The sequence below is a fragment of the Streptomyces sp. NPDC101191 genome (genome assembly GCF_044767915.1).
GTDB lineage: Bacteria > Actinomycetota > Actinomycetes > Streptomycetales > Streptomycetaceae > Streptomyces.
In genome coordinates, this window is sequence record NZ_JBIWOU010000016.1 from 1 (window position 1) to 115,343 (window position 115,343).

General features: G+C 73.3%; 90 protein-coding genes and 1 tRNA gene. 46 read left to right on the top strand and 45 right to left on the bottom strand.

The window, feature by feature from the left end:
• Positions 1–142 precede the first annotated feature (142 nt).
• Positions 143–736: a biotin transporter BioY gene (locus ACIRQF_RS37140; RefSeq protein WP_404099309.1), complete on the bottom strand. Its 594-nt coding sequence runs from the start codon at positions 734–736 to the stop codon at positions 143–145.
• A gap of 264 nt (positions 737–1,000) precedes the next feature.
• Here ACIRQF_RS37140 and ACIRQF_RS37145 point away from each other — a divergent pair, with 264 nt between their 5' ends.
• From ACIRQF_RS37145 to ACIRQF_RS37155, 3 genes are all read left to right on the top strand, one after another.
• On the top strand, positions 1,001–2,485 hold the full coding sequence (locus ACIRQF_RS37145; RefSeq protein WP_404099312.1) for an amino acid permease: 1,485 nt from the start codon (positions 1,001–1,003) through the stop codon (positions 2,483–2,485).
• A 117-nt stretch (positions 2,486–2,602) separates the two neighbouring features.
• Entirely contained in the window at positions 2,603–4,048 is a 1,446-nt protein-coding gene (locus ACIRQF_RS37150) for an amino acid permease (protein ID WP_404099314.1), read from the top strand.
• 201 nt (positions 4,049–4,249) lie between these two features.
• The gene (locus tag ACIRQF_RS37155) at positions 4,250–4,894 is read left to right on the top strand and encodes a superoxide dismutase (protein WP_389756557.1); all 645 of its coding nucleotides are present in this window, start codon (positions 4,250–4,252) and stop codon (positions 4,892–4,894) included.
• A 140-nt stretch (positions 4,895–5,034) separates the two neighbouring features.
• Here ACIRQF_RS37155 and ACIRQF_RS37160 read toward each other — a convergent pair whose 3' ends face one another.
• Complete coding sequence (locus ACIRQF_RS37160; RefSeq protein WP_376630475.1) at positions 5,035–5,670, bottom strand: DsbA family protein; 636 nt, start codon at positions 5,668–5,670, stop codon at positions 5,035–5,037.
• A 134-nt stretch (positions 5,671–5,804) separates the two neighbouring features.
• Between ACIRQF_RS37160 and pepN (ACIRQF_RS37165) the strand changes: the two genes are divergently transcribed.
• Positions 5,805–8,351 (top strand): aminopeptidase N, encoded by a 2,547-nt coding sequence (gene pepN, locus ACIRQF_RS37165; RefSeq protein WP_404099317.1) that lies wholly within the window; start codon positions 5,805–5,807, stop codon positions 8,349–8,351.
• Positions 8,352–8,523: 172 nt separating this feature from the next.
• Entirely contained in the window at positions 8,524–9,354 is an 831-nt protein-coding gene (locus ACIRQF_RS37170; RefSeq protein WP_404099319.1) for a hypothetical protein, read from the top strand.
• Positions 9,355–9,519: 165 nt separating this feature from the next.
• Here the strand turns inward: ACIRQF_RS37170 and ACIRQF_RS37175 are convergent, their stop codons facing one another.
• The 5 genes from ACIRQF_RS37175 to ACIRQF_RS37195 all read right to left on the bottom strand — a co-directional run bounded on the left by ACIRQF_RS37175 (position 9,520) and on the right by ACIRQF_RS37195 (position 13,219).
• Positions 9,520–10,668, bottom strand: coding sequence for a serine hydrolase domain-containing protein (locus tag ACIRQF_RS37175; protein ID WP_382482578.1), 1,149 nt, complete (start codon positions 10,666–10,668; stop codon positions 9,520–9,522).
• Between the two features lie 91 nt (positions 10,669–10,759).
• Complete coding sequence (locus ACIRQF_RS37180; protein WP_404099321.1) at positions 10,760–11,227, bottom strand: NUDIX hydrolase; 468 nt, start codon at positions 11,225–11,227, stop codon at positions 10,760–10,762.
• 9 nt (positions 11,228–11,236) lie between these two features.
• Positions 11,237–11,785 (bottom strand): HPP family protein, encoded by a 549-nt coding sequence (locus ACIRQF_RS37185; RefSeq protein ID WP_404099323.1) that lies wholly within the window; start codon positions 11,783–11,785, stop codon positions 11,237–11,239.
• Positions 11,782–12,684, bottom strand: a complete 903-nt coding sequence (locus tag ACIRQF_RS37190) for a pyridoxamine 5'-phosphate oxidase family protein (protein WP_404099325.1) — start codon at positions 12,682–12,684, stop codon at positions 11,782–11,784. The genes ACIRQF_RS37185 and ACIRQF_RS37190 overlap by 4 nt, the downstream gene beginning before the upstream one ends.
• Before the next feature lie 79 nt (positions 12,685–12,763).
• Positions 12,764–13,219: a VOC family protein gene (locus ACIRQF_RS37195; protein ID WP_404099327.1), complete on the bottom strand. Its 456-nt coding sequence runs from the start codon at positions 13,217–13,219 to the stop codon at positions 12,764–12,766.
• Positions 13,220–13,364: 145 nt separating this feature from the next.
• Here ACIRQF_RS37195 and ACIRQF_RS37200 point away from each other — a divergent pair, with 145 nt between their 5' ends.
• From ACIRQF_RS37200 to pepN (ACIRQF_RS37215), 4 genes are all read left to right on the top strand, one after another.
• Entirely contained in the window at positions 13,365–13,907 is a 543-nt protein-coding gene (locus ACIRQF_RS37200) for a CGNR zinc finger domain-containing protein (protein WP_376630488.1), read from the top strand.
• A gap of 189 nt (positions 13,908–14,096) precedes the next feature.
• Positions 14,097–17,414, top strand: coding sequence for a S8 family serine peptidase (locus ACIRQF_RS37205; RefSeq protein WP_382482571.1), 3,318 nt, complete (start codon positions 14,097–14,099; stop codon positions 17,412–17,414).
• 194 nt (positions 17,415–17,608) lie between these two features.
• Entirely contained in the window at positions 17,609–18,625 is a 1,017-nt protein-coding gene (locus tag ACIRQF_RS37210) for an aspartate-semialdehyde dehydrogenase (protein WP_404099330.1), read from the top strand.
• Positions 18,626–18,765: 140 nt separating this feature from the next.
• A complete protein-coding gene (gene pepN, locus ACIRQF_RS37215) occupies positions 18,766–21,339 on the top strand; it encodes an aminopeptidase N (RefSeq protein WP_376630492.1) in 2,574 nt (857 codons plus the stop codon).
• Between the two features lie 64 nt (positions 21,340–21,403).
• Here pepN (ACIRQF_RS37215) and ACIRQF_RS37220 read toward each other — a convergent pair whose 3' ends face one another.
• The 5 genes from ACIRQF_RS37220 to ACIRQF_RS37240 all read right to left on the bottom strand — a co-directional run bounded on the left by ACIRQF_RS37220 (position 21,404) and on the right by ACIRQF_RS37240 (position 27,346).
• A complete protein-coding gene (locus ACIRQF_RS37220) occupies positions 21,404–23,125 on the bottom strand; it encodes an FG-GAP-like repeat-containing protein (protein WP_404099333.1) in 1,722 nt (573 codons plus the stop codon).
• Between the two features lie 58 nt (positions 23,126–23,183).
• The gene (gene alc, locus ACIRQF_RS37225) at positions 23,184–24,308 is read right to left on the bottom strand and encodes an allantoicase (protein ID WP_404099336.1); all 1,125 of its coding nucleotides are present in this window, start codon (positions 24,306–24,308) and stop codon (positions 23,184–23,186) included.
• Between the two features lie 65 nt (positions 24,309–24,373).
• The gene (locus tag ACIRQF_RS37230; RefSeq protein WP_404099340.1) at positions 24,374–25,300 is read right to left on the bottom strand and encodes a LysR family transcriptional regulator; all 927 of its coding nucleotides are present in this window, start codon (positions 25,298–25,300) and stop codon (positions 24,374–24,376) included.
• 10 nt (positions 25,301–25,310) lie between these two features.
• Positions 25,311–26,384 carry a DMT family transporter gene (locus tag ACIRQF_RS37235; RefSeq protein ID WP_404099343.1) on the bottom strand — a complete coding sequence of 358 codons (1,074 nt, stop codon included), beginning with the start codon at positions 26,382–26,384 and terminating at the stop codon, positions 25,311–25,313.
• Positions 26,385–26,389: 5 nt separating this feature from the next.
• A complete protein-coding gene (locus ACIRQF_RS37240) occupies positions 26,390–27,346 on the bottom strand; it encodes an EamA family transporter (protein WP_404099346.1) in 957 nt (318 codons plus the stop codon).
• Positions 27,347–27,474: 128 nt separating this feature from the next.
• On the opposite strand from ACIRQF_RS37240, the gene ACIRQF_RS37245 reads away from it, so the two are divergent.
• Positions 27,475–27,972 carry a MarR family winged helix-turn-helix transcriptional regulator gene (locus tag ACIRQF_RS37245; protein WP_376630503.1) on the top strand — a complete coding sequence of 166 codons (498 nt, stop codon included), beginning with the start codon at positions 27,475–27,477 and terminating at the stop codon, positions 27,970–27,972.
• 97 nt (positions 27,973–28,069) lie between these two features.
• Here ACIRQF_RS37245 and ACIRQF_RS37250 read toward each other — a convergent pair whose 3' ends face one another.
• The 3 genes from ACIRQF_RS37250 to ACIRQF_RS37260 are packed head-to-tail and all read right to left on the bottom strand — an operon-like array spanning position 28,070 to position 30,637.
• Positions 28,070–28,309 carry a hypothetical protein gene (locus tag ACIRQF_RS37250; protein ID WP_376630505.1) on the bottom strand — a complete coding sequence of 80 codons (240 nt, stop codon included), beginning with the start codon at positions 28,307–28,309 and terminating at the stop codon, positions 28,070–28,072.
• Positions 28,310–28,329: 20 nt separating this feature from the next.
• A complete protein-coding gene (malQ, locus tag ACIRQF_RS37255; RefSeq protein ID WP_404099350.1) occupies positions 28,330–30,447 on the bottom strand; it encodes a 4-alpha-glucanotransferase in 2,118 nt (705 codons plus the stop codon).
• 1 nt (position 30,448) lies between these two features.
• Positions 30,449–30,637, bottom strand: coding sequence for a hypothetical protein (locus ACIRQF_RS37260; protein WP_376630696.1), 189 nt, complete (start codon positions 30,635–30,637; stop codon positions 30,449–30,451).
• A 219-nt stretch (positions 30,638–30,856) separates the two neighbouring features.
• Between ACIRQF_RS37260 and ACIRQF_RS37265 the strand changes: the two genes are divergently transcribed.
• Positions 30,857–33,886: a beta-N-acetylglucosaminidase domain-containing protein gene (locus ACIRQF_RS37265; RefSeq protein ID WP_404099353.1), complete on the top strand. Its 3,030-nt coding sequence runs from the start codon at positions 30,857–30,859 to the stop codon at positions 33,884–33,886.
• A 59-nt stretch (positions 33,887–33,945) separates the two neighbouring features.
• Here ACIRQF_RS37265 and ACIRQF_RS37270 read toward each other — a convergent pair whose 3' ends face one another.
• A complete protein-coding gene (locus tag ACIRQF_RS37270) occupies positions 33,946–34,515 on the bottom strand; it encodes an HNH endonuclease (RefSeq protein WP_376630511.1) in 570 nt (189 codons plus the stop codon).
• A 224-nt stretch (positions 34,516–34,739) separates the two neighbouring features.
• Here ACIRQF_RS37270 and ACIRQF_RS37275 point away from each other — a divergent pair, with 224 nt between their 5' ends.
• The 14 genes from ACIRQF_RS37275 (at position 34,740) to ACIRQF_RS37340 (ending at position 54,213) form a co-directional block, all read left to right on the top strand.
• Positions 34,740–35,849: a mechanosensitive ion channel family protein gene (locus ACIRQF_RS37275; protein WP_376630513.1), complete on the top strand. Its 1,110-nt coding sequence runs from the start codon at positions 34,740–34,742 to the stop codon at positions 35,847–35,849.
• A gap of 499 nt (positions 35,850–36,348) precedes the next feature.
• Positions 36,349–37,563: an ROK family transcriptional regulator gene (locus ACIRQF_RS37280; RefSeq protein WP_404099356.1), complete on the top strand. Its 1,215-nt coding sequence runs from the start codon at positions 36,349–36,351 to the stop codon at positions 37,561–37,563.
• A gap of 47 nt (positions 37,564–37,610) precedes the next feature.
• Positions 37,611–38,954, top strand: a complete 1,344-nt coding sequence (locus ACIRQF_RS37285; protein WP_376630517.1) for an ABC transporter substrate-binding protein — start codon at positions 37,611–37,613, stop codon at positions 38,952–38,954.
• A 4-nt stretch (positions 38,955–38,958) separates the two neighbouring features.
• Entirely contained in the window at positions 38,959–39,900 is a 942-nt protein-coding gene (locus ACIRQF_RS37290; protein ID WP_376630518.1) for a carbohydrate ABC transporter permease, read from the top strand.
• Between the two features lie 4 nt (positions 39,901–39,904).
• The gene (locus tag ACIRQF_RS37295) at positions 39,905–40,810 is read left to right on the top strand and encodes a carbohydrate ABC transporter permease (RefSeq protein ID WP_404099358.1); all 906 of its coding nucleotides are present in this window, start codon (positions 39,905–39,907) and stop codon (positions 40,808–40,810) included.
• Between the two features lie 8 nt (positions 40,811–40,818).
• A complete protein-coding gene (locus ACIRQF_RS37300) occupies positions 40,819–42,138 on the top strand; it encodes a 6-phospho-beta-glucosidase (protein ID WP_404099361.1) in 1,320 nt (439 codons plus the stop codon).
• Positions 42,129–43,103, top strand: coding sequence for an N-acetylglucosamine kinase (locus tag ACIRQF_RS37305; protein WP_404099363.1), 975 nt, complete (start codon positions 42,129–42,131; stop codon positions 43,101–43,103). Before ACIRQF_RS37300 ends, ACIRQF_RS37305 begins: the two co-directional genes overlap by 10 nt.
• 290 nt (positions 43,104–43,393) lie before the next feature.
• A complete protein-coding gene (locus ACIRQF_RS37310) occupies positions 43,394–44,848 on the top strand; it encodes a hypothetical protein (protein ID WP_404099365.1) in 1,455 nt (484 codons plus the stop codon).
• Between the two features lie 11 nt (positions 44,849–44,859).
• Positions 44,860–46,023, top strand: coding sequence for a glutamate ABC transporter substrate-binding protein (locus ACIRQF_RS37315; protein ID WP_404099368.1), 1,164 nt, complete (start codon positions 44,860–44,862; stop codon positions 46,021–46,023).
• Positions 46,024–46,039: 16 nt separating this feature from the next.
• Entirely contained in the window at positions 46,040–47,317 is a 1,278-nt protein-coding gene (locus ACIRQF_RS37320) for a hypothetical protein (RefSeq protein ID WP_376630530.1), read from the top strand.
• A gap of 59 nt (positions 47,318–47,376) precedes the next feature.
• Positions 47,377–49,806: a tetratricopeptide repeat protein gene (locus tag ACIRQF_RS37325; RefSeq protein ID WP_382482581.1), complete on the top strand. Its 2,430-nt coding sequence runs from the start codon at positions 47,377–47,379 to the stop codon at positions 49,804–49,806.
• 2 nt (positions 49,807–49,808) lie between these two features.
• Positions 49,809–51,392, top strand: a complete 1,584-nt coding sequence (locus tag ACIRQF_RS37330) for a PP2C family serine/threonine-protein phosphatase (RefSeq protein ID WP_404099506.1) — start codon at positions 49,809–49,811, stop codon at positions 51,390–51,392.
• A gap of 86 nt (positions 51,393–51,478) precedes the next feature.
• Positions 51,479–52,813, top strand: coding sequence for a VWA domain-containing protein (locus ACIRQF_RS37335; protein ID WP_404099371.1), 1,335 nt, complete (start codon positions 51,479–51,481; stop codon positions 52,811–52,813).
• 47 nt (positions 52,814–52,860) lie between these two features.
• Entirely contained in the window at positions 52,861–54,213 is a 1,353-nt protein-coding gene (locus tag ACIRQF_RS37340; RefSeq protein ID WP_404099373.1) for an FHA domain-containing protein, read from the top strand.
• 61 nt (positions 54,214–54,274) lie between these two features.
• On the opposite strand, the gene ACIRQF_RS37345 is transcribed toward ACIRQF_RS37340, so the two are convergent.
• Complete coding sequence (locus tag ACIRQF_RS37345; RefSeq protein ID WP_389756503.1) at positions 54,275–55,240, bottom strand: methyltransferase domain-containing protein; 966 nt, start codon at positions 55,238–55,240, stop codon at positions 54,275–54,277.
• A 141-nt stretch (positions 55,241–55,381) separates the two neighbouring features.
• Between ACIRQF_RS37345 and ACIRQF_RS37350 the strand changes: the two genes are divergently transcribed.
• The 5 genes from ACIRQF_RS37350 (at position 55,382) to ACIRQF_RS37370 (ending at position 63,858) form a co-directional block, all read left to right on the top strand.
• A complete protein-coding gene (locus ACIRQF_RS37350) occupies positions 55,382–55,786 on the top strand; it encodes a globin (RefSeq protein ID WP_376630537.1) in 405 nt (134 codons plus the stop codon).
• A gap of 162 nt (positions 55,787–55,948) precedes the next feature.
• Positions 55,949–59,251, top strand: a complete 3,303-nt coding sequence (locus tag ACIRQF_RS37355; RefSeq protein ID WP_404099377.1) for an FtsX-like permease family protein — start codon at positions 55,949–55,951, stop codon at positions 59,249–59,251.
• 62 nt (positions 59,252–59,313) lie between these two features.
• Positions 59,314–62,097 (top strand): FtsX-like permease family protein, encoded by a 2,784-nt coding sequence (locus tag ACIRQF_RS37360; RefSeq protein WP_404099379.1) that lies wholly within the window; start codon positions 59,314–59,316, stop codon positions 62,095–62,097.
• The gene (locus ACIRQF_RS37365; RefSeq protein WP_404099382.1) at positions 62,094–63,074 is read left to right on the top strand and encodes an ABC transporter ATP-binding protein; all 981 of its coding nucleotides are present in this window, start codon (positions 62,094–62,096) and stop codon (positions 63,072–63,074) included. Before ACIRQF_RS37360 ends, ACIRQF_RS37365 begins: the two co-directional genes overlap by 4 nt.
• Positions 63,075–63,258: 184 nt before the next feature.
• The gene (locus ACIRQF_RS37370; protein WP_376630545.1) at positions 63,259–63,858 is read left to right on the top strand and encodes a hypothetical protein; all 600 of its coding nucleotides are present in this window, start codon (positions 63,259–63,261) and stop codon (positions 63,856–63,858) included.
• 63 nt (positions 63,859–63,921) lie between these two features.
• On the opposite strand, the gene ACIRQF_RS37375 is transcribed toward ACIRQF_RS37370, so the two are convergent.
• The 9 genes from ACIRQF_RS37375 to ACIRQF_RS37415 form a co-directional block, all read right to left on the bottom strand.
• Complete coding sequence (locus ACIRQF_RS37375) at positions 63,922–64,311, bottom strand: GNAT family N-acetyltransferase (protein ID WP_404099384.1); 390 nt, start codon at positions 64,309–64,311, stop codon at positions 63,922–63,924.
• Positions 64,308–64,985 (bottom strand): hypothetical protein, encoded by a 678-nt coding sequence (locus ACIRQF_RS37380; RefSeq protein WP_376630549.1) that lies wholly within the window; start codon positions 64,983–64,985, stop codon positions 64,308–64,310. The genes ACIRQF_RS37375 and ACIRQF_RS37380 overlap by 4 nt, the downstream gene beginning before the upstream one ends.
• Complete coding sequence (locus ACIRQF_RS37385) at positions 64,982–65,407, bottom strand: acyl-CoA thioesterase (RefSeq protein ID WP_376630550.1); 426 nt, start codon at positions 65,405–65,407, stop codon at positions 64,982–64,984. The genes ACIRQF_RS37380 and ACIRQF_RS37385 overlap by 4 nt, the downstream gene beginning before the upstream one ends.
• A gap of 8 nt (positions 65,408–65,415) precedes the next feature.
• A complete protein-coding gene (ettA, locus tag ACIRQF_RS37390; protein WP_376630552.1) occupies positions 65,416–67,080 on the bottom strand; it encodes an energy-dependent translational throttle protein EttA in 1,665 nt (554 codons plus the stop codon).
• A 265-nt stretch (positions 67,081–67,345) separates the two neighbouring features.
• Complete coding sequence (locus ACIRQF_RS37395) at positions 67,346–68,434, bottom strand: FUSC family protein (RefSeq protein ID WP_404099388.1); 1,089 nt, start codon at positions 68,432–68,434, stop codon at positions 67,346–67,348.
• A 441-nt stretch (positions 68,435–68,875) separates the two neighbouring features.
• Positions 68,876–70,267 (bottom strand): Cys-Gln thioester bond-forming surface protein, encoded by a 1,392-nt coding sequence (locus tag ACIRQF_RS37400; protein ID WP_404099390.1) that lies wholly within the window; start codon positions 70,265–70,267, stop codon positions 68,876–68,878.
• A 249-nt stretch (positions 70,268–70,516) separates the two neighbouring features.
• Positions 70,517–70,978, bottom strand: a complete 462-nt coding sequence (locus tag ACIRQF_RS37405; RefSeq protein WP_404099393.1) for a single-stranded DNA-binding protein — start codon at positions 70,976–70,978, stop codon at positions 70,517–70,519.
• A 355-nt stretch (positions 70,979–71,333) separates the two neighbouring features.
• On the bottom strand, positions 71,334–73,175 hold the full coding sequence (locus ACIRQF_RS37410) for a GTPase (protein WP_404099509.1): 1,842 nt from the start codon (positions 73,173–73,175) through the stop codon (positions 71,334–71,336).
• 511 nt (positions 73,176–73,686) lie between these two features.
• Positions 73,687–75,384, bottom strand: a complete 1,698-nt coding sequence (locus ACIRQF_RS37415; protein ID WP_404099396.1) for a dynamin family protein — start codon at positions 75,382–75,384, stop codon at positions 73,687–73,689.
• Between the two features lie 261 nt (positions 75,385–75,645).
• On the opposite strand from ACIRQF_RS37415, the gene ACIRQF_RS37420 reads away from it, so the two are divergent.
• From ACIRQF_RS37420 to ACIRQF_RS37430, 3 genes are all read left to right on the top strand, one after another.
• Positions 75,646–75,718, top strand: a tRNA-Arg gene (locus tag ACIRQF_RS37420).
• Between the two features lie 248 nt (positions 75,719–75,966).
• Positions 75,967–77,811 carry a TerD family protein gene (locus ACIRQF_RS37425; protein WP_404099399.1) on the top strand — a complete coding sequence of 615 codons (1,845 nt, stop codon included), beginning with the start codon at positions 75,967–75,969 and terminating at the stop codon, positions 77,809–77,811.
• A 279-nt stretch (positions 77,812–78,090) separates the two neighbouring features.
• Positions 78,091–78,576 (top strand): Imm21 family immunity protein, encoded by a 486-nt coding sequence (locus ACIRQF_RS37430; protein ID WP_404099401.1) that lies wholly within the window; start codon positions 78,091–78,093, stop codon positions 78,574–78,576.
• A 162-nt stretch (positions 78,577–78,738) separates the two neighbouring features.
• On the opposite strand, the gene ACIRQF_RS37435 is transcribed toward ACIRQF_RS37430, so the two are convergent.
• On the bottom strand, positions 78,739–79,764 hold the full coding sequence (locus tag ACIRQF_RS37435; protein WP_404099403.1) for a class I SAM-dependent methyltransferase: 1,026 nt from the start codon (positions 79,762–79,764) through the stop codon (positions 78,739–78,741).
• A gap of 486 nt (positions 79,765–80,250) precedes the next feature.
• Here ACIRQF_RS37435 and ACIRQF_RS37440 point away from each other — a divergent pair, with 486 nt between their 5' ends.
• A complete protein-coding gene (locus tag ACIRQF_RS37440; RefSeq protein ID WP_404099405.1) occupies positions 80,251–81,546 on the top strand; it encodes a homoserine dehydrogenase in 1,296 nt (431 codons plus the stop codon).
• Positions 81,547–81,722: 176 nt separating this feature from the next.
• On the opposite strand, the gene ACIRQF_RS37445 is transcribed toward ACIRQF_RS37440, so the two are convergent.
• On the bottom strand, positions 81,723–82,175 hold the full coding sequence (locus tag ACIRQF_RS37445) for a nucleoside deaminase (protein ID WP_404099407.1): 453 nt from the start codon (positions 82,173–82,175) through the stop codon (positions 81,723–81,725).
• Positions 82,172–83,248, bottom strand: a complete 1,077-nt coding sequence (locus ACIRQF_RS37450; RefSeq protein ID WP_404099409.1) for an LLM class flavin-dependent oxidoreductase — start codon at positions 83,246–83,248, stop codon at positions 82,172–82,174. Before ACIRQF_RS37450 ends, ACIRQF_RS37445 begins: the two co-directional genes overlap by 4 nt.
• A gap of 93 nt (positions 83,249–83,341) precedes the next feature.
• Here ACIRQF_RS37450 and ACIRQF_RS37455 point away from each other — a divergent pair, with 93 nt between their 5' ends.
• From ACIRQF_RS37455 to ACIRQF_RS37470, 4 genes are all read left to right on the top strand, one after another.
• Positions 83,342–83,812, top strand: a complete 471-nt coding sequence (locus tag ACIRQF_RS37455) for an Lrp/AsnC family transcriptional regulator (RefSeq protein WP_376630568.1) — start codon at positions 83,342–83,344, stop codon at positions 83,810–83,812.
• A 27-nt stretch (positions 83,813–83,839) separates the two neighbouring features.
• Positions 83,840–84,886: a serine hydrolase domain-containing protein gene (locus ACIRQF_RS37460; protein WP_404099412.1), complete on the top strand. Its 1,047-nt coding sequence runs from the start codon at positions 83,840–83,842 to the stop codon at positions 84,884–84,886.
• Between the two features lie 98 nt (positions 84,887–84,984).
• Positions 84,985–85,818 carry a hypothetical protein gene (locus ACIRQF_RS37465; protein WP_404099414.1) on the top strand — a complete coding sequence of 278 codons (834 nt, stop codon included), beginning with the start codon at positions 84,985–84,987 and terminating at the stop codon, positions 85,816–85,818.
• 229 nt (positions 85,819–86,047) lie between these two features.
• Positions 86,048–87,127, top strand: a complete 1,080-nt coding sequence (locus ACIRQF_RS37470; RefSeq protein ID WP_404099417.1) for a 4Fe-4S binding protein — start codon at positions 86,048–86,050, stop codon at positions 87,125–87,127.
• A gap of 16 nt (positions 87,128–87,143) precedes the next feature.
• Here the strand turns inward: ACIRQF_RS37470 and crcB (ACIRQF_RS37475) are convergent, their stop codons facing one another.
• From crcB (ACIRQF_RS37475) to crcB (ACIRQF_RS37485), 3 genes are read right to left on the bottom strand one after another with little or no spacing between them, the layout of a single operon-like run.
• Entirely contained in the window at positions 87,144–87,491 is a 348-nt protein-coding gene (gene crcB, locus ACIRQF_RS37475; RefSeq protein ID WP_376630576.1) for a fluoride efflux transporter CrcB, read from the bottom strand.
• A complete protein-coding gene (locus ACIRQF_RS37480; protein ID WP_376630578.1) occupies positions 87,488–87,838 on the bottom strand; it encodes a DUF190 domain-containing protein in 351 nt (116 codons plus the stop codon). The genes crcB (ACIRQF_RS37475) and ACIRQF_RS37480 overlap by 4 nt, the downstream gene beginning before the upstream one ends.
• Positions 87,835–88,257: a fluoride efflux transporter CrcB gene (gene crcB / locus ACIRQF_RS37485; protein WP_404099421.1), complete on the bottom strand. Its 423-nt coding sequence runs from the start codon at positions 88,255–88,257 to the stop codon at positions 87,835–87,837. The genes ACIRQF_RS37480 and crcB (ACIRQF_RS37485) overlap by 4 nt, the downstream gene beginning before the upstream one ends.
• 342 nt (positions 88,258–88,599) lie before the next feature.
• On the opposite strand from crcB (ACIRQF_RS37485), the gene ACIRQF_RS37490 reads away from it, so the two are divergent.
• Positions 88,600–89,814 carry an IS701 family transposase gene (locus tag ACIRQF_RS37490; RefSeq protein WP_376630582.1) on the top strand — a complete coding sequence of 405 codons (1,215 nt, stop codon included), beginning with the start codon at positions 88,600–88,602 and terminating at the stop codon, positions 89,812–89,814.
• Positions 89,815–89,880: 66 nt separating this feature from the next.
• Here ACIRQF_RS37490 and ACIRQF_RS37495 read toward each other — a convergent pair whose 3' ends face one another.
• From ACIRQF_RS37495 to ACIRQF_RS37515, 5 genes are all read right to left on the bottom strand, one after another.
• Positions 89,881–91,908 carry a GAF domain-containing protein gene (locus ACIRQF_RS37495; RefSeq protein ID WP_382482494.1) on the bottom strand — a complete coding sequence of 676 codons (2,028 nt, stop codon included), beginning with the start codon at positions 91,906–91,908 and terminating at the stop codon, positions 89,881–89,883.
• A gap of 348 nt (positions 91,909–92,256) precedes the next feature.
• Positions 92,257–93,138, bottom strand: a complete 882-nt coding sequence (locus ACIRQF_RS37500) for a BTAD domain-containing putative transcriptional regulator (protein ID WP_404099424.1) — start codon at positions 93,136–93,138, stop codon at positions 92,257–92,259.
• A gap of 382 nt (positions 93,139–93,520) precedes the next feature.
• Positions 93,521–94,171, bottom strand: coding sequence for a ScbR family autoregulator-binding transcription factor (locus tag ACIRQF_RS37505; RefSeq protein WP_376630588.1), 651 nt, complete (start codon positions 94,169–94,171; stop codon positions 93,521–93,523).
• Between the two features lie 279 nt (positions 94,172–94,450).
• On the bottom strand, positions 94,451–94,924 hold the full coding sequence (locus ACIRQF_RS37510; RefSeq protein ID WP_404099427.1) for a DUF1772 domain-containing protein: 474 nt from the start codon (positions 94,922–94,924) through the stop codon (positions 94,451–94,453).
• Positions 94,925–94,942: 18 nt separating this feature from the next.
• Entirely contained in the window at positions 94,943–96,448 is a 1,506-nt protein-coding gene (locus ACIRQF_RS37515; protein ID WP_404099429.1) for a von Willebrand factor type A domain-containing protein, read from the bottom strand.
• Between the two features lie 217 nt (positions 96,449–96,665).
• On the opposite strand from ACIRQF_RS37515, the gene ACIRQF_RS37520 reads away from it, so the two are divergent.
• Positions 96,666–97,376, top strand: coding sequence for a DNA-binding response regulator (locus ACIRQF_RS37520; RefSeq protein ID WP_404099432.1), 711 nt, complete (start codon positions 96,666–96,668; stop codon positions 97,374–97,376).
• Between the two features lie 84 nt (positions 97,377–97,460).
• On the opposite strand, the gene ACIRQF_RS37525 is transcribed toward ACIRQF_RS37520, so the two are convergent.
• Positions 97,461–98,315 (bottom strand): ABC transporter permease, encoded by an 855-nt coding sequence (locus ACIRQF_RS37525; protein WP_404099434.1) that lies wholly within the window; start codon positions 98,313–98,315, stop codon positions 97,461–97,463.
• Positions 98,312–100,954, bottom strand: a complete 2,643-nt coding sequence (locus tag ACIRQF_RS37530) for an alpha/beta fold hydrolase (protein ID WP_404099436.1) — start codon at positions 100,952–100,954, stop codon at positions 98,312–98,314. The genes ACIRQF_RS37525 and ACIRQF_RS37530 overlap by 4 nt, the downstream gene beginning before the upstream one ends.
• A gap of 127 nt (positions 100,955–101,081) precedes the next feature.
• Here ACIRQF_RS37530 and ACIRQF_RS37535 point away from each other — a divergent pair, with 127 nt between their 5' ends.
• Positions 101,082–101,501: a GNAT family N-acetyltransferase gene (locus ACIRQF_RS37535; protein ID WP_404099438.1), complete on the top strand. Its 420-nt coding sequence runs from the start codon at positions 101,082–101,084 to the stop codon at positions 101,499–101,501.
• A 348-nt stretch (positions 101,502–101,849) separates the two neighbouring features.
• Here ACIRQF_RS37535 and ACIRQF_RS37540 read toward each other — a convergent pair whose 3' ends face one another.
• Genes ACIRQF_RS37540 through iolC form a run of 5 tightly spaced genes read right to left on the bottom strand, consistent with a single transcriptional unit; the run spans position 101,850 to position 107,754 of the window.
• Positions 101,850–102,455 carry a DUF4291 domain-containing protein gene (locus ACIRQF_RS37540; RefSeq protein WP_376630601.1) on the bottom strand — a complete coding sequence of 202 codons (606 nt, stop codon included), beginning with the start codon at positions 102,453–102,455 and terminating at the stop codon, positions 101,850–101,852.
• A gap of 53 nt (positions 102,456–102,508) precedes the next feature.
• Positions 102,509–104,011 carry a CoA-acylating methylmalonate-semialdehyde dehydrogenase gene (mmsA, locus tag ACIRQF_RS37545; RefSeq protein ID WP_404099441.1) on the bottom strand — a complete coding sequence of 501 codons (1,503 nt, stop codon included), beginning with the start codon at positions 104,009–104,011 and terminating at the stop codon, positions 102,509–102,511.
• Positions 104,012–104,022: 11 nt separating this feature from the next.
• Complete coding sequence (gene iolD / locus ACIRQF_RS37550; protein WP_404099443.1) at positions 104,023–105,891, bottom strand: 3D-(3,5/4)-trihydroxycyclohexane-1,2-dione acylhydrolase (decyclizing); 1,869 nt, start codon at positions 105,889–105,891, stop codon at positions 104,023–104,025.
• Positions 105,888–106,730, bottom strand: coding sequence for a 5-deoxy-glucuronate isomerase (iolB, locus tag ACIRQF_RS37555; RefSeq protein ID WP_404099445.1), 843 nt, complete (start codon positions 106,728–106,730; stop codon positions 105,888–105,890). The genes iolD and iolB overlap by 4 nt, the downstream gene beginning before the upstream one ends.
• Before the next feature lie 10 nt (positions 106,731–106,740).
• Positions 106,741–107,754, bottom strand: a complete 1,014-nt coding sequence (gene iolC / locus ACIRQF_RS37560) for a 5-dehydro-2-deoxygluconokinase (RefSeq protein WP_404099448.1) — start codon at positions 107,752–107,754, stop codon at positions 106,741–106,743.
• A 155-nt stretch (positions 107,755–107,909) separates the two neighbouring features.
• On the opposite strand from iolC, the gene ACIRQF_RS37565 reads away from it, so the two are divergent.
• Together ACIRQF_RS37565 and ACIRQF_RS37570 are read left to right on the top strand one after the other, a co-directional pair.
• Positions 107,910–108,827 (top strand): sugar phosphate isomerase/epimerase family protein, encoded by a 918-nt coding sequence (locus ACIRQF_RS37565; protein ID WP_376630611.1) that lies wholly within the window; start codon positions 107,910–107,912, stop codon positions 108,825–108,827.
• A 223-nt stretch (positions 108,828–109,050) separates the two neighbouring features.
• Positions 109,051–109,248, top strand: coding sequence for a helix-turn-helix transcriptional regulator (locus ACIRQF_RS37570; RefSeq protein ID WP_376630613.1), 198 nt, complete (start codon positions 109,051–109,053; stop codon positions 109,246–109,248).
• Between the two features lie 81 nt (positions 109,249–109,329).
• Here ACIRQF_RS37570 and ACIRQF_RS37575 read toward each other — a convergent pair whose 3' ends face one another.
• Positions 109,330–111,585 (bottom strand): MMPL family transporter, encoded by a 2,256-nt coding sequence (locus tag ACIRQF_RS37575; RefSeq protein ID WP_404099451.1) that lies wholly within the window; start codon positions 111,583–111,585, stop codon positions 109,330–109,332.
• A 165-nt stretch (positions 111,586–111,750) separates the two neighbouring features.
• Between ACIRQF_RS37575 and ACIRQF_RS37580 the strand changes: the two genes are divergently transcribed.
• From ACIRQF_RS37580 to ACIRQF_RS37590, 3 genes are all read left to right on the top strand, one after another.
• Positions 111,751–112,392, top strand: coding sequence for a TetR/AcrR family transcriptional regulator (locus tag ACIRQF_RS37580; RefSeq protein ID WP_382482468.1), 642 nt, complete (start codon positions 111,751–111,753; stop codon positions 112,390–112,392).
• Between the two features lie 198 nt (positions 112,393–112,590).
• Positions 112,591–112,824 (top strand): heavy-metal-associated domain-containing protein, encoded by a 234-nt coding sequence (locus ACIRQF_RS37585; RefSeq protein ID WP_404099453.1) that lies wholly within the window; start codon positions 112,591–112,593, stop codon positions 112,822–112,824.
• A gap of 172 nt (positions 112,825–112,996) precedes the next feature.
• Positions 112,997–115,222 carry a heavy metal translocating P-type ATPase gene (locus ACIRQF_RS37590; RefSeq protein WP_404099454.1) on the top strand — a complete coding sequence of 742 codons (2,226 nt, stop codon included), beginning with the start codon at positions 112,997–112,999 and terminating at the stop codon, positions 115,220–115,222.
• The last annotated feature ends 121 nt before the right edge of the window (positions 115,223–115,343 follow it).

Below are 115,343 nucleotides of genomic sequence, written 5' to 3' on the forward strand. Positions count from 1 at the left end.
GGGGGGGGGGCCGGGCCCCCCCCCGGGGGGGGGGGGGGGCCCGCGGGGGGGGGGGGGGGGGGGGGGGCGGGGGGGGGGGGGGGGGGGGGGCCGCGCCCCCCCCCCCCCCCCCCCACCTCTCCGGGAGGAAGGAGGCGGGGCGTCAGCCCTTGCGGCCGACGAGCTTCCAGGCGGCCGGCAGGGCGCCCATGGCGAGGGCGGCCTTGAGCGCGTCGCCGATCAGGAACGGGGTCAGGCCCGCGGCGACCGCCTGGCCGAAGCTCATGCCGGTGGCGAGGGCCAGGTACGGCACGCCGACCGCGTAGATGACCGCGGAGCCGAGCACCATCGTGCCGGCGGTGCGCAGGACCGAGCGGTCGGCGCCGCGGCGGGCGAGGCCGCCGACGAGGGTGGCGGCGAGCAGCATGCCGAGGATGTAGCCGAAGGACGGCATGGCCCAGCCGGAGGAGGCCTGGGCGAACCACGGCACGCCCGCCATGCCGGCGACGGCGTAGAGGCCGAGGGAGAGGAAGCCTCGGCGGGCGCCGAGCGCGGTGCCGACGAGCAGGGCGGCGAAGGTCTGGCCGGAGACCGGGACCGGGGAGCCCGGGACCGGGACGGAGATCTGCGCGGCGAGGCCCGTCAGCGCGGCGCCGCCGACGACGAGCGCGACGTCGCGGACCCTGCTCGCCGGGATCAGGTCGGCCAGGACCGTGCCGGAACGGAGGGAGGAGACGGGGGCGGCGGCGGTGCTCATCGGTACTCCGTGGGGTGACGGGGACGGCGGACGGGGCGGAACAGGCTCGACCGTATGCCAGCGGTGACCGGCCGATCACCGTCAGCCGCCCACAAAGCAGGGGTCGAGCCCTTCGTGGAGATCAAACAAAGCCCGCTTTCCCCACCGAATGCAGAGTGACCCTTGTCACTGGGAAGTCCTGCATAAGGGTCCCTTTTGCGCCATGGGCCCGTCACCAGAGAGACTGTGGGGTCTCCATAAACCGTCCGAGAGCGCGAATCCCTCATGCACGACTCCCTGGCCTCCGAACCGGAGCCCCTCTCCCATGGACTGAAGCAGCGTCACCTGACGATGCTGGGCCTCGGCGGGGTGATCGGCGCGGGGCTCTTCGTGGGCTCGGGCGCGGGCATCGCGGTCGCCGGTCCCGGCATCGTCGTCTCGTATCTGATCGCGGGCGCGCTCGCGATGCTGATCATGCGCATGCTCGGCGAGATGTCGGCGGCGATGCCGGCCTCCGGCGCCTTCTCGGTGCACGCGGAGCGGGCGCTCGGGCGCTGGGCGGGCTTCTCGGTGGGCTGGCTGTACTGGTTCCTGCTCGTGGTCGTGCTCGCCGTGGAGGCGACCGGCGCGGCCCGGATCGCGCACGGCTGGGTACCGGGGGTCCCGCAGTGGGGCTGGGTGCTGCTCTTCATGGTGGTGTTCACGGCGACGAACCTCGCGGCGGTGAAGAACTTCGGCGAGTTCGAGTTCTGGTTCGCGGCGCTCAAGGTCGGCGCGATCGTGCTGTTCCTACTGCTCGGCGTGCTGGCGATCACGGGCCGGCTGCCCGACACGGACCCGGTGGGCCTGGCGAATCTGACCGGGCAGGGCGGCTTCCTGCCGCACGGCTGGTCCGGCGTGGTGTCCGGGGTGCTGGCCGTCGTGTTCGCCTTCGGCGGCCTGGAGGTGGTGACGATCGCGGCGGCCGAGTCGGACGACCCGGCGCGCAACGTGGCCCGGGCGGTGCGCAGCGCCGTGTGGCGCATCCTCCTCTTCTACGTGGGCTCGATGCTGGTGATCGTGACCCTGCTGCCGTGGACCGCGATGAAGCCGGGCGAGTCCCCGTATGTGGCGGTCCTGGACGCGATCGGGGTGCCGGCGGCCGGGCAGGTCATGAACGTCGTGGTGTTCGTGGCGCTGCTGTCGGCGCTCAACGCCAATCTGTACGGCTCCTCTCGGATGGTGTTCTCGCTCGCCGAGCGCGACGAGGCACCGAAGGGACTGCTCAGGGTCTCCGGCGGAGGGGTGCCGCGACGGGCGGTGCTCGCGTCCGTGGCCTTCGGTTTCGTCTCCGTCCTGCTCAATCTGAAGTGGCCGGATTCCGTCTTCCTCTACATGCTCAACGCGGTGGGCGCGGTCCTGCTGTTCGTGTGGGCGCTGATCGCCGTGTCCCAGCTGCGGCTGCGGCGCCGGATCGAGCGCGAGGCGCCGGAGACGCTGACCCTGCGCATGTGGGGCTTCCCGTGGCTGACCTGGGCGGCGCTCGCGGGGATGGCCGCGGTGCTCGTGCTGATGCTGCTCGACGACGGGGCCCGCCCGCAGGTCCTGTGGTCGGCCGGGGCGACGGCGGCGGTGCTCGCGGTGGCGTGGGCGCGCGAGCTGCGCGCGCGGCGCACAGCGGGCCGGGGCCCGGAGCGGGGCCCGGCCTCGGCGGCGTCCCCCGGCCCCTCCGGCCCGGTCGGCGAACCCGGTTCGTCCGCTCCCGCCGGGCCCTCCACGAAGCGAAACTGAATCTTCACCTTGTGTGAAGGTCGTGACCGTATAGCGGACATGCGTTCCCTGTGAGCGGTGCGGCCCCACAGACTGTGGCCCACCCTCCCCGTCTCAGCTAGTGAACAGGGTTCGCCCATGTCTCGGACCACCGCACCCGCGCCGGCCGACCCCAAGGACGGCGCGACCGCCCCCTCGGGCCTGACGCACGGCCTCAAGCAGCGGCATCTGTCGATGATCGCTCTCGGCGGCGTGATCGGCGCCGGCCTCTTCGTCGGCTCCGGCGCCGGCATCGCGGCGGCCGGCCCGTCGATCGTCCTCGCGTACGCGATCTCCGGCGTGCTGGTCATGCTGGTCATGCGCATGCTGGGCGAGATGTCGGCGGCCAACCCGGCCTCCGGCTCCTTCTCCGTCCACGCCGAGCGCGCCTTCGGCCCGTGGGCCGGCTTCACCGCGGGCTGGGCCTTCTGGTTCCTGCTCTGCGTGGCCGTCGGCCTGGAGGGCATCGGTGCCGCGAACATCATGACCGGCTGGTTCCCCGGCACCCCGGCGTGGGCCTGGGTGGCCCTCTTCATGCTGGTGTTCTGCGGCACCAACCTGGCGGCCGTGAAGAACTTCGGCGAGTTCGAGTTCTGGTTCGCCACGCTCAAGGTCGGCGCGATCGTCCTCTTCCTCGGCATCGGCGTGCTCGCCATCGCCGGCGTGCTGCCCGGCACCGACGCCCCGGGCACCGCCAACCTCACCGGGGACGGCGGCTTCTTCCCGCACGGCTCCGAGGGCCTGATCGTCGGCCTGCTCGCCTCCGTCTTCGCGTACGGCGGTCTGGAGACCGTCACCATCGCCGCGGCCGAGTCCGAGCACCCCGTGCAGGGCGTCGCCAAGGCCGTCCGCACGGCGATGTGGCGCATCGCGCTCTTCTACATCGGCTCCATGGCGGTCATCGTCACGCTCGTCCCGTGGGGCGACAAGGCGGTCGTCGAGAAGGGCCCGTACGTCGCCACCCTCGACCACCTGGGCATCCCGGCCGCCGGCCAGATCATGAACGTGGTCGTCCTGGTCGCCCTGCTCTCGGCGATGAACGCCAACATCTACGGCGCCTCCCGGATGGCCTGCTCGCTGGTCGCCCGCGACCAGGGTCCGAAGGCGCTCGGCCGCACCTCCGGCGGAGTGCCCCGCCCGGCCGTCCTGGTCTCCTGCGTCGTCGGCTTCGGCTGCGTGCTGCTGAGCTACTGGTCGCCGGACAAGGCCTTCATCTGGCTGCTCAACACCATCGGCGCGATCATCCTCGTCGTCTGGTTCTTCATCGCGGCCTCCCAGCTGGTGCTGCGGCGCCGCACCGAGCGCGAGGCGCCGGAGAAGCTGGTCGTGAAGATGTGGGGCTTCCCGGTGCTGACCTGGGTGGCACTGCTCGGCATGGCGGCGGTCTTCGTCCTGATGGCCCGTGAGGAGGGCACCCGCGTCCAGCTGTACTCGACCGGCGCCCTGACGGTGGCGCTCGCGGTGGTCGGCTTCGTGCTGCAGAAGGCGCGCGAGAAGGCTCCCGCCGCGGACCCGGCGGCCGAGACGCCGGCCGACAAGGCCTGATCCCGCTCCCTCCACACAGACGACCGCGCCCCGCCGGGCCTTCCGGCGGGGCGCGTCGGCGTTCCCCGGGGCCCCGGGCCGTGGGGGTCCCGGGCCGTGGCCTAGGTCCAAGGGCTGATCAACTTTTCCCGCACCTACTGCTAGCCTGCACTTGCATAGAGGTTGCAATAAGCAGTCGGTCGAAGGGCTAAGGGTTCGCGCATGGCGATCTACACACTTCCGGAGCTGCCGTACGACTACGCGGCGCTGGAGCCGGTGATCAATCCGCAGATCATCGAGCTGCACCACGACAAGCACCACGCCGCCTACGTCAAGGGCGCGAACGACACGCTGGAGCAGCTGGAGGAGGCGCGCGACAAGGACCAGTGGGGCGCGATCAACGGCCTGGAGAAGAACCTGGCCTTCCACCTCTCCGGCCACATCCTGCACTCCATCTACTGGAACAACATGAACAGCCCGAAGGACGGGGGCGGCGGAGAGCCACTGGCCGCCGACGGGGTCGGTGAGCTGGCCGACGCGATCACCGCGTCCTTCGGCTCCTTCGCCAAGTTCAAGGCCCAGCTGACCAAGGCCGCGGCGACCACCCAGGGCTCCGGGTGGGGCGTCCTCGCGTACGAGCCGATCAGCGGCCGCCTGATCGTCGAGCAGGTCTACGACCACCAGGGCAACGTCGGCCAGGGCTCGGTCCCGGTGCTCGTCTTCGACGCCTGGGAGCACGCCTTCTACCTGCAGTACAAGAACCAGAAGGTCGACTTCATCGAGGCCATGTGGCAGGTCGTCAACTGGCAGGACGTGCAGCAGCGCTACACGGCCGCGAAGGCCAGCATCCCGCTGATCTCCTTCTGACGGCGGCACACCGGAGAACGCCCTGCTCGTGATCGTCTTCTCCACCTTCACCGGGCAGGCGGATGAAAGAAGAACCCCCGCGATGACAGGAATCGCGGGGGTTCTTCCGTACCTGGGCTCCCCCGTGCGGGGAGCGCGTCCTACTCGAAGCTCGGCGACGCCGTGCGCGTGCGCTTGATCTCGAAGAAGCCTGGCGTCGACGCCACGAGCAGCGTGCCGTCCCACAGCCGCGCCGCCGCATCGCCCCGCGGGGTCGGGGTGACGACCGGGCCGAAGAAGGCGACCTCCGCGCCGTCCGCGCCGGGGACGGCGATCACCGGGGTGCCGACGTCCTGGCCCACCTTCTCGATGCCCTCCTTGTGGGAGGCGCGCAGCTCGGCGTCGTAGGTGTCCTTGTCGGCGTAGTCGGCGAGCTCCGCCGGCAGGCCGACGTCGGACAGCGCGGACTCGATCGCCTCACGGGTCGGGCCCTCGCCCCGGTTGTGGAAGCGGGTGCCGAGCGCCGTGTAGAGCTTTCCGACGACCTCGTCGCCGTGCAGCTGCTGGGCGGCGATCACGACGCGGACCGGGCCCCAGGCCTGGGTCTCCATCATCTCGCGGTACTCGGCCGGCAGGTCGGCGAGGCGGTCCTCGTTGAGGACGGCGAGGCTCATGACCTTCCAGCGGACGTCGACGGGGCGCACCTTCTCCACCTCCAGCATCCAGCGGGAGGTCATCCAGGCCCACGGGCACAGCGGGTCGAAATAGAAGTCGGCGGTGGTCCTGGTCTCGGACATGTCTCTCCTCAGGAGTGCTCTGAATGCGCCAACCGGGCAACACGGCCGGTCCGCTCCCGCATTCCCGGGGTGCCCGGCGACAGTGGCACATGGGAGGATCGGTGCTGTTTCGAACGAGCCACGAAGGAGTGACCGTGCCCGGTGAGAACCTGTCCCGCGACGAGGCCCACGAGCGGGCGGAGCTGTTGTCCGTCGACGGGTACGAGGTGTACCTCGACCTGCGCTCGGCCGTCGGCGAGTCCGGGGAGGGCGTGCGCACCTTCCGCTCCGTGACCACCCTGCGCTTCCGCCGCACGGGCGCGGGCGACAGCACCTTCGTCGACCTGATCGCCCCCTCGGTGAACGCGGTCACCCTCAACGGGCGGGCGCTCGACCCGGCGGTCGTCTTCGACGGCGCGCGGATCGCCCTCGACGGCCTCGCCGACGAGAACGAGCTGGTCGTCGACGCCCAGTGCGCCTACAGCCGCACCGGCGAGGGCATGCACCGCTTCGTCGACCCGGAGGACGGCGAGGTCTACCTCTACACCCAGTACGAGCCGGCCGACGCCCGCCGGGTCTTCGCCAACTTCGAGCAGCCCGACCTCAAGGCCCCGTACCGCTTCGAGGTGGACGCGCCCGAGGGCTGGACGGTCTGGTCGAACGGCGTGGGCGAGCAGGACGCCGAGGGGCGCTGGCGGTTCGCCGGGACCGAGCCGATCTCCACGTACATCACCTGCGTGGTGGCGGGTCCGTACCACTACGTCACGGACACCTACCGGCGCGGCGACCTGGAGATCCCGCTGGGCGCGATGTGCCGCAAGGGGCTCGCGAAGCACTTCGACGCGGACGACGTCTTCCTGATCACCAAGCAGGGCTTCGACTTCTTCCACGACAACTTCGACTACCCGTACCCCTTCGGGAAGTACGACCAGGCCTTCGTCCCCGAGTACAACCTCGGCGCGATGGAGAACCCGGGCATGGTGACCTTCCGCGAGGAGTACATCTACCGCGGCAAGGTCACGCAGGCGGCGTACGAGCGCCGGGCCAACGTGATCCTGCACGAGATGGCCCACATGTGGTTCGGCGACCTGGTCACCATGGTGTGGTGGGACGACCTGTGGCTGAAGGAGTCCTTCGCCGACTTCATGGGCTCGTTCTCGCTCGCCGAGGCGACCCGCTTCACCAACAGCTGGGTGACCTTCGCCAACAACCGCAAGGCCTGGGCGTACCGCGCCGACCAGCTGCCGTCCACGCACCCGATCACGGCCGACATCCGTGACCTGGAGGACGCCAAGCTCAACTTCGACGGCATCACCTACGCCAAGGGCGCCTCCGTCCTGAAGCAGCTGGTGGCCTACGCGGGCCGGGACGCGTTCCTGGAGGGCGCCCGCCGCTACTTCAAGCGCCACGCCTACGGCAACACGCGCCTCGCGGACCTGCTGACCGTCCTGGAGGAGACCTCCGGCCGGGACATGAAGGCCTGGGCGAAGTCCTGGCTGCAGACCTCCGGCGTCAACACCCTCACCCCCGTCGTCACGTACGACGCCGAGGGCCGTGTCACCGAACTCGCCGTCCTGCAGGAGGGCGACGAGCTGCGCCCGCACCGCGCGGCCGTGGGTCTCTACCGGCTCTCCGGCGGGGAACTCGTGCGCTACGCGCGCGTGGAGGCCGACATCACCGGCGCGCGTACGGTGGTGGCCGAGCTCGCGGGCGCGGAGAAGCCCGACCTGGTGCTCGTCAACGACGACGACCTCACCTACTGCAAGGTCCGCTTCGACGAGGCCTCGCTGGCGACCCTGCGCGCCCACCTCGGCGACATCACCGACCCGCTGGCCCGCGCGCTGTGCTGGTCGTCGCTGTGGAACCTGACCCGCGACGGCCTCATGCCGGCCCGTGACTTCGTCCGTGTGGTCCTCGACTTCGCGGGCCGCGAGACCGACATCGGCGTCCTGCAGATGGTGCACGCCTGGGCGCAGTCGGCCGTCACCCACTACGCGTCGCCGGAAGGGCGGCCCCAGGCCGGCCGGCTGCTCGCCGAGGGCGGGCTGCGCGAGCTGCGCCTCGCCGAGCCGGGCAGCGAGCACCAGCTCACCTGGGCGCGCTTCTTCGCCGCCGTGGCGTCCTCGGACGCCGACCTCCAGCTTCTGGAGGGTCTGCTCGACGGCTCGGCCACGATCGACGGGCTGGAGGTCGACCAGGAGCTGCGCTGGGCGTTCCTGGAGCCGCTGGCCACGCACGGGCGCGCCGACGAGGCCCGGATCGGCGAGGAGCTGGCCCGCGACGACACGGCGACGGGCAAGCGGCACCAGGTGCGCTGCCTGGCCGCGCGGCCCTCGGCGGCGGTCAAGGCGCAGGCCTGGGCACAGGTCGTCGAGTCGGACGCGCTGTCCAACGCGCTGGTGGAGGCGACCATCGCGGGCTTCGTGCGGTCCTCGCAGCGCGAGCTGATCGCGCCGTACGCGGAGAAGTACTTCGCGGCGATCGAGCGGATCTGGTCGGAGCGGTCGATCCAGATCGGCATGGACGTGGTGCGCGGTCTGTTCCCGGGGCTCCAGGACCGGCCGGAGACCCTGGCGGCGACCGATGCGTGGCTCGCCGAGCACGCCTCAGCCGCCCCGGCGCTGCGCCGGCTCGTCCTGGAGGCGCGCGACGACCTGGCGCGGGCGCTGCGGGCGCAGGAGTGCGACGGGCGCGCCAACTAGTCGCACACATCGCACCATCGGACAGTGGGACGGCCCCCGGCGGTGAACGCACCGCCGGGGGCCGTCGTACCTCGGCACTCGAACGCGCGTACTTTAGTGCGGAGTTGTCCGGATTGAGCGACCACTTCGTAACAGCGGTTACGAGGGGCCCGGACGGCGGAAGACCGTCGGCATGAACCACAACACCCCCGACGCCCCCCTCTCCCCCCTCCCCCACACCGGCGTGGACCGGCTCCGGGAGGCCCTCCGCCACGTGCGTTCCGGGGCGATGCTGACCGGGCTCGCCGCGCTCTCCCTGCACGGCTTCGCCTCCGCCCCCTCACCCGGCATGATCGACCGGGTCGACGTCCTGGTGCCGCGTACGCGACGCCTGCGCTCGACGGCCCTGGTCCGGGTGGTGCGCGCCACCGAGTGGCCGCAGCCCGCCGAGATCGGGGGGCTTCCCGTCGCCCCGGTGCCCCGGGCGCTCGCCGACGCGGTCTCGGCCCTCTCCGACGCGAGCGTGGTGCGCCGGCTGCTCACCGAGGCCGTGAGCGGCGGACACTGCGAACCGGGTGTCGTGGTGCGGGAGTTGAACCGGGCACGGCTGCTGAACCGCCCGCACGTCGTGGACGCGGTGGACTCGCTGCTCGCCGAGGGCCGGGCGATCGCCGAGGAGCGGCTGTACGAGATGGTGCGCGCGTTCGGACTGCCGGACCCCCTGTGGAACGTGGACCTGAGGCTGCCGGGCGGCCCGCACCTGGGCGGCCTGGACGCCTACTGGCCGGACCAGGCGGTGGCCGTGGAGCTGGACACCCGGGCGCCGCGGCAGGACGACGACGCGCTGTGGTCCGAGTACACGCGCAAGCGCGAGCACCTGGAGCGGCTGGGGATCACCGTGGTCCACCTCACCCCGCGCAAGCTGCGCGAGGCGATGGACCAGCAGGCGACCGTGGTCCGTACGGCGCTGATGGCCGCGTCGGACCGGCAGCCGGCCGCCTACGTGGTCGTCCTGCCCCGTTGACGGCTAGGCCGTCTCTTTCGGATCTTGCCGGGCTCGCGGGATCTGGCACGCACGCTCGCCGCGTTGTCGTCGGTCCACAACGCTCCGCGTTGCCTCCCTCCTCCGCCTTGCGATCGCACGCACCAGACCCCGCTCCCTGATCCGGCCTGATCCGAAAGACCCGACCTAGCGCTTCGCCGGGACCGTGCCGCAGAACTCCGCCTCGATCACCGACTGGGTGTCACCGGTCCAGTCGGCGTTGAAGTTGGCGGCGAGGGAGTGCTCGCCGTCCCGGGTGGCCTGGGCCTCGGAATGGGACCCGTGGATGCCGCCGCCGTGCCCCCAGACCTCCTTGCCGCAGCTCAGCTTCTGCTTCATCAGTCCGAGGCCGTATCCGGCGCCGGGCAGGTCGGGGGAGATCGGAACGGTGTCGGTCATCTCCTTCATCTCGGCCGGCGGAAGCAGCCGGCCCTTGAGCAGCGCACGGTAGAAGGTCTGCAGGTCATTGGCGTCGGAGATCATCTCTCCGGCGGCGCCGGCGATGCTCGGATTGAGCTCGGTGACGTCGTACGCGGGCCCGCCGGTCTCGCGGGAGAGCTTGGACCAGGCGCGGGAGTTCGGCTTCGGCATCCGGGAGTCGGTGCCGGGCACGGAGGTGGCCCGCAGCTTCAGCGGCTTGACGATCCGGTTCTCGACCGCCTTTCCGTAGGGGCGTCCGGTCACGCTCTCGACGACCATCCCGGCCAGGACGAAGTTGGTGTTGGAGTAGTTCCACGCCGTCCCGGGGGCGAAGTCGGGCTCGTGCGCCATCGCGACGGACACGAGCTGCTTCGGGGTCCAGGTGTCGTAGCGGTGCTGCAGGAAGCCGGGGCCGAAGACCTTCTCCTGGAAGGCGGGGTCCTCGGTGTAGCTGTAGATGCCGCTGGTGTGGTTGAGCAGCTGACGGACGGTGATCCTGCGCCCGTCGTGCCCGTGGCCGCGGACGACGCCCGGCAGCCATGTGTCGACCGGGTCGTCGAGGTCGATCCGGCCCTCGGCCTGGAGCTGGAGCAGGACGGTGGCGGTGAAGGTCTTGGTGATGGAGCCGACCCGGAAGCGGTCGCCGCCCTTGCGCTCGCCGGCCGTACCGGTCCAGCGCGCCTTGCCGTCACGAGCCTGCGCGACGGCCCCGGGCACGCCCTCGGCGACGGCCTTGTCCAGGGCCCGCTGGGTGGTGGCGTGGGACGGGCCGGCCTGCGGCGCGGCGGCCACGGCGGGCGCGACGAGCGCGGTGGCGGTGATCCCGGCGACGAGTCCTGCGGCAAGGAGGGTGCGGACGGTACGTGCGGCTGACATGCGGGCTCCCCTGTTCGTGAACTGCGGTCACGGGAGGGGACCACGGGAGGTGGGCGGCGGGTTGATCCACGTCGGGACGGTTGAGCCGTTTTCAGCCGTTCGCCGGATCGGTGAGGCGGGAGCGGCCCAGCGGGGGCCGGTCGCGCCAGAGCTGCACGCCGATGTCGACGAGTTCGACCCGGTCGAGGGAGGTCACGGAGTCGAGCGGGTGCCAGGCGGCGAGGTCGGTGGACCCGCCGGTCTCGTTCCGCAGTGTCCCGCCGACGATGCGCGCCTCGTACAGGATCCGCAGCCCCTGCCAGTCCCCCGGTCCGGCGAGCCGGCGCAGCCAGTTGCGCCGGATGGAGTCGATCCCGAGCAGCACGGTCGGCTCGGTGACGTAGCCGGTCTCCTCCTCGACCTCCCGCACGACGGTCGCGACCGGTTCCTCCCCGTGATCCATCCCCCCGCCGGGCAGGGTCCACCGCTTCCGCCCCTCCCGGTCGACCCACCGGGCGAGCAGTATCTCCCCGTCCCGGACGCACACGGCGTAGGCCGCCACCCGCAATTCCGTCTTCATAGGGGGAGGTTAGAGCCAGTACGCGGGATAGCGGCGGCCCGTGAGACGGGCGCCGGCCAGACCGGTGGCGACCAGGAGGAGGGCGGCGAGGGCGAGGAGGGCGAGGAAGGACCAGAACGGCGGGTTCTGGACGGTGACGATCACCGCGGTGGCCGCGGCCGGGGAGTGCGGGGTGCGGGCGGCGCCCATCACCCCGAGCGCCAGGCCGCCGGCCAGGGCGGCGGCCCAGAGGTGGGGGCCGGTGAGGGCCAGGACGGCGAAGCCGGTGAGGGCGGAGAGGAGCTGGCCGCCGACGACCGAGCGGGGCTGGGCCAGCGGCAGGTCGGGCGCCCCCGCCACGAGCGCCATGCTCGCGGCGAGGGGCGGGATGAGCAGCGGCTGGTGGAGGACCGCGCCCACCGCGACCAGGAGCAGGAGGGCGGTGACGCTGACCGCGGTGGAGGTCAGCAGCGCCCGGGGGTCGGGGCGGACGGGGGCGGCGGGGCGGGCTGCGGGCGTCGACGCGGTTGCGGTGGCGGTCGCCGGTGGGGTTCCGGGTGCGTGTGGGGCCGTTGTCATGGGCGGGGCTCCGTTACGGGGGGATTGGCCGGCGAGTACTCCGGTTCCGACCAGCGCAGGGGGCTCGCCCCGGGCGTCTCGACGACGTGGGTGACGCGGAAGCGGACGGTGCGGGCGCCCTCGGCGCCGTAGGCCGTGCGGGCGGTGCCGGAGAGCTGCAGGGTGGTGCCGGTGCGCCAGTCGAGGAAGAGCAGTCCCGCGCGGCCGTCGGCCTCCAGGTTGCCGAGGGTGAGGAACATGGCGTTGCCGGCGTAGTCGGGCCAGCTCAGCTCGGTCGGCGAGAGCGGGGTGACGAAGCCGGGGTTGCCGCCGCGGTGGCTGGCGTCCACCCCGTCGGCGGCGGCGCTGGCGACGAAGAAGGTGTCGGCGGCACGGACGGAGCGCTCCTGGTCGGGGGTGAGCGCCGTGCCGTGCCGCACGGCACCGTCCCGGTGGTCGGGGGCCGGGTCGGCGAAGCCGTACAGCTCCCGCTTCTGCAGGTACTTGGGGCAGTTGGAGAACACCTGCTCGGCGTCCACGGTCAGGCCGCGCGCGCTGGGGCGCGCGATGCCGTTGAGGCGCATGCGGCGGCGGGTGCGGGGGTCGAGGGCGATGGTGCCCACGGGAGTGCCGGCGGCGGTGACGGCCGTGGACAGGGGGTCGCGGGCCGGGACGCCGCCCTCGACGGAGATGCCGTGCGGGCCGGTGGCCCGGGCGAACCCGGGCGCACCGGTCAGCAGGCTCGCCCACACCCGGCCGTCCGGGTCCGCCGCGCCGAGGACCAGCATGGGCTGCGCCTCCAGGAAGGCGGCGGCGACGGGGCGGATGCCTTCGCCGATGGAGCGGCCCACGTGCTCGGCGAGCCGCCGGACGCCGACCCTTTCCTGGACGGCGAGGGAGCCGGAGTGGTACGCGCGCATGGGAGACCTCCAAGGGGCGGGTACGGGTTCGCCGGAGTGCGGGCGACGGCCGGGAGGCCGTGCCGCGCCCACGGCCGGATCAGAAGAAGCCGCAGGTCGGGGCCTGGCCGGAGGGGGCTTCCGCCTCCTCCGCGCCCTTCGGGACGGAGATCTCCAGGCGGGTGCCGTCGGGGTCGTGGAAGAAGATGCCGCCGGAGGCCGCGCCTTCGGCGTGAGCGACGACGCCCTCGTACGCGAAGGTGGCGCCGCGCTCCGTGAGCGCGGCCTCCGCGGCGCGCACGTGGTCGATGGACTCGGCCTGGAAGGCGAGGTGGTGCAGGCCCGCGCGCCCGGAGTCGTAGCCGCCCCCGGCCTGCTGCCACAGGGTGAGGACGAGCTTGCCGTCCTGCCCCAGGAAGGCGTAGCGCCGCCCCTCCTCCTTGCCCTCGCCGAGGACCTCGAAGCCGAGCACGTCCCCGTAGAAGCCGAGCGAACGCTCCAGGTCGGTGACGTTCAGACCGACGTGGCCCAAGGCGAGTGTTCCGGTGAACGACATGGTGGTTCCCCTCTCGATGACGGTCCCCCCGGACGTCCGGGGCTAACCTTTCAATTTGACTTTAGAGGTTAGGGCGCCTCGGTGCAACCGGTCACGTACTCTTGAGGGGTTAGTCCAGGTCCAGCCGCCGAGGAGGGCGCCCGCCATGACCGTCACCGACCCTCGGCCGCTCACCGGCGAACCCGTCTCTCTGGACCTGCTCAACACCCGGTGGATGGCCGACGGGGTGCGACAGGACCTGCTCACCGACACCGAGGGACTGACCGTGTGGCTCGCGGCCAACCGGCTCGACGGGCGGTTCGCCGCCGACGCGGCGACCCTGCGGCACACCCTCGCGGCCCGGGACGCCCTCGCCGCGCTCGTCGACCGGCCCGGCGACCCCGCGGCCACCGCCAGGGTCGACGCGGTACTCGGACACGGACGGATCCGCGCCACCCTCACACCCGAAGGGCCCGGCGAGGAGGCGGAGTTCGGCGACCCGGCCTGGGGGCCGGGCTGGACCGCGGCGCGCGACTACCTCGAACTGCTGCGCATCCATCCGGAACGCATCCGCAAGTGCGCCCACGACGCGTGCATCCTGCACTTCTTCGACACCTCGCGGAACGGCACCCGCCGCTGGTGCTCCATGGCGGCGTGCGGCAACCGGGCCAAGGCCTCACGGCACTATGCCCGTACAAAGGACCACTAGTCCCCCGTCGCATCGCCCCCGTTGAGGGCGGTTCGTCCCCCGTGGCGCATGTCCCGCAGTGGCGGATGTGCGCCACGTACGCATTCCGCCGCCCGGGAACTCTCCCCAAACCCCTGCCACTTGCGAAAGGCTGAGCGGTCATCCGGTACCGGAATCCGGACCCTCTTCTTTCACAAAACAGGGATGTACATGACCACCCCCGAAAAGCAGAGCTCCATACCCGGGCGCTCGACCACCGGGACCAGACGCGCGGCCCGCATCGCCGCCGCCGCCGGACTTGTGACCGCGCTCGTCGCGGCCGGTGCCGCCCCGGTTCTGGCAGCCGACGACCCGGCCGCCACCTCCCCGGTGAAGACCGCCGACGCCGCCGACAAGCTCGGCGCCACCGACGCCCAGCGCCTGTCCGACGCCGAGGCGGCCGGCGCGCCGAACGTCACCGTCCTGGTCGCCACCGCCCCCGGCGCCACCGAGCAGGTCGCGGGCCAGCTCGACGCCGTTCCGGGAGCCTCCGTCGGCAAGCAGGACGACAAGCTCGGCTACGTCCGCGCCACCCTGCCGACCGCGAAGGCCGACGCCGCGATCAAGGCGGCCACCAAGCTCTCCTCGGTCCAGTCGATCGACCTCCAGGCGGAGATCGAGCTCGACGACCCGACCCCGGACGCGGGCACCACCGGTGCCGTCGACGGCACCACCGTCACGTCCACCTACCCGGCCCCCGGCAAGGCCACCCCGGCGAAGAACCCGTACAACCCGTCCTTCGAGACCGGTGCGGTGGACTTCGTCAAGGAGCACCCCAAGGCCGACGGCCGCGGCGTGACCATCGGCATCCTCGACTCCGGTGTCGACCTCGGCCACCCGGCCCTGCAGAAGACCACCACCGGCGAGCGCAAGATCGTCGACTGGGTCACCGCCACCGACCCGCTCACCGAGAGCGACGGCACCTGGCGCGCCCAGATCACCGACGTCACCGGCCCCGTCTTCACGGCCAACGCCCAGAGCTGGAAGTCCCCCGCGGGCTCCTTCAAGTTCAACGTCTTCCGCGAGTCGGTCACCGCGGGCGGCGACCCGAAGGGCGACATCAACCGGGACGGCGACACCACCGACGTCTTCGGCCTGCTGTACGACGCCGCCGCCGGCACCGTCCGCGTGGACAGCGACCAGAACGGCGACTTCACGGACAACGAGCCGATGAAGCCGTACAAGGACGGCTACCAGGTCGGCTACTTCGGCACCGACAACCCGGCCACCGAGGTCGTCGAGCGCACCCCGTTCGTCGTGCAGATCCGCAAGGACGTGCCGATGGACCCGCTGGGCGGCACCTGGGTCGGCAAGAAGGCCGACTTCGTCAACGTCGGACTCGTCGAGTCCTCGCACGGCACCCACGTCGCCGGCATCACCGCCGCCAACGGCCTGTTCGGCGGCCGGATGAGCGGCGCCGCCCCCGGCGCGAAGATCGTCTCCGCCCGTGCCTGCACCTGGACCGGCGGCTGCACCAACACCGCCCTCACCGAGGGCATGATCGACCTCGTCGCCAACCGCGGCGTCGACATCGTCAACATGTCGATCGGCGGCCTCCCGCTGCAGAACGACGGCGACAACGTGCGCGCCCGCCTCTACACCCGCCTCATCGACGAGTACGGCGTGCAGCTGGTCATCTCGGCCGGCAACGAGGGTCCCGGCATCAACACGATCGGCGACCCCGGCCTGGCCGACAAGGTCCTGTCGGTCGGCGCGGGCGTCTCCCGCGAGACCTGGGCCGCCAACTACGGCTCGGCCGTGACCAAGTCGTACAACATGTTCCCCTTCTCCTCGCGCGGCCCGCGTGAGGACGGCGGCTTCACGCCGACCATCACGGCTCCCGGCTCCGCCGTGAACACCATCCCGACCTGGCAGCCCGGCGCGGGCGTGCCCGAGGCCGGCTACTCGCTGCCCGCGGGCTACGGCATGCTCAACGGCACCTCGATGTCCTCGCCGCAGGCGGCGGGCGCGAGCGCGCTGCTGATCTCGGCCGCGAAGCAGAAGGGCTTCAAGCTCTCCCCGCTCACCCTGCGCACCGCGCTCGTCTCGACCGCGCAGCGGATCCCGGGCGTCGCGGCCCACGAGCAGGGCGCCGGCCTCATCGACATCGTCGAGGCCTGGGAGTCGATCAGGGACGGTGCCACCGCCCACGACTACAAGGTCGAGGCCCCGGTCGACACCGTGATCTTCCCGGCCCCGCACACCGGCACCGGTGTGTACGACCGCGAGGGCGGCCTCAAGGTCGGCCAGAAGAAGGTCTACGACGTCACCATCACGCGCACGAGCGGCCCGAACCGGCCGATCGAGCACGAGCTGGACCTGAAGTACAACGACGGCACCTTCCGCATCCTCGGCGACGACGAGATCGACCTGCCGCTGAACAAGCCGGTCACCGTCAAGCTCCAGGCCCGTCCGACCACCGCGGGCGTGCACAGCGTCATCCTGGAGGCCGACGACGAGCGCACCGAGGGCGTCGACAAGCAGATCCTCGCCACCTCGGTCGTCTCGAACGCCCTGGTCGCCCCGGGCTACGGCTTCTCGGCCACCGGCTCGACGCAGCGCAACAGCCACAAGTCGTACTTCGTGACCGTGCCGAAGGGCGCCAAGACCCTGGAGGTCTCGCTCGGCGGGCTGAAGGAGAAGAGCCAGACCCGGTTCATCACCCAGCACCCGTACGGCGTGGCCCTGGAGGACAACGCGACCAACCAGTGCTACCCGCACTACAACCCGGCGAACACCTGCCGTCCGGACCTGCGCTCCTACGCGAACCCGGTCCCGGGCGTCTGGGAGATCATCGTCGAGTCGCGCCGCACCTCGCCTGACCTGGACAACCCGTTCACGCTGAACGTGTCCGTCCTCGGCGCCGACTTCGACCCGGCCGTCCAGACCGTGGCTGAGGCGAAGGTCGGCACCCCGGCCGCCGTGCAGTGGAAGGTCACCAACGGCTTCGCCGCGCTCGACGGGCACCTGAAGGGCGGCCCGCTCGGCTCGCAGAAGACCGAGAAGGCGCTCATCAAGCACCACGAGCAGCAGATCAAGACCGTCACCATCGGCGAGGGCGTGGAGCGCCTGGACATCGCCATCGGCAACAGCTCCGACCTGGCCGCCGACCTCGACCTCACGGTCAAGCTCGGCGACAAGCAGGTCGGCCAGTCCGCCGACGGCGACTCCGAGGAGTCCGTCACCCTGATCAAGCCCGCCGCGGGCACCTACACCGTCGTCATCGACGGCTACTCGGTGCCGTCGGCCGAGGGCACCAGCTACGACTACAAGGACGTGTACTTCTCGTCCGCGCTGGGCTCGGTGAAGGTCGACGAGTCGAAGCAGGTCCAGCTGGCGAACGGCGCGTCCGCGCAGGTCGCCGCCGAGGTCGTGGTGAACGCCGCCGCGCCCGAGGGCCGGAGCTTCTTCGGCGAGGTCCAGCTGCTGAACGCGCGCGGCACCGCCGCGGGCACCGGCAGCGTCGTGATCGAAAAGGTCACGCCGTAGCGCTGACCATGACGAGGGTCACACTCCGACATGCGGAGTAATGGGGGCGGGCACCGGAACGGTGTCCGCCCCCTTTGGCGTCTTCGAGCCTGCCGGGGCCGTCCCGTCCCTTGGACAATGGATTGGACAAGGCGCCCCGGGCCGTACGCATGATGGTCGCGGCACCACCCTGCACACATATTCGGAGGAATCCCGTGAAGGTCGGAATCGTCGGAGCCACCGGTCAGGTCGGCACAGTCATGCGCAGGATTCTGGCCGAGCGGAACTTCCCGGTGGAGGAGCTGCGGCTCTTCGCCTCCGCCCGGTCCGCCGGCACCGTCCTGGACGGCGTCACCGTCGAGGACGCCTCCACCGCCGACTACACCGGCCTCGACATCGTCCTCTTCTCGGCCGGCGGCACCACCTCCAAGGCCCTCGCCGAGAAGGTCGCCTCCCAGGGCGCCGTCGTCATCGACAACTCCTCCGCCTGGCGCCGCGACCCCGAGGTACCGCTGGTGGTGTCCGAGGTCAACCCGCACGCGATCAAGGACCGCCCGAAGGGCATCATCGCCAACCCGAACTGCACCACGATGGCCGCCATGCCGGTCCTCAAGCCGCTCCACCAGGAGGCCGGCCTGGTCGCGCTGGTCGCCACCACGTACCAGGCCGTCTCCGGCTCGGGCCTGGCCGGTGTCGCCGAGCTGGACGGGCAGGTCAAGGCCGTCGCCGAGCGCGCCACCGAGCTCACCCACGACGGCGAGGCCGTCGCGTACCCGGAGCCCGGCGTCTACAAGCGCCCGATCGCCTTCAACGTGCTCCCGCTGGCCGGCTCCATCGTCGACGACGGCTCCTTCGAGACCGACGAGGAGCAGAAGCTCCGCAACGAGTCCCGCAAGATCCTGGAGATCCCGGAGCTCAAGGTCTCCGGCACCTGCGTGCGCGTCCCGGTCTTCTCCGGCCACTCGCTCCAGGTGAACGCCCGCTTCGAGCGTCCGATCGGCGTCGAGCGCGCCTACGAGCTGCTCAAGGACGCCGAGGGCGTCGAGCTCTCCGAGATCCCCACCCCGCTCCAGGCGGCCGGCAAGGACGCCTCCTACGTGGGCCGCATCCGCGTCGACGAGACCGTCGAGCACGGCCTGGCGCTCTTCCTCTCCAACGACAACCTGCGCAAGGGCGCGGCGCTCAACGCCGTGCAGATCGCGGAGCTCGTCGCCGCGGAGCTCCAGGGCTGACACCCGTTCGTACGCATGGGGGGCGGCCACCCGGCAGGGTGGCCGCCCCTTCCGTGTTCGCCCTGGGAAATGAACCGTGCGCCGCCCGCTCACCCCGTGGAAGGATGGCCCAAACGTCACGAAACCGAGGAGTTGACCGGGTGCCTGGCACAAACCTGACTCGTGAAGAGGCGCAGCAGCGGGCGAAGCTGCTGTCCGTGGACACGTACGAGGTCGACCTCGACCTCACCGGTGCGCAGGAGGGCGGCACCTACCGGTCCGTCACCACCGTCCGCTTCGATTCCGCCGAGGCCGGTGCCGAGACCTTCATCGATCTCGTCGCCCCCGCCGTGCACGAGGTGGTGCTCAACGGGCACGCCCTCGACGTGGCCGCCGTCTTCCGGGACTCCCGGATCGCGCTGGCACACCTCAAGGAGGGCCGCAACGAACTGAAGGTGGTCGCGGACTGCGCGTACACCAACACCGGTGAGGGCCTGCACCGCTTCGTCGACCCGGTCGACGGCCAGGCCTACCTGTACACCCAGTTCGAGGTGCCGGACGCCCGTCGCGTCTTCGCGTCCTTCGAGCAGCCCGACCTCAAGGCGACCTTCCAGTTCACCGTGAAGGCCCCGAGCGGCTGGTCGGTCATCTCCAACTCCCCCACGCCGGAGCCCAAGGACGACGTGTGGGTCTTCGAGCCGACCCCGCGCATCTCCACCTACATCACCGCCCTGATCGTCGGCCCGTACCACTCGGTGCACTCGACGTACGAGAAGGACGGCCAGGTCGTCCCGCTCGGCATCTACTGCCGTCCCTCGCTGGCCGAGTTCCTCGACGCCGACCACATCTTCGACGTCACCCGCCAGGGCTTCGACTGGTTCCAGGAGAAGTTCGCGTACGACTACCCGTTCGCGAAGTACGACCAGCTCTTCGTGCCGGAGTTCAACGCCGGCGCGATGGAGAACGCGGGCGCGGTCACCATCCGCGACCAGTACGTCTTCCGGTCGAAGGTGACGGACGCGGCGTACGAGCGCCGGGCCGAGACCATCCTGCACGAGCTCGCCCACATGTGGTTCGGCGACCTCGTCACCATGGAGTGGTGGAACGACCTCTGGCTGAACGAGTCGTTCGCCACCTTCACCTCGGTCGCCTGCCAGGCCTCCGTCGAGGGCACCCGCTGGCCGCACGCCTGGACCACCTTCGCCAACGCGGAGAAGACCTGGGCCTACCGCCAGGACCAGCTGCCGTCGACGCACCCGATCATGGCGGAGATCAACGACCTGGAGGACGTGCTCGTCAACTTCGACGGCATCACCTACGCCAAGGGCGCCTCCGTCCTCAAGCAGCTGGTGGCGTACGTCGGCCAGGACGAGTTCTTCAAGGGCGTGCAGGCGTACTTCAAGCGCCACGCGTTCGGCAACACCCGCCTCAGCGACCTGCTCGGCGCCCTGGAGGAGACCTCCGGCCGTGACCTGAAGGCCTGGTCGACGGCGTGGCTGGAGACCGCGGGCATCAACATCCTGCGTCCCGCGATCGAGACCGACGGGAACGGCACCATCACCTCCTTCGGCGTCCGCCAGGAGGCCCCGGCGCTGCCGGCCGGCGCCAAGGGCGAGGCCGTGCTCCGTCCGCACCGGATCGCGATCGGCTTCTACGACCTGGACGCGGGCGGCAAGCTGGTCCGCACCGAGCGGGTCGAGCTCGACATCGACGCGGCCGAGCTGACGCCGGTCCCGCAGCTGGCGGGCAAGCAGCGTCCGGCGGTCGTGCTGCTCAACGACGACGACCTGTCGTACGCCAAGGTCCGCCTCGACGAGGTGTCCCTGAAGAACGTCACCGCGCACCTGGGCGACTTCGCCGAGTCGCTGCCGCGGGCGCTGTGCTGGGCCTCGGCCTGGGACATGACGCGGGACGGCGAGATGCCCACCCGCGCCTACCTGGACCTGGTGCTCTCGGGCATCGTCAAGGAGACCGACATCGGCGTGGTCCAGTCGCTCCAGGGACAGGTCAAGGCGGCCCTCGACCTGTACGCGGCGCCGGAGTGGCGCGCCGAGGGCCTGGCCCGCTGGGGTGCCGCCGCGCAGGAGCAGCTGCGGGCCGCGGCCCCGGGCAGCGACCACCAGCTGGCGTGGGCGCGGGCCTTCGCGGCGACGGCCCGTGAGACGGCCGAGCTCGACCTGCTGGCCGGGCTGCTGGACGGCAGCGAGGTCGTCGACGGTCTGGCCGTGGACACCGAGCTGCGCTGGGCGTTCGTGCAGCGGCTCGCGGCGACCGGCCGGTTCGACGAGCCGGAGATCGCGGCGGAGCTGGAGCGCGACCGTACGGCGGCGGGCGAGCGGCACGCCGCCACGGCCCGCGCGGCCCGCCCGACCGAGGCCGCCAAGGCCGAGGCGTGGGCGTCGGTCGTCGAGTCCGACAAGCTGGCGAACGCGGTGCAGGAGGCGGTGATCGGCGGCTTCGTGCAGACCGACCAGCGTGAGCTGCTCGCCCCGTACACGGCGAAGTACTTCGCCTCCATCAAGGGTGTCTCGGAGACCCGCAGCCACGAGATGGTCCAGCAGATCGTGGTCGGTCTCTACCCGACGCTCCAGGTCTCTCAGGAGACGCTGGACGCCACGGACGCCTGGATCGCGGAGAACGACCCCGTTCCGGCGCTGCGCCGTCTGGTGACGGAGTGCCGCGCGGGCGTCGAGCGCGCCCTGAAGGCGCGCGCGGCGGACGCGGCTGCCGCCTGATTCCGGCAGTGAAGGGGCCCCGGACGGTGCACCGTCCGGGGCCCTCGTCATGCGGGACCGTGGGTCAGCCGAGGTCCGTGAGCCACTGCCAGCCGCCGGTGCCGATCGTGACCGGCGTGCCAAGGCCGCCGGCGATGCCACTGGCCGTGCCCGGGAGGAACTCCAGGTTCTCGGCGGTGTCCGCGGTACGCGTGGTCCACAGGTCCGGGTGGCCGTCACCGGTCACGTCGCCGGCCGAGAAGGCGAGGCGGCGGTCGGCGGCGGTCCAGGGGCCGCCGGTGAGGTCGCGGGGTGTGGCCAGGTGCTGGGCGCCCTGGCTCGCGTACTGCCGGATCTGCCCGGTGGCGCGGTCACGGCCCCACACGTCGGCCTTGCCGTCGCCGGTCACGTCGCCGGGCAGGATCACGTCGTAGCCGGCCCACTCGGCGTCGCCGATCTGCAGGGCGGCCTTGGCGGCGAAGGTCGGCCTGCCGTCGACGGCCGGGCCGCCGCGGTGCAGCCAGAGGCCGGTGGTGCTGCGGGCGAGGACGTCCGGCAGGCCGTCGCCGTCCACGTCGCCGGCGGCCAGCGGGGTGGCGGAGGCGTTCGACCAGCCGGTGGGGCGGCCGCCCATGGCGAGCCGGGTGCCGAGTTCGCCGCTGCCCTTGTTCGGGTAGACCCACAGCTCGTCGCCGATGCGGGCGAGGACGTCCTCGCGGCCGTCGCCGGTCCAGTCACCGCGGTGGCTGACGGCGGCGCCGGTCCAGCCGCCGGTGCCGATCTGGCGCGGGCCGGCGAGGGCCCCGGCGCCGGTGCCGGAGTAGAGGCGCAGGCTGCCGTCGTCCTTGACGGCGAGGAAGTCGGGCCGACCGTCACCCGTGAGGTCGCCGCCTACGGTGGTGCCGGGCCGCGGCTCGGGGTGGGCGGCGGCGCGCAGCAGCTTGTGGTCGGACAGCCGGGGGGCGGGGTCGGTCTCCGGTTCGAGGACGGAGGCGCGAACGGTGTGGAAGTCGCGGGCGCTCAGGAAGACGTGGTCGAACTTCTTGCCGTCGTAGGTCGTCGGCTCGCCCGTACGGCACTCGGTGGCACCGGCGTCCTTGCAGGCCTGGGTGAAGAAGTCGCGGTCGTTCTCGTCCGCCTCGGCGAAGGGGCCGGTACCGGGCAGGCCGGCCCGGATCGGGTCGAGCGCCGCGTACGTGGGCGCGGCGTTGAAGTCGCCGCCGAGGATGACGGGGAGTCCGGCGGCCCAGGTGTCGACGTGGGCGAGGGCCTCGGCCGAGCCGTTGTCGGGGGTGATCTTCTGGTCGAGGTGGGTGTTGCAGACGAGCGTGGTCCGCCCGTCGATCGGTCCCCGGGCGCACAGCACCGAGCGGGGCTCGTAGGCGGTGGTCAGGCCGGCCGTGTAGCGGTCGACCGCGGAGGCCTTGACGAAGATGCCGAGGCCGAAGCCCGTGTCGGTGGACCAGTTCCCGCAGCCGCGGGTCTTCGTGTTGAAGCCCCAGACGGCGGTGTAGCCCGCGTCGGCCAGGGCGGTGCGCAGCGACGTCCACTGGCCGAAGCACAGCTCCTGGAGCATCAGGGCGTCGGCGTCCCAGGCGAGGGTCTGCTCCTTGACCTTGGCCGTCCAGGTGGGGAGGTCCAGCCCGCTCCGGCAGGTGTCGGAGGCCCCGCAGACGTTGTACGAGATGACGCGCACCGGCGGTGCCGTGGCGGGGTCGACGGTGTCGGCGGCGGCCGGCCCCGCGGTCGTGAGGACCGCGGAGGCCAGCAGCGCGAACGCGACCATCGCTCTCTGGAGGAGTCTCATGCCGGAGAGCCTAATGATCTTTTCCGTGCACCTGTCACAACGCCCGGCAGGCGGGAGGTCAGGCGGTCAACCGCGCGTACCGGGCGCGCAGTTCGGACGCCCCCTGGTCGGTGAGGCTGCCGTGGAGGCGCATCCGGGCGATCCCGCCGTCGGGGAAGGCGTCGAGGCGGACGTGGGTGACGACGGCCTGCGCCGGGAGGCGGAAGCGGTGCAGGGTGTCGGGCTGGAGCCGGGTCCGCGGGACGATCTCGAACCATTCGCCCGACTCGCCGTTGCGGCCCTGCAGGGCGATCCAGCCGGCCGAGTTGCCCTTGAGGTAGGCGGTGTCGATCTCGAGCGCGCGGACGGCGCCCTGGGCGGCGAGACGGAAGCGGACCCAGTCGTTGGTGCCGCGCACCCGGCGACGGCGGTTCTCCCAGCCGTCGTCCATCTTGCGCGAGGTGCCGGGCAGGATGATCTGCGTCGGCGAGGAGTAGAAGCGGTCGGAAGCGTCCTCGTACGCGCCGCCGTTGACGACGGCGATCAGGTCGACGGTTCCGAGGACGTCGAGCCACTCGGGGTCGGGGACGACCTCGCCGTGCACGCGGAGCCGGGCGACGCCGCCGTCGGGGTGCTGGCGGAGCCGGACGTGGGTGTAGCGGCGCTCGGCGTCGACGGTGAAGCCGTTGGCGGCGTGGCCGCGGACGGGGGTGGGCGGGAGGAGCTCCTCCCACTTCGCGTCCAGCAGCTCCTCGGGGCTGGGCGTGCCCTCGACGGCGGCGGCCTGGACGCTCACCCGCTGCGGGTAGTTGCCGCGGAAGTGGGCGGTGTCGACGACGATGCCGCGGATGACGCCGGGGGCCCCGAGGCGGACGATCGCCCAGTCGTGGTCCTCGGGGGCGGGGAAGGGGTGCTCGGCGTCGGCGCCGCGCCGGCGACGGGTCTCCCAGCCGTCCATGATCTTGCCCTTGTGCCCGAAGTGCTCGGGGTCGAAGACGGCCCGCTCGCGGACGAGGAGGTTCTCGCGCTCGGCGAAGAACTCGTCGTTGGCGGCGACGACCCCGCCGCCGAGGCGCCGGTCGGCGAGGTCGACGAGCTCGGTGAACGGGAAGTCCCCGGCGCGGTAGTCGGCGTACGGGTCGCCTCCGGCATAGGGGGCGGCGTCGTTGGCATGCGGGTCGGTGTCGTCGTCGTAGAAGCTCATGGACCGACTGTGCCGCTCCACGACCGCACAGGTCCATCGAATGTTTTCGACAGGTCTTTTCAGTTCTACTGAAGGTTTTCCCGTTGGACGGCGGCCTGGCGCAGGGCCGCGAGGACCCGCGCCACGGCAGGGCCCTCCCCCGCCCCGCGGCGGACCGCGGCGACGACGTGACGGCGCGGCTGGTCGGCCGAGAGCACCCGCATGACGACCCCCGGGCCCGTGCCCGCACGGCGCTCCGCAGCCGCCATCCTGGGGACCAGGGCCACCCCCATCCCGGCCTCGACCATGGCGAGGATGGCGGTCCAGCCGGCCGCGCTGTGGGCCTGCTCGGGCACGAACCCGGCGGCCTCGCAGGCGGCGGTGGTGATCTCCGACCAGGGTCCGGAGCCGCCGAAGATCCACGGTTCCGCGGAGAGGTCGGCGAGCCGCAGGCCGGGGGCGTCGGCGAGCGGATGCCCGGCGGGCAGGGCGACGTCGAGCGGGTCGGCCAGCAGCGGCACCCGGCTGAACTTGGGGTCGCGCGCGGTCGGCGCGTGGGCGGCGAGCGAGAGCGCCAGCTCGACCTCGCCGGCGCTGAGCAGCTCGTACGCCTCCGCGGCCTCGGCCTCCCGGACCCGGACGTCGAGCCCGGGGTGGGCGGGGCGCAGCGCCTGGACCGCGGGGACGACGAGCGACGGCACGGCGGTGGAGAACGCGGCGACCCGCACCCGCCCGGCCTCGCCCCGCAGATGGGCGTCGAGTTCGGCCTCGGCGCGCTCCAGCTGGGCGAACACGGCCTCGGCGTGCCGCAGCACGAGGTGCGCGGCGTCCGTGAGCCGGACCCGCCGCCCGTGCGCCTCCAGAAGCTGCACCCCGAGCTGCTTGGCCAGGTTGCTGAGCTGCTGGGAGACGGCCGAGGGGGTCATGAGCAACGCCTCCGCGGTCGCGGTGACGGTGCCGCGGTCACGGAGGGTGCGAAGGATCTGCAGCTTCTTGATGTCCCACTCGGTCATGGGGCGCAACCTACCGGGCGGTGCCGGCCCTTCCGGCGCGCGCACCGGAGGCGCCGGCCAGCGCCACCCCGCCCAGGATGAGCGCCATGCACGCCACACCCAGCAGCCCCGGTTCTTCCCCGAGCAGCACGTAGGAGAGCAGGGCCACGCAGACCGGCTGGAGGTAGTAGACGACGCCGGCGCGGGCAGCGCCGATGAGGCCGATGGCCTTGTTCCAGGCGAAGAAGGCCACGGCGGAGGACATGACGCCGACGTAGAGCAGCGGGCCGACCGTGCCGGTCGTGGCCGGGAAGCCGCCCTGGACGGCGAGGGAGACGGCGTAGGCGGGGGCGAGCATCAGCGCGCCGAGCGCGAACGTGATGAAGAGGAAGGCGAGTCCGTCGATCTCGGCGGGCTTGCGCCGGAGTATCGCGCTGTAGGTGGCGAAGGACAGGGCCGCGGCGAACATCCACAGGTCGCCGGCGGCGAAGTCGGCGGCCAGGGAGCCCCTGCCGACGAGCAGCAGGACGCCGAGGACCGCGGTCAGCATGCCCAGGAGGCGGCGGGCGCCGAGCCGTTCGCCGCCGAGCCGGGCGTAGACGGCCATGAGCACCGGGGACGCGGCCATGATCATGCCCATGTTGGAGGCGGAGGTGGTCAGACCGGCCTGGTGCACCAGGGTGTTGTAGAGGGCGACGCCGAAGAGCGAGGCGAGGGCGACGAATCCGAGGTGGCGGCGGATCGCCTTCCGCTGCCGCCAGAACGGGCGGGCGGCGAAGGGGGCGACGGCGACGAGGGCGACGATCCAGCGCCAGAAGACGGCCTGGACGGGCGGGACGGAGTCGGCCATGTCGCGGGTGGCGACGAAGCTGCCGGACCAGACGACGGTGGCGAGCAGCGCGAGGAGCACGCCGAGGCCGGCGCCGCGGGTCTTCCTCGCGGGCGCCGGCCTCTCGGTGGCGGTGTCGGTGTCGGTCTCGGGGGTGGCGCCGGTCTCGGTGGCGGGGGTGGCGTCGGTCTCGGGGGCGGTGGTGGCGTCGGTCTCGGGGGCGGTGGTGCTGTCGCCTTCGGGGGTGGTCGGGTGGCGGGCGGTGATCAGTGTCATGGCGCCTACCGTCGCACCGCCGAACCCTCCAGGTCCATCGAAACTTCCTGACCATTCCTTTCAGCAGAGCTGAACAGTTCCGCCCCGTCGGCGGCATTCGCCTGCTTCGGCGCCGGGTTCAGCTGCCCCACGAGCGTCGCACCGAAGGCGATCGCCATGCCGCCCAGCTGGACGGGGCCGAGCGCCTGGCCGAGGGCGGCCCAGCCGATGACGGCGGCGGTGATCGGCGAGAGCGGGCCGAGGAGGGTGACGGAGTAGGCGCTCAGGCGCTCGATGCCGCGGAACCAGAGGAAGTAGGAGATCGCGGTGTTGCCGAAGGCGAGGTAGGCGTAGCCGGCCAGGTTGGCGCCGGTGAGGGCCGGAGGAGCGCCCTCGATCAGCAGGGCGACGGGGAGCAGGACCACACCGCCCGCGGTGAGCTGCCAGCCGGTGAGGGCGAGGGCCCCGACCCCCTCGGGGCGGCCCCAGCGCTTGGTGAGGACGGTGCCCGCGGACATCGACAGCGAGGACAGCAGTCCGGCGATCACGCCGACGGTGTCGAAGGCGGCGCCCGCCTTGAGGACGACCAGGCTGACGCCGAAGGCGGCGGCGACGGCGGTGAGCATGCTCCTCACGGTCGGCCTGTCGCCCAGCAGGAGCGCGGCGAGGCCGACGACGAAGAGCGGGCCGACCGAGCCGACGACCGCGGCGACACCGCCGGGCAGGCGGTAGGCGGCGAGGAAGAGGAGGGGGAAGAAGGCCCCGATGTTGAGGGCGCCGAGGACCGCGGACTTCCACCACCATGCGCCCCGCGGCAGCTTGCGGGTGACGGCGAGGAGCAGGAGGCCGGCCGGCAGGGCACGCATCAGGCCTGTGAAGAGCGGCCGGTCGGGCGGCAGGAACTCGGTGGTGACGAAGTAGGTCGAGCCCCAGGAGATCGGGGCGAGAGCGGTGAGGGCGATGGTGGCGGCCTTGCGGGACATGGCGGTTCCCCCTGTGCTGGACGGCCGGGCGGACCCGGACTGGCTTGGCGGTAATTAACTTACCACTAAGCTACTTACTTGCAAGTGGCTTTCTTGCAACCGAGTCACCGAAGAGGGAAACTGGCGCCATGGAGAATCACGACGCCGTCGACGCCATCACCGACCAGTGGGCCCGGGTCCGCCCCGATCTGGACACCCTGCCGATGGCCGTGTTCGGCCGCATCTACCGGCTGGCCAACGCCATGCGCGGCAAGGTGGACAAGGCGTACGCGCCGTACGGGGGGATGTCGCTGGGCGAGTTCGACGTGCTCGCCACGCTGCGGCGTTCGGGCGAGCCGTACACGCTCTCGCCCCGCGAGCTGACCGCCACGCTGATGATCACGACCGGCGGGATGACGGGCCGGCTCGACAAGCTGGAGCGGGCCGGGCTGATCACGCGCAACCCCGACCCCAACGACCGCCGCGGCCTGCGGGTCACCCTCAGCGAGGAGGGCCGGGAGCTCGTGGACCAGGCCGTCGGCGCCGGGCTCGCGCAGCAGCGCGCCGCGCTGGAGGCGGCGCTCACACAGGAGGAGGCGGAGCAGCTGGCGGGCCTGCTGCGGAGGCTTCTCGCCGCCTCCGTGTGACACCGCCCCGGAGGGGCACGAGGCGGCCGGAGACGTGCGAGGGCGCCGCACGGTGATCAGTCACCGTGCGGCGCCCTCGTCGACGTAGGGGTGAGGACTAGGCCTTCTTGACGCGGACCTTGGAGCGGTCGAGCACCATGACCAGGCCGCAGATCACCAGGAACAGAGCCAGCGGGAGTGCCACGAACAGACCGAGGGTCTCGACGACCGACAGCTTGGGGGCCGGGTCGTCACCGTCGTCGCGGGTCAGCGCGAGCGCGGGGGACGACATGAGCAGCATCATCAGCGTCGTACCGGCCGCGACGGCGCCGGCGCGCAGGGCGTTCTTCTTGTCCACGGTGCAAAAGTAGCGAACCCCTAAACGGACCGCGCGCCCGGGGGTGCCGTACGGGCTCCGACCCGCTCCGCGAGGGTCCGCAGCAGGTCGTGGGCGCGGGGCGCGGCGGCCAGTTCCTCCAGGGCGAGCGGCTGCCCGTCCGGGCCCGCGACCGGCAGCCGCCAGTTCGGGTACTCGTCCCAGGTCCCCGGCAGGTTCTGCGGCCGGCGGTCCCCCACCGCGTCCGGGAGCCACACCCCGACCAGGCGCGCCGGGGTGGCCGCCAGGAAGCGGTGGACGGCGCGGATCTCGGCGGCCTCGTCGCCCGGCCCCTCCGGCAGCAGACCGAGCCGCTGGAGCGCGCCCAGCCACTCGGTGGTCTCGGCGCTGTCCCGGGCGCGCTCCCGCTCCAGGTCGCCGGTGAGTAGCCCGAGCCGGTGGCGGAGCGCCACATGGGCGCCGGAGAGCCGGGCCGCGGTGGACGGCAGGTCGTGGGTGGTGGCGGTGGCCACGCAGTCGGCCCGCCATTCCTCCGGGGGCAGCGGACGGCCCGTCCCGGCCCAGTCCCGCTCGAACCAGAGCACCGAGGTGCCGAGCACCCCACGCCGGGCGAGCGCCTCCCGGACGCCCGGCTCGACCGTCCCGAGGTCCTCGCCGACGACCGCGGCCCCGGCCCGGTGCGCCTCCAGGACGAGGACGGCGAGCATCGCCTCGGAGTCGTAGCGGACGTACGTGCCCTGGGTGGGCTCGCCGCCCTCGGGCACCCACCACAGCCGGAACAGGCCCATCACGTGGTCGATGCGCAACGCACCTGCGTGCCGCAGGAGTTCGCGCAGCAGTCCGCGGTACGGGGCGTAGCCCTCGGCGGCGAGCGCGTCGGGGCGCCAGGGCGGCAGCCCCCAGTCCTGGCCGCGCGCGTTGAAGGCGTCCGGCGGGGCGCCCACCGACATGCCGGCGGCGAACACGTGCTGCTGCGCCCAGGTGTCGGAGCCGTCCGGGTGCACGCCCACGGCCAGGTCGTGGACGATCCCGACCGCCATCCCGGCCTCCCGGGCGGTGTGCGCGGCGGCGGCGAGCTGCTGGTCCGTCAGCCAGGCGAGCCGGCAGTGGAAGTCCACCCGGGCGGCGAGCTCGGCGTCGGCCCGGACGGCCGCCTCGGCGGCGGCGGGGTCGCGCAGCGCGTCGGGCCAGTCGCGCCACCGGTGGCCGTGGCGCTCGGCGAGGGCCTGGTAGGTGGCGTGGTCCTCCAGGGCGCGGCCGCGCCCGGCCAGGAAGTCCCGGTAGGCGGCCCGCCGGCCGGGTCCGAGCTCCACGGTGTGCACGAGCTCCAGGGCGCGCCGCTTGGCGTCCCAGACCGCGTCCCGGTCGATCAGGGCGCCCTTGCCGAGGACCCGTTCACGCAGCTCGGCCGCCTCGGCGAGGATCCGGTCGAGGTCCTCGCGGCGGGCCGGGTCGACGTACGCGTACTCGGGGACGTCCTCGATCCGCAGGTGCACCGGGTCGGGGAAGCGGCGCGAGGAGGGGCGGTACGGGGAGGGGTCGGTGGGCGCCCCGGGCACGGCCGCGTGCAGCGGGTTGACCTGCACGAAGCCGACGCCGTGCGTACGGCCCGCCCAGTCGGCCAGCTCCCTGAGGTCACCGAGGTCGCCCATGCCCCAGGAGCGGGCGGACAGCAGCGAGTAGAGCTGGACGAGCAGGCCGAACGCGCGCCCCTCGGGGACCGGCACGCGCGCGGGCGCCACGATCAGGGTGCTCGTGGCGTGGCGCCCGTCGGGGGCGTGCGCGGTGAGCCGGTGCACGCCGAGCGGCAGACCGCTCCAGTCGGCGCCCGTGACCGTGCGCCCGTCCTCGGTGCCGACCGTGAGCCGGGTGCCGGACGGCAGTCCGCGGGGCGGCCGCGGACCCGGCGCGCGGGCGGCCTCCTCCCGCTCCCCCGGCTCCTCTCGCCACAGCACGACGGTGGGCGGCAGCAGCCGCTCGCGGTCGGTCCGCTCCGCCGCGTCGAGCGCCGCGGCGACGGCCTCCGGCGTGGACGCGTCGACGTCCAGGGCGCGCAGGACGGCCACCACGGTGGCGTCGGGCACGGTCACCGTGACGCCCTCGGAGGGGGCGTACTCGGTGGCGACGCCGTGCAGGGCGGCGAGACGGGCCAGGGTCACGTCACACTCCTGGGGACTCCGAACCGCCCGCGGTGGTGCGGGCGGTGGGTTCGCTGGTCAAGGGGACCGCCTCGATGAGGGGCGGCTCGCTGATGAGGGGCGTGGCATCGGCCAGGGGCGGTTCGCTGGTGAGCGGCACGCCCTGCCTCGGAATGCGTATCCGTTTGCAGGCGTGGTCGGTGGCGTTCACGGGATCTCCGGGTTCGTCTCGACAGGTAAGACATCAGGACAGTCGGTGGAGCCCTACCCATCGTTCCCCGTTTTACCGGCCGAATTTGGCGAAACGGTGCCACCTCGCCGAAAGGTCACCAGGCAAAGCAGACAGTTCGACCAGGCGCATTGACACTCCGTCGGCCCGGGTGGTGGGCTCGTAACCCACTTGTGACCCACGGGACCGAAGGGAGCCCCTGTGCACCCCGGACACAGGAAGCGGACGGCGACGGCCGTGACGGTCGCGGTCATCGGCGGACTCCTCGGCGGAGCCGCCCCCGGCGGCGCCTACGCGGCGCCCGGTGCCCCCTCCCCCGTGACCGCCCCCGGCGCGACGGCGCACCCGGCGGCCCCCTCGGTCGGCACGACGGCCGGCGTGTGGCCCCGGCCCCAGTCCCTGACCAGCACGGGGCCGGCCGTGCCGCTCGGCTCCGAGGTGACGCTGCTCACCGCTCCCGACGCCGATCCGTACGCCGTGACGGCCCTGCGCGAGCTGCTCCGGGCGGCCGGGGTGCGGACCGTGCACACGACGGCACCCGGGCGCGGCCCGCTGGTCCGGGTCGGCGACACCCTCGAAACGGAGGCCGCGCTGCGCGCCCTGCGGGTGCCCGAGCGGGGCGACCTGCCGGACGGCGGCTACCGGCTCGCGACCGGCCGGATCCAGGGCCGGGACACCGTCGTGCTCGACGGCGCCGGCCCCGACGGGCTCTTCCACGCCGTACAGACACTCCGTCAACTCGTCGGGCCCGGCGGGACGCTTCCGGGCGTGGTCGCCCGCGACTGGCCCGCGACCGCCGTACGCGGAGTGACCGAGGGCTTCTACGGCCGCCCCTGGTCGCAGGCGGACCGGCTCGCCCAGCTCGACTTCATGGGCCGCACCAAGCAGAACCGCTATCTGTACGCCCCCGGGGACGACCCCTACCGCCGGGCGCTGTGGCGCGAGCCCTACCCGGCCGCCGAGCGGGCCGCTTTCCGCGAGCTCGCCGCCCGGGCCGCCGCCAACCACGTGACGCTCGCCTGGGCCGTGGCCCCCGCCCAGGCCATGTGCCTGTCCTCCGACGCCGACCTGAGGGCGCTGACGAAGAAGACCGACGCCATGTGGGCGCTCGGGGTGCGCGCCTTCCAGCTGCAGTTCCAGGACGTCAGCTACAGCGAGTGGTCCTGCTCCGACGACGCCGACACCTTCGGGCGCGGCCCCGAGGCCGCCGCGCGGGCCCACGCGCGCGTGGCGAACGCCCTCGCCCGGCACCTGGTCGAGCGGCACCCAGGGGCGGCGGCGCTCTCGGTGGTGCCGACGGAGTACTACCAGGACGGCGCCACCGACTACCGCACCGCGCTCGCCGACGCGCTCGACGCGCGCGTGGAGGTGGCCTGGACGGGCGTCGGCGCGGTACCCCGCACCATCACCGGCGGCGAACTGGCCGGAGCCCGGGCGGCGCTGCGCCACCCGCTGGTCACCATGGACAACTACCCGGTCAACGACTACGCCCAGGACCGGCTCTTCCTCGGCCCGGCGACCGGCCGCGCACCGGCCGTGGCATCCGGTTCGGCCGGCTTCCTCGCCACCGGCATGGAACAGGCCGCGGCCTCCCGGGTGGCCCTGTTCACCACCGCCGACTACGCCTGGAACCCCAAGGGCTACCGCCCCGACGAGTCCTGGCGGGCAGCCGTCGACGAGCTGGCCGGACCGGAGCCGGGGGCCCGCGAGGCGCTGCGGGCCCTCGCCGGCAACGGCGCCTCCTCGATCCTCGACCCGGACGGCGAGTCCGCCTATCTGAAGCCGCTCACCGCCGCCTTCTGGGCGGGCCGGGCCGGCCGCGACCCGGTGGCCCGGGAGAAGGCCGCGCGGGAGCTGCGGGCCGCGTTCACGGTCATGCGCGAGGCACCCGCGCGCCTGGAGGACACGGCGGGCGGGGCGCTCGGCACCGAGGCCGGCCCCTGGCTCGACCGGCTCGCGCGGTACGGCGCGGCGGGCGAGACGGCCGTCGACATGCTGCTCGCCCAGGGCCGCGGCGACGGCGCCGGCGCCTGGCGGGCCCAGCTGGACCTGGAGCGGCGGCGCGCCGAACTGAAGCCGGGCGGGGTGACGGTCGGCAGGGGCGTCCTCGACGCGTTCCTGGCCCGGGCGGCCCAGGAGTCGGCGGCCTGGACGGGCGCCGGCCGGGACCGCGGCACCGGGGTGCGGGCGGACGCGGCGCAGGACGCGTACACGGTCCGGCTGGACCGCTCGCGGCCGGTGGAGACGCTCACCGTGATGACCGAGCCGGGGACCGCCGCCGGCTTCCTGGAGGCGTTCGTGCCCGGCGAGGGCTGGCGCCGGCTCGGACCGCTGGCCGCGTCCGGCTGGACGCAGGCGGACCTGAAGGGGCTGCGGGCCGAGGCCCTGCGGATCGTGTGGGGCGGCACCGGGCCCGGCCGGGTGCGGTCCCTGGTGCCGTGGTTCGCCGACGAGCCGCGCGCGGGGCTCGAACTGGCCCGCACGGAGACGGACGCCGAGATCGGCGGCCCGGCGCAGCGGGTGGACGTCGTCCTGGAGGGCCGGCGCGCCGCGGAGGTGCGCGGGGCGCTGACCACCCGCGCACCCAAGGGGATCACGGTCCGGCTGCCGAAGGAGGCCGTGGTGCCGCGCGGGACCCGGGCGACGGTCCCCCTGGAGGTGTCGGTGGCGGCGGACGTGCCGGCCGGCTCGTACACCGTTCCGGTGTCGTTCGCGGGCGAGGAGCGGGTCCTGACGGTGCGGGCGTTCCCCCGTACCGGCGGGCCGGACCTGGCCCGCACGGCCACGGCCTCGTCCTCGGGCGACGAGACGCCCGACTTCCCGGCCGCGTACGCCCTGGACGGCGACCCGGCGACCCGCTGGTCCTCGCCCCTGGAGGACGGCGCCTGGTGGCAGATGGAGCTGGCCGAGCCGGCCCGGATAGGCCGGGTGGTGCTGCACTGGCAGGACGCCCACGCCTCCCGCTACCGCGTCCAGGTCTCCGCCGACGGGCGCACCTGGCGCACGGCGGCGACGGTCCGCGACGGCCGGGGCGGGGTGGAGTCGGTCCGGATGGACGCCGCCGGCACGCGCTTCCTGCGGGTCCAGGGCGACGCCCGGGCCACGGAGTACGGCTACTCCCTGTGGACGGTGGAGACGTACGCGGTCGAGGAGCGGCCGGCCGTGCCGGGGCAGCCCGGGGGCGCGCCGGAGGAGGAGCCGGACGCGACGACGGCGCCCGACTCCCCGTAGGACCGGATGCACGACGAGGACCGGATGCACCACCGGGGCGGGAACACGAAAGGCCCGGCTCAACCGGTCGTCACGGCCCCCTGTGGCTGGGGGGCGGTGGCGACGGAGTCGATCCGGGCCAGGGCGTCGTCCGCGCCGTACGGCTGGAGGTAGGGCAGCCACCGCGGGTCGCGGTGGCCGGTTCCGATGATCCGCCAGGCCAGTCCGGTCGGCGGGGCCGGTTGGTGCCGCAGCCGCCAGCCCAGCTCGCGCAGGTGCCGGTCGGCCTTGACGTGGTTGCAGCGGCGGCAGGCCGCCACGACGTTCTCCCAGGCGTGCGTCCCCCCGCGGCTGCGCGGAATGACGTGGTCGACGCTGGTTGCGACGCCACCGCAGTACATGCAGCGCCCGCCGTCGCGGGCGAACAGTGCTCTGCGGGTCAAGGGAACGGGCCCCCGGTAGGGGACCCGCACGAACCGCTTCAGGCGCACCACACTGGGCGCGGCGACGACACGGCTCTCGCTGTGCAGGAAGGCGCCGGACTCCTCGAGGCAGAGTGCCTTGTTCTCCAGGACGAGGACGAGCGCGCGGCGGAGCGGTACGACGCCGAGCGGCTCGTACGACGCGTTGAGGACCAGGACGTGCGGCACGGATGCCTCCTAATACGCCGGCGGCGCGTGGCTCGCGCCGGGACGAACTGCTCTCAGTCTCTCCTCATGCCAGGCCCGTGCGCCACCACGTGGGGGTAACGGCCCTGGGGTGTTCTCGACCACATCGCGGCGCGTACGGGAGTCTTCCCCGGCCGCGGACCGTCTTCCCCTGTGCACACGTATGCCACGACGGCGGGAGGACCCCCGGCCCCCCGTTAGTGTGGATGGATTGCGAACGCCTGCCTGGAGGTCCCCCCGTGCCCCCCGTGTCCTGGTCCGCCGCCCTGCGCGCCGCCGACGACCCGACGCAAGTTCCGGTGACGCTGGACGAGGCGGCCGAGAAGGCGACGAACGCCGCGGGCTGGGTGGAGCAGAACTGGTCCACCTGGCTGAACACGGGCCTGAAGATCGTTCTGATCCTCGTCGTGGCCTTCACGCTGCGGATGCTCGTCCGTAAGGCGCTCACCAAGCTGATAGACCGGATGAACCGCTCGGCACAGGCGGTGGAGGGCACGGCCCTGGGCGGTCTGCTGGTCAACGCCGAGCGCCGTCGGCAGCGCTCGGAGGCGATCGGCTCGGTGCTGCGCTCGGTGGCCTCGTTCCTGATCCTGGGCACGGCCGGCCTGATGGTCCTGGGCGCCTTCAAGATCGACCTGGCGCCGCTGCTGGCCTCGGCCGGTGTCGCCGGTGTGGCGATCGGCTTCGGCGCGCGGAACCTGGTGACGGACTTCCTCTCCGGTGTCTTCATGATCCTCGAGGACCAGTACGGCGTGGGCGACTCGGTCGACGCGGGCGTCGCCTCCGGCGAGGTCGTCGAGGTCGGCCTGCGGGTGACGAAGCTGCGCGGTGTCGACGGCGAGATCTGGTACGTCCGCAACGGTGAGATCAAGCGCATCGGCAACCTCAGCCAGGGCTGGGCGACGGCCGCGGTGGACGTGACGGTCCGCCCGACGGAGGACCTGGACCGGGTGCGCGAGGTGATCACCGCGGCCGCCGAGGCGATGTCCAAGGAAGAGCCCTGGAACGAGCGTCTGTGGGGCCCGGTGGAGGTCCTGGGTCTGACCGAGGTGCTCCTCGACTCCATGACCGTCCGCGTCTCGGCGAAGACCATGCCCGGCAAGCGGCTGGGCGTGGAGCGCGAACTGCGCTGGCGCATCAAGCGCGCCCTGGACCACGCGGGCATCCGCATCGTCGGCGGCATCCCGCCGCAGGCGGAGGAGGCGGCGAAGTCCGACCCGACGGCCGGCATGTCGGCCCCGTCCGCCTTCTCCTCCCCGTCCTCCCCGCAGTCCGCGGCGGCGACCCCGCTCCCGAGGCCGGAGATCACGAAGTAGCGCACGGACACCCCGCGCACACGACGAAGGGGCGCCCGCCATTCCGGCGGTGCGCCCCTTCGTGCGCGGTCGTGATGCGATGCGCCGTCACGTCTCGGGGAGAATGCCACGGGGCGCGGCCGGACCCGGGCGCCCCCGAGGCCGCGGGGGGCCGCCGGACCTGGCCGCTCCCGAGGCCGCGGGGGAGCCGGACCTGGCCACCCCCGAGGCCGCGGGGGCGAGCCGGACCTGGCCGCATCCGAGGCCGCGGGGGATCCGGACCTGGCCGCCTCCGAGGCCGTGGGGGCGATCCGGACCTGGCCGCCTCCGAGGCCGCGGGGGCGATCCGGACCTGGCCGCATCCGAGGCCGCGGGGGATCCGGACGTCGTACGGGGTCCGTACGCGGGGTAACGATCGCCCACGGAGGTATTGACGCCCCGCTGACCTCCGCCTTACCTTCCTCCCAACCCAATAGGAAACTTTCCTAACAGTGCACCTCGGCAAGGTGGAGTGAACCTCATGGCCGGTACGACTCCGGGAACGCCCGGTACTCCGCGCGTGCTGCGCGCCATGAACGACCGGGCCGCGCTCGATCTGTTGCTCGCGCACGGGCCGCTCTCGCGGACCCGGATCGGGAAGCTGACCGGGCTCTCCAAACCGACCGCCTCGCAACTGCTCGCGCGCCTGGAGTCCGCCGGGCTCGTCGTCGCCACCGGGACCACCGAGGGACGGCCGGGGCCGAACGCGCAGTTGTACGCGGTCAACCCGCGCGCCGCCTACGCCGCCGGACTCGACGTCAGCCCCGAGCGCATCCACGCCGCGGTCGCCGACGTCACCGGCGAGGTCGTCGGGGAGTTCCGGGTCCCCACCCCCGGGCGCGGGGCCGAGGACGTGGTCCGGCAGGTCGTCGACGCCCTCGACGGGGCCGTGAAGGACGCCGGGATCGCCCTCGGGGACGTCCACCGTCTCGTCATCGGCACCCCCGGCGCCTTCGACCCGGCCACCGGCCGGCTGCGGTACGCCTCCCACCTGCCCGGCTGGCACTCGCCCACCCTGCTCGACGAGCTGGCCGTCGCCCTCCCCATGCCCTTCGAGTACGAGAACGACGTCAATCTCGTCGCCATCGCGGAACAGCGCCTCGGCGCCGCCCACGGCCACGAGAACTTCGTGCTGCTGTGGAACGAGACCGGACTCGGCGCCGCGCTCGTGCTCGGCGGACGCCTGCACCGCGGCTTCACCGGCGGCGCCGGCGAGGTCGGCTTCCTGCCCGTGCCGGGCACCCCGCTCGTCCGGCAGGTCGCCAAGGCCAACTCCGGCGGCTTCCAGGAGCTCGCCGGTGTGCAGTCCGTCCCCCGCATCGCCAAGTCCCTCGGGATCCGCACGCCCGAGCAGCCGTACGTCGAGGTCGCGGCCCGGCTGCTCCGCGAAGCCGTGGAGCGCCACGCCGAGGACGAGCGCTACGCCGGGCTCCTCGACGCCTACGCCGAGCGCCTCGCCACCGGCCTCGCCGCCCTCGTCGCCGTGCTCGACCCCGAGCTGATGGTCCTGTCCGGCGCCGCCGTGGCCCCCGGCGGCGAACCGCTGCGCGCCCGGGTCCAGGCCCAGCTCGCCGATCTCGCCGCGTCCCGGCCGCGGCTCGTCCTCGCCGCCGTCGACCGGCACCCCGTCCTGCGCGGCGCGCTCGAATCCGCCCTCGCCGCCACCCGCGACGAGGTCTTCGACACCTCCCGATAGGCCGTCCCGAACCCCTCCACCTCCACCTGTTCCAGGGAGTACTCGTCATGCCCGCACGCCCCCGCAGGCGCGTCGCCGCCCTCGCCGCCACCGCCTCCATAGCTCTCTTCGCCTCCGCCTGTACCGGCTCCGCGAACAACGGCGCGACCGACGACCCCGCAGCCGAGACCACCATCACCTTCTGGCACGGCTGGTCCGCCCCCTCCGAGGTGCAGGCCATCAACGAGAACATCGAGCGCTTCGAGAAGGCACACCCCAACATCAAGGTCGAGGTCGTCGGCAACATCAACGACGACAAGCTCAACCAGGCGCTGCGCACCGGTGGTTCGAAGGGGCCCGACGTCGTCTCCTCCTTCACCACGTCCAACGTCGGCAAGTTCTGCTCGTCGGGCGCCTTCGCGGACCTGAAGCCCTTCATCGAGAAGTCGAAGCTCGACCTCGAGAAGACCATCCCGAAGACGCTGCTCGACTACACCCAGTTCGACGGCAAGCGGTGCGCCATGCCGCTGCTCACCGACGCCTACGGGCTCTACTACAACAAGACCGCCTTCAAGGAGGCCGGTCTCGACCCGGCGAAGCCGCCGCGGACGTACTCCGAGCTGCTCGCCTACGCGAAGCGGCTCACCAAGCCCAAGGGTGACGGCTACGAGCGGCTCGGCTTCATGCCGAACTACCACGGCTACGAGACGACCACCGAGCACTACCTGGGCGGCTGGGGGCCGGCCTACTTCGACGCGAGCGGGAAATCGACCGTCGCGAGCGACCCGGGTGTCGCCGAGATGATGACCACGCAGAAGAAGCTGGTCGACGAGCTCGGCGGCTACGCCAAGCTGGAGAAGTACCGCACCACCTTCGGCGACGAGTGGGGCGCCAAGCACCCGTTCCACACCGGCCAGGTCGCCATGCAGCTCGACGGTGAGTGGCGGCTCGGCATGGCCACCGACGCCAAGGTGCCGTTCGAGATCGGCGTCGCCCCGATGCCCGTCCCGGACAGCCGGCCCGGCGACTACGGCAAGGGCTTCCTGTCCGGCACGATCATGGGCATCGCCCCGCAGAGCAAGAAGCAGAACGCCGCCTGGGAACTGGTCAGGTTTATGACGACGGACACCGAGGCCGTCGTCGCGTTCGCCAACGGCATCCGCAACGTGCCCTCCACCTTCGAGGCCCTGAAGTCCCCGAACCTGAAGTTCGACCCGCGCTTCACGACCTTCCTCGACATCGCCCGGCACCCGAAGTCCAACACCCCGGCGGGCGCCGTCAACGGCGCGACCTACCTCAACACCCTCCAGGACTTCGCCCTCCAGTACGAGAAGGGCTCGGTGACCGACCTCAAGGGCGGCCTGGAGAAGACCGCGCAGCAGATCGACACCGACATCGCCAAGGCGAAGTAGCCCGATGAGCACGCACACCCTCCGCTCGAAGCGCCGCCGCTCGGCGCTTCGCACGGCGGCGTTCCTGTCGCCCTGGCTGATCGGCTTCAGCGTCTTCTTCGCCTACCCGCTGCTCTCGACCGTCTACTTCTCCTTCATGGACTACGACGGCTTCGCCGCCCCGTCCTTCAACGGCCTGGCCAACTGGACGTATGTCTTCCGGGACTACCCCCTGTTCTGGCCGGCGCTGCGCAACACCCTGTGGCTGGTGGTCGTGATGACGGCCTGCCGGGTCGTCTTCGGGCTCGGCGTCGGCATGCTCATCACCCGGATCCGGACGGGAGCCGGGGTCTTCCGCACCCTGTTCTACCTGCCGTACCTGGCCCCGCCGGTCGCGGCGACCCTCGCCTTCGTCTTCCTGCTCAACCCCGGCACCGGGCCGCTGAACTCGGTCCTCGAAGGGCTGGGCATCCCGGCCCCCGCCTGGTTCAACGACGCCGCCTGGTCCAAGCCCGCGCTCACCATGCTCGCGGTGTGGGGCGTCGGCGACCTCATGGTCATCTTCATGGCCGCGCTGCTCGACGTGCCGAAGGAGCAGTACGAGGCCGCCGAGCTCGACGGGGCGTCCGCCTTCCAGCGGTTCCGCTACGTCACGCTGCCGAACATCTCGCCGATCGTCATGTTCGCCGTGGTCACCGGGGTCATCCAGGCCATGCAGTACTACACGCAGCCACTGGTCGCCGGAAAGGTCGCCTCGGGCGTCATCGGCGGCTCCGGCCAGCAGTTCGAGCCCGGCTACCCGGACAAGTCCACCCTGACCCTGCCGCAGCTCGTCTACAACCTCGGCTTCCAGCGCTTCGACTACGGAGCCGCCTGCGCCACCGCCCTCGTCCTCTTCGCCCTGGCCATGGCCTTCACGGCTCTGCTCATGCGCCGCCGCGGCGGTCTCGTCCAGGCAGGTGACTGAATCCATGAGCCAGACCCTCCAGGAACGCGAGGCCGCCCCGGTGGCACCGCTCACCGGCGCCACCCCGGCCGCGCGCGCCGCCCGCCGCCAGGCGGTCCTGCACTGGATCGCGGTGCACTCGCTCGGCGTCGCCGCCGCGCTGTTCTTCGTGCTGCCCTTCGTCTTCGTCATGCTCACCTCGCTGATGAGCGACCAGCAGGCGCTCACCCGCGACCTCACCCCCGACACCTGGGAGTGGGGCAACTACGTCCGGGTCTTCGAGACGCCCGGCTTCCTCACCTGGTGGCGCAACACCCTGCTGTACGCGGGCCTCGGCACCCTCCTGACGGTGGTGTCCTCGGTCCCGGTGGCGTACGCGCTCGCCAAGTTCCGCTTCCGCGGCAGCCGGCTGGCGCTGATGCTGGTCATCTCGATGATGATGCTGCCGCCGCAGGTCGTGGTCATCCCGATGTACCTGTTCTGGGCCAAGCAGCTGGACCTGTCCGGCACGCTGTGGCCGCTGATCGTCCCGATGGCCTTCGGCGACGCGTTCTCCATCTTCCTGCTGCGCCAGTTCCTGCTGACCATCCCCAACGAGTACCTCGACGCGGCCCGGGTCGACGGCTGCGGCGAACTGCGCACGCTCCTGCGGGTCGTGCTGCCGATGGCCAAGCCGGGCATCGCGGCGATCGCGCTCTTCCAGTTCTTCAGCGCCTGGAACGACTACTTCGGGCCGCAGATCTACGCCTCCGAGAACCCGGGCGCGTGGACCCTGAGCTACGGCCTGGAGTCCTTCAAGGGCGCGCACCACACCGACTGGAATCTGACCATGGCCGCGACCGTCCTGGTCATGGCCCCCGTGATCCTCGTCTTCTTCTTCGCCCAGAAGGCGTTCGTCGAGGGCGTCACACTGACCGGAGTGAAGGGCTAGCCGACGTTATGAAGCTCGCTGTCGTGGGGGGCGGCTCCACCTACACCCCCGAACTGATCGACGGGTTCGCGCGGCTGCGCGAGACCCTGCCCATCACCGAACTCGTCCTCGTCGACCCGGCCGCCGACCGGCTCGACCTCGTCGGCGGCCTCGCCCGGCGGATCTTCGCCAGGCAGGGCCACGGCGGGACGATCGTCACCACCTCGGACCTCGACGCCGGCGTCGAGGGCGCCGACGCGGTCCTGCTGCAGCTGCGGGTCGGCGGACAGGCCGCCCGCGAGCGGGACGAGACCTGGCCGCTGGAGTGCGGCTGCGTCGGCCAGGAGACCACCGGCGCCGGCGGTCTCGCCAAGGCGCTGCGCACCGTCCCGGTGGTGCTGGACATCGCCGAACGGGTCCGCCGCACCAACCCGGACGCCTGGATCATCGACTTCACCAACCCGGTGGGCATCGTGACCCGGGCGCTGCTCCAGGCCGGCCACAAGGCGGTCGGCCTGTGCAACGTGGCGATCGGCTTCCAGCGCAAGTTCGCCGCGCTGCTCGGTGTCTCCCCCGCCGAGGTGCACCTCGACCACGTGGGACTCAACCACCTCACCTGGGAGACCGGCGTACGGCTCGGGGGCCCCGAAGGCGAGAACCTGCTGCCCCGGCTGCTCGCCGAGCACGGCGACGCGGTCGCCGGCGACCTGCGCCTGCCGCGCTCCGTGGTGGACCGGCTCGGCGTCGTCCCGTCCTACTACCTGCGCTACTTCTACGCGCACGACGCCGTCGTGGAGGAGCTGCGCACCAAGCCCTCCCGGGCGGCCGAGGTCGCGGCGATGGAGAAGGAGCTCCTGGAGATGTACGGGGACCCGGCGCTCGACGAGAAGCCCGGGCTGCTCGCCAAGCGCGGCGGGGCCTTCTACTCGGAGGCGGCCGTGGACCTGGCCGCCTCGCTGCTGAGCGGAACGGGCAAGGGGTCCGCGGGGCCCTCGGCCGGGGGCACCGGCGGTGGGCGCGCGGGCGGTTCGCCGTACCAGGTGGTGAACACCGCCAACAACGGCACGCTGCCCTTCCTGCCGGACGACGCCGTGATCGAGGTCCAGGCGGCGGTGGGGCCGAACGGCGCCGTACCGCTGCCGGTGGCTCCGGTCGACCCGCTGTACGCGGGTCTGATCGCGCACGTCACGGCCTACGAGGACCTGGCCCTGGAGGCCGCCCTGCGCGGCGGACGGGACCGGGTGTTCAAGGCCCTGCTGGCGCACCCGCTGGTGGGACAGTTCGACCGGGCCGACGGGCTGACCGACCGGCTGATCGCGCACAACCGGGAGCACCTGGCGTGGGCCTGAACGGGACGCTGCTGGCGATAGACGCCGGCAACAGCAAGACCGACGTCGCCGTCCTGGCCCCGGACGGCACCGTCCTCGGCGCGGCGCGCGGCGGCGGGTTCCAGCCGCCGGTGGTGGGGGTCGACACGGCCTTCGACACGATCGCGGAGATCGTGGAGCGGGCCTGCTTGGCCGCGGCCGCCGAGCCGGTGTTCGCGCATGTCGCGGCCTGTCTCGCCAACGCCGATCTGCCGGTGGAGGAGGAGGCGTTGAAGGCGGCCCTGGAGGCGCGCGGCTGGAGCCGCTCGGTCCAGGTGCACAACGACACCTTCGCGATCCTGCGCGCCGGGATCGACGAGCCGCGGGGCGTGGCCGTGGTGTGCGGGGCCGGCATCAACTGCGTCGGCATGCTGCCGGACGGGCGCACCGCCCGCTTCCCCGCGATCGGAAAGATCTCCGGCGACTGGGGCGGCGGCGGAGGACTCGCCGACGAGGCGCTGTGGTTCGCCGCGCGCGCCGAGGACGGCCGGGGCGGGCCGACCGCACTCGCCCGCACGCTGCCCGGACACTTCGGGCTGCCGTCGATGTACGCGCTGATCGAGGCGTTGCACCTGGGCCGCATCCCGCACGAGCGCCGGCACGAACTGACGCCGGTGCTCTTCAGGACGAGCGCGGAGGGCGACCCGGTGGCCCAGGCCCTGGTGGACCGGCTGGCCGACGAGATCGTGGCGCTGGCCTCGGTGGCCCTCGGACGGCTCGGACTGCTCGACGAGGCTGCGCCGGTGATGCTGGGCGGCAGTGTGCTGGCCGCGCGGCATCCGCGGCTCGACGGGCGGATCGCGGAACTGCTCGCCGCGAAGGCGCCGAAGGCGGTGATCGGCGTGGTGACCGCTCCGCCGGTGCTCGGCGCGGGACTGCTCGCCCTGGACGCGGTGGGGGCGTCCGGTGCGGCGGCGGCACGGCTGCGGGAGCACTACGCGTCCTGAGCCGTGCCGGGTGCGTGCGGGGCGTCCCTCCGGGGGCGCCCCGCACGCATGTTCACTCGTTCGAGGACGTTCGGGGTGGAACCGATTTCGGCCGCCCGACGTATTCAAGGTGACAGCCGTGCGAAGGGGGGTTCGCCTGCGGAAGCAGCGGACGCATGGGGCACGATAGGAACAAGATCAGGTCAATCCCGGTGTGCGGGGCGGGCGCTGCGGCCATACTGCTGGCCGGGTAGTCGTCCACCGCTCCACCGGCAGGACGGGTCGACGTCTCAGACCGAGGGGGAGGTCACGTGACATACCCGCCGAACGCGGCCGCCGCCTCGGCGGCGCCCGGCGCGACCACCGCGACCGCGCGGCCGGGCTCCGGTGTGCCCGCACAGCCGGGGCCGCCGGGCCGGCCCCTGCCGTCCGGAGCCGGATCCGTGCCGCCGCCCGCCGCGCCCGGTGCCTGGGCACAGGGACGCGAGATCCTGCGCCGGGCCGCGACGACCGAACCGGGCCGGCTGCGCATCCTCGGCGCCCTCCTGGCCCTCCTGGTCCTCGCCTTCGGGGCCGTCACGTCCTTCGAGGTCGCCGACCGGGCCTCGTACGCGGACGACGTGGTGGGCCGCAGCCAGCCGCTGAGCGCCGACGCCGCCGACATCTACCGCTCGCTCGCCGACGCGGACGCCACCGCCGCGAGCGGCTTCCTGGCCGGCCCGCAGGAGCCCGCGCAGATCCGCGAGCGGTACGCGGACGACGTCACGACCGCCTCCCGGCTGCTCGTCAGGGCCGCCGCCAGCACGGACGCCGACGGCGACGCGGCCCGCGAGATCGCCACGCTGAACGAACACCTGCCGCGCTACACGGGCCTGATCGAGCGCGCCCGCGCGGCCAACCGCCAGGGCCTGCCGCTCGGCGGTGCCTATCTGCGGTACGCGAACCAGACGATGAGCCACGAGCTGCTGCCCGCCGCCGAGCGGCTCTACGCGCTGGAGACCGGGCGGCTCGGGCGGGACGACGACGAGGCCCGCGCCTGGCCGTTCCTGTCCCTGGCCCTCGGGGCGCTCGCCCTGGCCTTCGTGGCCTGGGCCCAGCGCCGCAACTACGTCATGACGAACCGGGTGTTCAACCGCGGTCTGCTCGCCGCGAGCGCCGCCTGCGTGGCCGCCGTGCTGTGGCTGCTCGCCGGGCACGCCCTGGCCCGGGCCGGTCTGAACGACGCCCGGGCGCACGGCCAGGAATCCCTCCAGGTGCTCAACGAGGCCCGGATCAGCTCCCTGAAGGCCCGTGCCAACGAGAACCTGGCGGTGGTCGCGCGCGGCGCGGTGCTCACCGAGGACGGCAAGCGCGACAAGTACGAGGCCGACTACACGAGCAGCGTGGCCGCCCTGGGCTCCGCGCTCGACGCGGCGCGGCGGCTCGCCGACGACGAGGCCGGCAGCGGCCCGCTCACCGAGGCCGTCGCCCGCACCGGCGAGTGGCGCAAGCGCCACGAGCAGGCCCGGGTCCTCGACGACGCCGGCGACTTCACCGGCGCGATGAACCGCATCATCGGCACCACGGACTCGACCGGCCAGTCCTTCGACCAGGTCGACGCGGCCCTCGGCCGGGCCCTCGCGCACGAGCAGGACGAGTTCACCCGCGCCGCCGAGGGCGGCCGGGACGCGCTGACGGGGCTGCCGTTCGGCGCGGCCGCGCTCGGCGTGCTCGCCGCGGTGTGCGCCGTGGCGGGCGTCAACCGCAGACTGTCGGAGTACCGGTGAGAGGGGGCGGGATGCCGGACGGCGTCGAGCAGACGAACGGGGCGGGCGCGGGGCCGGACGGCGCCGGCCGCGCGAGCCGGCGGGGCGCCCTGACCGGCGGCTCCGGGTACGGGTCCCGGCCGGCCCCCCGCGGCCTCGCGCGGCTGCGCGGCTGGGGCGGGGTCGCGGCCATGGCGGTGGCCTGCGGACTGACCGCCTCGCTCGCCCTGTTCGCGCTGCCGCGCACCGGCGCCGGCGACCCTGCCGGGCCCGCCGGCTCCGGGCCGGGCGTGGGCCGCGGGATCCAGGTGAGCGCGGAGCACGCGGAGACCTGCCGGGACCCCGATGCCTCGCTCACGCCCTCGGCCGCCGACGGACCCGCGGTCGCCAGGATCAAGGAGCGGGGCAAGCTGGTCGTGGGCGTCGACCAGTCCAGCTACAAGTGGGGCTTCCGGACTCCGCCCACGGTCACCCGGCTCGCCGACGGCTCGGTCAAGGAGACCCCCGGCGAACTGCAGGGCTTCGACATCGACCTGGCCAAGGCCATCGCCAAGGGGATCCTCGGCGACGAGAACGCGATCATCTTCCGCACCATTCCGACCAATCAGCGCATCGCCGCCCTGGAGAGCGACAAGGTCGACCTCGTGGTGCGCACGATGACCATCAACTGCAAGCGGATCCAGCAGGTCGCGTTCTCCACCGCCTACTTCCAGGTCGGCCAGCAGATCCTCGCGCCCAAGTCCTCCCCCATCACCGGATACGACAACTCCCTGAGCGGCAAGCGGATCTGCACCGCCGAGGGCTCCACGGCCCACGAGGCCCTGGAGGAGAAGTCGTTCGGCGCGGTCTACAAGGACGTGGGCGACGGCACCAAGGACGACCCGGACCTGCTGACCGTGCCCAACCAGCTGGACTGCCTGGCCCGGCTCCAGATGGGCGAGGTCGACGCGGTGCTCACGGACAACGCGCTGGCCGCCGGCCAGGCGGCCCAGGACCCGGCGGTCGAGCTGAAGGGAAGGCCCTTCACCACCGAGTACTACGGGGTGGCCGCCAAGCTGGGCAACGACGACCTGGTCCGCCGGGTCAACCAGGTGCTCGTGCAGTACCGGCAGGGCCCCTGGCAGGCTGCGTACGCGAAGTGGCTGAAGGCGGACCTGCCCGGCATATCCGGGCCGCCCGCACCCAAGTACAAGTAGAAGCGAGAGGTGATCGATGGGCGTCGCGGGACCCCCCGGGCCGGTAATGGACCGGGACGAGGTGGACCGTGCGCTGGCGCGGCTCGGCGCGGAGCACAAGGCGGTCGAGGACTCGCTCCTCGCGCTCCAGGACCACGCCGGCCGCAGGCTGCTCGAAGGCGCCGAGCTGACCGGCACGACCCGGGACCGCTGGCAGGCCACCGAGCGGACGATCACCTTGCTGTGGGCGTACTTCGACACCTACACGGCCGCCCTGCACGACGCCCGTGAGGTGCGGGCCCGGCGCCGCTGGCCCGGGCGGGAGGAGCTGACCGAGCTCACCGACCGGCTGCGCGGCGAGAGCGTGCACGTGCCGGGCGCGGCGCGGGAGCAGGAGCGGCTGTCCGAGCGCTTCACCCTGGACGGCCTCGTGCGGCGGATGAACGAGCTGTACGCGTCCTCGCTCGACGTGGTGGTGACGGCCGACGCCGTCTGGTCGGCGCTGCCCGCCCGGATAGACCTCCTGGCGGCCGAGCTCGGCCGGACCCGGTCCCTGGCGCACTCGGTCGGGGTGCGGCCCGGGGAGCACCCGGCCGGCGACGAGCTGGAGGAGATCACGGCCGAGCTGTCGGCGCTGCGTACCCAGGTCGTGTCCGACCCGCTGGCCTTCTGGGTTCCCGCGCCGGGCAGTTCGGCGCCCGGCGGCGGCCGCCCCGACACCGGGCGGTACGACACGGCGGCCCGCGCCCTGGAGGACATCCGGCGCGAGATCGAGGCGGTGCTCCAGGTCCGGCAGGACTCCGAGGACCGGCTGCTGCGGCTGCGGGACGTGCTGTCCCGGGCGGACCGCACGCTCGCCGAGGCCCGGGCGGCCCGCGGCGAGGTGCTCGCGAAGATCGCCGCCTCGGAGGTGCCCGCCGTCAGCGGACCGCCGACGGCGCTCCAGGAGCGGCTCGTCTCGGCCGCCGAGCACCGCAGGCACGCCCGGTGGCACCGGCTGTCGCCGCTCCTGGACTCCCTGGAGCGGGAGGCGGAGGACGAACTGCTGCGGGCCCGCGAGTCGCTGACGGCGGTGACCGCGCCGCTGGCGGTCCGCGCCGAGCTGCGTGGCCGGCTCGACGCGTACAAGGCGAAGGTGGCCCGGCTCGGCGCGGCGGAGGATCCGCTGCTGATCGAGCGGTACGACCTGGCCCGCCGCATGCTGTGGAGCGCCCCCTGCGATCTGCGGGCCGCCGAGCAGGCGGTGCTGCGTTACCAGCAGGCGGTGGCCGAGGTGCTGTCGGGGCCGAGGGACGGCAGGGGGAGTCAGTGGTGAGCGGGGAGTCCGGAGTGAGCAGCTGTCAGCGTCCGTCGTGCGAGGGCTCGTACGAGGACATGGGAGGCGGCGAGCTGTACTGCGACACCTGTGGTCTCGCCCCGGTCGTCGCTCCCGGAGGCATGCTGCAGTCGACGCCGACCGGGCTGGCGGCGGGCGGCTCGGGCCCCGAGTCGGGCCGTTCGGGCTCGGCGGCCTCGCGCGGTTCGGCGCGTTCGACCCGCTCGTCGCGGTCCTCGGCCTCCCGGCGTTCGGTGTCCGGGCGGCTCTCGCGCGCGGTCTCGGGGCGGAGCACGGCCCCTTCGGTGTCGGTGCGCAGCTCGGGTTCGACGGGCGGCCAGTCGGGGCGGGGCCGGCTGGGCGCGGGTCTGGTGACGGTGCCGGAGGTGCCGCGCCCCGACCCTCGCGCGGCGGTGATGGAGAACCCGGAGGTGCCGGAGAGGAAGCGATTCTGCTCGCGTTCCGACTGCGGCGCCCCGGTGGGACGTTCGCGCGGCGAGCGGCCGGGCCGTACCGAGGGCTTCTGCACCAAGTGCGGCCACCCGTACTCCTTCGTGCCGAAGCTGCGCGCCGGGGACGTGGTGCACGGGCAGTACGAGGTGGCGGGCTGCCTCGCCCACGGCGGGCTCGGCTGGGTCTACCTGGCGGTCGACAAGGCGGTCTCGGACCGCTGGGTGGTCCTCAAGGGCCTGCTCGACACCGGCGACCAGGACGCCATGGCCGCGGCGATCTCCGAGCGCCGCTTCCTCGCGGAGATCGAGCACTCCAACATCGTCCGCATCTACAACTTCGTCGAGCACCTGGACCAGCGCACGGGCTCCCTGGACGGCTACATCGTCATGGAGTACGTGGGCGGCAAGTCCCTCAAGGAGATCGCCAACGACCGGCGTACCCCGGACGGGCGGCGCGACCCGCTGCCCGTCGAGCAGGCCTGCGCGTACGGCATCGAGGCCCTGGAGGCGCTCGGCCATCTGCACAGCCGCAACCTGTTGTACTGCGACTTCAAGGTCGACAACGCGATCCAGACCGAGGACCAGCTGAAGCTCATCGACATGGGCGCGGTCCGGCGGATGGACGACGAGGAGTCGGCGATCTACGGCACCGTCGGCTACCAGGCCCCCGAGGTCGCCGAGGTCGGCCCGTCCGTGGCCAGCGACCTCTACACGGTGGCCCGCACGCTGGCCGTCCTCACCTTCGACTTCCAGGGCTACACGAACGTCTTCGTGGACTCGCTGCCGGAGCCGGACGGCATCGACGTCCTGCGGACCTACGAGTCGTTCTACCGCTTCCTGGTGCGGGCCACGGACCCCGACCCGGCCCGCCGCTTCGCCTCCGCCCAGGAGATGGCCGAGCAGCTGACGGGCGTACTGCGCGAGGTCGTCGCCCTCCAGTCGGGCCGGCCGCGGCCCGCCCTGTCGACGCTGTTCGGCGCGGAGACACGGGTGACCGACACCGAGCTGTTCGCCGAGCTCACCGAGGACGTGTCGGTCCTCGGCGCGCGCGACCCCCGGCGCGGCCGCCGGAAGAGCCTGCCGACCTCCGTCGTCGGGCGCGGCGGCAGCTTCCTGCGCCCGCTCGACGTGGCGGCGACCGCACTCGCCCTGCCGGTGCCGCGGGTCGACCCGGGCGACCCCAACGCCGGTTTCCTCGCCGGTCTGCTCGCCGCCGCCCCCGGCGAACTGCTCACCGCCCTGCACGCGGCGCCGGTCCCCTCGCTCGAACTGCGGCTGCGCGAGCTGCGGGCGCGCCTGGAGATGGGCGACCTCGCGGCCGCGGGGCAGGCGCTCGCCGCCCTGGAGCAGGGTTACGGCGACGACTGGCGGGTCGTCTGGTACCGGGGTGTGACCTCGCTGGCCGGCGACGACCGGGAGAGCGCCGCGCTCTCCTTCGACGCGATCTACGACGCCTTCCCCGGCGAGCCTGCGCCCAAGCTGGCGCTCGGCGTCTGCGCCGAGGTGCTCGGCCAGCTGGACAACGCGGCGGAGTACTACCGCCTGGTGTGGGCGACCGACCCCAGTTATGTGAGCGCCGCCTTCGGACTCGCCCGGGTGCAGCTCGCGGCCGGCGACCGGGCGGGCGCGGTGCGCACGCTGGAGTCCGTGCCGGAGTCGTCGATCCACTACACGGCCGCCCGGGTCGCCGCCGTCCGGGCCCGGCTGCGCCGCCGGCCGACGAACGAGCCGCTGGGCGCCGATCTGACCGCCGCCGCCGCGCAGGTCTCCGCGCTGCAGGGCTTCGGCCTGGACGCGGTGCGCCGCGAGCGGCTGGCGACCGAGGTGCTCGGCACGGCGCTCGACTGGGTGCTGTCCGGCAGCCCCGGCGCGGGCCCGGCCGGCACCGTGCTGCTCGGCAGCGAACTGGACGAGCGCGGACTGCGCTTCGGCCTCGAACGCTCGTACCGGGTGCTCGCCCGGCTCGCCCAGCAGGGCGATGAGAGGATCGAACTGGTGGAGCGGGCCAACCGTTTCCGCCCCAGGACGTGGGTGTGAGTATGTCCCTGAAGCCCAAGCCCCCGCATCCCCTGGGGACCTGCCCCGGCTGCTCGGAGCCGCTCGAGTCCGGCGACCGCTTCTGCGGGGCGTGCGGCTACGACCTGTCGGCCGCGAGCCCCGAGCCGGACCGGCCGACGGTCCCGATCGCCCTGCCCGTGGACTGGCCGGAGCCGCCGCCCCGCGACCCCCAGTCGCTCACCACGGCGACCCAGCATCCCGGCGACCTGCCGGGCACCGACTCGGGCGGCCGCGACCTCCCGACGATCCCGGTCCGCACGGACGAGGTCCCGCAGGCCCCGGCACCGGGCGGCCCGGCGAGTCCGACGGCGCCGGCGGGTCCGACCGCGCCGACCGACCCGACCACGCCGGGAGCACCCGCGGCACCTGCGGCACCCTCGGCACCGACCCCGGCGTCCGCCCCGGCACCCGCATCCGCGCCGGCACCCGCACCCGCACCCGCACCCGCACCCGCACCCGCACCCGCACCCGCAAGCGGATCCTCCTCCGACGACGACTTCACGCTCGCCGCACCCGACCCGCGCGCCGCCCTGCAGGCCGAGCCCGCGCCCCGGGCAGCGCCCGCTCCCGGGACCGCGCCGGCGCCCGAGCCCGCGGGCGGGACCGGGCCGGAGCCGACGCGCGAGCCGGTTCCCGGGCACGGCTCCGCGGGCGACGGGCGGAAGGTCTGCGTGGCCTGCCGGGCCGGACGGGTGGACGGGGACGGGTACTGCGAGCACTGCGGTCACGCGCAGCCGCGCGAGCGGGACCACATGGAGCAGGAGCTGCCCTCGGTCGCCGCGGTCAGCGACCGGGGTCTGCGGCACCACCGCAACGAGGACTCCTTCGCCGTCGCGCAGGCCGTCCTGCCGGACGGGTCCCCCGCCGCGCTCGCCGTCGTCTGCGACGGCGTGTCCTCGGCGACCCGCCCCGACGAGGCCTCCAGCGCCGCGGCCGCCGCGGCGCGCGACGTGCTCGTCGCGGCGCTGCCGCGCGGCACGCACGCGCAGCAGGCCATGCACGAGGCCATCGTGGCCGCCGCCGAGGCGGTCGACGCCCTGGCAGAGCGCGGCTCGGCCGACCGGGAGCACCAGAACGCCCCGGCCTGCACCATCGTCGGCTCGATCGTGGCCGGCGGGCTGCTGATCGTGGGCTGGGTCGGCGACAGCCGGGCCTACTGGGTTCCGGACGACCGCAGTTCGCCGCCCGCCCGGCTCACCGAGGACGACTCGTGGGCCGCGCAGATGGTCGCGGCGGGCCTGATGAACGAGGCACAGGCGTACGCGGACGAGCGGGCGCACGCCATCACCGGCTGGCTCGGCGCCGACTCGTACGAACTGGAGCCGCACACCGCCGCGTTCAAGCCGGACCGGCCGGGGGTGGTCGTCGTCTGCACCGACGGTCTGTGGAACTACGCGGAGGGCGCCGCGGACATGGCCCGGGTCATGCCGCCGGACGCCGGCGAGCGTCCGCTGCACGCCGCGCAGGTGCTGGTGGGCCACGCCCTGGACGGCGGCGGGCACGACAACATCACGGTCGCGCTGCTGCCGTTCGCCCTCCCGTCCCCCGGGGCAGGATCCGCCTAGCCCGCGCGCGGCCGCCCCGTCCGGGACGCCGAGACCCCGAGACCCGATCTTCCCTTCCCCTCGTGAGCCGAGGAGCCGAATCACCCATGGCCAACTTCTCCAAGCCGACCGGGCCGCAGTTCTCGGTGGACGTGTACCAGAACGAGTACCTGCCGGAGGGCGGTCGGGACGTCAACGCGATCGTCACCGTCACCTCCACCGGAGGCGGCACCGGCGGCACCCACGCCACCCCGCTGCCGGCCACCGGCGGCTCCGCCGCGGTCGTCCTGATGCTCGACTGCTCCGGCTCGATGGACTATCCGGGGGCGAAGATGCGCGGCGCCCGCGAGGCGACCGCCGCCGCGATCGACACCCTGCGCGACGGCACCTCCTTCGCCGTCGTCGCCGGCACGCACGTGGCGAAGGAGGTCTACCCGGGCAACGGGCGGCTCGCCGTCGCCGACGGGCGCACCCGCGCCGAGGCCAAGGACGCGCTGCGTTCCCTGAGCGCGGGCGGCGGCACCGCCATCGGCACCTGGCTGCGCCTCGCCGACCGGCTGCTGTCCTCCGCCGACGCGGCGATCCGGCACGGCGTGCTGCTGACCGACGGACGCAACGAGCACGAGAAGCCGGAGGAGCTGAAGGCCGCCCTGGACGCCTGCGCCGGCCGGTTCACGTGCGACGCCCGCGGGGTGGGTACCGACTGGGAGGTCGAGGAGGTGCGGGGCATCGCCCGGGCACTGCTCGGCACGGCCGACATCGTCGCCGACCCGGCCGGTCTCGCCGCCGACTTCACGACGATGATGGAAAAGGCCATGGGCAAGGAGGTCGCGGACGTCGCGCTGCGCCTGTGGACCCCGGTCGGCGTGGAGATCGGCTTCCTGAAGCAGGTGGCCCCGAGCGTCGAGGACCTGACCGGGCGGCGGACCGAGGCGGGCCCGCGCGCCGGGGACTACCCGACCGGATCCTGGGGCGACGAGTCCCGTGACTACCACGTGTCCGTCCGCGTGCCGGAGGCCGCGATCGGGCAGGAGATGCTGGCCGCCCGGGTCTCGCTGATCGTCCCGGACCCGGCGGGCGGTACGCCGACGACGCTGTCCCAAGGACTGGTACGGGCGGTGTGGACGGACGACATGGTGATGTCCACGTCCATCAACCCGCAGGTCGCGCACTACACGGGCCAGGCCGAGCTCGCCGACGTCATCCAGCAGGGTCTCGATGCCCGCAAATCGGGTGATTCCGACGGAGCGACCGCCAAGCTGGGGCGCGCGGTGCAGCTGGCGGCGGTCTCCGGCAACGCCGATACGGCGAAACTCCTTTCGAAGGTGGTGGACGTGGTCGACGCCGCGACGGGTACTGTGCGGTTGAAGGCGAAGGTCGCGGAAGCGGACGAGATGACTCTCGAGACCCGTTCCACCAAGACCGTACGCGTCAAGAAGTAACGGACACACAGGGCCGTAAGGGACGAGGAGAGGGGGGAAGCACCGACATGCCGACCTGCCCGAACGGACACCAGTCGGTCTCCGACGACTGGTGCGAGGTCTGCGGCCACCGCATGGCGGCCGGGGCGGGTGCGCCGACGGGTGCCGTACCGCCGCCTCCCCCGCCGCCGCCTCCCGCGTACGGCTACCCCGGCCCGGCCGGGCCGGGTGGTCCCGGCGCCCCCGTGCCGCCGCCGGCCCCGGGGGGCTACGACCCGAACGCGACCGCCCAGGCCGAGCTGTGCCCGCAGTGCCGCACGCCCCGTGAGCACATGGCGCCGTTCTGCGAGGAGTGCCGCTGGAACTTCCTCACGAACACGGCCACCTCGTACACGCCGATCGCCCCGCAGCACGCGCAGCCCGGCCCGCCGCCGGCCGCGCCGCAGGGCCCGCCGCCCGGGCTCAACCTGCCGCCCGGCTTCCAGTCTCCGCCGCAGCAGCCGCAGCACCCGGACCCGTACGAGTACCAGGGTTCACGGCCCTCACAGGTGAACCGGCCGGCCGAGCCGCTGGGTGCCGATCCCACGCACCACCAGGCGCCGCCGCAGCGTCCGCCGATGGCCGGCCCGCCGCAGGCCCCGCAGGCACCCCATGCCCCTCAGGCCCAGGCACCGCAGGCGTTCCCGCAGGCTCCGCCGCCGCCCGCGCCGCCGCAGCCGCGTGCCGACGACGACTGGATGCTGCCGCCGCCCTCGGCCCCGCACGCTCCCGCCCCGCACCCCGCGGCACCGCCGCTGCCCGGCCACGGCGGCCCCTTCCCGGGCCAGGCCGGTCCGGGTCCGCAGGGTCCCGGTCCGCAGGGTCCCGGTCCGCAGGCCCCGCCGCAGCACGGCCCGGGCGGACACCCCGGACCGCAGGGCCCGGGTCCGCAGGGCCACGCCCCGCAGGGCCACGCTCCGCAGGGTCCGCCGCCGCAGTTCCAGCAGCCGCAGGCCCCCCAGGCCCCACAGCCGCAGCTCGGCTGGACCGCACTGGTCGGCCCGGACCGCGAGTACTTCATGGCGATGATGCAGCGCAGCGGCCCGGAGGCCTCGGGGCTCAACCTGCCCGCGTACTCGCCCGAGCAGCACATCCAGCTCCAGGGCAACCAGATCAGCATCGGCCGCCGCCGGCACTCCACCGGCGAGTCGCCCGACATCGACCTGTCGGTGCCGCCGGAGGACCCGGGCGTCTCGCACCAGCACGCGGTGCTCGTGCAGCAGCCGGACGGCTCGTGGGCGGTGGTGGACCAGAACTCCACCAACGGCACGACGATCAACGGCTCCGCCGACCCGATCCAGCCCTACGTGCCGGTGCAGCTCCAGGACGGCGACCGGGTGCACGTGGGCGCCTGGACGACGATCACCGTCCGCCGGGGCTAGCCCCGGGACACGACCTGTCCGGCGCGATCCGGCGGTATCCGGCGCGATCCGGCGGACGGGTCTACCGGTCCGGCAGCGGCCAGGCGTACGGCCCCTCGGGGTCGTCCAGCCAGGCCCACTGCCGGCCGCCGCTCACCGTCACCCCGAAGCGCTCCCGCTCCGGCCGCCGTTCGCGCTGCCAGAGCGAGAGCGCTTCGCGCGTGTCCAGGGCCTCCCCGGCCAGACCGGCCAGGAACTGGAACCGCTCGTCCTCGTACACCCGCCGCGGCACCCCGGCCGTCCAGGTCCGCGGGGTGTGGGCGCTGCCGCCGCGAAGGGCGACGAAGTAGGCGGGGGTGGCCAGGAAGCGTCCCTCGGCGTGGCCCGGGTCGCGGACGGCGAGCAGGATCAGACCGGTGGAGAGCGGGGCGAGGATCCGGGCGTCCGGCCGGGACTGGTCGAGCCAGGAATACGGGATCGAGGGCACCGCGCAGGTCGCGACGATCCGGTCGTAGGGGGCGCGCTCGGGACAGCCGCGGGCGCCGTCGCCGGTGAGCACCGCGGGCCGGTAGCCGGCGGCGGCCAGATGGTTGCGGGCGGCCTCGGTGATCTCCTCGTCGAGGTCGAGGGTGGTGACGTGCGCGTCACCGAGCCGGTGGCAGAGCAGCGCCGCGTGGTAGCCGGAGCCCGCGCCGATCTCCAGGACGTCGTGGCCCTCGCGGGGGTCGAGGGCCTCCAGCATGCGCGCCATGAGCGAGGGCTGGCTGGCGGAGGAGACCAGCTCGCCGTCCCTGACCCGGGTGGCCAGGGCGCCGTCCCGGTAGGCGCCGCGCAGCCAGCGGGTGCGGCGCCCGGGGTCGGGGTCGCCGGACCAGAGGCGTTCGTAGCCGCCGGCGCCGGGGACGTAGTAGTAGGGCACGAAGAGGTGGCGCGGGACCTGGTCGAAGGCGGCCCGCCAGGCGGGGTCGCGCAGGGCGCCGTACGCCTCGATCTCGCGGACCAGCGCCCGCCGGGCCCGTGCGCCCTCCTCGGCGAACATGTCGCGCATGGATCCAGGGTGCGGCGCCCGGCCCCGATCCGGCCACCGCTGCCGTCCGGCGACGGCCGGCCGTGGCGGTCCCGGCGGTGCCTTCCGGCCAGGGGTCCTAGACCTCCGGTCCTCGGCCGGGGCATCTGAGACGATGGAACGGTGAACGAGATTCCGCGCGGCACGCTTCAGGAGCAGACCTTCTACGAGCAGGTGGGTGGCGAGGAGACCTTCCGGCGCCTGGTCCGCCGCTTCTACGAGGGAGTCGCGGAGGACCCGCTGCTGCGGCCGATGTACCCGGAGGAGGACCTGGGCCCGGCCGAGGAGCGTCTCGTGCTCTTCCTCATGCAGTACTGGGGCGGCCCCCGCACCTACAGCGACCACCGCGGCCACCCCCGGCTGCGGATGCGGCACGCCCCGTTCACGGTGGACCGGGCGGCGCACGACGCCTGGCTGCGGCACATGCGGGACGCGGTGGACGGGCTGGGGCTCGCGCCGGAGCTGGAGCACCAGCTGTGGCAGTACCTGACGTACGCCGCCGCATCGATGATCAACACCGCGGACTGACCGCCCGCTCCCGGACGAACACATTCCGGTGACGGGGCGCCGAATAACGGTCACGATCGCATCAAGGTGCGCGTGAAAGCGGTTTCCAGACCCGGTGCCCTCTGAAAGCATCCGATGAACGTTCGATAGTGAACGATCACGTTGTTTTCAGGGGGGAAACGGGTGACGGGCTTCGTACTGCTCCGGGTCAGGGCACACCGCCTGCTCCTCGCGGCCGCCCTGCTCGCCGTCCTCCTGACGACCTCCGTCCTCGCCACGCTCGCCGCCTTCTCCGGCTCGATCGGCGACGCCGCCCTCCAGAGCACCCTGCGCGGCCCCTCGGCTCCCGCCGCCGCCCTCGTCGTGACCGGGCAGATCCCGCCCGACAAGCGCGCGAGCGCCGACGCCGCCGTCCGCGAGGGCGCCGCCCTCACCTTCGACGGGCTGCCCACCGACCTGCGCAAGCTGGAGCGCTCCGGGCCGTACGCGCTGCCCCGCGCCCTCCAGCCGCCCGCCGCCCGGGCCGGCGACCCCGACCTCACCCACTTCGCCGCGCTCGACCGCTCGCGGCTCACCCTGGTCAGCGGCTCCTGGCCGAAGGCCACCGGGCCGCGCGACACGATCGAGAGCGCCCTCCCCGAAGAGGCCGCGAAGCGGCTCAAGGTGACCCCCGGCACCGTCCTCGACCTCACCGACCGGCTCGGCGGCAAGCCCCTCAGGACGAGGATCACCGGTCTCTACCGGCCCACCGACACCTCCGACCTGTACTGGCAGCTCGACCCGGCGGGCGGCCGCGGCGTGAAGACCGTCGTCTTCACCACGTACGGCCCGCTGCTCACCGCCCCGGGTGTCCTGACCGGCGGCCGGGTCACCACCGGCGAGACCCGCTGGCTGGCCGGCGCCGACTACACCGGCGTCACCACCGACCGGATGGACGCCCTCGGCGCCGCCGCCACCAAGGGTCCGAAGACGCTGGTCACGGACACCGCCCGGTTCGGCACCACCGTCACCGCGTCCACCTCGCTGCCGACCGTCCTGGAGCAGACCGGCCGCGCCCTGCTCGTCTCCCGCTCCACCCTGTCCATCGTGGCCGTGCAGCTCGTCCTGCTCGCCGCCTACGCCCTGCTGCTCGTCGCCCGGCTGCTCAGCACCGAGCGCTCCGGCGAGACCGAACTCCTGCGCGCCCGCGGCGCCTCGCGCCGCCGCATCGCCGGGCTCGCCACCGCCGAGGCCCTGCTCCTCGCACTGCCCGCCGCCGTCGCCGCCCCCCTGCTCGCGGGCCCGCTGACCCGGCTCTTCGCCGACCGCTCCGCGCTCGACGCGCTCGGCTCGCTCGACGCCACTCCCCCGGCGGCGGTCTGGCTGGTCGCCGCCGCCGTCGCCCTGTGCTGCGCCGGCGCCGTCGTCGCGCCCGCGCTCGCCGCCGGGGACGGGACCGCCGTCTCGCTGCGCAAGGGCCGCGCCGCCGCGCTGCCCGCGCCCGTACGGGCCGGGGCCGACATCGGACTCCTGCTCATCGCCGGCGTCGCCTACTGGCAGCTCGACCGGCAGACCGGCGAAGGCGGCGGCGCACTGGCCGGCGACCGCTCCGGCGACCTCGGCGTCGACCCGCTCCTGGTGGCGGCGCCCGCCCTCGCGCTGCTCGCCGGCACCGTCCTGACGCTGCGTCTGCTGCCGCCCGCCGCCAAGCTGGCCGAGCGGCGCGCGGCCGGCGGCCGGGGCCTTCCCGCGGCCCTCGCCGGCTGGCAGTTCAGCCGCCGCCCGCTGCGCGGCGCCGGCCCCGTCCTGCTGCTCGTCCTCGCCGTCGCCCTCGGCATGCTCGCGATCGGCCAGAGCGACTCCTGGAACCGCTCGCAGCGCGACCAGGCCGACTTCCGCACCGGCACCAGCATCCGGGTGCTCGGCGCGGGCCCGGGCGAGGCCGCGCAGACCGAACGCCTCGCGGCCGTGCCCGGTGTCCGCGCGGCGGCGCCCGTGCACCGCTCCACGACCGACATCGCCGGAAAGAACGCGACCGTCCTGGCCGTCGACACCCGGCACGCCGCCGAGGGCCTGCGCTTCCGCTCCGACCTCGCCGACGGCTCCCCCGCCGCACGGCTCGGCGCCGTCATGCCGAAGGCCGGGCCGCGCCCCGGGATCGCGCTGCCGGCCGGCACCCGCGCCTTGCGGGTCGAGCTGCGCGACACCGCACCCGCCGGCACCTCCGCCGGCCGGATCACCGCCGTCCTGGAGGACGCCTACGGCGTCCCGTACCGCCGGCTCCTCGGCAGCCTGCCGGCCGACGGGCGCGTTCACCCGCTCACCGTGAACCTGCCCGAACTCGGCGACGTCGGCGGCTTCGGCCTGACCGGCCTCGAAGTCCGCGGGCAGAACGAGGCCGAGCGGGCCGGACAGCACCTGCTCACCGCCGAGAGGCTCGTCGCGGTCCTCACCGGCGGCGCGGAGCAGCCGCTCGACGCCCGCGCCGCCCTCCCCGCCTGGGCCGGCGAGTACACGGCGGAGAAGACCGGCGGCGAGATCACGAGCGCCCCGCTGCGCGGCACGCCCACCGCAGCCGCCCCGCTCGCCGTCAGCTACTTCGTCGCCGCGGACGAGGCCGGATGGGGCACCGACGGCTACACCCTGACGCTGTCCGCGCCGCGCCCCGCGCCGCCGAAGTCGGTCCCCGCGCTCGCCACCGACGCGTTCCTCGCCGCCACCAAGGCCCGGCAGGGCGACCGGGTCGACGTCACCTTCAGCGGCTCCACGCTGAACGTCACGATCGCCGGCGTCGTGCACGAACTGCCCACCACCGGGCCGGGCGCCCGCGCCGTCTCCGCGACCGCGTCCGCCGCCACCCCGGACAGCGGCGGCGCCGTGCTCGTCGACCTCTCCACGGCCAACCGGGCCCTGTCCACCACCCCCACCGCGACCCTGGTGCCCACCGAGTGGTGGCTCACCACCGCGCCCGGCAAGGCGGCCGAGGTCGCCGCGACGCTGCGGGCCCGCCCGGACGCCGACCCCACCCTGGTCCTCGTCCGGGACGAGGCCGCCGCCGAACTGCTCGGGGACCCGCTCGGCGCGGGCCCCAACTCCGCCCTCATGGCGGTGGCGGCGGCCGCCGCGGCGCTCGCCGCGGTCGGCTTCGCGGTCGGCTCGGCCGGCTCCCTGCGGGAGCGGTCGAGGGAGTTCGGGGTGCTGCGCGCGCTCGGCGCACCCCGACGGCAGCTGGCCCGGCTGGTCGCCGCCGAGCAGGGCCTGCTCATCGGCATCGGCCTGGTCGTCGGCGTCGCGCTCGGCACCGTCCTCACCCGGGCGGTCGTCCCGCTGATCGTGCTCACCGGACAGGCGGAGCGGCCCGTGCCGGCCGTCCTGGTCGAACTCCCCGCCGGCCACGTGGCCCTGCTGCTCGTCGCCGTGGCCGCGCTGCCGCTGGTCGTCGTCGGCACCATCGCGCTGCGCCGCACCGACCCGGCCGTCACGCTGCGCACCCAGGGGGAGAGCTGATGCCGCCGGCCGGCCGCGCACCGCGGCAGCCGTCCACCCCCGCCCGCGGAAAGGCGAACGCCATGCCCCGCAAGCCCGCCCGCGCCGTGGCCCCCTGGGTCCGCACCCGGCTGCGGACCGCCCCGGGCACGGCCCTCGCCTACGGCCTGCTCGTGCTGGTCACGGCCTTCCTCGCAGCCGCGCTGCCGCGCTCGGTCGACACGTACGAGACCGAGGGCCTGTGGCACGCGGTCGACTCGGCCGAGCCGCGCCGCACCGCGCTGACGCTGACCTCCTCCGTGAAGAGCAGCCTCTCCCCCGAGAAGCGGGCGCAGGAGTTCGCCCCGGAGAAGATGCGTACGATCCGGGACCGGCTGACGCCCCTGCTGCCCGCCCCGCTGAAGGTCGACCCCGCGAACTCGATGTACGGGGTGCACACGACGAAGCGGATCCCCGGCCTCGACCGGTGGCTGCCCGCACCCGACGGCGAACCGGCCGAGTTCGTCCTCGACACGCCCTCCGACCTCGCCGCCCACTCCACCCTGACGGCCGGCCGGGCCGCCCGGGCCGGCAAGGGCGGCGCCATGGAGGCGGTCGTCACGGCGAAGACGGCCAAGGCCCTCCACCTGAAGGTCGGTTCGGTCGTCCACCTCCCGGGCAGCGACGCCGAGCCCAAGCCGGTCACCATCACCGGCATCGTCGAACCGCGTGACACCGGCAGCGGCTACTGGGCGGTCGACCCGGCCCTGCACACCCCCCTCTTCACGGCCCGGGGCTCCGTCGAGGTCAAGTGGTACTGGGTCGCCACCCTGATCGTGGCGCCCGAGAGCGCTCCCGGGCTCGACAGCACCCTCGGCGAGCCCGAACAGTACTGGCGGTACGCGCCCACCGTCGGCCACCTCACCGCGCAGGACACCGACCGGCTCACCGCCGCCCTCGACTCGGCGTCCAGCGGGCCCGACCTGGTGGCTCTGCGCGGGGTCCTCGGCACCACCGGCAACGTCACCACCCAGCTCGACGAGGTCGTCACCGAACACCTCGGCATGCGCGGCGCGATCGCCGCGGTCGTCGCCGTCGCCGTCTTCGGCGTGGGCGCGGTCGCCGCCGTCGTGCTCGCCATGACCGGAGGCCTGTTCACCGCCCGTCGCCACGCCGAGTTCGCGCTGCTGCGCTCCCGCGGCGCGTCCCTGACCGGCATCGGCGGACGGCTGCTCGGCGAGACCGCCGCGGTCGCCGTCCCGGCCGCCGCGCTCGGCCTGCTGCTCGCCCTCGCCGTCACCGACTCCGCCGGCGCCCGGTTCGCCCCCGCCTGCGCCGGAGCCGTGGGCGTCGCCCTGCTCGCCACCCTCGTGCTGCCGCTGCGCGCGGTGTTCCTGCACCGCCGCCCGCAGCTGCACGGCGGCCGCGACGACCTCGTCTCCGCCCGGCCCTCCCGGCGCCGCACGGTCGTCGAACTCACCTTCCTCGTCCTCGCGGTGGGCGCCGTCGTCGCGCTGCGCCGCCGCGGCACCGGCGACGCCGGCGACTACCTGGTCAGCGCGGCGCCGGTGCTCGTCGGTCTGATCGCCGCGCTCGTCCTCGTACGGCTGTACCCGCTGCCGCTGCGCTGGGCGGCCCGGCCCGCACGCCGGCTGCGGGGCGCGGTCGGCTTCCTGTCGCTCGCCCGCGCCGGGCGCTCCTCGTCGACCGGCGCGCTGCCGCTGCTCGCCCTGCTCCTCGCGCTGACCACGGCCGCGTTCGGCGGCTCCGTGCTGGCCGGAGTCGCCGACGCGCGCGACCGGGCCGCCTTCCTGGCGACCGGCGCGGACGCCCGGGTGACCGACGACGTGGGCTGGACGCCGCTGCCCGCCGGCGTCACCGAGACGGTGGCCGGGTTCCCGGGCGTGCGGGAGGTGTCGCCCGTGCAGATCGAGTACGGCCTGGAACTGCCCTCGCACGCGGGTGTCACCGACAACGGCATGGGCGCCCCGCTGATCGGCGTGGAGCCCGCGTCGTACGCCCGGCTCGCGGAGCGGACCGGCTTCGGCCCGTTCCCCGCCGACCTGCTGAAGTCCACCGGCACCGGAGGACCCGCCCATGTCGGCGACACCTCCCGGGTCCTCCCCGCGATCGCCTCGCCCCGGGTCGCCGAGCGCCTCGGCACCCGGCCCATCGAGATCACGGCGGCCGCCGGACGGTTCCATGTGAAGGTGGTCGCCGTGCGCGACGTCACGCCCGCGCTGCCCGACAAGGACTTCCTGCTCGTCAACGGCGCCGACCTCACCAACCGGGCGTCCACCACGCTGCTGGTCACCGGCAAGGGCGACGGAGCTCTCGACGGCACGGCGCTGCGCGCCGCGGTCCGCGCGAAGGACGCGAAGGGCCAGGTGGCGCTGACCGCCGAGAAGCGCGCCCGGTTCGTCGACTCGCCGATGCAGGACGGCGCCGAACGCCTCTATCTCGCCGCCATCGCCGCGGGCGCCGGCTATGCCGTGCTCGCCGTGCTGATCTCCCTGCTCCAGGTTGCGCCCGAGCGCACCACCCTGCTCGCCCGGCTGCGCACGATGGGCCTGACCCGCGGGCAGGCCCGCCGGCTGCTCGTGTGGGAGGCGCTCCCGCAGGCGGTGCTCGCGGCGCTGGGCGGCGCGCTGGTGGGCTGGGCGACGATCCTGCTCCTGGCGCCCGGAGTGGACCTGGCGCGGCTCGCGCTGGCCGCCGCGCCGGAGGAGGCGGTGGCGCTGGGGGCCGCGCTCCGGGCCGACCGCTGGTCGCTGGGGCTTCCGGCGGCCGGCGTGGTCCTGCTCGCGGGGGCGGCGGCCGTCGTGCAGGCGTGGTGGGCATCCCGCAGGAGCTCGATCAAGGAACTCAGGGCAGGAGACGCACGATGACGACGACCTCGGTGAGCCCGGGCAACTCCGGTCCGACGACCCTGGAGGAGCTGGAGCGACGGGCGACGGCCCGGCGCGACCGGCCCTCGTACGGGCACGACGCCCTGATCGCCTGCGACCGGCTCGTCCGGATCTTCACCACCGACGGGGTGGAGGTGCAGGCGCTCCAAGGCCTCGACCTCCTGGTGAAGGAGGGCGAGTTGATGGCCCTGGTCGGCGCCTCCGGTTCGGGGAAGTCGACGCTCATGAACATCCTCGCCGGGCTCGACGTGCCGACCGCCGGCGCCGCCAAGGTCGCGGGCTGCGACCTGCTCTCCATGGACGGCAAGGCACGGCTGCGCTATCGCCGCGAGGTCGTCGGCTTCGTCTGGCAGCAGACCGCCCGCAATCTCCTGCCGTACCTGACGGCCGCGCAGAACGTGGCCCTGCCGATGCAGTTGAAGGGCCGCTCCCCGCACAAGGCGCAGCGCGCGGAGCAGCTTCTGTCGATGCTCGGCATGGCCGAGATGGCCGACCGGCGGCCGCACCAGCTCTCCGGCGGCCAGCAGCAGCGGGTGGCGATCGCCGTGGCGCTCGCCAACAACCCGTCGGTGCTGCTCGCCGACGAGCCCACCGGCGAGCTGGACTCGGCCACCGGCGAGCAGGTCTTCGCGGCCTTCCGCCGGGCCAACGAGGAGCTCGGCACGACGATCGTGATCGTCACCCACGACCAGGCGGTGGCCTCCGAGGTACGCCGTACGGTCGCGATCCGCGACGGCCGGACCTCCTCCGAGGTGCTGCGCCGCACCGAGATCGACGCGGAGGGCCAGGAGTCGCTGGTGGCCAGGGAGTACGCGATGCTCGACCGGGCGGGCCGGCTCCAGCTGCCCGCCGAGTACACCGAGACGCTGGGCATGCGGCACCGGGTGGCCCTGGAGCTGGAGCAGGACCACATCGGGGTGTGGCCGGACGACGCGGAGCCGGACGCCGAGCACTGACGGCACGGTCCACCGACGGGACCGGCCGGCCGACCCCGGTCGACCGACGGAACCGGCCGGCCGAACCGATCGACCGACGGAACCGGCCGGCCGAACCGATCCCCGACGGAACCGGCCAGCCGAAACCGATCGTCCGGCGGAACCGGCCTCCGGAGAAGGACGTCTCCCTGGCGGGGGGTGACCCGTGACGAAGACCGTGTCGTACGCAGGCGCCGTGCTCGTGCCCGCCGGTGCCGGTGTCCTGTTGCACCTGTGGGCGGGCTGGAGCATGCACAGCCCCGTCCGCCTTCCGACCGTGCTCGCGCTCCTGGCGGGCCTCGCCCTCGCCGGCGTCGCCCTGTTCGCGCACGACGCGCTGTTCCGTGAGGGCGGCAGCATCCTCGCCGCCGTACTGCTCGTGGCGGGCCTGGGGGCGGTGTGGGTGGAGGCCCGGGACTCCCGGATCCGCGCGGAGGTCGTCGCGTGCGTGGTCGCCGGCGAGCCCCGGACGACGTTCCACCCGACCTTCGGCGAGGGCGCCCCGAGCGAGAAGCGGCTCTACCACCATCCGGTGTCCTGCGACGGCGGCTATCCGCCGGAGTTCACCGCGGAGAAGCGGATCGGCGGGGCGGGCACGAAGGTCGACATCGCGTACGACCCCGCCCACCGCATGGACCCGATCCTGGCCGAGGACAACGTCGCCCACGGCTCCCTGGTCGTCCCGTCGGTCCTCCTCACCCTGAGCGCAGCGCTCTCGGCCCTGGCGCTCGCCGGAGAGGGCCGCGAAAACGGGCCGATGTGGTGAGGCGGGGTGCGGCCCTTGACGTACAAGGGGTGTGGCGGGGGGCGAGGCCGGTGCGCCGGGGCCTCAGGCCCGCAGGTCCATCAGGCCGGCGGCGGTCGGGCGGAAGCCGCATGCCTCGTGGAAGCGGGCGAGGTGGGGCTCGAAGTCCACGTGCAGCCAGTGCGCTCCACGCTCCCGCGCGGCCGCGGCGGCGGCCCGGACGAGAGCGACGCCCAGGCCCGCGCGGCGTTCGCCGGGATGGACGGTGGTGTCGAGCAGGAAGGCGTGCACGCCTCCGTCGCCGACCACGTTCACGTAGCCGACGAGCCGCCCGTCGCGGCGCGCGGTGACGTGCAGCAGGCGCCGGGCGAGGACCGGGGTGAAGTCGGTGGACCGGTGTCCGGGCCAGGAGGCCCGGAAGAGCTCGTCGAGCTCGGGGCCGGTGAGCGGCCCCTCGACCACGGGGGTGATCACCGGGCGGTGCCCGGCGTCACGCTCAGGGCCATCGGAACGGTCCGCAGGGCGACCGAGCCGTACGGGGTACGGAGCCGCAGCCACGGGCCGGAGGCGAACAGGACCACCGGCAGCTCCTCGTCGGGGAGCCGCGGCAGGAAGCCGAGGGACTGCGCCGCGTGCGCCGCACGCAGCGGCAGACCCGTGTCGGCGAGGGTGCGGGACCAGATCTCGCGGCCTATGCGGTCGCGCTCGGCCCGGGTGCGCCGCTCCCCGGGCAGGGCCTCGTCGCGGGAGCGGAACTCGGTGACCGCCGCGGCGACCGCGCCCCGTATCCCGTCGGCGGACGGCAGCCCGGCGACGGGCTCCCAGCCGCCGCGGGGCGGCAGCACCCCGGCCCACGGCGGGCCGGTGACGGAGTCGGGGACGACCGCCTTGCCCGCCGACTCCTCGATGCCTTCGAGGAGTTCGCCGGCGGACACGGTCACGTCCAGGTCCACCGCGTCCACGAGCCGCGCGGTGCGGATCGCGAGCACCTCGAAGGACGAGGGCCGCCCGAACACGGCGAGCGCGCCGGCGCCGGCCTGCAGGCGGACGGCGGCGGCGCGGTCGTAGTGGAGCAGCCGACGCAGGAAGGCGGCGAGTCCCGCCGCCTCCCTGGGGTCGGCGAAGTGCAGCGGCGCGATGGCGGTCATGCGGCGGACGTCATCCCGTCGTCCATGTACTCCTTGAGGAACGCCCGCTCCTCGTCGGAGATCCGGCGCGGGCGCTGCTCGGCGAGGTCGAACGGCACGACCACCGTCTGCGCCCGCACGTACGTCACGTCCGGGTCCTTGATCTCGTACGCGATCGTCAGCGACGCCGCGCCCATCTTGGTGACCCAGGACTCGATGGTCACCGGCTCGTGCCGGTGGACCAGCGGCCGTACGTAGTCGATCTCGTGGCGGGCCACGACGGACCCTCCGGAGAACGACGGGCTCCCGTTCCCCGGCGCGAGCCGGAACATGAAGTCGATCCGCGCCTCCTCCAGATAGCGGAGGAAGACGACGTTGTTGACGTGCCCGAAGGCATCCATGTCCGACCAGCGCAGGGGGCAGGAGTAGATGTGTCGTGCCATGAGAAAGATCAGCCTCGGGTGAGCTTCTTGTAGGTGGCGCGGTGCGGACGGGTGGCGTCCGGGCCGAGCCGCTCGACCTTGTTCTTCTCGTACGACTCGAAGTTGCCCTCGAACCAGAACCACTTGGAGTCGCCCTCGTACGCCAGGATGTGGGTGGCGACTCGGTCGAGGAACCAGCGGTCGTGGGAGACGACCACCGCTGCGCCCGGGAAGTCGAGGAGCGCGTTCTCGAGCGAGGACAGGGTCTCGACGTCGAGGTCGTTGGTCGGCTCGTCGAGGAGCAGCAGGTTGCCGCCCTGCTTGAGGGTGAGCGCGAGGTTGAGGCGGTTGCGCTCACCGCCGGAGAGCACGCCGGCCGGCTTCTGCTGGTCCGGGCCCTTGAAGCCGAACGCGGAGACGTAGGCGCGGGACGGCATCTCGACCTGGCCGACGTTGATGTAGTCCAGCTCGTCCGAGACGACCGCCCAGAGGGTCTTCTTCGGGTCGATGTTGGCGCGGGACTGGTCCACGTACGAGATCTTGACGGTCTCGCCGACCTTGATCTCGCCGGAGTCCGGCGTCTCCAGGCCCTGGATCATCTTGAACAGCGTGGTCTTGCCGGCGCCGTTCGGGCCGATGATGCCCACGATGCCGTTGCGCGGCAGCGTGAAGGACAGGTCGTCGATGAGGACCTTGTCACCGAAGGCCTTGGAGAGGTTGTTGACCTCGACGACGACGGAGCCCAGACGCGGGCCCGGCGGGATCTGGATCTCCTCGAAGTCCAGCTTCCGCATCTTGTCGGCCTCGGCGGCCATCTCCTCGTAGCGCGCCAGACGCGCCTTGGACTTGGCCTGACGCCCCTTGGCGTTGGACCGCACCCACTCGAGCTCTTCCTTGAGGCGCTTGGCGCGCTTCTCGTCCTTCTTGCCCTCGACCTTGAGGCGCTCGGCCTTCTTCTGCAGGTAGGTCGAGTAGTTGCCCTCGTACGGGAGGGCGCGGCCGCGGTCGAGCTCGAGGATCCACTCGGCCACGTTGTCGAGGAAGTACCGGTCGTGGGTGATGGCCACGACGGTGCCCTTGTACTGCGCGAGGTGCTGCTCCAGCCAGTTCACCGACTCGGCGTCGAGGTGGTTGGTGGGCTCGTCGAGCAGCAGCAGGTCGGGGGCCTCCAGCAGCAGCTTGCAGAGCGCGACGCGGCGCTTCTCGCCACCGGAGAGGTTGTTGACCGGCCAGTCGCCGGGCGGGCAGCCCAGGGCGTCCATGGCCTGCTCCAGCTGGGCGTCGAGGTCCCACGCGTTGGCGTGGTCCAGGTCCTCCTGGAGCTTGCCCATCTCCTCCAGCAGCGCGTCCGAGTAGTCGGTCGCCATCTCTTCGGCGATCGCGTTGAACCGGTTGAGCTTGCCCTTGATCTCGGCGACGCCGTCCTCGACGTTCTCCAGGACCGTCTTGGACTCGTCCAGCTTCGGCTCCTGCATGAGGATGCCGACCGAGTAGCCGGGCGAGAGGAACGCGTCACCGTTGGAGGGCTGCTCCAGGCCGGCCATGATCTTCAGGACGGTGGACTTACCGGCACCGTTCGGGCCGACCACACCGATCTTCGCACCGGGCAGGAAGCTCAGCGTCACGTCATCGAGGATGACCTTGTCGCCGTGCGCCTTGCGCGTCTTGCGCATCGTGTAGATGTACTCAGCCAAGAGAAACCGTCCGGCAAAGAGTGAGTGGGCAGATACACCCCATCTTGCCTGACCGAGCCCCGTCGGCGGAAACCAGTACCGCTCCGACCGCCTGAACTGGGGCTTGTCGGGCGGCTCGGTCGCCGTCTACGACCTGCTACCCGTGGACCGCTCTTCACGGCCGCCAAGCTCCTCATCGGACGGGCGGGGTTCGTCACCCTCGCCGCCCTCCAGGACCGCTCTATCTCCACGGGCACCGGGTTCTCGACCGCCGGATGCGGCGGCATCACCGCCGGGACCGGGGAGCTGCGGTCCGGGGCGGTCGATCGCCGGCTGCTGCGTGCCCGGCGAGGAGTCCGGCCAGGTACGTCACCACGACCGCGATCCCGACGCCGGCGAAGGTGAAGCCGATCCGCCGCGCTTCCTCCGCCAGGGCGGTCGGATGCGGCAGCCCCTCGGCGATCAGCACGGTCCCGGCCACCGCCGCGACGTACCAGGTGTAGCTCACGGCACGGACCGCCCCGGCGAGGCCGCCGAGCACCACGATGACCGCCCCCATCACGATCTTGTTGTCGACTCCCATCAGGACCGCCGCCGCCAGCGCGGCACCGATCACCGTCCCGGTGAGGCGCTGCGCAGCCACCAGGGTCGACTGCCCCAGGCTCGGCTTCATCGCGACCAGCGCGGCCACCGGCATCCAGTCGGCGTTCGGAACGTCCAGCCCGAACGCGATCGCCACCGCGGCCGCCACGGCGACGGCGCGGATCACCGCGTACATGATCACCTTGCGGCTCAGCGGCACCGGTGTCGTATCGCCGGGCAGCAGCTCGGCACCGGTCTGCTGCCGCCCGGAGCGTCCGCCGGCCAGCCACATGAGACCGATGTATCCGATCATCAGGCCCGACCCGATCAGCCAGGCGAGGGCCTGCGGCCAGGCACCGGTGTGCACCCCGTCCGCCCGGTACGCGCTCGGGAGGGAGAGCGCGATGAGGAACCAGACGTTCAGCAGCAGCGCGGCGACGAACCGGCGCGCACCGTAGGTCACGGCCAGGCCGGCCAGGATGGTGACCAGGAACGCGGCCAGCGCCACCCACCCCCATGCCTGCGCCCCCAGCCAGTAACCCAGCGCGGTCAACAAGGCACCGGAGACGGCGATGACCCCCAGCCTCGGCGCGCGATAGGAGTACCGGCCGCCCGGGTCGCACAAGCCGGTGAACAACGCCCCGAGCGCCACGCTGACGAAGTACTTCTCCTCGCCCAGCGCACCCAGGACGACCAGCGGGAGCAACATCACCAGCAGGATCGAGGCGCCCCGTCGCAGGCTGAACCCCTGCGCGTTGATCTTGAAGATCGCCGAGACTTCGAACCTGGCCACCTCCGCCACCTCCGCCCCAGGATCGACGAGCAGTCCGGACTGCCGGCCCCGATCCCGGCGGGGCCCGCCGTACGACGAAACGAGCCCTCTCCTACGAGAATCCCCGCCCGTGCCGCAGCCCGCGACCGCGAGTGGACACACCACTCCCAGCGGTCCAGCAAGGGCGTCTCAGCACGCCGCCCGATCGGCGAGGTCGACCGTGGTCACCACGCGTGGTCACCACGCAGGCGGCGCCGTCAGCCGCGAGTGCTGCTGGGCCGCGTCGCTCGAGGGGTAGGAGCCGCACAGCGCCGCGTCGGCGGCCGGCGGCTCGTCCGGGGGGGCACAGCGACCGGCCCGTCACCTTCCGTGACCCCCCGACGCGACGGAACGGCCCCGCCGCGCGCTGCGCGACGGGGCCGTTCCGTCATGCTCTACCGCTTACCGCTCGCGGTCGGCCGCTTACTGGCCGGCCGGCTTCTTCCGGCGGAGGAAGAAGACCGCGCCGCCGCCGATCACGACGAGCGCGGCAGCGATGCCGGCGATCATCGGGGTGGCGTTGGAGCTACCGGTCTCGGCGAGGTCGCCACCACCAGTGGTGCCGGAGGTGCTGCCGCCGGTGGCCGGGGTCTGCGACGGGGCCGGGGTCTCGGACGGCTTCGGGCCGGGGGTGGCCGTCTTGCAGTCGAGGACGCCCTCGACGACCTTCTCGAAGCCGTTCGGGCCGGTGATCGTGAACTTGTACGCCTCGTCCTCGGCGACCGGGACGGTGAAGGTCTCGGACTTGCCGGGGGCGACGGTGTGCTTCTCGCCCTTCAGCTCGAAGGACCAGTCCTCGTCACCCTCGTTGGAGGCGGTGATGTCCACGCCACCCTTGGCGCAGTTCTTCACGGCGGAGACGGCCGGAACGGCGCCCTTCTTGGCCCACGTCGCGGTGGCCTTGGCGCTCACCGTGGAGGTGCTGGTGCCGGCCAGGATCAGGGTCTGGCTCTTGACCTTCTTGCTCACGAAGGCGCGACCGATCGGGACCGTGGTGTCGCCCTGGACGCTCACCTCGGCGCTGCCGTCGGCGGTGCCGGCCGGGACATCGAAGTAGATCTTGCTCGCGCCCTTGGAGACGGAGCTGACGACCTTGCCGTCCTTGTCCACGATCTTCACACCGGCCGGAGCTCCGGGGGTGAGGGAGACCGCGGCCGTCTCGGCGTTGGTGTCCACGGTGATCGGGCCGAGACGCTCTCCGGCCTTACCCGCGACGGAGGACGGGGAGAGGCTGAGGGAAGCCTTGGGCTCCTCCACGTTCTCCGCCTTGTCCTCCAGGTACTGGGTCAGCTTGGCCGCGTCGGCGTCGTGGGGGGTGCCCTCGATCTTGTCCGAGAAGTGCCAGATGGCAGCCTGCGTCGCGGCGGCCGCGGTCTCCTTGGTGAGCTTGGCGGCGCCGGCCTTCTTGGCCAGGTCGTCGAGGTCGTTCACCTGCGGGTAGGAGTGCTGCAGGATCCACCGGATCTTGCCGGCGTTCGGGTTGTTGTGGAGCGACGACTGGTCCCAGCCGACCTCGTCGTACTCCTGACCCTTGATGGCGTCGGTGTGGAAGTCGATGCAGTAGGTCTGGATGGACCCACCGGACTTCACGGCCATCTCGAAGAGACCGGCGTTGACGTCCCAGCCGAGGCCCTTGATCTTGACCTTCGCGTAGGTCTTCAGATCACCGAGCGTGGCGGTCGCGCCGCCGGTGCCCTGATCGGCCTCGTCGGCCATCGCAGGTCCCGCGACAGCTATCGCACCGGCGGCGACCAGACCCGTGATCGCGGTCGCTGCGGCAAGGCGGGCGGCGCCGCGCCTCCGTACAGAAAACATTTGGATTTCCCCTCCGGGCAGGTCGCTCCGCGGTCATCGATCGATGCGCGTGGGGGGAGCACCTGCCAGCAGACTCACTGACCCACTGGAAGCAAGCGCCTCATGAGTACAGGGAATCCTAGGGACGCGAAACCCTCCCGTGTCCACTAGTGCGATCCGATAACCATACCGACTCGAAATCGTTATCAGAGGGGGAAGTTGATGCCGAAACCGCTGGTCACGGTGTCGACAAATCTCCGCAACGCATGGTCAGGAGGCGGTTACCAAACCGCTGTTGGTGCCGTCGGGGACGGATGGCGGCGTCTGCCAGGGGTCGGGCGCGTTCACATCTGGAGGCTGTAGTTCCGGATTCTGCCGTGCCGCCCTCCGGAACGCCGCCGTACCCCGTGACAGGTCGTGACCCGCCGCGGTCGCGACGACGTCGACGAAGGTCTTGCGGCGCCCGTCGAGCTCCTCCTCACGCACTTTCAACCTGCCCTGCACCACCAGCGGTTCCCCCACGGACACCGACGCCGCCAGGTTCACCCCCAGGGAGCGCCAGGCCGACACCGTGTAGAAGCTGGTGGGCCCGTCCGTCCACACCGCCCGCTCCCGGTCCCAGCGCCTGACCGGCACCGCGAACCGGAACCGCGCCACCCCGCCCGTCGGCGTCTCCCGGTACTCCACGTTCGTCGCCACGTTGCCGACCAGCGTCACCGTCGTCTCACTCATGTCTCCACCCCTCGTCCGGCGTTCGGTTTCGTCCTTCACCGCCCATGGTGGGCCGAACCGCCGAAAACTGCTGAAGCCTGTGGACAAGGGGATGAGTGTGGACAACTCTGCCACTCGAACGGGCAGTTCCGCTGCCCCGGAGGACGGGAGTAGGGCGGCGGCACCTCACCGGATGCCGCCTCACCTCGCCCCGTCACTCCTTCCCCCCTCGCCCCTTCCGCCCCCTCACTCCTTCCCCCTTCGCCTTCCTCGCGAGGCACCTCACCCGCCATGCACCCCACCCGCCACGCACCCCGCCCGCCAGGCACCTCACCGCGAGTCACCTCACCGCGAGGAACGGCACTGCACCCCCGGGTCACCTCGGCCGGGCCACGCTCGCCCTCGTCGGTCCGAGCCGCGTCCCGCCGAAGCGGCCGCCACTCCCGCCCCTGCTCGCCACCCGCGTCGCGCCGGAGGCCGTCACGTACTGCTCGCGCACCTCCCGGTAGCGCATGAGCTCCGCCGCGATCGGATCGAGCACCCGCGCCCGGCCGCAGGCCGCCGCCGCCTCGCGCAGCTTCCGCTCGGCCTCCTGCCCGTACCGTGTCGCCGGCCCCCGCACCGCCGCCGCGCACGCCCACTCCACCAGGGGCCCTCCGACGATCCCGCCGACCATGATCAGGACCGGCGGCCACAGCAACGGCTCCACCACGCCCACGATCTGGCCGACCAGCCACAGCGCACCGAAGATCTGCAGGAAGGTCATCACCACCTGGGCGAGCACCGCCGCCGACCACCACGCCGGGCGCGGTGGCCGGGCCGCCGGGTCGCCCATCGTCACCGTCAGCTCGTCCAGCGCCTCCGGCAGCCCGTCCGCCCCCCGCAGCGCCGCCTCCCGCACCGCCTGCGCCCACGGACCGGGCAGCCCGCGCGAGGCCTCGTCGGACACGATCCGTACCGCCTGCTCGACCCGTTGGCGTGCGGTCAGCTCCTCCTCGACCGGGACATTGAGGCGCGGGTCGGTGCTGCCGTGCGCGCGGACCCGCTCGTACCAGCGGTAGAGCCGCAGCCAGGGCGTCCCGCAGGCGCGGATGGCGCCGCGCCGCCAGACGCGCTCGGCGGCCTCCCCCGCCGCCCGGGCGCCGACCGCGACCGCCAGCCGGTCGGCGAAGTCCTCCCTGGCCCGCTCCCCCAGCCCCGGCCGGCCGTCCGCCACGTACACCGGCTTCAGCCGGGCCGCGGCCGCGTCGACGTCGGCGGCGAGCCGCCGCTCGGGCGCGGTGCGCTCCTGCACGAACGCGCCCAGCATCTCGCGCAGTTCCGGTACGCCCTCCCCCGTGAGCGCGGACAGGGAGAGCACGGTGGCGCCCGGCTCGCCGTGCTCGCCGAGCGCCACCCCGTCCTCGTCGAGAAGGCGCCGCAGGTCGTCGAGGACGAGGTCGGCGGCCTCGCCGCCGAGCCGGTCGATCTGGTTGAGGACGACGAAGGTGACCTCGGCGTGCCCGGCGAGCGGCCGCAGGTAGCGCTCGTGCAGGGCGGCGTCCGCGTACTTCTCGGGATCCACGACCCAGATCACGGCGTCGACCAGTCCGAGCAGCCGGTCCACCTGGTCCCGGTGGGCGACGACGGCCGAGTCGTGGTCGGGCAGGTCGATGAGGACCAGCCCCTGGAGGTCGGCGTCCGCCGCACCTCCCGCGAGCGGCCTGCGCCGCAGCCGGCCGGGGATCCCGAGCCGGTCGAGCAGCCCGGCGGCCCCCTCCGACCAGCTCAGCGCCAGCGGCGCGGCGGTCGTGGGGCGGCGCAGCCCGGTCTCGGACACGGGCACGCCGGCGAGGGCGTTGAAGAGCGTGGACTTGCCGCTGCCGGTGGCGCCGGCGATGGCGACGACGGTGTGCCGCGCCGACAGCCGCTGCCGGGCGGCCGCCTCCTCGAGCACCCGCCCCGCCTCGGCCAGCGCCTCCGCCTCGACCCGGGTACGGGACAGCCCGACGAGCTCGTGCAGCGCGTCGAGGCGGGTCCGCAGGGCGCCGCCGTAGGCCCCGCCGAGGAGCGGCAGACCGCCCTCGTCGTCGTCCCTCGCCTGCTCCGGGAGATCCGCGGTCGGCTCGCCGGCCAGGGCGGCGCGGTCGGCGGCACGACGGGCGATGAGGCCGTCGTCCCAGCGGGTGGGGGAGGGAGCGGCCGAGGGGTCGAGGTGGGGGCTCGAAGGGGGGATCAGGTGGGGGTTCAGGTGGGGGTTCAGGTGGGGGTTCAGGTGGGGGTTGCGGGCAGGATCGAGCCCCGCGCCACGGCCGGGGTCGAGACCGGGGCCGAGGTCGAGGCCGGGGCCGGGGCCGGGGTGGGACGCGGATCCGTGTTGCCGGTCGTCGGCAGGGTCGCCGGCCACCGGCCGCTGAGCCGACCCGCCGGCGGGCTTCCCGTTAGTGGACCCCACGGAACTCGCAGGCCCCAGGGCATCCGCCGAACCCGCCGAACCCGCCGAGCCTGCCGAGCCCCTGGAGCCGTTCGAGGTCGCTGAGGCCCCTGAGACCCCTGAGGTCCCTGAGGCGCCCGAGCCCACCGAGTCTGCCGAGCTCCTGGCGCCACCTGAGCTACCCGAGGCACCCGAGCCCATCGAGCTTCCCGAGCCTCCCGCGCTTCCCAAGGCGCCCGAGCCCGTCGAGCCCCCCGAGCCGCCTGAGCCCGTCGAGCCCCCCGCCTCCACTGCGTCCACTCGGTCCTCCACTGCGTCACTTCTCCTTCTGCAGGACGGAGAGCGCGGCGATCAGCTCGGCCTGCGGCTCGGGGGTCACGTCGAGGGCGTCGAGGGGTGCGAGACGCCGGTCGCGTTCGGTGCGCAGGGCGCGGTCGAGGTAGCTCCGCAGCAGTTCGCCACCCTTGTCGCGGAGGAGCAGGGCGCCCTGGGCACCGAGGAGTTCGGCCAGCCGGTCGCCTGCGGCGCGGGTGCGGCGCCCGCCGAGGAGGACGGCGGCGAGGAGGGCGGTGAGCGTCTCGTTGTCGGGCCCGGCGGCGGCCGCGGCGCGCGCGGAGCTCCGCCCCGAACCCTTCCCGGAGCGCATCGGGCCCCTCCCCGTCCCGCGGGAGGCGGCCGGGCTCTCCATCTGGCCCACCTCCTCCTCGACCATCTCCTCCAGGACGCGGCGCCAGCGCCGTACGGTCATGGCGATCCGTTCGCCGGCGTCCCGGCCCTCCTCCCTTCGGGGGTCCCGGAAGGCCGGGGCGCCCGCCGGAGCGAGCGCGCCGGCGGCGGGTTCGCGGCGCCAGGCGTCCCGGACCCGCTCGTCGGCGGCGGCCACGGCGCACTGCAGGAGGGCCGTGAGGGATTCGGCGAGAGAGTCGAGGAGTTCGTCGGCGGAGCTGTCGCGGGGGTAGCCGCGCCAGCGGGTGCGGGCGTCCCCGGCGAGCACGGCGCCGCGCCGTACGAGCTCGAGGACGCGCTTCCCCTGCTCGTCGTAAGCCGCCTCGACGGCGCCGCCGAGCCGTACGGCCGCGGCGTACTGGGCGGCGACCGCGCCGGCGAGTTCGGGCATGCGGGTGTCGAGGGAGTCGATCACGCCGGCGGCGGTACGGCCGACGGCCTGCTGGCGGGCGGCGGGGTCCTGGGCGCAGTGGGCGAGCCAGCCGCGCAGCGGGGCGACGGCGTTGTCGGGCAGGAGGCCGCTGCCGCCGCCGGTGGACTCGGGCAGTTCGGGGATGGTGAACCGGGGCAGGTCGCCGAAGCCGGCCTTGTCGAGCAGCGCCTCGTACTGCCGGGAGACCTCGCCGATGACCTGGTGGGGGACGCGGTCGAGGACGGTGACGAGCGTGGCGTCGTACTCCTTCGCGGTACGCAGGAGGTGCCAGGGGACGGCGTCGGCGTAGCGGGAGGCGGTGGTGACCATGACCCAGATGTCGGCGGCGCACATCAACTCGGCGGCGAGGAGACGGTTCTCGACGACGAGCGAGTCGATGTCGGGCGCGTCGAGGAGGGCGAGTCCGCGGGGCAGGGTGGCGGCCGTCTCGACGCGCAGCGCGTTGTCCTCGGGCGGCTCCTCGGCCGGGTGGTCGTCGTCCTGCTGGGGCAGCCAGACGCGGGTCAGTTGGGGCAGGACGCGCATGCCGGCGAACCAGTGGTGGTCCTCGGGGTGACAGACCAGGACGGGTGTACGGGTGGTGGGCCGGAGCACCCCGGCCTCGCTCACGCGCCGCCCGACGAGCGAGTTGACCAGCGTGGACTTCCCCGCCCCGGTGGACCCGCCGACCACCGCGAGCAACGGGGCGTCGGGATCTTTCAGGCGGGGCACCAAGTAGTCGTCGAGCTGGGCGAGCAGCTCGGCCCGGGTCTGCCGGGCGCGGGGGGCGCCGGGGAGAGGGAGAGGAAGGCGCACGGCGGCGACACGGTCGCGCAGGGCGGAGAGTGCGTCGATCAGCTGAGGCCGTTCGTCCAAGGTCACCACATGCGAAGAATGCCCAATTTTGGAGCCTTTTTGAAGCGTATAGGGGCTGCGCGCGCCGACCGAACGGATGTGGCCGGGGGTCTCAGGCATAACGAGTGCACAACACCCGGCCCCTGTGGCGCGAAAAGCGCTGCACGAATCGCACCTGCCTGCGATTATCGGACCGCTTCACCGAACCTCCACATCGTGCCACGCAGGTGAAGCAACCGGGCCAAGGGGATCGGAGCCCTATCCTTGACCCGGCCACCACAGGCCCCCGTAGCTCAGCGGATAGAGCAGGTGCCTTCTAAGCACTTGGCCGCAGGTTCGAGTCCTGCCGGGGGCGCTCCGCCAAGACCCTCCTTCGGGAGGGTCTTTTTGCTGGTCAAGGGCGGTTTTCGGTCGTTGGCGGAGGCGTCAGGGAGACGGCCTCGGATGGCTCGTTCCTTCCGGGTGAAACCGGCCAGAAGCGACCTTCGGCGGCCATCCGACTCGAAACGGCCCGAAGTTTCGGGACGATCTCTTCGCAGGGTCGGGGGGACAAATCGGCATTCGGGTTGAAGCCGCGATCGCGCCCGGATCATCCTTACCGTCATGTCTCTCGCCGCCGCGCTCGACGTGTCACACCTGCCCGACTACGCGCACGACTGGGCCCTGGTCGACGTCGAGACTTCCGGCCTGATCGCCCGGCGTGACCGGATCCTCTCGATCGCAGTACTGTCCTTCGGGCCGGACGGAACCCAGACCGGCGAGTACTCAACCCTGCTGAACCCAGGCTGCGACCCCGGCCCCGTGCACGTCCACGGCCTGACCGCGGAACGGCTGAGCGGCGCCCCGACCTTCGAGCAAGTAGCCGGACGGGTCGGGGCGCTCCTGCAGGACCGCGTCATGGTGGCCCACAACGCACAGTTCGACTATGACTTTCTGGCCCATGAGTTCGCCCGCGCCCGGCTCTTCCTCCCGGTCACCCAGCGCCTGTGCACCCTGGCCCTGAACCGGCGCGTGGAACCGCCCGCCGCCGACCTCAGCCTGGCGTCACTGGCCGCTCACTACGGCGTGCCGCAGACCAGCGCTCATGACGCGCTGGACGACACTCGCGTCCTCGCGGGAATCTTCCGCTCCTCCCTATCCGAAGCGGCCCGGCTGGGCGTCCCGCTGCCCCTGGTGCCCTGCCCTCCCCGGCAGGATCCGCAGTTTGCCCCGAACCCGCCGAAGACCCCGTGCGCCTACCGGAACCCGGGCCGCCTGACGCCCGGCGATCACCTCGTCCAGGGCATGAAGATCGCCATCACGGGCGAGACGGCGACCTCCCGGGCCGAGCTGGTGGCCCGGGCCGTCGCCGCCGGCCTGAACATCATGTCGTCGGTCAGTCGGCACACCAGCGCCCTCGTCACCAATGACGCGGCCTCGGGCTCGGCGAAGGCACGGCGCGCGATCGCCGAAGGCGTCACGGTCATCGACGAGCACACGTTCCTCGAGCTGCTGGGAGAGGTGCGTTCCGGAACACCGCACGAGAACGGGACTCCGAAGCCCCCGGAGGCGGCGGCCCCGACCACACCGCCCACCACGCCGACGCGGTCCCCTGCTGCGCCCGTAGCTGTCGCGGGCGTGCCGGTGCCCCGGCGACCCGAGCCCAAGCATTCCGCCAAGCCGTTCGGCCGTCGGCGGGTCCTGATTCTGGGCGGCACCCACGAGGAGGCGTCCGCTGCCCGGGCCAGGGTCGTCGAGCTGGGCGGGGCCGCCGCGATCAACCTCTCGGCGAGCGTCACCGACGTCGTCCTCTTCCCCGGGGGCGAACTCGACCGCCGCATGAACCGCATCACCGCGTTGGAGCTTCCGATCCACGCGCACGGATGGCTCGGAGCCCCCGCCTCCGAACCGGCCGACGTCCCCGCCGGAAACGTTGCGATGACCGATGTCCTGCCGCGTGGCGGAGTCATCGACCTCCCCGTACTTCCCACCACCGGCCACTGGCACGTGAGCGCCTCCTGGGCGCAACAGATGAACTGCGAGATCGACGTCGTCGCCTTCGTCCTCGACGAGGACGAGCAGGTCTCCTGCGACGGGGACTTCGTCTTCTACGGCGCGCCGGAAAGCTCCGACGGAGCCATCCGTCTCCTCTGCGACGGCCCGACGGAGCAGACCGTCGCCGTCGACCTCGCGGCACTGCCTGCCGCCGCCCACCGGATCGCGATCGCCGCCGCCATCGACGGTGCCGCCACCTTCGGGGACATCGGAGCGGTCCAGATGACCCTCGCACCGGGTGTGGATGCTCCGGCCACCGCCCAGGCCACTCTGGACGCCGCCACCAGCGAACGCAGCCTGCTCCTCGCCGAGATCTACCGCCGGGGCCCGAAGTGGCGCTTCCGCGCCGTCGGCCAGGGCTACGACCATGGCCTGGAGACCCTCGTACGTGGATACGGCGTCGACGTGGAGTAACCCTCGCCGCCTGCCAGATGGCGGGGGTGCCCCAGTCCACCAGGTCCGGGAGGGAGGGCTCGTGGTTGCGCTGCCCGTACAGGGCGCCTCCGCGAGGTCGGGGTTCTGGCCAGTCGTCCACCTTGACCGGCAGCAGGGCCGTATCCAGCCCTGGGCTTCTTTTCCCTCTGCGTCCCGCGACCTGGCACAGCAGAGAGGCCGGGCCACGGCCGAGCCCCTCCGGTCCGATCTCGCGGCCGCACGCGACGCCTGTCAGACGCGGGTGTGATGATCCCCCGCATGGCTACCTGGCTCGACAGCACCGACTTCGCCCGCTACGCGCTCATCCCGGAAGAACTCCTTCCGACCTGGGAAGGGACCGAGGCGGACGACGTGATCCACGAGTACGTCTCGGCCTTGCGGCTGGCCGGCCACGACATCCTGACGCTCGGTGCCGAACCTTTGTCCGTCACATGGCTCGCTGAGCCCCTCACGTTCGCGCGCTGGTACTACGCCGACGATGACACGGGCCTGCTGCCCGCCGTCCGCACCGCCATGACAGCCAACCGCTGGGAGGACGTCCTCTCTCTCGAACTGGGCGGGCGATACGTCCTGACCGACGCCGCATACGAGGCCGACAGGGTTCTCGATTCCCTGCGGGCCGCACAGCAGCCGGCGGAGGCGCTTCGCGTCGAACTGCCGCCCGGCCGCTACCGCGTCCAGTCGCTGACCATCGATCCCGACCCGAAGACACGTTTCCTGTTGGAGCGGCTGCTGCCCGAATAGCCGGTCAGCCCGTCGGGTCTCCCCTGTGGTGGGATCCGTCGTGTCCTACGAAGATCTCAGCCCGCACGCCCACATCGTCACCGAGAACGGCGATGTGTTCACCGAAGGCTCTGCCGGGCGATCGGCCCCGGCGCCGGCGTCTGTCTCGGCCCGCGCGCGGGCTCAGGCCGGGGCCGCCTGCTCCTCGGGTTTCCGACCCCAGGCGGTGAGCATCCCGGCCGAGAGCGCGGCGCACTCGTCGGAGTGCAGGTAGAGGATCGCCGCGTCGACGGCCGCGTCGTCGACCAGGCCGGTGGCGAGCATCGCCGCCCTGCTCCGCTCCCACGTGTCCGCCCAGAAGCGGCTGATGGGGCTGCCCGGCACCAGTGGCGGCACGTGGATCTCGGCGGCGACGGGATGGAGCCCGGCCTCGCGCAGCAGGTGCGGGTAGGACGGCACCCACGAGACGTCGGTGCCGATGGTGTCCCGCAGCCCCCGCCACATCGCCCGCATCACCTCCGCGTACGGCGTGCCGGGCGTGGCGCCACGCGTCCCGTCGCTCACCCCTTCGCGCGCCGCGCCACTCGTCGCGCCGCGCGCCTCCTCACCCGTCCCGCCGCTCGCCTCCTCGCCCGTCCCGCCGCTCGCCTCCTCGCTCGCCCCGTTGCCCGTCCCTTCGCGCGCCGCGCCACTCGCCCCCTCGGCCGTTCCGTCACCCGACCCGCCACCCGACCCGTCCCCCGCCAGGTCGCTCGTCAGGTCGACGGCATCGCTGAGCACCAGAACCCCGCCCGGTTCGACGAGTTCGGCCAGGGCCCTGATCACGCGTTCGCGCTCCGGCAGGTGCATCAGGACGAAGCGCGCATGGACGAGGCGGAAGCGGCCGGGGGCGAAGTCCGGGGCCGTGACGTCGGCCTCCAGGGTCTTGAGGCCCGGCACCGGCCGTTCGGCGAGGAAGCGTACGTCGCGGTCCACGGCGAGCACGCTCTCCACCCCCGCCTCCTCCAGGAGCCGCCGGGAGACCGTGCCCGTGCCGGCCCCCACGTCAAGGCAGCGCCACCCCTCCCCCGCCCCGAGGGCGCGCAGGCGCGCCATGGTGATGTCGTCGTACGCGAGCGCCCCGAAGTCGATGCGCTCGCCCTCGCCCGCCGCCTCGGGCCGGAAGACGTCCTCGCCGTAACGCCCGCCGCCCGGCGCGTCGGCCGTCACGGCGCCACCAGGGCGGGCCGGGAGATGCCGTCGAGCGTTTCCATGTCCGGGACCTCTTCACGTGTCGGGTCGTGCCGGACGGCCTTTCCCGAGGCCGCCACCCCTTCGATCGTCCACCGGCCGCCGCGCGCCCGCACCTCCGCCGGTCCGGATTCCTCGCGGTCGGGACGGAAAGAGAGGGTGGAATTCCTCCTACCATTTTCCGGGAATTCTCGGAGGCTTCTTCTACGACCCTTCGAGAATTACGTGAGAAATCGGCGTCTCGGCACAGCCCGGCCCTTCCGTACGTCAGGGTGGGCGCGGCTCCGAGTGCCTGCGCGCCCGCCCATGGCGACCCCCACGAAGCCCGCTCCCCGCAAGGCCCCCGACGTCCGGACTCCCGTCGCCCCGCCCTCACGAAACCACGAGATTTACCAACGGTTTCACCATGCGAGACGCCACGGAAAACGTCGGTGCCCGAACACGCCCGACATGTATGCTCCGGCCATGTATCGCAGCATAAACGTGGGCATGTTGGGCGCCGGTAACGTCGGAGCGACTTTCGCCGAATTCCTCCTGAGTCGGGCTCCGGAGATCCAGGACATCAACGGCTTCGATCTCCGCCTCACGCGCATCGCCGTACGGGACGCCGGAAGGAAACGCCCGGGGCTTCCGGACGCGCTCCTCACCGAGGACGTGAGGGCGGTCACGGACGCCGACGACATCGACGTCGTGGTCGAGGTGATGGGCGGCATGGAGCCCGCCCGCAGCTACGTGCTCGCGGCCCTCCGCGCCGGCAAGCCCGTCGTCACGGCCAACAAGGAGCTCATCGCCAAGCACGGCCCCGAGCTCTACGCGGCGGCCGACGCCACCGGGGTCGATCTGTTCTTCGAGACGGCCGCCGTCGCCTCCGTGCCGATCCTCCGCCTCCTCCGGGAGTCCTTCCTGGGCGAGGACATCACCAGCGTCCTCGGCATCGTCAACGGCACCTCGAACTACATGCTGACGCGCATGTCGGAGGAGGGACTCGCGTACGACGAGGTCCTGCGCCAGGCACAGGAGGCGGGTTACGCCGAGCCCGACCCGACCAACGACGTGAGCGGTGCGGACGCCGCGTCGAAGCTGGCCATCCTCGCCTCGCTCGCCTTCAAGCGCGCGATCGCCGTCGACGACGTCGAGCGCGAGGGGATCGAAGGGCTGGAGCGCGAGGACTTCGAGATCGCGGAACGCTTCGGGTACGTCATCAAGTCCGTGGCCAAGGCGGACGTCTTCGAGACGACGGGGACCGGCGAACGGGAGGTCGGCGTCCAGGTCTTCCCGGCGCTGGTGGACCGGAACCACCCGCTCGCCAACGTCCGCAGCACCTTCAACGCGGTCTTCCTCCGCGGCAGCGCGGCCGGCGACCAGATGTTCTACGGGCACGGGGCCGGCCGCCTGCCCTCCGCGTCGGCGCTCCTCGGCGACCTGGTCACCGCGGCGGACCACGTGCGCCGCGGCACCCACCGGGCGGTGCCGCTGGGCAGCCCCGCCGTGCTCCGGCCCACGGAGCTGCTCGCCCATCCCCACTACCTCAAGCTGGACGTCGCCGACGCGCCGGGCGTCCTGTCCGAGGTGACCGGCGTCCTGGGACGCCACGGGGTCTCGATCCGCTCCATCACCCAGGAGGAGGGCGCGTCACGGGCCCGCGTCGTCTTCATCACCCACCGCACCCCGGAGGGCGCGATGCGGAAGGCGGTCGAGGAACTCCGTGGCCTCGACAGTGTCCTGGGCATCGGCGGCATGCTCCGCATCGTGGAGGCCTGAGCTTCCCTCCGGAGCCATGACCTGATCCGGGTGACGCGAGCCACGACCTGACCCCCATGACACGGGCCACGACCCGACCCGGGTGGCACGGGCCACGACCTGCCCCCCGTAACGCGCGCCGCGACCCGACCCGGGTGGCACGTGGCCCGCGCCCCTTCCTGGGCCTGTCTTCCGGATCAGGCGGAAGACACGGCCTGCCCCCCGTAGTACGTCTCGATCGGCACACGCGCCTCGGCGAAGAGGGCCGGGCCGTCCTCCGCCACGGTCGGCCAGGCGCCCGACGCCGGGTTGAGGGCCACCAGTTGGGCGGTGGACAGGGCGAAGACGACCCGGCCGAGGCCGGAGCGCACCAGGGCGCCGGCGCACATGCCGCAGGGCTGGCAGCTGGTGTACATCGTCGTACGGGCGGCCGCCTCCGCGTCCAGTTCGCGGGCCGCCCAGCGGGCGAGCTTCAGCTCCGGGTGGGCGGTGATGTCGTCGTCGCGGCGGACCGTGTTGTGGGCCTCGGCCAGGACGGTGCCGTCCGGGGCGGCGAGCAGGGAGCCGTACGGGGCGTCGCCCAGGTCGACCGCGCGGGCGGCTAGGGCGACGGCGCGCCGCAGGAGTGCCTCGTCGGCGGGGGTGATCACGGTGCTGTCCTCCGGTGGTCGGCGACGGCGGCGAGCGCCTGCCAGGCCGCGTGCGGCCGGCGGGTCTCCTCCGGGTCGCCTTGATAGGGGTCGAGTACGACGGTGTGGGCGCCGAGGGCGCGCAGTCGGTCCAGGTCGTCGAGGATCTGGTCGAGGGTGCCGACGCCGGCCGGCCGCTCCGGGTCCTCGACCGGCGCGTCGGTCAGCCGCAGGGCGATGCGGGGCGCGAGTCCCGGGAGGTCGTGGCGCTCGACGACGGAGCGCAGCCAGTCCACGGTGCCGCGCAGCGGATGCCAGGCGTCGCCGTACTTCTGGGCGCGCCGGATCCCTGCCTCGCTGTTGCCGCCGACCCAGATCGGCACGGGGGAGCCGGGACCGCCCCCGGTCCGAGGCTCCACCCCGCTCGCGCTCCAACCGAGCCCCTCCACCGCCCCGGGCCCCGCCCCAGGCTCCGTCCCGCTCGCGCTCCCCCGACCGAGCCCCTCCACCGCCCCGGGCCCCACCCCAGGCTCCACCCCGCTCGCGCTCCGACCGAGCCCCTCCGCCGCCCCGGGCCCCACCCCACTCGCGCTCCCCCGGCCGAACCCCTCCACCGCCCCGGGCCCCACCCCAGGCTCCGTCCCGCTCCCCCGCGCGCCGCCCGTCGTGCGCAGGGCTTCCCGCAGCGCTTCCAGGTGCTCGTCCGTGAGGCGGCCGCGTGCCGTGTACGGCACGCCGAGCGCCGCGAACTCCTCGCGGGCCCAGCCGACTCCGACGCCGAGGACGAGCCGGCCGGCGCTGAGCCGGTCGAGGTTGGCGACCATGCGGGCGACGAGCAGCGGGTGCCGGTACGGGAGGACGAGGACGGTGGTGCCGAGGCGCACCCTGGTGGTGAGTCCGGCCAGCCAGGACAGCGTGGTGAACGGCTCGTAGAACGGCTCCGGGTACCGCTCGGCCACGTCCGGCGTGACGGCCACGTGGTCCGACACCATGAGCAGGTCGTAGCCGAGGTCCTCCACGGTCCGGGCCCATGCGCGCAGCAGGCCGGGATCGGTGCCGGGGCCGAAGTTCGGGACGTTGACGCCGAGTTGCATGGTGCGAGGCTATCCCCGTGATCCCGGCCGGACGAAGAGCGTTCTCCCGGTCTTCGTCATCACTTCCCGGGAATTCACCGGTAGGGTCGCCGTATGGGCGCGAATCTCGACGACGTCGACTGGGCCATCATCGAGCAGTTGCAGCAGGAGGCCCGGATCTCCCTCAGCGAGCTGGGGCGCAGGGTCCGTCTCGGGCCGTCGGCCACCACGGAACGGGTGCGCCAGTTGGAGGCGTCGGGCGTCATCACCGGCTATCGGGCGACGGTCGACCTGACGAAGGTCGGCTATCCGGTGCTGGCCGTCGTCCGTCTGAAGTACCCCGGGAACCGGCATCAGCCGCTGCACCGGCTGCTCGCCGAGCGGCGCGAGATACTGGAGTGCCTGCGGACCACCGGCGACGACTGCTACACCCTGAAGGTGGCGGCGACCTCCATGGCGCACCTGGAGACCCTCGTCGACGAGTTGGCCGGCCTCGGCAGCACGACGACGAGCGTCGTCTACAGCCAGCCCCTCCCCCGCCGGGGACCCGAACGGCCCACGGACCGGACGCCGCCCGCCGGATAGACGCCTCCGGCTGGGTAGACACCTGTTGTGAACACCACGCTCGGCGCTGCGCGCATCGAACGGATCCTCCAGGACGGGGTCCGCGGCCGGGTCTTCCCCGGGGCCGCCTGGGCCGTCGGCGACGCCCGCGGGCCCGTGGCGGGCGGGGCCGCCGGAGTGCTCGCGCCCGGACCGGCGGGTGGCGAACCGGTGCGGGCCGACACGCTGTTCGACCTGGCCAGCCTGACGAAGGTGATCGCCGTGTGGCCGGTCGTCGGCACGCTCGTGGAGTCCGGCAAGCTCGCGCTCGACGTGCGGCTCGGCTCCTTCTGGCCGGAGGTCGCCGGCCACCCTCTCGGCGACGTCACGGGCCTTCAGCTCCTCACCCACACGGCCGGTCTGCCACTGCGCGCCAATCTGCGCGCGCTGTACGGCACCGATCCGCAGGACGTCCGGGACGGCGTGCTGCACGAGGTGCTGCGGCGGCGGCCCGGGGAGGCCGTCGAGTACACCGACCGGGCGGCGCTGGTCCTCGGCTATCTCGCGGAGCACCTCACCGGCCGGCCCCTCGCGCGGCTGGCCGCCGAGCGCGTCTGGGCGCCGCTCGCCATGACCGGGACCCGGTACGGTCCGCTGCCGGCGCGGTCGGCCGCCCGGGCCGCGCCGACCGAGTACGACGCCGAGACCGGCGGCCATCTCCAGGGCACCGTGCACGACTTCTCCACCCGGCTGCTGGGCGGGGCCTGCGGGATCGCCGGGACCTTCTCCACCACCGGGGACCTGGGGCGCTTCCTGCGCCAGGTGCTCGATCCGGTCCGGCCGCCCTTCGGCCCCGGGTGGGTCGCGGACTCGCTGCGGGTCCGTACGGGGGAGCTCACGCCGGCGCGCGGACTCTTCTGGCACCTCGCGCCGGGCACCACCGTCCGGGACGACGTGTGGGTGCACTACGGCTTCACCGGCACCGGCATGTGGGTCAGCCCGTCCCGGGGGCGCTGGGCCGTGCTGCTCACCAACAAGCTCTACTTCACCCGCGACACCGGCCCGGTGACGGCGGTGCGCGACGCCTTCCGTCAGGCCGTGTTCGGCGCTCGGTGACGGTACGGGCCACGGTGACCGGATCGGGCCGGGCTCGTTGCACGCCGTAAACGATCACGTGTGTGGTCGGTGAGCGAACGGGCAGTGGAGGCACGACCGTGGGAGACGAGCGGGCGGTACTGGTCAGGGACCTGGTCCTGGGCGACCCGGAGGACGTACGGCGAGCGGCGGACGAGCTGGGCGAGGGCGGCGCGGTGGTGCACGGCTTCGCCAACTTCTACGCGCTGACCGCGGGCGCGGACCCGGAGGTCGTGGCGCGGGTCAACCGGATGAAGGGCCGTCCACCGGGTCAGGTCGGGTCCGTCACCACCGTGCCGTCCGGTGTCCCGGCGCTCTTCGACTGGACCCGGCTGCCCGCCGAGCTGCCCCGGCGGCAGGTGCGGTCGCTGCTCGACGAGCTGTACGAGCTCGGCCCGTTCGGCTTCCGCGGCCCGGCCGCGGAGCGGGTGCCCGGCCATCTGGCGGCGGTCCGGGACGGGGTGCGTACGGTACAGGTGATCGCGCCGGGCCGGCACTGCCCGTCGAACGCCTTCCTCCACGCGGCCCTGGACCGTACGGGCGCCGACTTCCTGTTCGTCACCTCGGCGAACCGCTCGCGGGAGCTGCCCCATTGGCGCGGCGAGGGAGTGGTGGCGGACTTCCGGCACGAGCCTCGGGTACGGGTCCTGGCGCACGCCGACGACGCCGCGGCGCGGCTCCGGTACCCGCACCACGCGCCGGTGTCGACGAGCGTGGTCTCCTTCCACCGCGCGGCGGGGTGCGGCCGGGCGGGGCTGCCCGCGCTGACCCTGGAGCGGCAGGGTTCGCTGTCGGTCGACCACATCCGGTCCGTCGCGGCGAACCACGGCTTCGCCCTGACCCTCGCCCCGCAGGCGGGCCCCCGGAGGAGCGCCCGGATCTACCCGCAGGCGGCCGGCCCCGACGGGCGATGACGCGGGCCGCCGGACGCCCGGGCTCCGCAGGGCCGGTCCCGCGGGCTTCCGCGTCGCGTACGTGGTGACGGCGGCCCTCATCGCCCTGGCCCTGTCGCCGGCCCTGTTCCTGCCGCGCCGCCCGCGCGCCGCCCGCTGACGCGCCTCGGGTCAGTCTTGTTTTCCAACTGACTCCCCCTCTAGTGTGTCCAGAAATCAAACTGACCTACTGGAGGGGGCGTTGCGTTCCATGGGAGCCCGGAAGCTTCCGGCCCGGCTGGCCGGCCATCCGTCCGTACGGGCCGTGCTGGCGGCCCGCGAGACGGAGCCGCGTGCCGAACCGCCGGCCGTCGTCGACGCCGACCTGCTGCGGGAACTCTGCCTGCGGGCCGGGGCCGACGACGCGGCGGCGGTGCGCCTGGACCACCCCGACCTGGCCGGTGAACGCGCGCACGTCGAGGAGGCGCTGCCCGGGGCCAGGACCCTCGTCTCGCTCGTCGTGCGCATGAACCGGGACGACGTGCGCTCGGCGGCCCGCAGCGTCGCCAACCACGAGTTCCACCGGGCCGGGGAGCTCGTCAACGACGCGGCCCGGACGCTCGTGCGCGAACTGCAGGACGCCGGCTACCGCGCGGTGAACCCCTCCGCGACCTTCCCCATGGAGATGGACCGCTTCCCCGGCCGGATCTGGGTCGTCGCCCACAAGACGGTCGCGGTGGCGGCCGGCCTCGGCGTGATGGGGCTGCACCGCAACGTCATCCACCCGAGGTTCGGCAGCTTCGTGCTGCTCGCCACCGTCCTCCTGGACGCCGAGGTCTCCGCGTACGGGGAGCCGCTCGACTACAACCCCTGCGTGGAGTGCAAGCTGTGCGTGGCCGCCTGCCCGATCGGCGCGATCTCCAAGGACGGCGACTTCGACTTCCTCGGCTGTGCGACGCACAACTACCGCGAGTTCATGGCCGGGTTCACCGACTACGTGCAGACCGTGGCCGACAGCGAGGACGCCGCCGACTTCCGCTCGCGCGTGAGCGACGCCGAGAACGCCTCCATGTGGCAGAGCCTCGCCTTCAAGCCGAACTACAAGGCGGCCTACTGCCTGGCCGTCTGCCCCGCCGGCGAGGACGTCCTGGGGCCCTACCTCGACGACCGCCGGCATTTCATGGACACCGTCCTGCGGCCCCTCCAGGACAAGGCCGAGACCCTGTACGTCCTGCCCGGCTCCCCCGCGAAGGAGCACGCGGAACGCCGCTTCCCGCACAAGACGGTCAAGGAGGTCGGCGGCGGCTGGCAGAAGCCGGCGCCGTCGAAGGGCGCCGGGGACCGGGCATGACCGGGAGGGGCGGAACTCAGGCAGCGAGCGTGACGCCCAGCCACACCGCGCCCAGTCCGGCCGCGGTGCTCCCGAGGACGTTGGCCGCCGCGTAGCCGCGCGCGCCCGACCCGTACAGCTTCAGCGTCTCGTAGGAGAAGGTCGAGTACGTGGTGAGCGCGCCGCAGAAGCCCGTGCCGAGGAGCAGCCCGGCGCGGGCGGAGGCGACGCCGGTGAGCAGGCCCAGGAGCAACGAGCCGGCGACGTTCACCACGAACGTGCCCCAGGGGAAGACCGAGTCGTGGCGGGCCTGGACCGCGCGGTCCGTGAGATAGCGCAGCGGCGCGCCGACGGCGGCGCCCGCGACGACGAGCAGCCAGTTCACCCGCGCGGCTCCCCCGGGCCGTACCGGACCACCTCGCAGGCGTCGAGCAGCACCAGACCGCCGCCCGCGGTGACCTCTTCCAGCTCCGGCAGGAAGGCCCGCACCCGCTCCTCCGTGTCCACGATCACGACCGCCACCGGCAGGTTCCCGCCGAGTGAGAGCAGCCGGCTGGTGTGGACGAGGGAGGACGCGCCGAAGCCTTCGACGCCGCGGAAGACGGAGGCCCCCGCGAGACCGGCGGTGTGCGCGCGGTGCACGATCTCCGTGTACACCGGCCGGTGGTGCCAGGTGTGCTGCTCGCCGACGAGCACCGTCAGGCGCAGCGCAGGCCCGTGGAGCCGGGTCATCGGGCCCTCCTCTCCGGGACGGTCCGCACGACGGCCCGGGCCGCCACGACGCCCGCCCAGACGGCGGCGAGCGCGATGACGGCCGTGGCCGACAGATAGAGCATGCCGCGCGCGACCTCGCCGTCGGCGAGCAGCCGCCGGGTGTCGAGCGCGTAGGTGGAGAAGGTGGTGAAGCCGCCGCAGACGCCCGTGCCGAGGAAGGGCCTCAGGAGCGGGTGGGGCGGGGTGACGGTCTCGGTCGCGAGGACCATGAGCGCGCCGAGGACGGCGCAGCCCACCGCGTTCACGGTGAGGATCGTCCAGGGGAAGGCACCGGCCGGGGTCGGCCAGGCGAGGGTCGCGGCATAGCGCGCGACCGCGCCGAGTGCGCCCCCGAGGGCGATCACCCCCACGATCGGCAGCTGAGCGCGGAATCCCATGGCCCCAGGGTAGGCGCACGGGCCCGTGCGGACGGGCACGGGCCGCGTGAGCGAGGCGCACAGGCACGGCCCCCGGCCTGGGGCATTAACCGGGGCCCGGCCCGTGCTGCCTCGAAACGATGGTCCGGGCCGGGCCGTGAGCGGGTCAAAGCCGGTCCGGCGAGTCTGTCAGATCCCCCCAGGGGTATGGCGGGGGGCGGGGGCGCGCGGGAGGGGGTTGTGGTCCGGCCACCATCGGGCGGCCGATACGGGTGCCGGGTACACCTCGTCCCCGCGGCGCGGGTCCGGGAACGTGGAGCGTGCAGCGGGAGGGAGCTGCGCAACCCGTAGGGCAGGAGTGTCGTGAGTACATCCGTCGCAACCAGGTTCAGGACCGTCGCCGCGCCCCGTGACGCGGCCGGCGAGGACGTGTACGGCGAACTCTGCGCCGCGCTCTTCTCCGGATTCCCGCGCCGTGACCAGCGCCTGAAGGCCGAGCAGTACCTGCGCGGTCTGCTGACCGCGCAGGGCCGCAAGTCCATCCGCAACATCGCCGCGCAGATCGGCGGCCCGGCCGCCGAGCAGAGCCTGCACCACTTCATCTCCAGTTCCACGTGGGACTGGCGGCCGATGCGGGCCGAGCTGGCCCGCTATCTGCAGCAGACCACGGGCCCGCAGGCCTGGGTGGTCCGGCCGATGCCGATACCGAAGGCCGGCCAGCACTCGGTCGGCGTCGACCGGCGCTTCGATCCCGAGCGGGGCCAGGTCTTCCGCGGCCAGCAGGCCTTCGGCGTCTGGTTCGCCTCCGAGGACGTCAGCGTCCCGGTCAACTGGCGCCTTTTCCTGCCCGATCCGTGGGTCAAGGACCGCACGCGGCGCGACCGTGCGGAGGTCCCCGAGGGCGCGGCCGAGGAGACGCTGGAGGAGTGCGCGGTCAACGCGGCCCTCGACGCCGCCCGTTGGCCGGACGTGGCCCGCAAGCCGCTGCTGCTCGACATCCGCGGCGGCGCCGGACGCGCGGCGCTGCACCGGCTCGCGCTCGCCGGGGTCCCGGTGGTCGCCCAGATCGACGCGTCCTGCCGGCTGACCGTCGCGGACCGCTCGCTGCCGGGCTTCGGCTCCGGACCGCTCACCGCCCTGCAGATCCTGGAGTCCCTCAAGGGCCTGCGCCGGCCGGTGAGCTGGGTGGACTCGGCGGGCGGCATGCGCACCTCGCGCACCTCGCTCGCCACCGCGGTCCGGGTCACCCTGCCGGTGCCGGCGGGCGAGCGGCAGCGTCCGCTGCTCCTGCTCGGCGAGTGGGACGACCCGCGGCGCTCCCCGGCCCGGCTGTGGATCACCGATCTGACCGGCTCGGCGGTCGGCCCGCTGCTGCGGCTGACGAAGCTGGCGCGCCGGGTGGAGCGGGACTTCCGCCAGGTCGGCGAGGGTGCGGGGCTACGGGACTTCGTGGGGCGCTCGTTCCGCGGCTGGCACCGGCACATCACGCTGGCTTCCGCGGCCCACGCGGCGACCGTGCTGGCCGTCACCGACCGGGACACCTCGTACGGCTCCGTCCACGGCCGCTCGGCGGGCTGATCCCAGGCTGGGGCCCGGAGGTTGGGGCTTCCGGGCCCCGTACGTACGCGACCGTCCAAGGACGTCCTAAGGGGCGTCCTTGGACGGTGCGGGCGGTGCGGGCGGACGACCGTCCCCGATGTCGGCGCGTCGGCGGGCGAGGACGTCACGGGTGCGCTGGAGCCGGAGCGCCAGTTGCACCTCCAGGACCTGGCCGGGCTTCTGCCACTCCGCGCCGAGGAGTTCGCCGATCCGCTCCAGCCGCCGCGAGACCGTGTTCGGGTGCACGTGCAGGGCCTCGGCCGCGTTGGTCGGGCTGGCGCCGGACGCGAAGTACGCCTCCAGGGTGCGGGTGAGATCCGTGAACCGCTCGGCGTCGTAGTCGAGTACGGGCCCGATGGCCGACTCGATGAACCCGTCGACGTCGTGGTCGTCGGAGAGCAGCAGCCCGAGGAAGCCCAGGTCGTCCACGGAGGCCGCCGCGCCCGTGCCGCCGAGCGCGCTCATGGCGTCCAGGCACCGCATGGCCTCCTGATAGAGCCGGCCTACGCTGTCCGGGCTCCAACCGGGGCCGGCCGCGCCCACCGACACCGGGTGACCGAGCAGCGGCGCCAGCTCGCCGGAGACGGCCTTGGCGGCCGCCGAGGCGTCCAGGCCGGGCAGCAGCAGCACGATGCAGCCGCCCTGGACGGTCTTCAGGCCGGCCATCCGGTACGCGTACGAGGACGCCCACACCACGGCCCGGCCCTGCTCGCCGCCCTCGGGCCGGGCGACCACCAGCACGTGCGGCTTGCGCAGGTCGATGCCGAGCCGGCGGGCGCGCTGGGCGATCTGCTGCGGGGCGTGCTGCGGCTCGGCGAGCAGGTCGTCGAGGAGCTCGTCGCGGACGGGGCCCTCGGCGACGGCCGTGGAGCGCTGCATGAGGAGCAGGAAGGCGACGGACTGGGAGGCGAGTTCGAGCAGCCGCTCGTCCTCTCCGGTGAGCGGGGTGGCGGCACGCACGACGAGGACGCCCAGGTCCTCGGAGCCCGCGATGACCGGCGCGACCCACGTCCGGTCGGCCTCGGTGCCGTCCTCGGGAGCGGCCGGGTCCGGGGGGCCTCCGGTGAGGACGGGCCGGCGGCCGGCGTGGGCGTCGAGGGACGCCTTGGCGACCGCCTCGTCGTCGAGGCCGGTGATCTCCCCGGTGGAGGCGAGGGTGCGGCCGCCCGGGTCGCGGATCAGGACGCAGGCGTCGAGGGCGTCCCCGGCGGCCTTGGCGACGTTCCCGAGGTCGCCGCCCGCCAGGATCAGGTTCATGATCCGGCTGTGCGCCTCGCCGATGTAGCGCATGCGGGTGAGCCGGGTGCGGGCCCGGGAGCTGTCCCGTTCGAGCTCGGTCACCTCGGCCCGGGTCTGGTCGAGCAGTCCGGCCTTCTCGGTGGCGACGGCGGCCAGGTCGGCGAGCGAGGCGGCCAGGCCGAGTTCGCCGGACGTGAAGCGGCGGGCCGCTCGGTCGGCCCCGTAGAGCAGGCCGAGGCAGGTGTCGCCCGCGCGCAGCGGCACGACGAGGAAGGCGCGCAGGCCCTCGCCCCGTACGAGCTCGTCGACGGCGGGCAGCCGGGTGAAGCGCTCGTCCGCGAGGTAGTCCTCGGTCCAGACGGGCGCGCCGAGGGTGTGGGCGAGCCCGCCGAGCCCCTCCTCGTCGAGGACGCCGGGCCAGCCGGCCGCCGGGTCGGGCGCGGTCAGGTCGCCCTCGGAAGCGTGCAGGGCGCGCAGCCCGTGCGCGTCGCGCAGGGTCAGGAAGGCGACGTCCAGATCGAGGAGCCGCTTGACCCGCCGGACGACGACCCGGAGCAGACCGTCCAGGTCGTACGGGAGGGTCAGGTCGCGCGCGGTGTCGGAGAGTGCGTCGAGGCCGGCGTCGCGCTGCTCGCGGCGGGCGAGCGCGTGGCCGACCCCGGTCGCGAGGTGGACGGCCCTCTCCAGCTCGGCCCTTCGTTCCTCGGGCAGGTCGTCCGCCCGGGCCTTGTCGAGGAGTTCGGTGAACCGCTCCTGCGGTGCCTGCTGGGCGAGCAGCTCCAGCACGGCGAGCGCGTCGGCGCCCCCGCCCGCGTCCGCGCCGTGGTTGGACATGACTCAACTCCCGCTGCTGAGCAGAACCGGGCGCCGCAGTGGAAACCCGTACCGCTGGCCGAACCTAGATCGGGCGTGGACGACGGTCAACGGTGAGATCGACCACTTCATTCCCGTTCGCTCCTCTTCCGCCCGGTCCGTGCCCCCGAAGGGGTCGCGGACACCTGGGTGCCCCTCACGGAGGACGGTCCGGCCACTTTGCCGGACCGCCGACGGGCGGTCCACCGGGGGCCGTTCGCGCCCGGCGGCGCGACGCGTCCGGGACGGCGGTGGGCGGGTCCGGCCGGCCGGGGCGCACCTGGTCGGGGGGCCCGGTCCGGTCGGCGGCCCGCCGCAGCGGCCGCCGGATCAGACCGGCGCACCGGCCACGGCCGGTACACCCACGCCCACGCCCACGCCCACCGGGAGCCGGGCCCACGGACCCTGGGCCTGTGCCGGCACGCGGGGCCGGGCGGCGTCCCGGACCGTCAGGAGCGAGCGGTGGAGCCGGCGAAGGCGCGCCGAGGGCTCCCGGCCGCCGTCCCTCTGGAGTCCCGCGCACAGGCGCCGGTAGGCCTCCAGGGCGTCGTCGGTGCGGCCGGAGCGCAGCAGGGCGACCATGAACTGGGCGTGCAGCGACTCGTTGACGGGGTGCCGGGCGGCGAGCACGGCGAGTTCCGGGACCATCTCGGTGTGCCGGCCGAGGCCCAACTGGGCTTCCACCCACTGGTCGAGCACGCTCAGCCGGGAGGCCTCCAGGCGCTCGATCTCGGCGCGCAGCCCGGGCCCGGCGTCGACCCCCGCGTACGGCTCGCCGCGCCAGAGCGCGAGGGCCTCGCCGAGGCGGAGCGCGGCGCGCGACAGGTCGCCCGCCTCCATGGCGCGGTAGCCGGCGCCGGCCGCGCGCTCGAACTGCCAGACGTCGTGGGAGCCGCCGCCGGTGTCGAGCCGGTAGCCGCCGGACTGGGCGGCGAGCACGGTCTCGGTCGTGCGGCCGGCCGCGTCCTTGCGGCCGCCGGGCAGCGCCGCGGCGATCAGGGCCCTCAGCCCGTGGATGTGGGAGTGGAGTTCGGCGCGCGCACCGCGCGGGGCGCCTGACGGCCACACCTCCTCCATGAGGACGGAGACCGGGACGATCTGGTCGGCACCGGCGGCGAGCAGGGCGAGCAGTCGGCGCGGCGCGGCAGCGGTCGGAGTGATCGACACCCCGTTCTCGCGTACCGAAAGTCCCCCCAGGATCCGGACGTCCACCTTGCCCCCTCAGTGTCTGCGCACGGGATGACCCTCGACGATTAGAAAAGAGACCGCGGTGCATGTCAATAAGAAACCGGGCGGTACGGAATCATTGGACCCTGGGGACTGGAATTTCGTACCTTTTGCCCGAGTTTGCTTCCATCAACAACGTGTGAAGACTCGGGGAAACGTACCCTCGGATCCAGTTACTGGACCCGCGGGTATGCTTTGAGGGGCGTTTTCAGGCACCGGCGCGGGTCGCTTCCAGCCAGGGGCTTCAACAAACCGCCAAGGCGGTTTTGTTTTGTCGCCACACGTGGCCCATGATGCCGCGTCGAGCGGCCCACCAGAAGGGTGCCTCGGGTGAAGACTTGTGGCCGGGAGTCGGCCCCGCCGGCGGCTAGGCGGTGGCGCCGTCGGTCAGACCGAGGGCGCGGGCCCCGCGCCCGGGCTCCAGATCGAGCATGGTCAGGACGGACGGGACCACGATGCTCGGCAGTAAGTGGTGGTAGAGCGAGGACGCCCAGCGCTCCATCGAGGTGCGGTCGCCGTCCACGGCGTGCGCCATCAGATTGAGTCCCGCGTAGGCACCGACGACCAGCGGGGCCACCTCCGCCGGATCGGCGTGCGGCAGGAGCTCGCCGCGCTCCTTGGCCTCGCCGAGCAGGCCGAGCAGGATCTCGGTCCACTCCCGGTACGGACCGCTCCGGTTGAGGTCGTGCCCGCCCTGGTCGAGGGTGAGCCGCACACTGCCGCTCAGCACCCGGTCCCGGGTCAGCCGGTGCGCGAACACCATGCCCACGTCCACGAACTCCTGCACCTTCGACAGCTGCGGCGGCGCCGTGGGCACGACCGACACCTGGGCGTCGATGACCGCGTGCGCGAGGTCTTCCTTGGAGTCGAAGTGGAAGTAGAGCGCGCCCTTGGTGACCTGGGCGAGCGCGAGGATGTCGGAGAGCTTGGCGGCCTCGTAGCCCCGCTCGTCGAAGACGGCGGCGGCCGCCTCCAGGATGGCCTTGCGGGTGCGGATCGCCCGATCCTGCTTCGCCATGGGGTCCCGTCCCTCTCCTTTGCCCGAACCGGCATCCCGGTGGCCCGAGAAAACAAACCCAGGGGTACCTTATTTTCCGGCGAGTGGAAGATACCCGAAGGCCCGTTCGCGGTGAACCAGCACATTGCGCCAGAGCCGTGGACAGGCCTCTCACCTGCGCATTCGCCAAAAGCTCCAGCTAAGAGAACGTCAGGTTGGAGCCTGGGCACCGACCTGACGCCCCGCCGGCTCCCGCCGCCGGTCACTCAGGGCGACGGGAAAACCGACCCTCCGGTCGAGTCAGCCGGTGACGACGGCCGAGGCGGTCAGCAGGCCGAAGGACGCCAGGATGAGCAGGGTGCGGACGGCGTGAAAGCCGTTCCAGCGCTTCTCGAAGGCCGCCCGCACGGCGGCGGCCGGCTCGCCGGTCCGCTCCGAGGCGGCCAGGGCGTTGTTCAGCGGGACGTTGCCGCCGACCGTGACCAGGTGGTTGGCCACCGCGCACACGAGCCCGGCGACCACCAGCCACTTCTGGGTGTCGGTCCGCCCGTCGACCGGCACGAACAGCGCGGCCGCCGGGAAGACCAGGATCCCGAGGAAGACCACGAGGAACACCGGCCTCGGCACGTACTCGTTGACCCGTCGCATGGCGTCGACGAACTCTCCGTCCCCCAGCCGGGCGAGCGCGGGCATCACTCCCGTACGGAAGATCAGCATGAATCCGGCGTAGAGACCGGTGGACACGACGGCGAGGGCGAGCAGCAGGGCGGCCATGGACGTCATCATGACCGATCAACCGGCGTACGGGTCACCGGAACCGTCCAGTCCGTCGGCCTGGCGGATCGCCTCGGCCAGCTCGCGCACCGAGGCCGAGCCCGCCCGCTCGGCCAGCGAACCGGCCCGGGCGGCGAGGCTCGACAGGGCCGGCGCGCCCGGTACGGTGCCGCCGCGCAGCCGGTCGGCGAAGTAGGCGGCGATGGCGGTCAGTTGCAGGCTGTCATGGCCGGCGCCCCAGAGCGGCGCGGTCAGCGCGGCGGTGTCCACCACGCCGGAGCGCTCGTGCGGGGCGCGGGTCGCCGGGTCGAGCCAGCGCACCGTGGCGGTCGCCACCTTCCCGTGCGCCCCGGGCTTCAGCCGGACCGCGTACAGCGCCGTCACCGTGTGCCCGGCGCCGACCTCGCCGCCGTCGACCCGGTCGTCACGGAAGTCCTCGTTCGCGACCTTGCGGTTCTCGTAGCCGACGAGCCGGAAGCTCCGCACGGTCGCCGGGTCGAAGGCGACCTGCGCCTTGGCGTCACGGGCGCGCAGCTCGACATGGCCGGGCAGTTGGTCGACGAAGACCTTGCGGGCCTGCTCGGGCGTGCCGACGTAGGTCGTGTGTCCGTCGCCCTTGTCGGCGAGCTTCTCCATGAAGGCGTCGCCGTACTCGCTGCCGACGCCGACGCCGAACAGGGTGATCCCGTACGTCCGGCGCTCCTTGTCGATCCGCTCCAGGATGCCCGCGGCGTCGGTGTCGCCGGTGTTGGCGAGCGCGTCGGAGAGCAGCACGACCCGGTTGGTGGCCCCCTTGCGCCGGCCCTCGACGGCCACGTCGTAGCCGGTGCGGACGCCCGCCTCGACATTGGTGGAGGAGCTGACCGCCAGGCCGTCGACGACGTCGTGGATGCGCTCACGGTGGCCGCCGACCCGGGTCATGGGCAGCCGGATCTCGGCCTCGTCGCTGAAGCTGACAAGGGCGAGGGAGTCGTCGTCGCGCAGCCGGTCGGCGAGCAGCCCCAGCGACTCCTTCACGAGGTCGAGCCGGCCCGGCTCGCCCATGGAGCCGGAGACGTCCACGACGAACGTGAGGTGGGCGGGCGGGCGTTCCCCGTCGCTCGGCCGGGTCGCGAGGCCGACGCGGACCAGCGACCAGCCGTCGGCGTCCGAGCGCGCGCCGTCGAGGGTGACGCTGAAGCCGTTGTCCTTCGGGCGCGGATAGTCGGGCCTGAAGCTGTTGACGAACTCCTCCGGCCGCACCTCCGCCGGGTCGGGCAGCCGCCCCTCGGCGAGCGAGCGGCGGGCGTAGCCGTAGGAGGCGGTGTCGACGTCGAGCGCGAACGTGGACAGCCGTTCGGGCGCCTCGGGCGCGCCGGAGGGGCGCGCGGCGTCCGGAGCGCCACCGGTCGCGGGTGCGCCGCGGTTCTTCGCCGAGTGGTCGGCAGCGGTCCGCCCGCCTCCCCCGGAGCCGCCGCAGCCGGTCAACAACAGCGCACCGCCCAGCAGACCGGCGAGCGCGGCTTTCGAGATCCGTCGCGTCATGACCATCTCCCCCCATTCCTCGAGCACTTGTGAATGTGACGCGCGAGGAGGCCGGAAGGAGCAGACGAAGGTGTTGCGGATGGATCTCAATGCGGCAACGGCGCCCGGGACACACCGCTGTGGCAGGGACTCGCCAGCTTTGTCAACAGGGGTTGTCACCGTACGCAGTCGCATGCGTACATGGAGTGGCACACCGATCGGGCGGGGGTGGTCAGCGGTGTCAGAGACTGCGGGCTCCGTGATGCTCGCCCGCTCGGCGATGGGCCGTGCCGGCCCGGAACTCCCACGCCCCACGGGGCGCCCGGTCCGCGGCACGCGCCGGGTCAGCGCCGCCCTGGCGGGCCTGGCGGCCTCGGCCCGGCACGAGCTGCTGACCTTCGACGACCCGGCCGCCTCCGCCTCGCGTGCGATTCCCGAGCCGTTCCTGGAGCTGGCAGGAGCGTGCATGCGAGCGGCGGCGGAGCGGGCCACCGAGGTCCGCCGTATCGTGCCGCGCCACGCCCTCCCGCAGGTCGTCGGCGCGACCCGGGTCCCCGGCCGGGCCCGGGTCGCCGACGCGATCCCGTTCAAGATGATCCTGGTCGACCGCACGGTCGCGGCCGTCCCCCTGGACCTGGAGCTGCTCTACAACGGCCTGCTCCTCATCCGCGACCCCGTCGTGATCCAGGCCCTGGTCCGCGCCCACCACATCGCCTGGACCGCGAGCCAGGAGCTGGCGGGTCTCACGCCCCCGGCCCGCGACCTCCCCCCACAGCTCCGCCCGGTCCTCGACGCCCTCCTCGCAGGCCTCACCGACGAGACGGCCGCGGCCCGCCTCGGCATGTCCCCGCGCACCTACAGCCGCCGCGTGGGCGAACTGCTGGCGGCCCTGGGCACGACGAGCCGCTTCCGCGCGGGGGCGGAAGCGGCTCGGAGGGGGTGGGTGTGACCGACCCGCCCGCCCGTGCGCGCGGCCTGACCGCCCGTGCGCCCGGCCTGCCCGCCCGTGCGCTGGGCCTGATCGGCAACACCCCTAGGACACGATGTCCTTGCGGGCGAAGCCTCGGAAGGCCAGGGCGAAGAGGATCACCGCGTACGTCACCGAGACCGACGCGCCCTTCAGCATGCCCGCCCATTCCAGTTGGGGCTGGAGGGCGTCGGCCCAGGCGAACTGCCAGTGGGCCGGGAGGAAGGCGCGCCAGTCGCCGAGGGCGGTGACGGCGTCGAGGACGTTGCCGACGATGGTGAGTCCGACCGCGCCCCCGACGGCCCCCAGCGGGGCGTCGGTCCGGGTGGAGAGCCAGAAGGCGAGGCCCGCCGTGACGAGTTGGGAGACGAAGACGAAGGCGACCGCCACGGCGAGGCGGACCAGCGCGTCGGAGGCGGGCAGGGCGCCACCCGTGGGCAGTTTCAGCGGCCCCCAGCCGTATGCCACCGTGCCCGCCGCCAGGGCGACCGACGGGAGCAGGATCATCGCCGCGGCGCTGAAGGCCAGGGCCACCGTGAGCTTGGACCACAGGAGGCGGGCCCGCGGGACCGGGGCGGCGAGGAGGTAGCGCAGGGAGGACCAGCCGGCCTCCGAGGCGACGGTGTCACCGCAGAAGAGGGCCACCGGGATCACCAGGAGGAAGCCCGCGGAGACGAAGAGGCAGGTCGCCGCGAAGTTGGCCCCCGAGGCGGTGGCCGTGTCCATCAGGGTGATCCGGTTGTCGCCGCCCTCGCCGTCCGGGCCGCCGCCGATGGCGAAGGCGGCGATGAGGACGAAGGGCAGGGCGGCCAGGATCAGGCCCATGACCAGGGTGCGGCGGCGCTTCAGCTGGCGTACGGCCTCGACGCGCAGCGGCAGGGTGCGGCCGGGGGCGTAGCCGAGGGCGGCTGCGGCGGTCATGCGGTCTCTCCTCCGATCAGGGTCAGGAACGCGTCCTCCAGGCGTCGGTGCGGGCCGACCCCGGTCACCGGCACGTCCAGGCGGACGAGTTCGCCGATGAGAAGGCTCGCGGTCCTGTCGTTCAGACGGACCAGCAGGCCCGCGTCGACGCGTACCGCGCCGAGCTTCTCCACCACCTCGTCCGGCACCTCGCCGTCCAGGGTGACGAGGAGGGTGTCGCCGGAGCCGGTGATCTCCTCGACCGGGCCGGCCTGGACCAGGCCACCGCGGTCCATCACCACCAGGTGGGTGCAGGACTGTTCGACCTCGGCGAGGAGGTGGCTGGACACGATCACGGTGCGGCCGGCGGCGGCGTAGCGGATCATCACCTCTCGCATCTCGCGGATCTGCGGCGGGTCGAGGCCGTTCGTCGGCTCGTCCAGGATGAGCAGGTCCGGCAGACCGAGCATGGCCTGGGCGATGGCGAGCCGCTGCCGCATGCCCTGCGAGTAGGTGCGGACGGCGCGTTCCAGGGCGCCACCGAGGTTGGCGATGCGCAGGGCCTCGTCGACGTGGGCGTCCTCGGCGGGGCGGCCGGTGGCCTGCCAGTACAGCTCCAGGTTCTCCCGGCCCGAGAGATGCGGCAGGAAGCCCGCGCCCTCGACGAACGCGCCGACGCGGGAGAGCACCGGGGCTCCGGGGCGGATCGCGTGCCCGAAGACCCGGATCTCGCCCTCGTCGGGGGTGATGAGGCCCATGAGCATGCGCAGGGTGGTGGTCTTGCCCGCTCCGTTGGGGCCGAGCAGGCCGAGGACCTGGCCCTGTTCGACGCGGAAGGACAGGTCGCGGACGCTGTACCGGTCGCCGCCCGCGTACTTCTTGGTCAGGCCGGTGATCTGGAGCGGGACCTCGGAGAGGGCGGGGTCGGGCGCCGGGGCGGTCGTCCGGCGGCGGGCCGTGAGCAGGAGTGCGGCGGCGGCGAGGACGCCGAGGGCCGGCAGGCCCCACACCCACCACGGCAGGCCCGCCGCCTGCGTCGCGACCGCGGGGGCGGTCGGCACCGTCAGAGGGCCCTCGACGGCGACCGTGTACGTGGCGGGGGCGGCCGGGGAGGCGTATCCGAGGTCGGTGGCGGCGAGGACGAGGCGCAGCCGGTGTCCGGCGGCCACCTCGTGGTCGACGGCGGGGAGGGTGAGGTCCACGGTGCGGCCCTTGGCGGCGCCGTCGACCCGTACCGGCGTGACGAGTTGGGCGGGCAGCACCTGCTGCCGGCCGTCCGGCCCCACGTCGTACACCTTGGCGAAGAGGACCGCCGAGCCGTCGGGGGCGTTCGACGTCACCCGGACCCTGGCGGTGGGCGCGCCCGTGAGGCGGATCGGCCGCGACTGGGGCCGGGCGTCGAAGGCCGCGAACTGGCCGGGGAAGTCGAGGGAGAGGCCCACCCCGAGGGAGGAGAGCTGGGAGAGCCCGCCGCCGAGGCCGGGGACGGCGGAGAGGGCGGGCGGGCCGGCGCCCGCCGGGTTGGCGAAGGAGCGCGGCGGGCCGGCGAGCGCGACACGGACGGGACCGGCGGCGAGGCCGGGGTAGCGGTCGGCGGTGGCGCCGCGCAGCGTGGCCCGGCCGTCGGTGGAGTCGACGCCTCCGGTACGGCTGACACGGAAGGCGGGGCCGGTGTCGGCGGACGTGTCCCGCTTGAGGTAGCGGTCGAACCAGCTGGTGATCCGGGCCTGGACGCGTCCGGTCTCGCGGTCCCCGCCGTCGTGGCCGCCGGCGGTCCAGTCGACGGCGACGGGGGCGCCGTTGGCTGCGAGGGTCCGCGCCATGGCGTCGGACTGGGCGAGCGTGAAGAGCGAGTCGGCCTGCCCCTGGACGATCAGCGCGGGCACCTTGATGCGGGTGCCGACGGCGGAGGGACTGCGGGCCTCCAGGAGGGCGCGGGCGGCGGCGTCGGGCTTTCCGGAGACGGCGACCCGCTGGTAGAGGGCGCAGACCTCGGGGCTGAAGCGTCCGCAGCCGTCGGCGCCGGCGGTGGACCCGGTCGAGAAGAAGAGGCCGGCCCAGAGCTTCTTGAAGACGCCGTTCGGGAAGAGGGCGTCGGCGAGGTTCCAGTAGGTGATCTGGGGAGCGATGGCGTCGACGCGCGGGTCGTACCCGGCGGCGAGCAGGGAGATCGCGCCGCCGTAGGAGGCGCCGGTGACGCCGACGCGCGGGTCGCCGGGCCGGTCGAGGAGCACCTCGGGGCGGCCGGCGAGCCAGTCGACGAGTCCGCGGACGTCCTTGACCTCGCGCTGCGGGTCGTTGAGGCCGATCCGTCCGGTGGAGGCGCCGAAGCCGCGGGCCGACCAGGTCAGGACGGCGTAGCCGGCACGGGCGAGCTGTTCGGCCTGGACGCGCACGTCGTCCTTGGAGCCGCCGAATCCGTGCCCGATGAGGACGGCGGGACGCCGGCCGGCGGCGCCGGCGGTGAAGTAGGAGGTGTCGAGGCGGACGCCGTCGAGGTCGAGCGTCCGGTCGGCGCGGGTCACGGGCGGGGGCGCGTCGGAGGCGACGGCGGTCCAGGTGACGCCGCCGCCCGCGAGGACGGCGAGGACGGCGGCGACCGCGGCCCACCGCGGCAGACCGGGTCGCGGAAGGCCCTTCCGGGGAAGTCGCAGCTGCATGGTGTCGAGCCTAGGCGCCGGGACGGCCGCGGCTCGGCTGCCCCGGGGCGGAGAACCGCGGCCTCCTCTGGTCGTACGCAGTACGGTCCCGTACACCAGACGCGGTACGCGTGAGCGGGAGGTTCGGATGGAGATCCGGCGGGCGACGACGGTGGCGGAGCTGATGGCGGCGGCCCCTCTCTACGACGCGCCGCCGCGTGAGGCCTGGGCGGAGGGCTTCCTGGCGGCGTCGGGGCACGTGCTGCTGATCGCGTACGCGGCGGACGGCGTCCCGGCCGGCTTCGTGTCGGGGATCGAGATGCGGCACCCGGACAAGGGCGTGGAGATGTGCCTGTACGAGCTGTCGGTGGACGAGGGGCACCGGCGGCGGGGCGTGGGCCGGGCCCTGACGGAGGCGCTGGCGGCCGAGGCGCGGGAGCGGCATTGCTACGGGATGTGGGTCGCGGTGGACACGGACAACGAGGCGGCGCTGCGGACGTACGGGGCGGCGGGGGCGGTGGACGAAGGGGTGTTCGCGATGCGGGGGTGGGCGTTCGGCGGGGCGTAGCGGCCCCGCGGGCCGGACGGGGTCGGCGGCGCGAGGCCGCGCCGCCCGGGGTCCCGGCCGCCGTACGGCCCCGGCCCGGGCCGGGGTGCGGGCCCCGGCCGGGGCCGGGTTACGGTCCGGGCCGGGCGGTTCGGGCCGGGTTACGGTCCGGGCCGGGGTTTCGGTTCGGGCTCCAGACCGAGGTACGGCCCTGGGGACCGACCGCCGTACGGCCCCGGCGTCCGACCAGGCTGCGGGCCCCGGCCGGACCGGGTTACGGCCCTGGCTCCCGACCCAGGTACGGCCCTGGGACCGACCGCCGTACGGCCCTGACACGCGACCGCCGTACGGCCCCGGCGTCCGGCTGCCCTAGGCGACCAACCGTCCGAGCAGCCCGTCGTCCGCCGGGTACGGGCGTTCCTCGGGCAGCAGGCCCGCCGCGTCCTCGGCGCGGCCCGCACGGACGAGGCCGTGCACCTCGCGGAAGAGCGGGGTCACGTCACGGATGCCGACGGTCCACTCGTCGGCGTAGCGGCGCGAGGCCTCGCCGGCGAGGCCGAGCTGGAGCGAGCGGTACGACAGCGGCCGCAGGTGCAGGTCGCGTTCGGGGTCCCACTGGACGCGGGCCGGGGAGCTCTTGAGCTCCCGCTGCCAGGCGGCGCGGTCCGGGTGGAAGCCGCGGACGTAGTGGGACAGGCAGGCGTGCCGAAGGGCCCATTCGAAGCCCTCGCGGGTGATGTCGACGGCGAGGACGGTCTCCTGGCCCTCCTTCAGCCCCCAGCCGCAGCGGTAGGCCATCCACAGGAACGAGGGCTTGATCCAGGTCATCCGGTCCCGCTTCCACGTGGCCGGGAAGCGTCCGTCGCGGGCCGCCGGGAGGCCGATCGACGGGGTGTAGGCCTGGTAGACGGTCACGGTCGTGGCGGTGTGGACGGCCCGGATCCGGTGCCTGGGGGGTGAAGCGGTAACGGACATGGCCCCCAGGGTGCGGCGTCGCGCACCCTGGGGGCCAGTGGGTTTTCCGGGGATCAGTGGTTGCGCGGGAAGCCCAGGTCCACGCCCGCCGGGGCGTCGGACGGGTCCGGCCAGCGGGTCGTGACGACCTTGCCGCGGGTGTAGAAGTGGACGCCGTCGTTGCCGTAGATGTGGTGGTCGCCGAAGAGCGAGTCCTTCCAGCCGCCGAAGGAGTGGTAGCCCACCGGGACGGGGATCGGGACGTTGACGCCGACCATGCCGGCCTGGATCTCCAGCTGGAAGCGGCGGGCGGCGCCGCCGTCGCGGGTGAAGATCGCGGTGCCGTTGCCGAACGGCGAGGCGTTGATGAGGGCCACGCCCTCCTCGTAGGTCTCGGTGCGCAGCACGCACAGCACCGGGCCGAAGATCTCGTCCTGGTAGGCCTTGGCCGTGGTCGGGACGTGGTCCAGGAGGGAGAGGCCGATCCAGTGGCCGTTCTCGTGGCCCTCGACCGTGTAGCCGGTGCCGTCGAGGACGACCTCGCAGCCCTCGGCCGCGGCGCCGTGCACGTAGGAGGCGACCTTGTCGCGGTGGACGGCCGTGATGAGCGGGCCCATCTCGGAGGTCGGGTCGTTGCCGGGGCCGATCTTGATCTTCTCGGCGCGCTCGCGGATCTTCTGGACCAGCTCGTCGCCGATGGCGCCGACGGCCACGACCGCGGAGATCGCCATGCAGCGCTCGCCGGCCGAGCCGTAGGCCGCCGAGACGGCCGCGTCGGCGGCCGCGTCGAGGTCGGCGTCGGGCAGCACCAGCATGTGGTTCTTGGCGCCGCCGAGGGCCTGGACGCGCTTGCCGTTGGCGGAGGCGGTGGTGTGGATGTGGCGGGCGATCGGGGTCGAGCCGACGAAGGAGATCGCGGAGACGTCCGGGTGCTCCAGGAGGCGGTCCACGGCCACCTTGTCGCCGTTCAGGACGGTGAAGACGCCGTCCGGCAGGCCGGCCTCGGCGAGCAGTTCGGCGATCTTCAGGGCCGGCGACGGGTCCTTCTCGCTCGGCTTGAGGATGAAGGTGTTGCCGCAGGCGATGGCCAGGGGGAACATCCACATCGGCACCATGGCCGGGAAGTTGAACGGGGTGATGCCCGCCACCACGCCCACCGGCTGGCGGATCGCGGCCACGTCCACCCGGTTGGACACCTGGGTGGAGAGCTCGCCCTTCAGCTGGGTGGTGATGCCGCAGGCCAGGTCGACGATCTCCAGACCGCGGGCGACCTCGCCGAGCGCGTCGGAGTGCACCTTGCCGTGCTCGGCGACGATCAGTTCGGCGATGGCGTCACGGTTGGCGTCGAGCAGCGCGCGGAACTTGAACAGGATCGTGGTGCGCTGGGCGAGCGAGGAGGTGCCCCAGGTCTCGAAGGCGTCCTTGGCGGAGGCGACGGCCGCGTCGACCTCCTCGACGGAGGCGAGCGCCACCTGGGTGGTGACGGCGCCGGTGGCCGGGTCGGTGACCGGGCCCCAGTTGCCCGACGTGCCCTCGACGGACTTGCCACCGATCCAGTGGTTGACGGTCTTCGTCATGACGTACTCCTTCAGAGATGGCGGCGTCGGGCGGTGACGTGCCGGTCGTACTCCTCGCGGGCCTTGACCGCCGACGGGCGGGTCGACGTCTCGGCCACGGGCACATCCCACCACGCCTGGGCGGGGGGCGCGCCCGACACACTGTCTGCCGTTTCGGTCTCGACGTAGACACATGTGGGAGCCGTCGCCCCACGGGCGTCCGCGAGGGCTTCCCGCAGGTCACGCACGGTGTCGGCGCGCAGCACCCGCATGCCGAGGGAGGCGGCGTTGGCCGCCAGGTCGACGGGGAGCGGCGGTCCGGTGAAGCTGCCGTCCTCGGCCCGGAAGCGGTAGGCGGTGCCGAAGCGCTCGGCGCCGACGGCCTCGGAGAGGCCGCCGATCGACGCGTATCCGTGGTTCTGCAGGATCACCACCTTGACGGGCAGTCGCTCCTGGACGGCGGTGACGATCTCGGTGGGATTCATCAGATACGTCCCGTCGCCGACGAGCGCCCAGACGGGCCGGCCGGGCGCGGCGAGCGCGACGCCGACGGCGGCGGGGATCTCGTAGCCCATGCACGAGTACCCGTATTCGACGTGGTACTGGTCGGCGGAACGGGTCCGCCAGAGCTTGTGGAGGTCGCCGGGGAGCGAGCCGGCGGCGTTGATCAGGATGTCCTCCCCGGTGACCAGAGTGTCGAGTGCCCCGAGCACCTGGGCCTGGGTCGGGCGGGCGCCGGGGGCGGGCGCGGCGTAGGCGGCCCCGACCCGGGCCTCCCAGCGTCCCTTCTCCTCGGCGTACTCGTGGGCGTAGTGCGGGGTGACGTGGTGCTGCTCCAGCAGTGCGTGGAGCTGCTCCAGGCCCTCGCGGGCGTCCGCGACCAGCGGGAGCGCCGCCATTCTGTGGCTGTCGACGGCGGCGACGTTGAGGTTCACGAACCGCACGTCCGGGTGGCCGAACAGGGTCGAGGAGGCGGTGGTGAAGTCGCTCCAGCGGGTGCCGACCCCGATCACCAGGTCGGCGGTGCGGGCCAGGTGGTCGGCGGCGGCGGTGCCGGTGTGGCCGATGCCGCCCATGTCCTGGGGGTGGTCGTGGGGCAGTGCTCCCTTGCCGGCCTGGGTGGAGGCGACCGGGATCCCGGTCCGGGCGGCGAAGTCGGAGAGCGCCTCCTCGGCCCCGCTGTACTTGACGCCTCCGCCGGCGACGATCAGCGGGCGGGCGGCCCGGCCGACGGCCGTGGCGGCCGCGTCCAGCTCGTCCTCGTCCGGCGACAAGCGCCGCACCCGCCAGGTCCGCTCGGCGAAGAACTCCTCGGGCCAGTCGTAGGCCTCGGCCTGTACGTCCTGCGGGAGGGCGAGGGTGACGGCGCCGGTCTCCGCGGGGTCGGCGAGGACCCGCATGGCTTCGAGGGCGGCCGGGATCAGGGCCTCGGGGCGGACGATCCGGTCGAAATACCGTGAGACGGGCCTGAGGCAGTCGTTGACGGAGACGTCGCCGGCGTACGGGACCTGGAGCTGCTGGAGGACGGGGTCGGCGGGGCGGGTGGCGAAGGAGTCGCCGGGCAGCAGCAGGACCGGCAGCCGGTTGATGGTGGCGAGGGCGGCACCGGTGACGAGGTTGGTGGCGCCGGGGCCGATGGAGGTGGTGACGGCGTGCGCCTGGAGCCGGCGGCACTGGCGGGCGTGGCCGACGGCCGCGTGCACCATGGCCTGTTCGTTACGGCCCTGGTGGTACGGCATGAGTGCGGAGTGCTCGACGAGCGCCTGGCCGATCCCGGCGACGTTGCCGTGGCCGAAGATGCCCCAGGTGGCCGTGATCAGGCGCTGCCGTACGCCGTCGCGCTCGGTGTACTGCGCGGCGAGGAAGCGCACGAGGGCCTGGGCGACCGTGGAGCGCCTCACTTGTACCCCTCCGTGTGGTCGGGGTGGAAGCTGATCCGCCACGCCCGCTCGGGGCCGGGGCCCGCCATGACGTTCAGGTAGTACAGCGGGTGCCCGGGCTGGGCGATGGACGGGCCGTGCCAGCCGTCCGGGACGAGGACGGCGTCGCCGGTGCGGACCTCGGCGAGCAGTTCGGCGCCGCCGGGCCGGGAGGGGGTGATCCGCTGGTAGGCGTAGCCGTGCGGGCCGGCGACCTCGTAGTAGTAGATCTCCTCCAGGACGGTCTCCGTGCCGGGGAGGTGCTCGTCGTGCTTGTGCGGCGGGTAGGAGGACCAGTTGCCGCCGGGGGTGACGACCTCGACGGCGATCAGCCGGTCGCAGGCGAACCCGGGTCCGTCGTCCGCTCCGGAGGGGGCCGCCGCGGCGAAGTTGCGGACCTCGCGGGTGCGGTTGCCGCTGCCGCGGGTCTCCACGGGAACCTCCGGCGCGGGGCCGTAGCGGGCGGGGAGTCGTCGCTCGCACTTCGCTCCTGCCAAAGCGAAGCGGCCTCCCGCACCGGAGGCGATCTGGGCGTGTGCGTCCCTGGGCACATAGGCGAAGTCCGAGACCCCGTCGAACACGCTAGCGCGGCCCACGAGTTCGAGGATTTCCCCGTCGACGCGCACCGTACCGCCCCCGGACAGCGGAAGCACCACCCATTCGCTGTTCCCCGTCTCGAAGCTGTGCGTCCCGCCGGGCGGAAGGTCGAGCACGCGCAGCGAGCTGTGGGTCCAGCCGGCCCGCTCGGGGTCGATGTCGACGGCGTACGGGCCGCGGGCGGCCGCGCCGGCGGGGACGTGCAGATCGAGCGTGGAGTCCATGGGCATGTCCCTACCCGTTGTCCGGCGGGCTCACCGGGATCGAGCCCGTGCCGGTGTCGAGCGCGCGGGTGATCTCCTCGTCGCGGGGCATCGCGGGCGAGCAGGCGAGCCGGCCGGCGACGATGGCGCCCGCCGCGTTGGCGTAGCGCAGGAGCCGCTCCAGGTCCCATCCTGCGAGCAGCCCGTGGGCGAGCGCTCCGCCGAAGGCGTCGCCCGCTCCGAGGCCGTTGACCACCTCCACCGGCAGCGGCGGCACCTCGGCCGCGGTGCCGTCGGCGGCCAGCGCGAGGACGCCCTTGGGCCCCTGTTTGACGACGGCGAGCCGTGCGCCCGCGGCGAGCAGGGCGCGGGCGGCGGCGTGCGGCTCGCGCTCGCCGGTCGCGACCTCGCACTCGTCGACGTTGCCGACGGCGACCGTGGCGTACCGCAGCGCCTCGCGGTAGAGCGGGCGGGCCTCGTCGGCGGTGACGTCCCACAGGGTGGGGCGCCAGTCGAGGTCGAGGACGGTGAGCGCGCCGGGACCGGCCGCGGCGGCCCGCTCGCGCAGCGCGCCGAGGGTCGCGGCGCGGCTGGGCTCGGCGCTCAGGCCGGTGCCGGTCACCCAGAGGGCGCGGGCGGCGCGGAGCGCGGGCAGGTCGAGTTCGTGCGGGTGGATCTCCAGGTCGGGGGCCTTGGGACGGCGGTAGAAGTGGATCGGGAAGTGGTCGGGCGGGAAGATCTCGCAGAAGGTCACCGGAGTGGGATGGTCCGTCACCTCGGTGACCCACCGGTCGTCCACGCCGAAGGCCCGCAGCTCCCGGTGGAGGTACGTGCCGAAGGGGTCGGCGCCGGTCCGGCTGATCAGGGCGACGCTCCGGCCGAGGCGGGCGGCGGCGACGGCGACATTGGCCGGGGAGCCGCCGAGGAACTTGCCGAAGCTCTCGACCCGGGCGAGCTCCACACCGCTCTGCAGCGGATAGAGGTCCACGCCGAGGCGGCCCATCGTGATCAGGTCGTACGGCCGCTCGTACGGCTCCGTCGTCATCCCACGTCACCTCTCGCCACGGCCCCGCCGGGCCCACGCACCCCACCCAGGTCTATCCACGGCCCCGGGCGCTGTCAACGACATGTCCTGACATTCGGACCTGCGTCCGGACGACGTCTTGACGCCCCTCCGAGAGCGCCGCCAAGGTGGCATGCATGACGAACCCGACGAACCGGGCGCAGCCGTCCCGTATCCGCATCGGTTCCGCCCCCGACTCCTGGGGCGTCTGGTTTCCCGACGATCCCCGGCAGGTGCCGTGGCAGCGGTTCCTGGACGAGGTGGCGGGGGCCGGTTACGCGTGGATCGAGCTCGGCCCGTACGGCTATCTGCCGACCGATCCGGCCCTGCTCGCCGAGGAGACGGCCCGCCGGGGTCTGAGGGTCTCCGCCGCGACCGTGTTCACCGGGCTGCACCGCGGGCCGGGGGTGTGGGAGCGGACCTGGGCGCACGTGGCCGAGAACGCGGCCCTGGCGCAGGCGATGGGCGCGGAGCACCTGGTGGTCATCCCGTCCTTCTGGCGGGACGACCGGACGGGCGAGGTCCTGGAGGACCGCACCCTCACGGCGGAGCAGTGGCGGTCGCTGACCGGTCTGACCGAGCGCCTCGGCCACGAGGTCCGGGAGCGCTACGGGCTGCGGATCGTGGTCCATCCGCACGCCGACACGCATGTCGACGGCGAGGAGAACGTCACCCGCTTCCTGGACGCCACCGATCCCGACCTGGTCGCGCTCTGCCTGGACACCGGGCACTACGCCTACTGCGGCGGCGACAGCGTCAAGCTGATCGAGACCTACGGTGAGCGGATCGGCTACCTCCATCTGAAGCAGGTCGACCCCGCGGTGCTCGCCCGCGTGGTCGCCGACGAGGTGCCCTTCGGCCCGGCGGTGGCGCAGGGCGTGATGTGCGAGCCGCCGGCCGGGGTGCCGGCCCTCGAACCGGTGCTGGCCGCCGCACAGGCCCTGGACGCCGAGCTCTTCGCCATCGTCGAGCAGGACATGTACCCGTGCGAGCCGGACCGGCCCTACCCGATCGCGGTGCGGACCCGGAGCTTCCTCCGCTCCTGCGGCGTCTGATGACCTTGCGTCACTTACGTCACGTCCGTCGCACCTTCGTCACGCATATCTCCGTTACGCGGGTTTTCCGTCACAGGCGTTCGACAGGCGCTCTCCTTCCGTCGGGAGGCGCCGTTCACCGGGCACAGGCTCAGTGATCGCGAGTGATCACCAGTGACGCCCGGCAGCTCCCCCGACGGCAACCCCCGCCGCCGCTGCCGGGCACGCAGGAGAGGTGCTACGCATGACGGACAGAAGGCTCTGGTCGTACAAGGACATCGCCGCGCACATCAAGGTGCAGCCGGACACGGTCCGCTCCTACCGGAAGCACGGACTGCTGCCCGCGCCCGACCACGTCGAGTCGGGCAAGCCCTACTGGTACCCGGACACCATCCACTCCTGGGTCGCGAACCGTCCCGGGAACCGGGGCCGCCGGGACTGACCCCTCCCCGCCGTCCCCCAGGGCCCCGCACCGCGACCGCGCGGTGCGGGGCCCTCGTCGTGGCCCGCCGGACGGGTGGCGCTAGCCGACCTTCTCCGGCACCGGCTCCCGCTCCGGCGGCCCGGATATGCGGCCCGTCTCCGCGGCGCCGCCCTCGCTGATGCCGAAGCGGTCGTGGAGGCGGCGCAGCGGCCCCGGGGCCCACCAGGTGAGGCGCCCGGTCAGCTTCATCACGGCCGGCACGAGCAGGCTGCGGACCACCATGGCGTCCATCAGGACGGCGAGGGCGACCCCGAGGCCCAGCATCTTGGTGTTGGTGACCCGGGAGGTGCCGATCGCCACCATGACGACGGCCAGGATGACGGCGGCCGCGGTGATCAGGCCGCCGGTGCGGCGCAGTCCGAAGCGGACGGCGTGCTCGTGGTCGCCGGTGGCGTCGTACTCCTCCTTGATCCGGGAGAGCAGGAACACCCCGTAGTCCATGGAGAGTCCGAAGGCCACGCAGAACATCAGGACGGGCAGGGTGGTCTCGATGTCACCGGTGGGGGTGAAGCCGAGGAGGCCGGAGAGGTGGCCCTCCTGGAAGACCCAGACGACGGCGCCGAACATCGCGGTGAGGCTGAGTGCGTTGAGCACGACCGCCTGGACCGGGATGAGCACGCTGCCCGTGAGCAGGAAGACCAGGACCAGGGTGACCACGACGACGATGCCGGCCGCCCAGGGCAGCCGCTCGCTGATGGCGTCCTTGGAGTCGACGAGGACGGCGGCGGCCCCGGTGACGGAGGTGTCGAACGGCGCCTGCTCGGCCCGCAGTTCGCCGACCACCCGCTGGGCCCCGGCGCCGACGCCCTCGCCTTCGGCCACGACCGTGAAGTAGGCGTGGGTCCGCTCTCCGGTGCCGGAGGTCACCGGCCCGTCGACCCGGGTGATCCCGTCGAGCTTCCCGATCCGGTCCCGGTAGTCGGCGTACTGCGCGGGGGTGGCCTGCCCCTCGGCGAGCACCGTGAGCGCCCCGCCGGGGCTGCCGGGGAAGCCCTCGCGCAGCTGGTCCTGGACCACCCGCGACTCGGCGGTCGCCGGAAGCTGGCGGTCGTCGGCGGTGCCGAACTTCACGCCCAGGAAGGGCAGCCCGAGCAGGACGAGCCCGGTGGCGGTGGCGACGGCGAACAGCGGCGCCCGCCGCATCACCAGGGCGGCGGCCCGCCCCCAGCCGGCCCCGTCGGGAGCCTCGGCGCCGCCCTCCGCACCGCGCTCCCGGTCCTTGCGGCGCAGCAGCCGGCGCAGGTCCAGGGCGTTGACCCGGTCGCCGAGCAGCATGAGCGCGGCGGGCAGCAGGGTCAGGGCCGCCGCGGCGGCGAGCAGGACGACGGCGATGCCCGCGTAGGCGAAGGAGCGCAGGAAGTACTGCGGGAAGACGAGCATCGCGGCGAGCGAGACGGCGACGGTGAGGGCGGAGAAGAGCACGGTCCGCCCGGCGGTGCGCAGGGTCGTGGCGACGGCCGTCCTCGGGTCGGCGCCGCCGGCCAGCTCCTCGCGGAAGCGCCGGACCACGAACAGCGCGTAGTCGATGGCGAGTCCGAGACCGAGGGCGGTGGTGAGGTTCTGCGCGAAGACGGAGACGTCGGTGAACTCGGTGATGCCGCGCAGCACGGCGTTGGTGCCGAGGATGGCGACGATGCCGATGCCGAGCGGGAGCACGGCGGCGACGGCGCTGCCGAAGACCATGACGAGCAGCACGAGGGTGATGGGAAGGGCGATCAGTTCGGCCCTGAGCAGGTCCTCCTGGATGGTCGCCTGCATCTCGTGGCGCACCGCGAGGGGGCCGCCCACGGAGACCTCCACGGGTCCGTGGGTGCCGCGGAACTCGGGCGCGAGGCGCTGCAGGACCTCGCCCGCCGCCTTCTCCTCGCCGTCGATCCGGGCCGCGATCAGGGCCTCGTGCCCGTCCTTCGACCGCAGCGCGGGCGAGCCCGTGGCCCAGTACGAGCCGACGCCGTCGACGCCCGGCTGGGCGTCGAGCCGCTCGGCGAGCCGCCGGGCCTCGGCGGCGACGGCCGGGGAGTCGACCCCGGCGTCGCCCGCGTCGACGAGCAGCAGCAGATTGGGCTGGGAGGCCGGGAACTCACGCTCCAGGACCTCGATCGCATAGGTCGACTCGGCGTCCGGGTCCTCCCAGCCGCCGCTGCCCATCCGGTCGGCGACGCCGCCGCCGGCCAGGACCGCGAGGGCGGTGAGGACGAGGGCGACCAGCAGCGAGAGGCGCGGCCTGGCCGTCACGAATCGCGTCCAGCCACCGGGCCCACCCCCCGTAGGCAGCGCTTTCTTGACTTCGGCCATGACGCGGTGTCCCCTTCACCGTGACCCGTGCGCTCGCTTGCCGGCAGGCCGCACGGGTCAGTCCATTGCCCATAGACTGGCAAACACGAGTGATCACTCGCGTTTCTCAAGAATGCGAGCGACCTCTCGTGTTTGTCAATCTCGCCCAGAGAGCTGGGGACAGTCATGTCCGAGGAACCGAAGCCGCGCCGCCGCCAGGCACGCGGTGAGCGCCGCATCGCGCAGCTGCTCCAGGCAGCCGCGAACGTCTTCTGCGCCAACGGCTACACGGCGACCAGCACCAACGCGATCGCCCGCGAGGCGAGCGTCTCCCCGGGCACGCTCTACCAGTACTTCCCGAACAAGGAGGCCATCGCCGTCGAGCTGGGCGACCGGCTGCTCGCCCAGATGCGGGAGTACCACGGCCAGGCCTTCACACCCGCGAACCTGGCTCTCCCGCTGCCCCGACTGCTCGACGCCGTACTCGACCCGCTGATCGACTTCAACTGCCAGAACCCGGTCTTCCTCGCCCTCATGCACGGATCGGAGATCCCCGGCCGGATCGCGGAGGAGCACGACGCCCTGCACGCCTCCCTGCTCGCCCGGGTCGGCGATCTGATCGGCCACTACCTGCCCGGCAGCGACGCCGCCCAGCAGTCCCGGATCGCCGACATGGTCTTCGCCATCGTGAAGGCGGGGCTCGCCCTGATCCTGGCGGCACCCGAGGGGGCGGAGCGGGACGCGGTGGTCGCCGAGACCAAGACGGTGCTGCTGCGCTACCTCGACCCGATCATCGGCGAGGCGCTCGCCACGATTCCGAGCCCATGACCTCCCCGGTGACCGCGCCCTCCCGGCCGGACACCGCCCCGGCGCCCACCCCGCCGCGCGCCCCCACCTCCCGTCCACCGCGGGACACGCGTGCAATTCATACCCCCTAGGGGTATAGTCTGTGCTACTACGGCGTACGGCCCCCGCACCCGACGGGGACCCACGCACCGCACCACGCCCTCGAAGAGGAGACACGTCATGACCGCCGAGACGCAGACCGAACTCACCACCGTCTACCAGGTCAAGGGCATGACCTGCGGCCACTGCGAGGGCGCGGTCTCCAGCGAGATCTCCGAGATCGCCGGCGTCGCCTCGGTGAAGGCCGTCGCCGCCACCGGCCAGGTCACCGTGGTCTCGGCCGCCCCGCTCGACGAGGAGGCCGTCCGCGCCGCCGTCGACGAGGCGGGCTACGAGCTGGTCGGCCTCGCCTGAGACCACGGTCCCGGGGCCCGGTCCCGGGCGATCCCGGGCGATCCCGGGCGAGCCGTCCCGGCCCGCGATTCCGGCCGAGGGACCGACGCCACCGGGATCCCTCCCCGCAGCACCACCGCAGGGCCGTACGGTGACTACGTACGGCCCTGCTCCTGTTGGGAAACCGCTGCTGATGACCTCCACGATCACCGAGCTGACGATCGGCGGGATGACCTGCGCCTCCTGCGCGGCCCGCGTCGAGAAGAAGCTCAACCGCATGGACGGGGTGACGGCGACCGTCAACTACGCCACGGAGAAGGCGCGCGTCGAGCACCCCGCGGAGGTGCCCGTCGACGCGCTGATCGCCACCGTCGTCAGGACCGGCTACACCGCCGAGGAACCCCCGCCGCCGGAGCCCGCGCCCGAGCCGGAGGCCGCCGGGGAGGAGGAGCACGACCGGGACCCCGAGCTCGCCGCGCTCCGGCAGCGGCTCACCGTCTCCGCCGTGCTCTCGCTGCCGGTCGTCCTCCTCGCCATGGTCCCGTCCCTCCAGTTCGACAACTGGCAGTGGCTCTCCCTGACGCTCGCCGCCCCCGTGGTCGTCTGGGGCGGACTGCCCTTCCACCGGGCCGCCTGGACCAATCTGCGGCACGGCAACGCCACCATGGACACCCTCGTCTCGGTCGGCACCCTCGCCGCCTTCGGCTGGTCGCTCTGGGCCCTCTTCCTCGGCGACGCCGGCACCCGCGGCATGCGGCACGACTTCAGCCTCGCCGTCAGCCGCGACCACGCCTCCTCCACGATCTACCTGGAGGTCGCGGCCGGGGTCGTCACCTTCATCCTCCTCGGCCGCTACCTGGAGGCCCGCGCCAAGCGCAAGGCCGGCGCCGCCCTGCACGCCCTGCTGCGGCTGGGCGCCAAGGACGTGGCCGTGCTGCGCGGGGGCACGGAGGTACGGATCCCGGTGGCCGCGCTGCGCGTCGGCGACCGCTTCGTCGTCCGCCCCGGAGAGAAGATCGCCACCGACGGCACCGTCGCCGAGGGCGCCTCCGCCATCGACACGTCCCTGCTCACCGGCGAGTCCGTCCCGGTCGAGGCGACCCCCGGCGACCCCGTCACCGGAGGCTGCGTCAACACCTCCGGCCGCCTCGTCGTCGAGGCCACCCGGGTCGGCGCCGACACCCAGCTCGCCCGGATGGCCCAGCTCGTCGAGGACGCGCAGAACGGCAAGGCCCGGGTCCAGCGGCTCGCCGACCGGATCTCGGCCGTCTTCGTGCCCGTGGTGCTCCTCCTCGCCCTCGGCACCCTGGTCGCCTGGCTCCTCGTGACCAGCGACATCACCGCCGCCTTCACGGCCGCCGTGGCCGTCCTGATCATCGCCTGCCCCTGCGCCCTCGGTCTGGCCACCCCGACCGCCCTCATGGTCGGCACGGGGCGTGGAGCCCAGCTCGGCATCCTCATCAAGGGACCCGAGGTCCTGGAGTCCACGCGCCGCGTCGACACCGTCGTCCTCGACAAGACCGGCACCGTCACCACCGGCCGCATGGAGCTGACCGGGGTGCACGTGTACGGCGGCGCCTACGGCACCGGGCGCGCCGACGAGACCGAGCTGCTGCGCCTCGCGGGCGCCCTGGAGCACTCCTCCGAGCACCCCGTCGCCCGCGCGGTCGCGGCCGGCGCCGCGGCCCGCGTGGGCGAGCTGCCCGTACCGAAGTCCTTCGAGAACGTGCCGGGGCTCGGCGTGCGCGGCTCGGTCGACGGGCACCTGGTGCTGGTCGGGCGCGCCGCGCTGCTGGCCGCCGAGGAGATCGAGGTACCCGGCGAGACGGGCCCCGGGGTCGTCCACGTCGCCTGGGACGGGCGGGCCCGCGGCACCCTCACGGTCGCCGACGCGGTCAAGGAGACCAGCGCCGAGGCGGTCGTCCGGCTGCGCGGCCTGGGCCTGCGGCCGGTCCTGCTCACCGGGGACGGCCGGGCCGTGGCCGAGCGGGTGGCCGCCGAGGTCGGCATCGACGAGGTGGTCGCCGAGGTGCTGCCGCAGGACAAGGTGGCCGTGATCCGGCGACTCCAGGCCGAGGGGCGCACCGTGGCGATGGTCGGCGACGGGGTGAACGACGCCGCGGCCCTCGCGACGGCCGACCTGGGTCTGGCGATGGGCACCGGCACGGACGCGGCGATCGAGGCGAGCGACCTGACCCTGGTCCGCGGCGACCTGCGGGTGGCGGCGGACGCCATCCGGCTCTCCCGGCGCACCCTGGCCACGATCAAGGGCAATCTGGGCTGGGCCTTCGGCTACAACGTGGCCGCGCTGCCCCTGGCCGCGGCGGGTCTGCTCAACCCGATGATCGCGGGGCTCGCGATGGCCTTTTCGTCCGTTTTCGTGGTGACCAACAGCCTGCGATTGCGGCGATTCCGCTGAGTGATCATGCGAATTCACCTACATGTGACGCACAAGACCTTCACAAAGAGACCTAGATCACAGATATTTGGGGGTAACCATCTGGGCTGTTCGCGAGTCTAAGTGGGCGATGCCAAGAACG

What these genes read in the sequence shown, in the direction of transcription:
- ACIRQF_RS37140 (WP_404099309.1), bottom strand. Translation starts at nt 736, where the DNA reads ATGAGCACCGCCGCCGCCCCCGTCTCCTCCCTCCGTTCCGGCACGGTC.
- ACIRQF_RS37145 (WP_404099312.1), top strand. Translation starts at nt 1,001, where the DNA reads ATGCACGACTCCCTGGCCTCCGAACCGGAGCCCCTCTCCCATGGACTG.
- ACIRQF_RS37150 (WP_404099314.1), top strand. Translation starts at nt 2,603, where the DNA reads ATGTCTCGGACCACCGCACCCGCGCCGGCCGACCCCAAGGACGGCGCG.
- ACIRQF_RS37155 (WP_389756557.1), top strand. Translation starts at nt 4,250, where the DNA reads ATGGCGATCTACACACTTCCGGAGCTGCCGTACGACTACGCGGCGCTG.
- ACIRQF_RS37160 (WP_376630475.1), bottom strand. Translation starts at nt 5,670, where the DNA reads ATGTCCGAGACCAGGACCACCGCCGACTTCTATTTCGACCCGCTGTGC.
- ACIRQF_RS37170 (WP_404099319.1), top strand. Translation starts at nt 8,524, where the DNA reads ATGAACCACAACACCCCCGACGCCCCCCTCTCCCCCCTCCCCCACACC.
- ACIRQF_RS37175 (WP_382482578.1), bottom strand. Translation starts at nt 10,668, where the DNA reads ATGTCAGCCGCACGTACCGTCCGCACCCTCCTTGCCGCAGGACTCGTC.
- ACIRQF_RS37180 (WP_404099321.1), bottom strand. Translation starts at nt 11,227, where the DNA reads ATGAAGACGGAATTGCGGGTGGCGGCCTACGCCGTGTGCGTCCGGGAC.
- ACIRQF_RS37185 (WP_404099323.1), bottom strand. Translation starts at nt 11,785, where the DNA reads ATGACAACGGCCCCACACGCACCCGGAACCCCACCGGCGACCGCCACC.
- ACIRQF_RS37190 (WP_404099325.1), bottom strand. Translation starts at nt 12,684, where the DNA reads ATGCGCGCGTACCACTCCGGCTCCCTCGCCGTCCAGGAAAGGGTCGGC.
- ACIRQF_RS37195 (WP_404099327.1), bottom strand. Translation starts at nt 13,219, where the DNA reads ATGTCGTTCACCGGAACACTCGCCTTGGGCCACGTCGGTCTGAACGTC.
- ACIRQF_RS37200 (WP_376630488.1), top strand. Translation starts at nt 13,365, where the DNA reads ATGACCGTCACCGACCCTCGGCCGCTCACCGGCGAACCCGTCTCTCTG.
- ACIRQF_RS37205 (WP_382482571.1), top strand. Translation starts at nt 14,097, where the DNA reads ATGACCACCCCCGAAAAGCAGAGCTCCATACCCGGGCGCTCGACCACC.
- ACIRQF_RS37220 (WP_404099333.1), bottom strand. Translation starts at nt 23,125, where the DNA reads ATGAGACTCCTCCAGAGAGCGATGGTCGCGTTCGCGCTGCTGGCCTCC.
- alc (WP_404099336.1), bottom strand. Translation starts at nt 24,308, where the DNA reads ATGAGCTTCTACGACGACGACACCGACCCGCATGCCAACGACGCCGCC.
- ACIRQF_RS37230 (WP_404099340.1), bottom strand. Translation starts at nt 25,300, where the DNA reads ATGACCGAGTGGGACATCAAGAAGCTGCAGATCCTTCGCACCCTCCGT.
- ACIRQF_RS37235 (WP_404099343.1), bottom strand. Translation starts at nt 26,384, where the DNA reads ATGACACTGATCACCGCCCGCCACCCGACCACCCCCGAAGGCGACAGC.
- ACIRQF_RS37240 (WP_404099346.1), bottom strand. Translation starts at nt 27,346, where the DNA reads ATGTCCCGCAAGGCCGCCACCATCGCCCTCACCGCTCTCGCCCCGATC.
- ACIRQF_RS37245 (WP_376630503.1), top strand. Translation starts at nt 27,475, where the DNA reads ATGGAGAATCACGACGCCGTCGACGCCATCACCGACCAGTGGGCCCGG.
- ACIRQF_RS37275 (WP_376630513.1), top strand. Translation starts at nt 34,740, where the DNA reads ATGGATTGCGAACGCCTGCCTGGAGGTCCCCCCGTGCCCCCCGTGTCC.
- ACIRQF_RS37280 (WP_404099356.1), top strand. Translation starts at nt 36,349, where the DNA reads ATGGCCGGTACGACTCCGGGAACGCCCGGTACTCCGCGCGTGCTGCGC.
- ACIRQF_RS37285 (WP_376630517.1), top strand. Translation starts at nt 37,611, where the DNA reads ATGCCCGCACGCCCCCGCAGGCGCGTCGCCGCCCTCGCCGCCACCGCC.
- ACIRQF_RS37290 (WP_376630518.1), top strand. Translation starts at nt 38,959, where the DNA reads ATGAGCACGCACACCCTCCGCTCGAAGCGCCGCCGCTCGGCGCTTCGC.
- ACIRQF_RS37295 (WP_404099358.1), top strand. Translation starts at nt 39,905, where the DNA reads ATGAGCCAGACCCTCCAGGAACGCGAGGCCGCCCCGGTGGCACCGCTC.
- ACIRQF_RS37300 (WP_404099361.1), top strand. Translation starts at nt 40,819, where the DNA reads ATGAAGCTCGCTGTCGTGGGGGGCGGCTCCACCTACACCCCCGAACTG.
- ACIRQF_RS37315 (WP_404099368.1), top strand. Translation starts at nt 44,860, where the DNA reads ATGCCGGACGGCGTCGAGCAGACGAACGGGGCGGGCGCGGGGCCGGAC.
- ACIRQF_RS37320 (WP_376630530.1), top strand. Translation starts at nt 46,040, where the DNA reads ATGGGCGTCGCGGGACCCCCCGGGCCGGTAATGGACCGGGACGAGGTG.
- ACIRQF_RS37325 (WP_382482581.1), top strand. Translation starts at nt 47,377, where the DNA reads ATGGGAGGCGGCGAGCTGTACTGCGACACCTGTGGTCTCGCCCCGGTC.
- ACIRQF_RS37330 (WP_404099506.1), top strand. Translation starts at nt 49,809, where the DNA reads ATGTCCCTGAAGCCCAAGCCCCCGCATCCCCTGGGGACCTGCCCCGGC.
- ACIRQF_RS37335 (WP_404099371.1), top strand. Translation starts at nt 51,479, where the DNA reads ATGGCCAACTTCTCCAAGCCGACCGGGCCGCAGTTCTCGGTGGACGTG.
- ACIRQF_RS37340 (WP_404099373.1), top strand. Translation starts at nt 52,861, where the DNA reads ATGCCGACCTGCCCGAACGGACACCAGTCGGTCTCCGACGACTGGTGC.
- ACIRQF_RS37345 (WP_389756503.1), bottom strand. Translation starts at nt 55,240, where the DNA reads ATGCGCGACATGTTCGCCGAGGAGGGCGCACGGGCCCGGCGGGCGCTG.
- ACIRQF_RS37360 (WP_404099379.1), top strand. Translation starts at nt 59,314, where the DNA reads ATGCCCCGCAAGCCCGCCCGCGCCGTGGCCCCCTGGGTCCGCACCCGG.
- ACIRQF_RS37365 (WP_404099382.1), top strand. Translation starts at nt 62,094, where the DNA reads ATGACGACGACCTCGGTGAGCCCGGGCAACTCCGGTCCGACGACCCTG.
- ACIRQF_RS37380 (WP_376630549.1), bottom strand. Translation starts at nt 64,985, where the DNA reads ATGACCGCCATCGCGCCGCTGCACTTCGCCGACCCCAGGGAGGCGGCG.
- ACIRQF_RS37385 (WP_376630550.1), bottom strand. Translation starts at nt 65,407, where the DNA reads ATGGCACGACACATCTACTCCTGCCCCCTGCGCTGGTCGGACATGGAT.
- ACIRQF_RS37400 (WP_404099390.1), bottom strand. Translation starts at nt 70,267, where the DNA reads ATGTTTTCTGTACGGAGGCGCGGCGCCGCCCGCCTTGCCGCAGCGACC.
- ACIRQF_RS37405 (WP_404099393.1), bottom strand. Translation starts at nt 70,978, where the DNA reads ATGAGTGAGACGACGGTGACGCTGGTCGGCAACGTGGCGACGAACGTG.
- ACIRQF_RS37425 (WP_404099399.1), top strand. Translation starts at nt 75,967, where the DNA reads ATGTCTCTCGCCGCCGCGCTCGACGTGTCACACCTGCCCGACTACGCG.
- ACIRQF_RS37430 (WP_404099401.1), top strand. Translation starts at nt 78,091, where the DNA reads ATGGCTACCTGGCTCGACAGCACCGACTTCGCCCGCTACGCGCTCATC.
- ACIRQF_RS37440 (WP_404099405.1), top strand. Translation starts at nt 80,251, where the DNA reads ATGTATCGCAGCATAAACGTGGGCATGTTGGGCGCCGGTAACGTCGGA.
- ACIRQF_RS37450 (WP_404099409.1), bottom strand. Translation starts at nt 83,248, where the DNA reads ATGCAACTCGGCGTCAACGTCCCGAACTTCGGCCCCGGCACCGATCCC.
- ACIRQF_RS37455 (WP_376630568.1), top strand. Translation starts at nt 83,342, where the DNA reads ATGGGCGCGAATCTCGACGACGTCGACTGGGCCATCATCGAGCAGTTG.
- ACIRQF_RS37470 (WP_404099417.1), top strand. Translation starts at nt 86,048, where the DNA reads ATGGGAGCCCGGAAGCTTCCGGCCCGGCTGGCCGGCCATCCGTCCGTA.
- ACIRQF_RS37480 (WP_376630578.1), bottom strand. Translation starts at nt 87,838, where the DNA reads ATGACCCGGCTCCACGGGCCTGCGCTGCGCCTGACGGTGCTCGTCGGC.
- crcB (WP_404099421.1), bottom strand. Translation starts at nt 88,257, where the DNA reads ATGGGATTCCGCGCTCAGCTGCCGATCGTGGGGGTGATCGCCCTCGGG.
- ACIRQF_RS37495 (WP_382482494.1), bottom strand. Translation starts at nt 91,908, where the DNA reads ATGTCCAACCACGGCGCGGACGCGGGCGGGGGCGCCGACGCGCTCGCC.
- ACIRQF_RS37505 (WP_376630588.1), bottom strand. Translation starts at nt 94,171, where the DNA reads ATGGCGAAGCAGGATCGGGCGATCCGCACCCGCAAGGCCATCCTGGAG.
- ACIRQF_RS37510 (WP_404099427.1), bottom strand. Translation starts at nt 94,924, where the DNA reads ATGGCCGCCCTGCTGCTCGCCCTCGCCGTCGTGTCCACCGGTCTCTAC.
- ACIRQF_RS37515 (WP_404099429.1), bottom strand. Translation starts at nt 96,448, where the DNA reads ATGACGCGACGGATCTCGAAAGCCGCGCTCGCCGGTCTGCTGGGCGGT.
- ACIRQF_RS37525 (WP_404099434.1), bottom strand. Translation starts at nt 98,315, where the DNA reads ATGACCGCCGCAGCCGCCCTCGGCTACGCCCCCGGCCGCACCCTGCCG.
- ACIRQF_RS37530 (WP_404099436.1), bottom strand. Translation starts at nt 100,954, where the DNA reads ATGCAGCTGCGACTTCCCCGGAAGGGCCTTCCGCGACCCGGTCTGCCG.
- ACIRQF_RS37535 (WP_404099438.1), top strand. Translation starts at nt 101,082, where the DNA reads ATGGAGATCCGGCGGGCGACGACGGTGGCGGAGCTGATGGCGGCGGCC.
- ACIRQF_RS37540 (WP_376630601.1), bottom strand. Translation starts at nt 102,455, where the DNA reads ATGTCCGTTACCGCTTCACCCCCCAGGCACCGGATCCGGGCCGTCCAC.
- mmsA (WP_404099441.1), bottom strand. Translation starts at nt 104,011, where the DNA reads ATGACGAAGACCGTCAACCACTGGATCGGTGGCAAGTCCGTCGAGGGC.
- iolB (WP_404099445.1), bottom strand. Translation starts at nt 106,730, where the DNA reads ATGGACTCCACGCTCGATCTGCACGTCCCCGCCGGCGCGGCCGCCCGC.
- iolC (WP_404099448.1), bottom strand. Translation starts at nt 107,754, where the DNA reads ATGACGACGGAGCCGTACGAGCGGCCGTACGACCTGATCACGATGGGC.
- ACIRQF_RS37565 (WP_376630611.1), top strand. Translation starts at nt 107,910, where the DNA reads ATGACGAACCCGACGAACCGGGCGCAGCCGTCCCGTATCCGCATCGGT.
- ACIRQF_RS37570 (WP_376630613.1), top strand. Translation starts at nt 109,051, where the DNA reads ATGACGGACAGAAGGCTCTGGTCGTACAAGGACATCGCCGCGCACATC.
- ACIRQF_RS37575 (WP_404099451.1), bottom strand. Translation starts at nt 111,585, where the DNA reads ATGGCCGAAGTCAAGAAAGCGCTGCCTACGGGGGGTGGGCCCGGTGGC.
- ACIRQF_RS37580 (WP_382482468.1), top strand. Translation starts at nt 111,751, where the DNA reads ATGTCCGAGGAACCGAAGCCGCGCCGCCGCCAGGCACGCGGTGAGCGC.
- ACIRQF_RS37585 (WP_404099453.1), top strand. Translation starts at nt 112,591, where the DNA reads ATGACCGCCGAGACGCAGACCGAACTCACCACCGTCTACCAGGTCAAG.
- ACIRQF_RS37590 (WP_404099454.1), top strand. Translation starts at nt 112,997, where the DNA reads ATGACCTCCACGATCACCGAGCTGACGATCGGCGGGATGACCTGCGCC.